Annotated in this window: 104 protein-coding genes, 1 tRNA gene and 6 pseudogenes (2 of these 111 only partly in view); 43 read left to right on the top strand and 68 right to left on the bottom strand. The window is 65.9% G+C overall.

All coding sequences use genetic code 11. From position 1 onward, the window contains the following. The 3 genes from WJ542_RS22910 to WJ542_RS22920 all read right to left on the bottom strand — a co-directional run. Positions 1-291, bottom strand: partial view of a peptide chain release factor 3 gene (locus WJ542_RS22910; protein WP_411191771.1) — the start only. It extends 1311 nt beyond the left edge of the window; only the first 291 of its 1602 coding nucleotides appear in the window; its start codon is at positions 289-291; its stop codon lies off the left edge, out of view. A gap of 551 nt (positions 292-842) precedes the next feature. Continuing rightward, a complete protein-coding gene (locus WJ542_RS22915) occupies positions 843-1133 on the bottom strand; it encodes an H-NS histone family protein (protein ID WP_411191772.1) in 291 nt (96 codons plus the stop codon). Between the two features lie 101 nt (positions 1134-1234). Next, complete coding sequence (locus WJ542_RS22920) at positions 1235-1462, bottom strand: hypothetical protein (protein ID WP_411191773.1); 228 nt, start codon at positions 1460-1462, stop codon at positions 1235-1237. 366 nt (positions 1463-1828) lie between these two features. Here WJ542_RS22920 and WJ542_RS22925 point away from each other — a divergent pair, with 366 nt between their 5' ends. Beyond that, on the top strand, positions 1829-3025 hold the full coding sequence (locus tag WJ542_RS22925) for a helix-turn-helix transcriptional regulator (protein WP_411191774.1): 1197 nt from the start codon (positions 1829-1831) through the stop codon (positions 3023-3025). Positions 3026-3065: 40 nt separating this feature from the next. Here WJ542_RS22925 and WJ542_RS22930 read toward each other — a convergent pair whose 3' ends face one another. From WJ542_RS22930 to WJ542_RS23010, 17 genes are all read right to left on the bottom strand, one after another. Further along, the gene (locus tag WJ542_RS22930; protein WP_411191775.1) at positions 3066-3344 is read right to left on the bottom strand and encodes a hypothetical protein; all 279 of its coding nucleotides are present in this window, start codon (positions 3342-3344) and stop codon (positions 3066-3068) included. Positions 3345-3452: 108 nt separating this feature from the next. Then, entirely contained in the window at positions 3453-4025 is a 573-nt protein-coding gene (locus WJ542_RS22935) for a BON domain-containing protein (protein ID WP_411191776.1), read from the bottom strand. Positions 4026-4127: 102 nt separating this feature from the next. Continuing rightward, on the bottom strand, positions 4128-5867 hold the full coding sequence (locus WJ542_RS22940) for a glycerol-3-phosphate dehydrogenase/oxidase (protein ID WP_411191777.1): 1740 nt from the start codon (positions 5865-5867) through the stop codon (positions 4128-4130). Beyond that, the gene (locus tag WJ542_RS22945; protein WP_411191778.1) at positions 5864-7405 is read right to left on the bottom strand and encodes an FGGY-family carbohydrate kinase; all 1542 of its coding nucleotides are present in this window, start codon (positions 7403-7405) and stop codon (positions 5864-5866) included. The genes WJ542_RS22940 and WJ542_RS22945 overlap by 4 nt, the downstream gene beginning before the upstream one ends. Positions 7406-7487: 82 nt before the next feature. Continuing rightward, positions 7488-7940, bottom strand: a complete 453-nt coding sequence (gene derI, locus WJ542_RS22950; RefSeq protein ID WP_027796730.1) for a D-erythrulose-4-phosphate isomerase — start codon at positions 7938-7940, stop codon at positions 7488-7490. Positions 7941-7981: 41 nt separating this feature from the next. Next, positions 7982-8743 carry a triose-phosphate isomerase gene (locus WJ542_RS22955; protein ID WP_411191779.1) on the bottom strand — a complete coding sequence of 254 codons (762 nt, stop codon included), beginning with the start codon at positions 8741-8743 and terminating at the stop codon, positions 7982-7984. A 93-nt stretch (positions 8744-8836) separates the two neighbouring features. Beyond that, the gene (locus tag WJ542_RS22960) at positions 8837-9793 is read right to left on the bottom strand and encodes a D-ribose ABC transporter substrate-binding protein (protein WP_043203241.1); all 957 of its coding nucleotides are present in this window, start codon (positions 9791-9793) and stop codon (positions 8837-8839) included. 91 nt (positions 9794-9884) lie between these two features. Continuing rightward, entirely contained in the window at positions 9885-10970 is a 1086-nt protein-coding gene (locus tag WJ542_RS22965) for an ABC transporter permease (RefSeq protein WP_411191780.1), read from the bottom strand. Positions 10971-10996: 26 nt separating this feature from the next. Beyond that, a complete protein-coding gene (locus WJ542_RS22970) occupies positions 10997-12541 on the bottom strand; it encodes a sugar ABC transporter ATP-binding protein (RefSeq protein ID WP_411191781.1) in 1545 nt (514 codons plus the stop codon). Continuing rightward, positions 12538-13194, bottom strand: a complete 657-nt coding sequence (locus WJ542_RS22975) for a DUF2291 family protein (protein WP_411191782.1) — start codon at positions 13192-13194, stop codon at positions 12538-12540. The genes WJ542_RS22970 and WJ542_RS22975 overlap by 4 nt, the downstream gene beginning before the upstream one ends. A gap of 13 nt (positions 13195-13207) precedes the next feature. Further along, entirely contained in the window at positions 13208-13891 is a 684-nt protein-coding gene (dhaL, locus tag WJ542_RS22980) for a dihydroxyacetone kinase subunit DhaL (protein WP_411191783.1), read from the bottom strand. Next, a complete protein-coding gene (locus WJ542_RS22985) occupies positions 13879-14901 on the bottom strand; it encodes a dihydroxyacetone kinase subunit DhaK (RefSeq protein WP_411191784.1) in 1023 nt (340 codons plus the stop codon). Before WJ542_RS22985 ends, dhaL begins: the two co-directional genes overlap by 13 nt. Before the next feature lie 27 nt (positions 14902-14928). Then, positions 14929-15861 carry a sugar phosphate isomerase/epimerase family protein gene (locus WJ542_RS22990; RefSeq protein WP_411191785.1) on the bottom strand — a complete coding sequence of 311 codons (933 nt, stop codon included), beginning with the start codon at positions 15859-15861 and terminating at the stop codon, positions 14929-14931. 39 nt (positions 15862-15900) lie between these two features. Beyond that, on the bottom strand, positions 15901-17415 hold the full coding sequence (locus tag WJ542_RS22995; protein ID WP_411191786.1) for a glycerol-3-phosphate dehydrogenase: 1515 nt from the start codon (positions 17413-17415) through the stop codon (positions 15901-15903). Next, entirely contained in the window at positions 17412-19037 is a 1626-nt protein-coding gene (locus tag WJ542_RS23000; protein WP_411191787.1) for an FGGY-family carbohydrate kinase, read from the bottom strand. Before WJ542_RS23000 ends, WJ542_RS22995 begins: the two co-directional genes overlap by 4 nt. Positions 19038-19042: 5 nt before the next feature. Next, positions 19043-20014 carry a sugar-binding transcriptional regulator gene (locus WJ542_RS23005; RefSeq protein ID WP_411191788.1) on the bottom strand — a complete coding sequence of 324 codons (972 nt, stop codon included), beginning with the start codon at positions 20012-20014 and terminating at the stop codon, positions 19043-19045. A gap of 291 nt (positions 20015-20305) precedes the next feature. Beyond that, complete coding sequence (locus tag WJ542_RS23010; protein WP_411191789.1) at positions 20306-21796, bottom strand: carbohydrate porin; 1491 nt, start codon at positions 21794-21796, stop codon at positions 20306-20308. Positions 21797-22935: 1139 nt separating this feature from the next. Here WJ542_RS23010 and WJ542_RS23015 point away from each other — a divergent pair. The 3 genes and pseudogenes from WJ542_RS23015 to WJ542_RS23025 all read left to right on the top strand — a co-directional run bounded on the left by WJ542_RS23015 (position 22936) and on the right by WJ542_RS23025 (position 23792). Continuing rightward, positions 22936-23079, top strand: coding sequence for a hypothetical protein (locus tag WJ542_RS23015; protein ID WP_411191790.1), 144 nt, complete (start codon positions 22936-22938; stop codon positions 23077-23079). Between the two features lie 28 nt (positions 23080-23107). After that, a pseudogene (locus tag WJ542_RS23020) lies at positions 23108-23476 on the top strand (divalent metal cation transporter); the annotation flags it as partial. A gap of 239 nt (positions 23477-23715) precedes the next feature. After that, positions 23716-23792, top strand: a tRNA-Val gene (locus WJ542_RS23025). Between the two features lie 122 nt (positions 23793-23914). Here WJ542_RS23025 and WJ542_RS23030 read toward each other — a convergent pair. The 5 genes from WJ542_RS23030 to WJ542_RS23050 form a co-directional block, all read right to left on the bottom strand. Next, positions 23915-24838: an NAD(P)-dependent oxidoreductase gene (locus WJ542_RS23030; protein ID WP_411191791.1), complete on the bottom strand. Its 924-nt coding sequence runs from the start codon at positions 24836-24838 to the stop codon at positions 23915-23917. A gap of 17 nt (positions 24839-24855) precedes the next feature. Continuing rightward, complete coding sequence (locus tag WJ542_RS23035) at positions 24856-26151, bottom strand: MFS transporter (RefSeq protein WP_411191792.1); 1296 nt, start codon at positions 26149-26151, stop codon at positions 24856-24858. 45 nt (positions 26152-26196) lie between these two features. Further along, positions 26197-27789 carry an aldehyde dehydrogenase (NADP(+)) gene (locus WJ542_RS23040; RefSeq protein ID WP_411191793.1) on the bottom strand — a complete coding sequence of 531 codons (1593 nt, stop codon included), beginning with the start codon at positions 27787-27789 and terminating at the stop codon, positions 26197-26199. 1 nt (position 27790) lies between these two features. Beyond that, entirely contained in the window at positions 27791-28720 is a 930-nt protein-coding gene (locus WJ542_RS23045) for a dihydrodipicolinate synthase family protein (RefSeq protein ID WP_411191794.1), read from the bottom strand. Positions 28721-28850: 130 nt separating this feature from the next. Then, positions 28851-30422, bottom strand: a complete 1572-nt coding sequence (locus WJ542_RS23050; protein WP_411191795.1) for a UxaA family hydrolase — start codon at positions 30420-30422, stop codon at positions 28851-28853. Between the two features lie 119 nt (positions 30423-30541). On the opposite strand from WJ542_RS23050, the gene WJ542_RS23055 reads away from it, so the two are divergent. Further along, the gene (locus tag WJ542_RS23055) at positions 30542-31468 is read left to right on the top strand and encodes a LysR substrate-binding domain-containing protein (RefSeq protein ID WP_411191796.1); all 927 of its coding nucleotides are present in this window, start codon (positions 30542-30544) and stop codon (positions 31466-31468) included. Positions 31469-31481: 13 nt separating this feature from the next. Here WJ542_RS23055 and WJ542_RS23060 read toward each other — a convergent pair whose 3' ends face one another. The 7 genes from WJ542_RS23060 to WJ542_RS23090 all read right to left on the bottom strand — a co-directional run bounded on the left by WJ542_RS23060 (position 31482) and on the right by WJ542_RS23090 (position 39521). Next, positions 31482-33092, bottom strand: coding sequence for a methyl-accepting chemotaxis protein (locus tag WJ542_RS23060; protein ID WP_411191797.1), 1611 nt, complete (start codon positions 33090-33092; stop codon positions 31482-31484). Positions 33093-33309: 217 nt separating this feature from the next. Continuing rightward, positions 33310-33897 carry a BPSL1445 family SYLF domain-containing lipoprotein gene (locus WJ542_RS23065; RefSeq protein ID WP_411191798.1) on the bottom strand — a complete coding sequence of 196 codons (588 nt, stop codon included), beginning with the start codon at positions 33895-33897 and terminating at the stop codon, positions 33310-33312. 147 nt (positions 33898-34044) lie between these two features. Beyond that, positions 34045-34995, bottom strand: a complete 951-nt coding sequence (locus WJ542_RS23070) for a DUF2950 domain-containing protein (protein WP_411191799.1) — start codon at positions 34993-34995, stop codon at positions 34045-34047. A gap of 20 nt (positions 34996-35015) precedes the next feature. Next, entirely contained in the window at positions 35016-36440 is a 1425-nt protein-coding gene (locus WJ542_RS23075) for a DUF3300 domain-containing protein (protein WP_411191800.1), read from the bottom strand. Positions 36441-36657: 217 nt separating this feature from the next. Next, entirely contained in the window at positions 36658-38004 is a 1347-nt protein-coding gene (locus WJ542_RS23080; protein WP_411191801.1) for a TAXI family TRAP transporter solute-binding subunit, read from the bottom strand. Between the two features lie 170 nt (positions 38005-38174). After that, positions 38175-38609, bottom strand: coding sequence for a MarR family winged helix-turn-helix transcriptional regulator (locus WJ542_RS23085; RefSeq protein WP_411191802.1), 435 nt, complete (start codon positions 38607-38609; stop codon positions 38175-38177). A gap of 375 nt (positions 38610-38984) precedes the next feature. Continuing rightward, positions 38985-39521 carry a carboxymuconolactone decarboxylase family protein gene (locus WJ542_RS23090; protein ID WP_411191803.1) on the bottom strand — a complete coding sequence of 179 codons (537 nt, stop codon included), beginning with the start codon at positions 39519-39521 and terminating at the stop codon, positions 38985-38987. A 152-nt stretch (positions 39522-39673) separates the two neighbouring features. Here WJ542_RS23090 and WJ542_RS23095 point away from each other — a divergent pair, with 152 nt between their 5' ends. After that, entirely contained in the window at positions 39674-40594 is a 921-nt protein-coding gene (locus WJ542_RS23095) for a cupin domain-containing protein (protein WP_411191804.1), read from the top strand. A 37-nt stretch (positions 40595-40631) separates the two neighbouring features. Here WJ542_RS23095 and WJ542_RS23100 read toward each other — a convergent pair whose 3' ends face one another. The 7 genes from WJ542_RS23100 to WJ542_RS23130 form a co-directional block, all read right to left on the bottom strand. Continuing rightward, positions 40632-42098: an efflux transporter outer membrane subunit gene (locus WJ542_RS23100; protein WP_411191805.1), complete on the bottom strand. Its 1467-nt coding sequence runs from the start codon at positions 42096-42098 to the stop codon at positions 40632-40634. A gap of 15 nt (positions 42099-42113) precedes the next feature. Then, on the bottom strand, positions 42114-43649 hold the full coding sequence (locus WJ542_RS23105) for a DHA2 family efflux MFS transporter permease subunit (RefSeq protein ID WP_411192529.1): 1536 nt from the start codon (positions 43647-43649) through the stop codon (positions 42114-42116). Between the two features lie 110 nt (positions 43650-43759). Then, positions 43760-44857, bottom strand: a complete 1098-nt coding sequence (locus WJ542_RS23110; protein ID WP_411191806.1) for an HlyD family secretion protein — start codon at positions 44855-44857, stop codon at positions 43760-43762. A 99-nt stretch (positions 44858-44956) separates the two neighbouring features. After that, positions 44957-45385 (bottom strand): MarR family winged helix-turn-helix transcriptional regulator, encoded by a 429-nt coding sequence (locus WJ542_RS23115; RefSeq protein ID WP_411192530.1) that lies wholly within the window; start codon positions 45383-45385, stop codon positions 44957-44959. A 102-nt stretch (positions 45386-45487) separates the two neighbouring features. Next, positions 45488-46417 (bottom strand): LysR family transcriptional regulator, encoded by a 930-nt coding sequence (locus WJ542_RS23120; RefSeq protein WP_411191807.1) that lies wholly within the window; start codon positions 46415-46417, stop codon positions 45488-45490. A gap of 105 nt (positions 46418-46522) precedes the next feature. Further along, positions 46523-46831 (bottom strand): helix-turn-helix domain-containing protein, encoded by a 309-nt coding sequence (locus WJ542_RS23125; RefSeq protein ID WP_411191808.1) that lies wholly within the window; start codon positions 46829-46831, stop codon positions 46523-46525. Between the two features lie 11 nt (positions 46832-46842). Then, the gene (locus WJ542_RS23130; protein ID WP_411191809.1) at positions 46843-48291 is read right to left on the bottom strand and encodes an aminotransferase-like domain-containing protein; all 1449 of its coding nucleotides are present in this window, start codon (positions 48289-48291) and stop codon (positions 46843-46845) included. A gap of 181 nt (positions 48292-48472) precedes the next feature. On the opposite strand from WJ542_RS23130, the gene WJ542_RS23135 reads away from it, so the two are divergent. Continuing rightward, the gene (locus WJ542_RS23135) at positions 48473-50821 is read left to right on the top strand and encodes an FdhF/YdeP family oxidoreductase (RefSeq protein WP_411191810.1); all 2349 of its coding nucleotides are present in this window, start codon (positions 48473-48475) and stop codon (positions 50819-50821) included. Between the two features lie 47 nt (positions 50822-50868). Here the strand turns inward: WJ542_RS23135 and WJ542_RS23140 are convergent, their stop codons facing one another. From WJ542_RS23140 to WJ542_RS23155, 4 genes are read right to left on the bottom strand one after another with little or no spacing between them, the layout of a single operon-like run. Next, positions 50869-51234: a response regulator gene (locus tag WJ542_RS23140; RefSeq protein WP_411191811.1), complete on the bottom strand. Its 366-nt coding sequence runs from the start codon at positions 51232-51234 to the stop codon at positions 50869-50871. Between the two features lie 38 nt (positions 51235-51272). Then, the gene (locus tag WJ542_RS23145; protein WP_411191812.1) at positions 51273-51812 is read right to left on the bottom strand and encodes a hypothetical protein; all 540 of its coding nucleotides are present in this window, start codon (positions 51810-51812) and stop codon (positions 51273-51275) included. Then, on the bottom strand, positions 51809-52570 hold the full coding sequence (locus WJ542_RS23150; protein ID WP_411191813.1) for a methyl-accepting chemotaxis protein: 762 nt from the start codon (positions 52568-52570) through the stop codon (positions 51809-51811). The genes WJ542_RS23145 and WJ542_RS23150 overlap by 4 nt, the downstream gene beginning before the upstream one ends. Before the next feature lie 3 nt (positions 52571-52573). Then, complete coding sequence (locus WJ542_RS23155) at positions 52574-54928, bottom strand: HAMP domain-containing protein (protein WP_411191814.1); 2355 nt, start codon at positions 54926-54928, stop codon at positions 52574-52576. 230 nt (positions 54929-55158) lie between these two features. On the opposite strand from WJ542_RS23155, the gene WJ542_RS23160 reads away from it, so the two are divergent. Next, on the top strand, positions 55159-55992 hold the full coding sequence (locus WJ542_RS23160; RefSeq protein WP_411191815.1) for an AraC family transcriptional regulator: 834 nt from the start codon (positions 55159-55161) through the stop codon (positions 55990-55992). A 22-nt stretch (positions 55993-56014) separates the two neighbouring features. On the opposite strand, the gene WJ542_RS23165 is transcribed toward WJ542_RS23160, so the two are convergent. Beyond that, on the bottom strand, positions 56015-56602 hold the full coding sequence (locus tag WJ542_RS23165; protein WP_411191816.1) for a LysE family translocator: 588 nt from the start codon (positions 56600-56602) through the stop codon (positions 56015-56017). Positions 56603-56859: 257 nt separating this feature from the next. Here WJ542_RS23165 and cobF point away from each other — a divergent pair, with 257 nt between their 5' ends. Further along, positions 56860-57642: a precorrin-6A synthase (deacetylating) gene (gene cobF, locus WJ542_RS23170; protein ID WP_411191817.1), complete on the top strand. Its 783-nt coding sequence runs from the start codon at positions 56860-56862 to the stop codon at positions 57640-57642. A gap of 57 nt (positions 57643-57699) precedes the next feature. Here cobF and WJ542_RS23175 read toward each other — a convergent pair whose 3' ends face one another. From WJ542_RS23175 to WJ542_RS23195, 5 genes and pseudogenes are all read right to left on the bottom strand, one after another. Continuing rightward, complete coding sequence (locus tag WJ542_RS23175; RefSeq protein ID WP_411191818.1) at positions 57700-58422, bottom strand: PepSY-associated TM helix domain-containing protein; 723 nt, start codon at positions 58420-58422, stop codon at positions 57700-57702. Then, positions 58419-59102 carry a Fe2+-dependent dioxygenase gene (locus WJ542_RS23180; protein ID WP_411191819.1) on the bottom strand — a complete coding sequence of 228 codons (684 nt, stop codon included), beginning with the start codon at positions 59100-59102 and terminating at the stop codon, positions 58419-58421. The genes WJ542_RS23175 and WJ542_RS23180 overlap by 4 nt, the downstream gene beginning before the upstream one ends. A gap of 102 nt (positions 59103-59204) precedes the next feature. Continuing rightward, positions 59205-61385 (bottom strand): TonB-dependent receptor, encoded by a 2181-nt coding sequence (locus WJ542_RS23185; RefSeq protein ID WP_411191820.1) that lies wholly within the window; start codon positions 61383-61385, stop codon positions 59205-59207. A gap of 525 nt (positions 61386-61910) precedes the next feature. Next, complete coding sequence (locus tag WJ542_RS23190) at positions 61911-62222, bottom strand: hypothetical protein (RefSeq protein WP_411191821.1); 312 nt, start codon at positions 62220-62222, stop codon at positions 61911-61913. Next, positions 62219-62416, bottom strand: a pseudogene (locus WJ542_RS23195) (tlde1 domain-containing protein); the annotation flags it as partial. The gene WJ542_RS23190 and the pseudogene WJ542_RS23195, both read right to left, overlap by 4 nt. 416 nt (positions 62417-62832) lie before the next feature. On the opposite strand from WJ542_RS23195, the gene tssF reads away from it, so the two are divergent. The 13 genes and pseudogenes from tssF (at position 62833) to WJ542_RS23260 (ending at position 75434) form a co-directional block, all read left to right on the top strand. After that, on the top strand, positions 62833-64503 hold the full coding sequence (tssF, locus tag WJ542_RS23200; RefSeq protein WP_411191822.1) for a type VI secretion system baseplate subunit TssF: 1671 nt from the start codon (positions 62833-62835) through the stop codon (positions 64501-64503). A gap of 126 nt (positions 64504-64629) precedes the next feature. Further along, positions 64630-65967, top strand: coding sequence for an N-acetylmuramidase family protein (locus tag WJ542_RS23205; RefSeq protein ID WP_411191823.1), 1338 nt, complete (start codon positions 64630-64632; stop codon positions 65965-65967). Beyond that, positions 65951-66643, top strand: coding sequence for a hypothetical protein (locus WJ542_RS23210; RefSeq protein ID WP_411191824.1), 693 nt, complete (start codon positions 65951-65953; stop codon positions 66641-66643). Before WJ542_RS23205 ends, WJ542_RS23210 begins: the two co-directional genes overlap by 17 nt. An 11-nt stretch (positions 66644-66654) precedes the next feature. Then, positions 66655-66906 (top strand): PAAR domain-containing protein, encoded by a 252-nt coding sequence (locus WJ542_RS23215; RefSeq protein ID WP_411191825.1) that lies wholly within the window; start codon positions 66655-66657, stop codon positions 66904-66906. A 141-nt stretch (positions 66907-67047) separates the two neighbouring features. Beyond that, a pseudogene (locus tag WJ542_RS23220) lies at positions 67048-67176 on the top strand (type VI secretion system baseplate subunit TssG); the annotation flags it as partial. Between the two features lie 107 nt (positions 67177-67283). Further along, a pseudogene (gene tssG / locus WJ542_RS23225) lies at positions 67284-67806 on the top strand (type VI secretion system baseplate subunit TssG). Position 67807: 1 nt separating this feature from the next. Continuing rightward, positions 67808-67996, top strand: coding sequence for a hypothetical protein (locus WJ542_RS23230; protein WP_411191826.1), 189 nt, complete (start codon positions 67808-67810; stop codon positions 67994-67996). Beyond that, the gene (locus WJ542_RS23235) at positions 67993-68232 is read left to right on the top strand and encodes a hypothetical protein (protein WP_411191827.1); all 240 of its coding nucleotides are present in this window, start codon (positions 67993-67995) and stop codon (positions 68230-68232) included. Before WJ542_RS23230 ends, WJ542_RS23235 begins: the two co-directional genes overlap by 4 nt. A gap of 421 nt (positions 68233-68653) precedes the next feature. After that, positions 68654-70297, top strand: coding sequence for a methyl-accepting chemotaxis protein (locus tag WJ542_RS23240; protein ID WP_411191828.1), 1644 nt, complete (start codon positions 68654-68656; stop codon positions 70295-70297). Positions 70298-70770: 473 nt separating this feature from the next. Continuing rightward, positions 70771-71016: a hypothetical protein gene (locus WJ542_RS23245; protein WP_411191829.1), complete on the top strand. Its 246-nt coding sequence runs from the start codon at positions 70771-70773 to the stop codon at positions 71014-71016. A gap of 299 nt (positions 71017-71315) precedes the next feature. Beyond that, the gene (locus tag WJ542_RS23250; protein WP_411191830.1) at positions 71316-72305 is read left to right on the top strand and encodes a DedA family protein/thiosulfate sulfurtransferase GlpE; all 990 of its coding nucleotides are present in this window, start codon (positions 71316-71318) and stop codon (positions 72303-72305) included. Between the two features lie 143 nt (positions 72306-72448). Further along, positions 72449-74170, top strand: coding sequence for an FAD-dependent oxidoreductase (locus WJ542_RS23255; protein WP_411191831.1), 1722 nt, complete (start codon positions 72449-72451; stop codon positions 74168-74170). Then, the gene (locus WJ542_RS23260) at positions 74163-75434 is read left to right on the top strand and encodes a winged helix-turn-helix domain-containing protein (protein WP_411191832.1); all 1272 of its coding nucleotides are present in this window, start codon (positions 74163-74165) and stop codon (positions 75432-75434) included. The genes WJ542_RS23255 and WJ542_RS23260 overlap by 8 nt, the downstream gene beginning before the upstream one ends. Before the next feature lie 49 nt (positions 75435-75483). On the opposite strand, the gene WJ542_RS23265 is transcribed toward WJ542_RS23260, so the two are convergent. Next, a complete protein-coding gene (locus tag WJ542_RS23265; RefSeq protein ID WP_411191833.1) occupies positions 75484-75759 on the bottom strand; it encodes a hypothetical protein in 276 nt (91 codons plus the stop codon). Between the two features lie 571 nt (positions 75760-76330). Here WJ542_RS23265 and WJ542_RS23270 point away from each other — a divergent pair. Further along, a complete protein-coding gene (locus WJ542_RS23270; protein WP_411191834.1) occupies positions 76331-77134 on the top strand; it encodes a class I SAM-dependent methyltransferase in 804 nt (267 codons plus the stop codon). A gap of 74 nt (positions 77135-77208) precedes the next feature. After that, positions 77209-77520, top strand: coding sequence for a thioredoxin family protein (locus WJ542_RS23275; RefSeq protein ID WP_411191835.1), 312 nt, complete (start codon positions 77209-77211; stop codon positions 77518-77520). Between the two features lie 103 nt (positions 77521-77623). Here WJ542_RS23275 and hpaR read toward each other — a convergent pair whose 3' ends face one another. Then, a complete protein-coding gene (gene hpaR / locus WJ542_RS23280; protein ID WP_411192531.1) occupies positions 77624-78019 on the bottom strand; it encodes a homoprotocatechuate degradation operon regulator HpaR in 396 nt (131 codons plus the stop codon). A gap of 181 nt (positions 78020-78200) precedes the next feature. On the opposite strand from hpaR, the gene WJ542_RS23285 reads away from it, so the two are divergent. From WJ542_RS23285 to hpaI, 7 genes are read left to right on the top strand one after another with little or no spacing between them, the layout of a single operon-like run. Further along, positions 78201-78980 carry a fumarylacetoacetate hydrolase family protein gene (locus WJ542_RS23285; RefSeq protein WP_411191836.1) on the top strand — a complete coding sequence of 260 codons (780 nt, stop codon included), beginning with the start codon at positions 78201-78203 and terminating at the stop codon, positions 78978-78980. Next, complete coding sequence (locus WJ542_RS23290; protein WP_411191837.1) at positions 78977-79744, top strand: fumarylacetoacetate hydrolase family protein; 768 nt, start codon at positions 78977-78979, stop codon at positions 79742-79744. Before WJ542_RS23285 ends, WJ542_RS23290 begins: the two co-directional genes overlap by 4 nt. A 7-nt stretch (positions 79745-79751) precedes the next feature. Then, positions 79752-81209: a 5-carboxymethyl-2-hydroxymuconate semialdehyde dehydrogenase gene (gene hpaE / locus WJ542_RS23295; protein WP_411191838.1), complete on the top strand. Its 1458-nt coding sequence runs from the start codon at positions 79752-79754 to the stop codon at positions 81207-81209. Between the two features lies 1 nt (position 81210). Then, positions 81211-82074, top strand: a complete 864-nt coding sequence (hpaD, locus tag WJ542_RS23300) for a 3,4-dihydroxyphenylacetate 2,3-dioxygenase (protein WP_411191839.1) — start codon at positions 81211-81213, stop codon at positions 82072-82074. 17 nt (positions 82075-82091) lie between these two features. Further along, positions 82092-82493: a 5-carboxymethyl-2-hydroxymuconate Delta-isomerase gene (locus WJ542_RS23305; protein WP_411191840.1), complete on the top strand. Its 402-nt coding sequence runs from the start codon at positions 82092-82094 to the stop codon at positions 82491-82493. 46 nt (positions 82494-82539) lie between these two features. Next, positions 82540-83343, top strand: a complete 804-nt coding sequence (hpaH, locus tag WJ542_RS23310; protein WP_411191841.1) for a 2-oxo-hept-4-ene-1,7-dioate hydratase — start codon at positions 82540-82542, stop codon at positions 83341-83343. A gap of 21 nt (positions 83344-83364) precedes the next feature. Beyond that, positions 83365-84141, top strand: a complete 777-nt coding sequence (hpaI, locus tag WJ542_RS23315) for a 4-hydroxy-2-oxoheptanedioate aldolase (RefSeq protein WP_411191842.1) — start codon at positions 83365-83367, stop codon at positions 84139-84141. 62 nt (positions 84142-84203) lie between these two features. On the opposite strand, the gene WJ542_RS23320 is transcribed toward hpaI, so the two are convergent. Next, positions 84204-84647, bottom strand: coding sequence for a MarR family winged helix-turn-helix transcriptional regulator (locus tag WJ542_RS23320; RefSeq protein ID WP_411191843.1), 444 nt, complete (start codon positions 84645-84647; stop codon positions 84204-84206). A gap of 181 nt (positions 84648-84828) precedes the next feature. Between WJ542_RS23320 and WJ542_RS23325 the strand changes: the two genes are divergently transcribed. Together WJ542_RS23325 and WJ542_RS23330 are read left to right on the top strand one after the other, a co-directional pair. Next, complete coding sequence (locus WJ542_RS23325; protein ID WP_411191844.1) at positions 84829-85599, top strand: class II aldolase/adducin family protein; 771 nt, start codon at positions 84829-84831, stop codon at positions 85597-85599. A 3-nt stretch (positions 85600-85602) separates the two neighbouring features. Next, entirely contained in the window at positions 85603-86604 is a 1002-nt protein-coding gene (locus tag WJ542_RS23330) for a 2-dehydropantoate 2-reductase (protein ID WP_411191845.1), read from the top strand. Positions 86605-86607: 3 nt separating this feature from the next. Here the strand turns inward: WJ542_RS23330 and WJ542_RS23335 are convergent. Beyond that, positions 86608-86910: pseudogene (locus tag WJ542_RS23335) on the bottom strand (response regulator transcription factor); the annotation flags it as partial. Between the two features lie 347 nt (positions 86911-87257). Here WJ542_RS23335 and WJ542_RS23340 point away from each other — a divergent pair. Beyond that, positions 87258-88049: an alpha/beta fold hydrolase gene (locus tag WJ542_RS23340; protein ID WP_411191846.1), complete on the top strand. Its 792-nt coding sequence runs from the start codon at positions 87258-87260 to the stop codon at positions 88047-88049. A gap of 13 nt (positions 88050-88062) precedes the next feature. On the opposite strand, the gene WJ542_RS23345 is transcribed toward WJ542_RS23340, so the two are convergent. Further along, a complete protein-coding gene (locus WJ542_RS23345) occupies positions 88063-88950 on the bottom strand; it encodes a LysR family transcriptional regulator (protein ID WP_411191847.1) in 888 nt (295 codons plus the stop codon). 99 nt (positions 88951-89049) lie between these two features. Here WJ542_RS23345 and WJ542_RS23350 point away from each other — a divergent pair, with 99 nt between their 5' ends. Continuing rightward, a complete protein-coding gene (locus WJ542_RS23350; RefSeq protein ID WP_411191848.1) occupies positions 89050-90630 on the top strand; it encodes an MFS transporter in 1581 nt (526 codons plus the stop codon). A gap of 23 nt (positions 90631-90653) precedes the next feature. Here the strand turns inward: WJ542_RS23350 and WJ542_RS23355 are convergent, their stop codons facing one another. From WJ542_RS23355 to WJ542_RS23375, 5 genes are read right to left on the bottom strand one after another with little or no spacing between them, the layout of a single operon-like run. After that, positions 90654-92465: an ABC transporter transmembrane domain-containing protein gene (locus WJ542_RS23355; RefSeq protein ID WP_411191849.1), complete on the bottom strand. Its 1812-nt coding sequence runs from the start codon at positions 92463-92465 to the stop codon at positions 90654-90656. A 9-nt stretch (positions 92466-92474) separates the two neighbouring features. After that, the gene (locus WJ542_RS23360; protein WP_411191850.1) at positions 92475-92699 is read right to left on the bottom strand and encodes a hypothetical protein; all 225 of its coding nucleotides are present in this window, start codon (positions 92697-92699) and stop codon (positions 92475-92477) included. 33 nt (positions 92700-92732) lie between these two features. After that, the gene (locus tag WJ542_RS23365) at positions 92733-93029 is read right to left on the bottom strand and encodes a 4Fe-4S binding protein (RefSeq protein WP_411191851.1); all 297 of its coding nucleotides are present in this window, start codon (positions 93027-93029) and stop codon (positions 92733-92735) included. Then, positions 93026-93349: a hypothetical protein gene (locus WJ542_RS23370; RefSeq protein WP_411191852.1), complete on the bottom strand. Its 324-nt coding sequence runs from the start codon at positions 93347-93349 to the stop codon at positions 93026-93028. The genes WJ542_RS23365 and WJ542_RS23370 overlap by 4 nt, the downstream gene beginning before the upstream one ends. A 16-nt stretch (positions 93350-93365) precedes the next feature. After that, on the bottom strand, positions 93366-93953 hold the full coding sequence (locus WJ542_RS23375; RefSeq protein ID WP_411191853.1) for an RNA polymerase sigma factor: 588 nt from the start codon (positions 93951-93953) through the stop codon (positions 93366-93368). A 662-nt stretch (positions 93954-94615) separates the two neighbouring features. Here WJ542_RS23375 and WJ542_RS23380 point away from each other — a divergent pair. From WJ542_RS23380 to WJ542_RS23395, 4 genes and pseudogenes are all read left to right on the top strand, one after another. Then, complete coding sequence (locus WJ542_RS23380) at positions 94616-95782, top strand: acyl-CoA dehydrogenase family protein (protein WP_411191854.1); 1167 nt, start codon at positions 94616-94618, stop codon at positions 95780-95782. Positions 95783-95828: 46 nt separating this feature from the next. Next, on the top strand, positions 95829-96581 hold the full coding sequence (locus WJ542_RS23385) for an IclR family transcriptional regulator (RefSeq protein WP_411191855.1): 753 nt from the start codon (positions 95829-95831) through the stop codon (positions 96579-96581). A gap of 221 nt (positions 96582-96802) precedes the next feature. Further along, the gene (locus WJ542_RS23390; RefSeq protein WP_411191856.1) at positions 96803-99568 is read left to right on the top strand and encodes a mechanosensitive ion channel domain-containing protein; all 2766 of its coding nucleotides are present in this window, start codon (positions 96803-96805) and stop codon (positions 99566-99568) included. A gap of 54 nt (positions 99569-99622) precedes the next feature. After that, a pseudogene (locus tag WJ542_RS23395) lies at positions 99623-99727 on the top strand (AraC family transcriptional regulator); the annotation flags it as partial. A gap of 245 nt (positions 99728-99972) precedes the next feature. Here WJ542_RS23395 and WJ542_RS23400 read toward each other — a convergent pair. From WJ542_RS23400 to WJ542_RS23415, 4 genes are all read right to left on the bottom strand, one after another. Continuing rightward, a complete protein-coding gene (locus tag WJ542_RS23400) occupies positions 99973-101310 on the bottom strand; it encodes an ABC transporter ATP-binding protein (RefSeq protein WP_411191857.1) in 1338 nt (445 codons plus the stop codon). A gap of 12 nt (positions 101311-101322) precedes the next feature. Continuing rightward, positions 101323-103074: an ABC transporter permease gene (locus tag WJ542_RS23405; protein ID WP_411191858.1), complete on the bottom strand. Its 1752-nt coding sequence runs from the start codon at positions 103072-103074 to the stop codon at positions 101323-101325. Positions 103075-103841: 767 nt separating this feature from the next. Beyond that, a complete protein-coding gene (locus WJ542_RS23410) occupies positions 103842-104300 on the bottom strand; it encodes a hypothetical protein (RefSeq protein ID WP_411191859.1) in 459 nt (152 codons plus the stop codon). 130 nt (positions 104301-104430) lie between these two features. Further along, a complete protein-coding gene (locus WJ542_RS23415) occupies positions 104431-104889 on the bottom strand; it encodes a zinc-finger-containing protein (protein WP_411192532.1) in 459 nt (152 codons plus the stop codon). Between the two features lie 231 nt (positions 104890-105120). Here WJ542_RS23415 and WJ542_RS23420 point away from each other — a divergent pair, with 231 nt between their 5' ends. Both WJ542_RS23420 and WJ542_RS23425 read left to right on the top strand, forming a co-directional pair. Next, on the top strand, positions 105121-105615 hold the full coding sequence (locus tag WJ542_RS23420) for a hypothetical protein (RefSeq protein WP_411191860.1): 495 nt from the start codon (positions 105121-105123) through the stop codon (positions 105613-105615). A 107-nt stretch (positions 105616-105722) separates the two neighbouring features. Continuing rightward, on the top strand, positions 105723-107069 hold the full coding sequence (locus tag WJ542_RS23425) for a DUF2325 domain-containing protein (RefSeq protein WP_411191861.1): 1347 nt from the start codon (positions 105723-105725) through the stop codon (positions 107067-107069). Between the two features lie 19 nt (positions 107070-107088). Here WJ542_RS23425 and WJ542_RS23430 read toward each other — a convergent pair whose 3' ends face one another. The 3 genes from WJ542_RS23430 to WJ542_RS23440 form a co-directional block, all read right to left on the bottom strand. Continuing rightward, positions 107089-107523, bottom strand: a complete 435-nt coding sequence (locus WJ542_RS23430; RefSeq protein ID WP_411191862.1) for a winged helix-turn-helix domain-containing protein — start codon at positions 107521-107523, stop codon at positions 107089-107091. Between the two features lie 74 nt (positions 107524-107597). Then, a complete protein-coding gene (locus tag WJ542_RS23435) occupies positions 107598-108218 on the bottom strand; it encodes a nitrogen fixation protein NifQ (RefSeq protein WP_411191863.1) in 621 nt (206 codons plus the stop codon). Positions 108219-108247: 29 nt separating this feature from the next. After that, on the bottom strand, positions 108248-108676 hold the full coding sequence (locus WJ542_RS23440; RefSeq protein WP_411191864.1) for a TOBE domain-containing protein: 429 nt from the start codon (positions 108674-108676) through the stop codon (positions 108248-108250). A 194-nt stretch (positions 108677-108870) separates the two neighbouring features. Here WJ542_RS23440 and WJ542_RS23445 point away from each other — a divergent pair, with 194 nt between their 5' ends. Both WJ542_RS23445 and WJ542_RS23450 read left to right on the top strand, forming a co-directional pair. Further along, a complete protein-coding gene (locus WJ542_RS23445; protein WP_411191865.1) occupies positions 108871-109752 on the top strand; it encodes an extracellular solute-binding protein in 882 nt (293 codons plus the stop codon). Positions 109753-109754: 2 nt separating this feature from the next. Then, entirely contained in the window at positions 109755-111605 is a 1851-nt protein-coding gene (locus WJ542_RS23450; protein WP_411191866.1) for an ABC transporter ATP-binding protein/permease, read from the top strand. Between the two features lie 346 nt (positions 111606-111951). On the opposite strand, the gene WJ542_RS23455 is transcribed toward WJ542_RS23450, so the two are convergent. Both WJ542_RS23455 and WJ542_RS23460 read right to left on the bottom strand, forming a co-directional pair. Next, positions 111952-112971, bottom strand: coding sequence for a hypothetical protein (locus tag WJ542_RS23455; RefSeq protein WP_411191867.1), 1020 nt, complete (start codon positions 112969-112971; stop codon positions 111952-111954). 447 nt (positions 112972-113418) lie between these two features. Then, positions 113419-113565 carry the 3' portion of a DUF4440 domain-containing protein gene (locus tag WJ542_RS23460; RefSeq protein WP_411191868.1) on the bottom strand. 315 nt of this gene lie beyond the right edge of the window, so 147 of the gene's 462 nt are visible here — the last part of the coding sequence; its start codon lies beyond the right edge, outside the window; it ends in the stop codon at positions 113419-113421.

The following is a 113565-nucleotide window of genomic DNA, read 5'->3' on the forward strand; positions in this document are numbered from 1 at the left end:
GCGGTACGTGTCTTCCGAGAAGTCCTCGTGGCCCGGCGTGTCGAGCAGGTTGATGACCGCGTCGCCGTACTCGAACTGCATGACCGAGCTCGCGACCGAAATGCCGCGCTGCTTTTCGATCTCCATCCAGTCGGAGGTCGCGAAGCGGCCGCTCTTCTTGCCCTTCACGGTACCGGCGATCTGGATCGCGCCCGAAAACAGCAGCAGCTTTTCGGTGAGCGTGGTCTTGCCCGCGTCCGGGTGAGAAATGACCGCGAACGTGCGGCGGCGTTTGAGTTCGGCAACTGACATCGGGCTGGGTATCACTGATGGAATTCGGGCAACCGGGCCGGACAGTTCCTCGGGTTGCGGCAAGGACGGCGGCGCGGGCGGCCGTCCGGGTCCTCGGGGCGTCCGGGTTCGCTAACCGGAAAGCGTCGGCGGGCGGGCCGGCATGCGGCGTCGCGGAAAATCGCACGACCGGTCCGAAACTCGGGACCCACGCCGGCGCAAAACGACGCCGGGGACGAATGATACACGGCATTGCGGCACACGGACGCAAAGTTCGAGTCGCCCGTGTGGACGGCACGGCGACATGCCGTGCATGACGAGACTCGCGGCAGGCGCGCCGTGCTGTGGGTGGTGAGATTTTACGGGAAGACCTGCGGGCCGTGGAGTGCGCCAGACGATAGCGCGATCGCCGGCACCTGGGGTCGAGGATGCCGCGACAGCGCGCGGCTCCAGCGTGCTACGGCGCCCAGGGTGAGCGCCGCGGGAATGCCGTGCGGGGTGAGCCTTTACGGGAGACCCGGCGCGGCGAGAGATAACAACAGCGTGAAAGAAGCTGCGGAACCCGGCGGCGCTTATTCCGCGATGAGGAACCGGTCGCGGTTCTTGCCGGCCAGCCATCCCGGCGCCCGACCGCGGCCGCTCCACGTTTCGCCCGTTTTCGGATTCATATAGCGGGCCGGCAGGGACTTTTTCTTCGGCGTGGCCCCGCGGCTGGAAAAGCCGAGTTCTTCCGGCGTGATCTCGTACTCGGCGATCATCGCCTTGATGTCGGCAATCGCCTGCGCAACTTCTTTTTCGCGGGCCGCGGCCACTTCCTTGTGAAGCTTTTCCAGTTGGGCGGTCAATTGCTTGTAGCTCGGCATAAAAAATAGTCTCCGGTTCAGTCGACAACCGTATTGTGACTGTTTTGGAGCCAGAGCGTGGCAAATTGCGTAATTTTTTTGAAAAACCCGCGCGACTTGCGCTATCGGGTGGTCTCCCCGCGCTCGCTTTCGCGTACACGATCCTCGAGTGCGCAGAGCGCTTCGTTTAGCCGCTTCACGCGCTGCGCCTGCGCCGGTACAAGATTCGCACTCGATACCATTTCAACGCGCCCGCGCCAATAAGAAAGCGGAATGCGATCTGCGCCGGAAAGTCTCGAAACAATACGTTCGAGATGCTCTATATCCTTTTCAAGTTGATGGTGATTCACTGCTGCCCCCGGTAATAACGACCTCTATTCAGAACGATCCATCGCCCGCATTGACGCAATTTCTGCTTTACCGCCCTCTTGCCGCAATAACCCGAATATCCCTTTCCCTCATTCTTTTGATAATGTCGGGCACGACAGGCAGAATTTTCACGACGTCCAAGGATAAGATTCAATCCGCCGATGTTCCGTTGCCTGCCGAACAGAAGCCTTGTGCCGCCTCCTTCACCCTGATGCCGTATTTGCTTCAAACCGGACCGAAGATTAACGGCGGCCATAACGCCTGTATATTCCTCATTTGTGGAAAAAATATGCACGGCGCATTTCCCGGCAGGGTGCCCGGTGTCCGCCTTGAGTAATGAGAAAGCCGTGGAACCCGACGAATCACAATATGACGGCCTGCTGCACGCCATTTACGAAGCAATCGATCATCCCGGCGCGTGGAAAGATTTTTGCGCGCGACTGCTGAAATCGACCGGCGCCGCATCGGTTCACATTTGCGCGTTCAACCGCCAGATGAAACTCTTTTCTTATGGCTCGGGATTTAACATTTCACAAATCGAGCCGTTGGAGCTGATCCCGCCGCTTTATCACGAGGACACCCGGCTGGAATGGCTGCGAACGTTTCCCGGCGCCCGATGGTTGCATTTCAGCGACACCGCAGCCACGCGACACACAGCCGGGCAGCCCGTGTTCGAGCCGCCGACACTGGCGGCCGGCCATCGTCAGGTGTCGATATGCAAGCTAATCGACAGCGACGCGCTGACCATCATGGTCGCCTGCCGGCGCGACGAGATACAGGGTCCGCTGCCGGCGAACGCGCGGGCCCTCCTCGAGCGGCTCACCGTGCATCTCACGCGCGTCGCGCGCCTCTGCGCGCAACGTTACGTGCTGAATGCCTCCGAACTCGCGCACCGCGCAACGCCGCCCGCGATGCTCGTGAACGCGAACGGCGAAGTCCTGCACAGCAACGAGCCCGCCTTGCGGCTATTGCGCGCGACCTCGCTCGTGAGCATGCGCTCGCGCCAACTGACGCTCGCGGCGCCCCATCAGGCGCGGCTGCAGGAGGACATCGCGATCAGCGAGGCGCGGCTGCGCGCTCGCGGCAGTGGCGCGCTGGCCGCAGCGGCGCGGTTTCGCGCGATCCGGATTGTTGCCGACGAGGCGGACGAGCGCGAAGAGCGTAGCGGGCTCCCGCTCGCGCCACCGGTGGCGAGCAGTCCCGAGGTGCTCTATGTGTTCTACAACGTGCTGACGGCCGGCGATGCCTGCGCCGCCGAGCCCGACGCCATTGCGGCGCTAACGTTCTATCACCCGCGCTCCGCGCCGCCCGTGGACCAGCAGGTGCTCGCGGCCGCCTTCGACCTCACGCCCGCCGAATGCCGCATCGCGCACCTGCTCGTGGAGGGTCTTACACAGAAGGAAATCGCGGCGCGCGTAGGCGTGCAGCACGACACGGTGCGCAAGCAGTTGCAGTCGGTATTCCAGAAGACCGCGACACGGCGCCAGCCGGACCTGCTGCGCCTGCTGCTGCATCTGCCGGCGCGGTCCGCGGAAAAAGGCTAGGGCCTTCGCACAACTTCATGCCACCCCGCGCCATCTCGCGTTACTTCGCGTTGCAGGCGAAGACGAGGTTGTAATTAGTGCCGTCGCTGGACGTATTGACGGTGTCGTAAGTACCGCCGCAACGCGCGCGGGCCTGCTGGGCACACGAATCGCGGTCGCCGGCGGCCGGACATTGCACCTGGATGGTCGGGCGGCCGTCCGAGAGGAACAGCGGCGGGCTGCTGCTGCACGCGGACAGTGCGGCGAGGACCACACAGGCGGTCGCCACGAAAGGCAGCCTGCGCATATCGGATAACAACGACGAACCTGGATGTTTCATGGTGAACCCCGATGGGCCTTCTGGTTTTTTCGACGATGGGATTGTGCCATGCCGCGAGAGCGCTGCGCGGGATACGGGGCGGATCGTCGAAGCGGATCAGGACCCTGGTCAATCGGGCCGCGCGAGCGTCCGGTAGGGGGGCGCGCCGCGCGGGTCGGCGGTGACGTGCACGAATACCTGCTCGACGTCGGGAATCGCTTCGAGGCGCCGCTGCAACGCGTCCCGGTCGAACGCGGCAGGCACGCAACCCTCCGCGTAGACGAAGCGCCGTTGCACCGTGATCCAGAGGCTCGTGCCGGTCAGCAAGACATCGCCCTGGAATTGCTGCCGGACGGCAGCGGCAATGTCGGCATCGTAGAGATAGGCGTTCGGCTTCGAGCACTGGTGGGCCAGCCAGCAACTCGTGCCGCGTTCGACGCGGTAATGAGCGTCGTCCTGAGCTTCGGCCTGCGTCATCAGCGGGCCGAGCGGCAGCGGGCAAGCGCTTACCCCATTCGAAAGCGCAAAGAACGGGTCGTTGTACCAGTTCTTGCGCGCAGCCTGCGGGTCCGGTGCGGTCTGTGCCTGGTCCTGCGCCTGCGCGGCAAGACCGATGGCGAGACAGACGAGAAGTGCGGCGGCCCGCGCCCCATGTGCGAACCGCCCGCCGCGCGAACCGTATGACGTTGCGAACCGGTTCATCGCCGCCTCCTTGGTCGCCGGCGCCTGCGCGCCGCTCAAGCCCCCAGGATAGGCCGCTACGGTCTCCAAAGCAAATCGTTCAGACAACCTGCGTCCGGGCGGTCAAATGCCCAATCCCTGCGCGAGTTCGGTATCGCTGAGCGCGATACCGTGGCGATGCTGCGCGATGTCGCGAACCGTCTCGATTTCCTGCTGCGTGCGTGCCGAATCCCAGCCGAGCGCATCCGCAGCGATCGCGGCCGTTTCGGCCAGTACGGAACCGGTCAGTTGGCCGGCGAGCGCGATCGTCGTGCGACGGAAGAGCAGATCCGCAAGATGCGCGACCATTTCGTATCGACACAGGTAGCGAATCTCCCGCACGGTGTAACCGGGCGCGCCGGTGAGCAGCTTGTCGTCGGACCCATCGTGCTTGCGCGAGCAAAATGCGGCAATTTCGGCTGCGGTCGAGCCGTAGCGCGACAGCAGCGTTTCGGCGCGCCCGGCCGAAATTCCGCAACGCGCGGCAAGTGCTGCGATCCAGTCGGCCCGCTCCGCTGCCGTGCGTGGAAAGCCGCGTCCCCCGCCAATCGCCTCCGCGTGGGTGCTGACGCGGCGAGACCGACCGAGGCGCCGGAGCGTGTCGTCGGCGACCGATTCGGCAAATCCCCGGAAGGTCGTCCATTTCCCGCCGACCAGCGAGAGCACGGGAATGCGCGTTTCGGGCAGGTGATCGACATGTACCACATGATCGCGGCTGACCTCGCCGGGGTCCGCCGCTTCGGACCAGGGCAACGGCCGCACGCCGCTGTAGCGGAACACGATGTTCGAAGCGGTCAGCGCGCAGCCGGGAAACACGGTCCTGAGCACGCCGAGCATGTACTCGGCCTCGCTGTCCTCGCAGCGCACCTGGTCGGGATCCTCCACGCGCAGATCGGTCGACCCCACGAGAAGCTTTCCCATGAAGGGATAGACAAGGCAGATCCGGCCGTCCTTCGAACCGAAATAGACCATGCGGCCGCGCAATTGCGCATGAAGTTCGGGCTGGTCCACGATCAGATGAGAGCCCTTGGTCCCGCCTATGTACCTGCGCTGAATGCCGAGCGACCGGTTCACGCTGTCGATCCAGGCGCCGCCGGCATTGATGACGACGTCCGGCATGACGGGAAAGCGCCGGTCCGAGACGAGATCGCGTAACCAGACCGTCTCCCCCTTCACCTGGTCGACCGTCACGTAATTCGCCGCGAGCGCGCCGTCGCCGGCGGTCATGCCGTCAGCGACGAGTTCGTAGTTGAGACGTTCGGCCTGGGTCACCTGGGCGTCGAAATAGGTGGCGGTGGCCTTGATGGTGGGATCGAGCGAGGGCAGCTCCCGCAGGGAACGCGCTCTCAGCGCGAGCCGGTGCCGCGGCATGCTGCGCTCGTGACGTCCGAGGAAATCGTAGAGGGTCAGGCCGAGCTTCGAAATGATCGCTCCGCGGTCGGCCAGCTTCGTCTGCATACCGAAGAATCGCAGCACGGAAGGGACGATGCCGCCAAAGAACGAATGGATCGGCAGCACGGTCTCCAGAGGCAGCACGAAGTGCGGCGCATTCCTTAGCAGCCGGTTGCGCTCCCGCGTGGATTCGGCAACGAGCCGCCATTCCCCTGTCTCGAGATACTTCAGGCCGCCGTGAATCAGCCGCGAGGGGGCCGAACTCGCGCCGGAGGCAAAGTCCCCCTTGTCGATCAGCAGACAATCGACCTGCTGCAACGACAAGTCGCGGAACACACCAGCGCCGTTGATGCCGCCGCCGACGATCAGCACGCCGACACGCGGTTGCCGTGCCAGCCTCTCCAGAGCGGATTCGCGCGTTCGCTGCATCATCGGCCGTCTCGCGAACCGTGCGCCACGGCGGCCCGGTCGAGCGCCGGCCATGACGGGCGCGTGCCTGAAATAAGCTGCATGTAGAGGTCGTACGCTTCGCTGAACTGGTTGTGACGGTCCCGATCCGGTTCGTGCGTCCGCCGGACCCGGCAGGCTTGCGCGCATGCCTGCGGCAAGGACGCATACACCCCCGTACTCACGCCCGCACAAAGCGCTGCGCCGAGCGCGCTGGCTTCCTGGCTTTCGGGAATATCGATCCGTATCCCCAGAATGTCGGCGAACAGTTGCGCGAGCATGGGGCTTGACGACCCGCCTCCCGTCAGGCCCGCCCGCTGCGCGGCAAAGGCGCTGGTCAGCGCTTCGACGTGGTAGCGGTGATTGAAAACGGTGCCTTCGAGCACGGCCCGCGCCAGATGGGCGCGACGATGCCAGCTTCGGATTCCGAAGAATGACGCGCTTGCGGACTCCTCGAACGGCGATCCGAACAGGAACGGATGAAACATGACGGAACTCGGTTCAGCAAATGCGGCCTGCAATTCGTCCTCTATCAAGTCGAACAGCGAGCCCCCCCGTTGCGCCGCCTGTTGCGCTTCGAGCGCGAAGCACTCCCGCAGAAACCAGTCGACATTGCTCGACGAGGCCGGAGAAATCGACATGTTCATCCACTGGCCGTCACGCGTGCCGTTGCGGCACGACCAGCGCGGATCCCATTGCGGACGATCGGAAAGGATCTCGTTGATGCTGAACGTCCCCGCCGTAATCGAGACGGTGCCCGGCTCCGTAATGCCCATTCCCACGGCACTCGACGTGACGTCGTGCAATCCGCACGCGACCGGCGTGCCCTCTTTCAGCCCGGTCTGCCGCGCGGCCTGCGCGGTGACGCGTCCTGCCGGCGCGGCGGACGGCACGATTTCCGGCAGCGCGCGGCCGAGGGGCGCCATACCGTAAAGCTCGAGGACCGCATTACCGTAGCGTTGCGTGCGGACCTCGGTGAAGGAGGAACTGGCTTCGGTGGGATCGGTCGCCGGCACGCCGGTCAGACAGAAACGCAGCCAGTCCTTGCAAAAGAACACATGCCCGATTCGCGCATACCGCTGCGGCTCGTTGAGCTCGATCCATTTGAGCAGGCTGACGGCGGCATACGGATAGGGACGCTGCCCGGTGAGTTCCAGCGCCTGTTGCAGCACGCCGGTGTCGCGCCATTGATCGCGGACCTCCGAGGCCCGGCTGTCGAGCGACAGGATTCCGGCGCCGAGCGGCGCCCCTTCGCGGTCGACGAGGTAAAGCCCGTCGCCGTGCCCCGTCACTCCGACAGCCGCAATGGCGTCCGCTGGAATCTTGCAGGATTCGAGCGCATCGCGAATCGCCGCGCCCGCCGCCGCCCAGGTCTCGTTCATGTCCCGCTCGACGTGGCGAGGACGCGGCTGCCGCTGCTCCACACGCCGCGACCCCACCGCCACGGTACGGCCCGCGGTGTCGAAGATAACGGCCTTGGTGGCGGTCGACCCGCTATCGAGGCCGAGCAGATACGTCTCCATCGTGTCTCCGGTACGCCCGTTCGGCAGCTGCGATCGGCTCCGTCACGACAAGGAGCCCCAACCGCCCACGCCTATCGGCGGTCTATCGGCGGTATTTCGAATCGACCGCGTTGATCGCCGTCACGTTGCCCGCGCTTCGGCCGTTCTCGTCGAAGGTCTGCGCGAGAAAGGCATCGGCAATGGCCTTGGCCACTTCGGGCCCGATCACGCGCGAGCCCATGGTGATGATCTGCGCGTTGTTCGAGAGCGCCGCGCGTTCCGCGGAATAGGTGTCGTGGCACAACGCCGCGCGAATCCCGCGCACCTTGTTGGCGGAAATACAAACGCCTATTCCCGTGCCGCAGATCAGGATAGCCCGGTCGTAAGCGCCGCGCACCACGTCCGACGCCACGCGGTCGGACAGATCCGCATAGAACTCCTGATTACCCTGGTCGTTTTCCGATACCTCGGAAACGTCGAACCGATCCTTGAGATATTCCGCCAGCACATGGGCGAGCCCGGCCCCCGCGCTGTCTCCGGCAATTGCAAGCTTCACGATGATCTCCTTCAGTTTTGGATGGCAACCGCGCGGCGACCTCAGAGCACCGCCCTGACCCGCGCGACAATATCCCGGTACCCGGCCACATCCCAGGCCGAGCGCCCGATGAACAATCCGTCGATATGCGCGCAGGCGGCCAGCCCGGCGCAGTTGTCCGGGTTGACCGAGCCGCCGTAAAGGCATGGCACGCGCCGGCCGAGCATGTCGTGCGCTGCCGCGATGATCTCGGCCTGGCGAGCGTCGGCATAGGCGGCGCTGGCCGGCACGCCGTGCTCGCCGATGGCCCAGACCGGCTCGTAGGCAAGCAGCAGCGGCGCCGCGCGAGAGTCGGCGCTCAATCGCGCCAACGCGCCGCGCACCTGGGCAGCCAGCACTTCAGTGGCGGCCCCGCTGTCGCGATCGGCCAGGGTTTCGCCGATGCAGATCAGCGGAGTCAGCCCGTGCCGCACCGCGGCTTCCACCTTGAGCCCAACCGTGTCGTCGGTCTCGCCGAAATGCTCGCGCCGCTCGGAGTGGCCGAGCTCGACCAGGTCCATGGCGCAATCCACCAGCATCGGCGCCGAAATCTCGCCGGTCCAGGCACCGCGATCGGCCCAGTGCATGTTCTGCGCGCCGACCTTCACGCTGGTCGGCGCGAGGATCGCCTTGACTTCGCGGATGGCGGTAAACGGCGGAATCACGAAGCGCTGCACGCGCGCGTCGGGGGTATCGTCGAGCAAGCCCTGAGCAAAGGCGCGCGCCTCGGCCAGGGTCTTGTTCATTTTCCAACTGGTGCCAATCCAGAAAGGGAAGTGGGTCATGATGAGGTCGTCAATCGGATGCGCAAACTCGTGCCGCTGCAAATCGGGCAGGGAGAGCGAGCCGGGTCGCCCCGGCGTCTCCCCGCCGTCACATCACTTCGCCAGGGTGAACGGCGCGATGAACTTACCCGCATTGGCCTTGGTGATAAGGATGCAGTCGAACAACTGCTTTTCGGCGCTCACGCCCGTCTTGCCCGTCTTCAGGAACTGGTCGGCCTCCTGCACGGCCTTGGCGGCAAACGTGGCGACCGGCTGCAGCACCGTGTACTGCAACTCGCCGGCCTTCACCGCGGCAACCGCGGCCGGCGAGCCGTCGAACCCGCCCACCTTCACCTGCGAGAGCTTGCCGGCCTGCTTGAGCGCGGCAATGGCGCCCAGCGCCATCTCGTCGTTGCCGCTGATCACGCCCATGACGTCGGGGTGCGCCTGCAGCAGGCTCTGCGTCGCGTTAAAGCCCTGGGTGCGATCCCAGTTGGCGACCTGCGATCCGACTTCCTTCAGGTCCGGATACTGGCTGAGCACCGAGCGGTAGCCGTTGGAACGCGTGGCCGCGTTGTTGTCGGACGGCGCGCCCAGCAGCTCCACATAGTTGCCCTTCGAACCAACGTCCTTCACCCACTGCTGGGCGCCCAGTGCCGCACCTTGCGCGTTGTTCGAAACGAGCTGCGCCTTGGCGATGCCCTCCTGGTTGATCTCGGCATTGACGAGGAAGACGGGGATATTGGCGGCGACGGCCTTCTTGACCGCGCCAATGGACCCGCTGGCATTCGCCGGATCGAGAATGATCGCAACCGACTTGTTGGTGATCGCGGTGTCGATCAACTGGCTCTCGGTATTGGTGTCGCCTTTCGACGCCGCGACGTTCGCGGTATAGCCGAGCTTTTGTGCCTCGGCCGCGGCGACCTTGCCTTCGGTCAGCCAGTAGGGGTTCGCGGGATCGTTGACGATGATGGTCATGAGCCCGTGGTTCTGCGCCTGGGCCTGCCCCGCAAACAGGGGCATGGCGACGGCGAGCGCAAGGAGCATCAAGGTATGTCTTTTGGTAATCATGGTAGTCGGTCTCTTTGTTCGGTTAGTGATGGCGTCTGGGTCTGACATGCTTCCCGCAAGCCGGCGGCGCAGTTCGAGCCTTGCCGACGCCCTACGCGGAAGTGGGTTGGCTGCCGGTCGGCGCGGGGCGCTTGACGCGGCGGCGATACTGAATGGCATTGAGCAGCACCGCGAGCACGATGACGGCCCCGGTGAAAACGGTCTGCCAATACGAGGAAATGCCGATGATGACGAGGCCATCGGAAAGAAAGCCGATCACGAAGGCCCCGAGCAGGGTGCCGCGAATATTGCCGGTGCCGCCCGTCAGCCGCGCACCGCCGATGACCACGGCGGCGATGGCCGTCAGTTCATAGGTTGTGCCAGCCGTCGGACCGGCGGAAGTGAGCTGCGACGACAGGATCAAGCCGGCGATGGCCGCGCAAACGCCCGAGAGCATGTAAACGCTGATCTGCACTTTCTTCACCGGCACACCGGAAAGCTCGGCGGCGCGCTCGTTGCCGCCCGAAGCGTAGAGCCAGCGGCCGAACGGCGTGCGGCTCAAGAGGATGCCGCCGAGCAGCGCGATGACCACCAGAATCAGCACGCCAACGGGAATGTTGAACAGGCGATCGAAGCCGAGCCAGTTGAATCCCGTGTTGCCCAGGTCCGCACGGCCGCCGAGATTGTTGTAGGTCAGGCCGTTGGTCATCAGGAGTGCCAGGCCACGCACGACGTACATCACCCCGAGCGTGGCGACGAAAGCCGGCACCTTGAACCGCGCGATGAGCACACCGTTGACGAGGCCGATGAATGCGCCGAGCAGGCAGCACAGCACCACGACCACCCAGACCGCCGGGTACAGCACAGCGCCGAACAGGTTCAGCGTCACGCCCTGCATGAGGAATCCGGCCACCACGCCGGACAAGCCGAGCGTCGAACCCACCGACAGATCGATGCCGCCGTTGATGATCACGAGCAGCATGCCGATCGCGAGAATGCCGTAGATGGCCACGTGCGAGGCCATCGTCAGGAAGTTCTCGAGCGAGAAATAGTTCGGCGAAAGCGACGAGAAGAGGACGACGATCGCGATCAGCGCGAAGAAGGCTCGTCCCTCCAGCAGCATCTTGCCGATATCGAATCCGGAGCCGAAGCGGCTCGCGTGGGTCGTTGAATGGGAAGGCTTGGCGGCGTCGTTCACGTTCAAATCTCCATACATCTCGACGATCAGATCGCCACGGCTTCGCCGGAGGCGGCCATGATCTGGTCTTTGGTGGCATCGGTGCCGAACTCCGCGGAAATCCGGCCCCGCCGCATGACGACAATGCGATGCGCGATGCTCAGGCATTCGGCAACTTCCGATGTGGAAAACAGCACGGCAAGGCCCTGCGCGGCGCTCTCGGCAAGCAGGCGAAAGACTTCGGCCTTCGCGCCGATATCGATGCCGCGGCTGGGCTCGTCGAGCAAAATGACTTTGGGCCGCGTGGCCAGCATCTTCCCGATCACGACCTTTTGCTGATTGCCGCCCGACAAGGAGCCGATCACCGCCCCCGGTCCCGAGGTCTTGACGCGCACGTTGCGAATCGACTGGCCGACGAGTTCGTGCTCGCGGAAAGAGGAAAGCAACAGCCCCCGTACGAAGCTGCGGATGCTCGCGAGCGAAAGATTGGTGCCAACGGTCATGGTCTGGACAAGACCGTCGCGCTGACGATCCTCCGGCACCAGCACGAGGCCCCGGGCAATGCGCCCGGCGATGCTCAGCGAGGCAAGGTCCTCGCCTTCGAGCAGGACCTTGCCGCCGGTGGTCGGATGGCGGCCGGCGACGGCTTCGAGCAATTCCGTGCGCCCCGCCCCCATCAGTCCGTAAATGCAGACGATCTCGCCCGCGCGCACCCGCAGCGACAGGTGATCGACTACGGAGATGCCGGCTCCGGACGGGTCGGCAACGCTCACGTCTTCGATCGCGAGCGCGACCTCGCCAAACGCATAGCCCGTGGGCGGCGAGCCGAGATCGAAGTTCTCGCCCACCATGTTGCGCACGATCCAGCCCAGATCGATCTCGCTCGCTTCGGCCGTCGCGGTAATCCTGCCGTCGCGCAGCACCACGGCGTAGTCGGTGATCTGCAGCGCCTCTTCGAGGTGATGCGAGATGTAGACGATCGACACGCCGCGGCTCGTCAGGTCGCGGATCACCTTGAACAGCACTTCCACCTCGGAAGCGCTCAGCGCCGAAGTCGGCTCGTCCATGATGAGGATGCGCGAGTCGATCGAAAGCGCCCGGGCAATTTCGACCACCTGCTGCTGGCCCAGCCGCAGGTCCTGAACGAGGGTCAGCGGGTCGATCTGCTCCTCGTCGAGGGAAACCATGAGATCCCTCGTTTGCCGCGCTTCCTCGGCAAAATTGACGCCCATGGCGGCGCGCAGTTCGCGGCCCATGAAGATGTTGTCGCGCACGCTCAGATTGGGCGCGAGGCTCAGCTCCTGGTGGATGATCGAGATGCCGTGGTCGCGCGCGTCGTTCGCCGACGAAAAGGCGATGCGTTCTCCGTCGAGTTCGATATGCCCCGACGTCGGCGTCTCCACGCCGGCCAGGATCTTCATCAGCGTCGATTTGCCCGCGCCGTTCTCGCCGAACAGGGTGGTCACCTTGCCGCGCCGGATGTCGAAGTTCACGCCTTTCAGCGCGTGCACGCCGCCGTACGACTTGACGATGTCGCGTGCCGACAGCACCACGTCGTCCGGAATGGATTGCAGCGGGAGCGCGCTCATCATTTCACTTCCAGCTTGACCGGCGTGACGAGCCAGCCGTTCGGATTGATCAACTGGAATACGCCGACGACCGAAACGGTCTTGCCCGTCAACTTGCTGGTGTCGACTTTCGACAGGACCTCTTTTTTCATCTCCGCGTTGATCGCGTATCCCGCGTTCTGGTAGTCGATCTGGTTCGTGAACTGCTCGAAGCTGATGGTGCCCGTAGCGTCGCGCAGATCGGTGCCGTTGATCGCCGGACCGGTCTGCACCCGGATGGTCACGGCATCGGGCAAACCCGGCACCTTGACGTAATAGACGCCGTCGTCGTCCTTGCCGGCCACGCCCGTAAAGCTGACCGACATTTCGGGGCCGATTCCGCCGCCCGCCACGCCGTACTGCTTGCCGGCCGCGTCCGCGTCGCTCGCAATGGCCGCGGCCAGCGTCGCAGCGCTGACTGCGCGCTTCTCGATCGCGGCCTGCGTTTTCGGAAACTGCGTCGCACCATAGGCCGCCGGATCGAAGGTCTTGACCTGCGTATCCGAGTCGGACCCGATCTTCACGACCTTCGTGCTCAGCGCCATCGCCGCAATCAGAATCAGCGCCAGCACGGCCGCGACCGCTGTCCAGGCGCTGCGTCTCGCGCGGCGCTTCATCGGCGGGGTGAATGTGCTCATAGTCAAGACTCCTCTATTCCTTAATGCCTGGCAGGCCGGATGAAGAAACCGGATCCGCCCGCATCGACCAGTCTTCGGCGATCACGTGGAGCACCATCGCGGCGGAGGCCGCACCCGCATCCACATGCCCGACGCTACGCAAGCCGAGACGCGACGCCCGCCCTTTGGTCGCCGTCATCGACCTCGTCGACTCCGCCCCAGCCGCCGCCGCGTCGCGCATGCGCTGCATGAGTCCGGACAGCGGCAGATCCCCGGCCATGCCCTGCTGCACCGCGGACGCAGCCGGCGCCCACACGTCCACCATCGTCTTTTCGCCCGGTTCGGCCTTGCCGCGCGCGCGGATGCCTTCGGCCATCGCCACGATCAGCGTCGGCGCTTCGGCCAGCGGCATGGCCGTGCGCGCGCCCGCGGCGCTCGCGGCCCGCATGAACGCGGTGGCATAGAGCGGCCCCGTCGAGGCGCCCACCGCATTCAGGAACCCCTTGGCCGCCGCGTTGAATTGCCCGGCGAGCGTGGCCTGCGCGGGCAACGCGTCGATCGCCGTGGACGCGGCGGCAAAACCCTGCGCCATCGCGATGCCGTGGTCCGCGTCGCCGATCGCGCCGTCGAGGCGGCATAGCTCGTCCCGTGCGGCCTCCATGGTTCCGGCCAGCTTCCGGAACAGCCGTGCGACGTCTTCGGTCGTCAGCGCGAACATTGCCCGGCCTCCGTCTGGAACATGGCGCACGCGCAGGGGTGGTCGAGCAGACCCTGCAATTCTTCGTCGAGATGCATCAAGGTGATCGACGCCCCGGCCATTTCGAGCGACGTGCACAGCGGCCCCACCAGCGTGCGATGCACGGTCAGTTCCGCCTCGGCCAGCCGTTGCGCCACGCGACGATTGAGGATGTACAGCTCCATGAGCGGCGTCGCGCCCAGCGAATTCACCAGCACCGCCACGCGATCGCCCCGCGCCGCGCCCATCTCGGCGAGGAGCGCGTCCATGATCTCGTCGACCACGGCGTCGGCCGGACGCAGCGGTTCCCGGCGCATGCCCGGCTCGCCGTGGATGCCCATGCCGACCTCCATCTCGCCCGCCGCGATCTCGAAGTTCGCGCGCCGTGTCTGCGGCAGCGAACAGGGGGCGAGCGCCACGCCCAAAGTGAAGGTCCGGTCGTTGGCGCGGCGCGCCACCCGCTCCACCTCCGCCAGCGGCATCATCAGGTCGGCCGCCGCTCCCGCCGCCTTGAAAATGAACACGTTGCCTGCCACGCCGCGCCGTTCTTGCCGCCGGTCGCGGGGCGCGGAAGCAATGTCGTCGGTCGTCAGCACCGTGCGCGCCTCGACGCCTTCCAGCCCGAGCAGTTCGGTGGCCATGTCGAAATTCATCACGTCGCCGGCATAGTTGCCGTACAGGAACAGCACGCCGGCGCCGCCGTGCGCGGCCAGCGCCGCATCGACGGCCGGCTGCGGCGGGGGCGACGCGAAGACATTGCCCACCGCCGCCGCGTCGGCCAATCCCTTGCCGACAAAGCCGAGAAACGTCGGCTCGTGTCCCGACCCGCCGCCTATCACGACCGCCACCTTGCCGGGGCGCGGTCCATGGCGCGCCACGACGGCGCGCGGCGCACGCTCGTCTCGCCGCAGCAGGTCGCCGTGCGCGGCCATCACACCGTCCAGCATCTCGTCGACAGCGGCGTCGCCGTCGTTGATCAGTTTCTGTGTCATTGCGCCGTGCATCGCAGTCAGGTCCCGTCAAATGTGCAGATCGGCAACGCCGGTGTCGAAATGCGGAGCCCAGAACGCCACCGATTCGGCAAGCTGGGCGACAACCTGGCGATCGGTCGGCTCGCGTTCCTTGAACGACAGCTCCAGGCAAATTTCGTTATCCTTACCGCCACCCGCGTGAAGCGCGCTCATGAGCGGCTCCGGCTGTATTCGGCCGCGTGCGTTGTACTCGGCCGTAAAGGGTCGGTGGCCGCCCTTGTCCATCAGCGACTGCTTGATGTGGATGATCGGCGAGACCCGCGGCACCGCGCGCGCCCAGGCATAGGGATCGTAGTCGTCGGCGTTGGCGCTCGTGATATCCCCGTGATCGATGTCGGCCATCATCCACATGGGCACCGCCATCCTGGCGGCACTGAGCCGCTCCTGCAGCGCCATACAGGCGGCAATCGTCTCGCCGAACTCGCGTCCGATCGACATGGGCTCCCAGAATACGAACGCGAGGCCGGCGCTCTTTGCGTGCTCCGCCACTTCGGCCCAGCAGTCAATGGCGGTCCGGATCAGGGCCTCGCGCCGGGCGGCGTCGTCGTAGTCGCGGTAGGTGAAGATCGCGAACTGGGTGCCGATCGCGTTGCCGCCGAGATCGGCGACGATATCGGCAAAGGTCTTGAACCAGTCGACGTAGTAGCGCCGCACGTCGGCGTCCGGATGGCCGAAGTGGTTGAGCCGCCCGTAAGGTCCGGTCATGCCCGACGTGATACGCACGCCGGTTCGCGTCATCGCCGCGCGCATCTGGCGCACGAGGCGCCGGTTGACGGAGGCAGGCCACGACGGATTGATGAACTCGTGCGTGAGCTGCACGTCGCGGATCTTCATGCCGTGCGCGATGGTGTCGATGAGGTCGTCGGCTTGCGCGAAGCGATTGACGAGCGGGTTGGTGTTGAGTGAAAGCGTGAAAGCCATGTTCGTTCCGTGGAGTGGTGGGATCGATCGCGTCCCGGCTCAGGCGGACATCGCCGCCAGGCGGCCATCGAACCAGACGTCGAACGCAGCCATTTGCCCGGCGCTCATGTGCAGCCCGTGCTTGGTACGCCGCGTCAGAATGTCGGGCACCGTCTCGGCCCACTCGTGCGCCATCAGATAACGGGCCTCGGCCTCGTAGAAGTTCGGCCCGAATTTCCGGCCGAGTCCTGCCAGCGAGGTCGCGGAACCGATCACCTGCGCGGTGCGCGTTCCGTAGGTCCGCACGTAGTAGCGCGCCAGTTCCTCCGGCAGCCAGGGATAGTCGCGCTGCAGACGTTCGGTGAACTTCGGCACGTCGCCGCCCTCGATGTCCCCGCCGGGCAGGGGCGCGGTGGCCGTCCAGTCGCGCCCCATCCGCGGGAACGTCGGCTGCAGATGCTGCAGCGCCTGCTCGGCCAGCTTGCGGAAGGTGGTGATCTTGCCGCCGAAGACGTTGAGCAGCGGCGCGCCGCCATTGGCGTCGAGGTCGAACGCATAGTCGCGCGTCACCGCCGAGGGGTTGCCGTTGCCGTCGTCGTAAAGCGGCCGCACGCCCGCGAAGGTCTGCACCACGTCCTCGCGCCGCGGCGGCGCCTTGAAGTACCGGCTCACGGCGGCCAGCAGGTATTCCACTTCCGCTTCGTCGATCGACACGCTTTCCGGCGCACCGTCCCAGGGAACGTCGGTGGTGCCGATGAGCGCCATATCCCCTTCATAAGGATTAATGAAGATCACCCGCTTGTCGCGGTTCTGAACCAGCCAGGCGTGCGTACCCTCCCAGAACTTGTGGGTGATGATATGGCTGCCCTTCACGAGCCGCACCTTGCGCGTCGAGTGGCCGTCCGTCACGCGCCCGACGACGTCGGCGACCCAGGGGCCGGCCGCATTGACCAGCGCCCGCGCGGTGACCACGCGAGTCGCGCCGTCACGGGTGTCGCGCAGTTCCACGCGCCACGCACCGCCTTCGCGCCGGGCCGAAACGAACGCGGTCCGCGTGAGCACCCGGGCGCCGCGCTGCGCGGCATCCACGGCGTTGAGCACCACGAGGCGCGCGTCGTCGACCCAGCAGTCGGAATATTCGAAGCCCCTGCGGTACTGATCCTTGACCGGCTGACCTTCGACGCCATGGCGCAAATCCAGCGTGCGCGTTCCCGGCAGCTTCTCGCGCCCGCCCAGGTGATCGTATAAGAACAGTCCCAGTCGCACGAGCCAGGCCGGACGGTCATCGGGGCTGTGCGGCAGGACGAAGCGCATCGGCCAGATGATGTGCGGCGCAGCGTTAAGCAGTACTTCGCGCTCGATCAAGGCCTCGCGCACGAGCCGGAACTCGTAATACTCAAGGTAGCGCAGGCCGCCGTGCACGAGCTTGCCCGAGCGCGACGAGGTGCCTTGGGCGAGATCGTCCTTTTCGCACAGGATGACCGAGAGTCCGCGGCCCGCGGCATCGCGCGCGATGCCTGCGCCATTGACGCCGCCGCCGATGACGAGCAGATCCACGGTCGCGTTGTCGCTCATTGCACCACCCCCGGTTCGGCTTGCACGCCGGCATGAAGCGCTTCGGACTGAAGGCTCGCCTTCGTCTCCCCGGCCATGGCCTCCCATACCGGCTCAAGTGCATGTCGCGCCCCGCGGTAGGCGGGAAAGCGCTGCGCGTAGGTGCGCACCAGATCCGGGTCCGGCGCCTCGGCCTGCCCCAGCAGCGGCGCGACCCACTCGGCAATGCAGGCGTGCATGTCGGGGTAGACGCCCAGCGCAACCGCGGCCATCATCGCCGCCCCGGCCGCGCCGGCTTCTTCGCGCGCGGAAATCCGCACCGGGGCCCCAACCACCGCGGCCAGCACCGCGCGCAAGGCGCGCGAGCGCGTCGCCCCGCCGGTGAGCCGCAAGTCCGCCGGCATCGCGCCGCCCATGGCCGCATAGCAGTCGCGCGTGGCCATGCCCAGCCCCTCGACCACGGCGCGCAGCAGGTCCGGAAAGCGGATTTCATTGGTGAGTCCTATGAAATCCGCTCGCGCGTTGGCGTTGATGAACGGTCCGCGCTCGCCCCCTTCCGAAATGTACGGATGGTAAAGCAGCGCACCCGGCCGGCCGCGCTGCAGCCATCCGTCGATGTAGTTCACCCGGTCGCCCGGCGACAGCGTGGGGCCGAACTCCGCAAGCAGGTCGCATGCCAGGTTCAGGATCCAGTCGATATTGAGCGTCGCGGAAAGGTTCGACTGCACTTGCGCCGACATGCCCGGCATGGGCAGCGCGATGACATAGCCCGTGCCTTCGGCGTTCAGATGTACGTCGGCGTTACGCATCGCACGCATATGCATGCCGGTCGACCCGATGATCGAGCAGCTCGCCCCGGCGGCGTCGGCGGTATGGATGCCGGCGCCCAGCGCCGTGAGCACGATGTCGACGAAGCCGAGGCACACCGGCGTACCGGCCAGCAGACCCGTTGCTTTCGCGGCCTCGGGCGAAAGTTCATGGGTGACCTCGGTGCCGTCAAGAATCTCGGGCAGCAGCGCGCGGTGCGCCGTCAGTTCGAGTGCCTCGATCACGGCGTCGTCATACGTGCGGGTGCGGAAGTTGCCGAAGGTGAAGCTCGCCTCCGAGGGATCCGTTGCGCGGACCCCGGTGAGCTTCAGATACAGCCAGTCCTTGCAATGCAGCGCGACTTCGGTGCGGTCCAGTACTTCGGGCAGCGTCGCCGCCATATGCGCGAGCTGCGCGCCCTGGCCGCATGCCGCAAGCCCGGTGCCGGTCGCCTCGAAGCGGGCGCGGCTGGCCGGCTTGCCCTGCAGCCGCCGCACCGTGCCTGCGGCGCGCGCGTCGAGCCAGAGCCAGGCATCGCTCGCGGGCTCGTTGCCCGCGCCGACGAGCCAGGTGCCGTCGCCCTGCCCCGTGACCGCCACCGCCCGGGTGCGCTGCGCGAGACCCTCCACCCGGGTGCCGAGATCGCGCAGTGTGCGCGCGCAGTCTGCCCAGGTCTGGTTCAGGGACTGAAAGGCCGCGCCATCGGCCCTCGTCGCGTAGCGATTGGGGGTCGACGCCACGGCGATCTGCCGCCCGCTCAAATCGAAGGCCACCGCCTTGATGACCGAGGTGCCGGCGTCGATGCCGATCAGGAGATCGTGTCCGGGGCTTGCCATCGCGCTCACTCCACCGCTTGCGGCTCGTCGCGCAGCGCGAGCGCCGTGGCCTCGTCCGTCACGAGTCCGCTCAGGAGGCGGCTGTGCAGAACGGCGCGGATGGCGTCGACCTTTTCGGCGCCGCCGGCGATCGCCACGATGCGGCGCCCCGCCAGATCGGCCAGCGCGGGCGCAACCGTGCGCGCGGCCAACGAAGTCTGGACGGGCTTGCCGGCGTGATCGAAAAAGTGTCCAAGCAGTTCGCCCCGGCCACCTAGTTCGCTTACCTCACGAATTTCCTGCGGCTCGATCATCTGCGAGGCAACAAGCGTCGCGTCAGGATGGGCGCTGCCGATCCCGACGATCATCAGGTCCGCGTGCGCCGCGAGGTCGAATACTTCGCGCACGCCGCGCTGCGAGAGCAGCACCTCCCGGTCTTCGGCGGTATTGGCGAAAAACGGCAGCGGCAGCACGTAAGACACCGCGCCCGTTTTCTCCGCCAGCCGGTAGATCACGTCGTACGGATTCGCCGCATAGTCTCGTGTCACGCCGCCCTCGAGCGACACGAAGCGCACGTTGCCCGCGTCCATGCGCGGCATCTCGGCAACGGCGGCCGCCAGCGTCCGGCCGTGCCCGATGCCGATCACGCCGCCCTGGCACGCCGCGATCTCGCGTTGCAGAAACTGGGCCCCGGCAATGCCCAGGGCACGCAGGGGCAGGCCCACCTCGTGCAGGTCCGGCACCACCTCGCAATAGGCAAGCCCATGGCGCTCGGCAAGCTCCGTTTCCAGCACCACGCATTCCGCGATCTCGCCATCGATCGTGACCTTCACGGCGCCGCTCTGATTGGCGCGCATGATCAGCCGATGCGCCTTGACGTTGCTCACCCCAAGGCGCGCGGCCACATCGGCCTGCGTCTGCCCTGCCGCGTAATGCAACCAGGCGGCCCTGATGGCGAGACTGTCCTCGGGATCAGGTCTGCCGGCGGATTTCGTCATGTCCTCTCCAGTGCAAAAGCAGGAAATGAAATTTTTTTCACTCGCTGCATTTTTTTTCGTTGAGGCCAATATACGCGGCAAATCTTCGTCTGCCATCCGACAGAACCCTTAGTGGATATCCCTATGCTTTGACTGAGCGGCCTTGCCGAGAAATAAGTGTCGGATTCTTTTTGCGACGGAACGTCAAAGCGCTCGACCCGTTCCCGCCCCGCTCCATCGGGCGCGAGGACACAGCCCACACGCCCGCGGTGGCATAGTCCATGGGCCGGGTTTCAATGGCCACCGCCTGCTTTAGAACGCGATCGTCGTCCTCAAGCCGACAATCGCCTCGTCGCCAACGCGCTGCGACGGGTTATCCGGATTCGGGATGCCGCCCGCCGGACGGAACGCGTACTGGAAGTCGGCCTGAAGCTGCCACCACGGCGCGACCTGATACTGATAGGTCGCTTCAAGTACCGTCTCCGCGCTGCGCGACGGATAACCCGGCGTGTAGGTCCCCTGCGCGCTCGCCAGATCCTGCGCATGCGAGCCGATATGCGCATAGCCCACGGCCAGCCCCACCACGTCGTTGTCGCGGCCCTTGAACGGCGCCTTGAGCGTCACGCCCGCGTTCACGCCCAGATCGACGACGTTGCGGTCGCCCGGCGCGCCCATGATGCGCGCGAACACGCCCACCGACTGCGGGCTGTCCGCGCTGGGGCGCCAGACCATCTGGTCGGCGACGGCATAGATGCTGTAGTCGCCGCCGTGCGTCGCGGGCGCGCCCGTAGTGGCCGGGTTGGCGAGCGAGAGGCCGGTGTTGTCGTAGCCCGGATCGGCGAAGCGGTTGCTGTCGTACCAGAAGCCCAGCTTGTAAGTACCCGGCAGTCCTGAATATTTCGGATCATTCGGATTGGACGACGGCGGGTTGATCGCATACTGCACCTCGCCGATCACGAGCGCGCCGTTATGCAGATTGAACGTCGTGCCGCTGGCGTTGAGCTTCTGCGGGTCGCCCACGCCAGGCGCGGGGTTGCCGTCGAACACGCCGCCCAGCACCGTGATGGCGTCGGTGGGCGTTGCGCGCACGCGCACGCCGAGCGACGACAGCGGATACGCCGGGCCGCCCCCGGGCAGATCGACGGACGGCAGCGCCGACCAGCCGAACGTCGCGTTCATGAAAGTGCCCGCGTACTGGCTGACCATGAACTCCTGGTCGAGACTCTGCTGGCCGACCTTCACGTCGACCTTGCCGCCCGGCAGCGACTGCTGGTACCAGAGTTCCCAGAGGCGCGTGCCCGCATCGGCCTCGACACCCGTGGCGAGTTGCAGGGTCTGCAGATTGCGTTCGCTCAGGTCGGTGCCGTGAATCTGCAGCGCGGACACGTTGAAGATCCCGCCCGGCAGGCCGAACGCCTTCTGCGTGTCGACCCCGAGGCCGAACTGCGTGACGCCGTCGTACGCGCCGCCGCGGTGCGTGCCGCCGGAGAGATTGGCCATGTACTCGCTCGTTTCCTGCAGACCGAAGGTCACGCCGTAGTTGCCCATCCACGAGCGCAGGCCGCTCATGTCGCCGAAGAGGTTCGAGCGCGCCCACAGACCCGTGGGCGCAGCGTTCGACGGATCCTCGGGTGCAGCGGTGGCTGCGGGTGGCTGGGCCGGCGAACCGGCTGCTGCAGGTGCGGGTTGCGTTTCGCCGGACGATTGTGCGAACGCGGCGGGTGCGATGGCGAAAGCGAGCAGCGCGGCGAGCGAGAGCGGCGTGCCGGTCGTGAGCAGGCGAGTTTTAAGGTTGTTCTTCATGGCAAATCGAGCGACGTCGAGCCCGAACGCATCGGGCGACGAATGAATACGCGACGGCCCCTCGCAAGCGGCGTTGCGAAAGACGATCGAAACAGAGGGAGCGTGCTGCAGGCGGACAGGCTTCTGGCCTGTCACGAAGGAAGCGCGCTAACCCGACTCAGCGAGTTAGCGGCGAAAGGAGCGGTGCTTGAGGGACCGCTTTGCGGGACCCCCGAGCGCCCTTTGCGGCTATCTCGCGAACATATCGCCGGCGCAAGCCGGCATCGGACTTCCACTACTGGAGCATGTGTCCACGAGAGACTCCTTTCTTTGAGACGGGCGCATTGTATTCGCCACTTCCACCAAACCGCAAGTAAAAAAAGCATCGAATGAAATCGCAGTGCGAAATATCCGGCAGGCATTCCGTGAGCAGCCGGAAAGGCCAGCCACGCGGCGCCATGGCGAATGCATCCGGTTCGCATTCAGCGCGCGCGGCGCGGCTTGCCATGCTTTCTGAACGGCTTCATTGTCGGGCGGATGAAAGACTAAATCCCGTCATTGCGTACCGTATTGCCGCCATAAAAAATACCTTGGCTCTGCTTAGGGAAACGTGTTGACTTGTGCTTTCTCCGTCACTAGAATCCGCCCATCTTCACAACCGGGGCCCACGCCGTGGACTCTTGCAGTAGTCGATCTTCGATCTGTTTTTCTGCCTGACCGGCCAGACGTCCGCGCCCTTCTTTACGCCGCCGTCCCGCCATCATCAGGCAGACGGTGCGCGCCATCGCTTCACCCCCCGTGCACCTTTTGAATTAGCGCCATCCGGACGCCGGGTTCGTGCGCACACGCCTTTCGCGTGCTGCCTGCGCGCCCCGCTCCGCTGGCGTCGTGTCGCGAGCCGCCGCTCGCGGCCGCGTTCGCTCGCGCCCGCCGTTTCTGTTCGCAAAACGGGCGCGTGGTTCAACACGCGCGTTGCCAACGCGCGGCCAACCGGAAAAGGAGCCGTAATGCCCGACAGTGACAGTCATCCCTTATGCCGCTTACCTCACATTCAACTGGGGAAAGCAGGCGGACGGCTGCCGCGCCCATGATGCGCGGGTGATCCGTGTCCGCCGGCTTTCCGCGATTTACGCGTCGAACCCGGCGCACGGAGCACTCACATGCATTTCGCCCTCCTTCTTTCGAATCTGCCGCACATGGAAGAGTCGCGCAGCCACTACGCCAGCTTTCTTTCGTGGCAGCCACGCACGGCGTCCTCTCGCTTCGGTGCGTTCTGGCAACGCGTGAAGGCATTCGCCTCCTGATTCCGCACGCCCCTCCGCCATACGCAAACCGGTGCTGTACGTGAATCAGGAAATGGTGCTGCGCCTCGGCGCCGTGACCGGCGTGGGCCACGCGCGGCTCATCTTCGAGCGCTTCGGCAAATTCTGGGGCGCTTTCAGCGTGATCGACCTGTTTCTGCTCAACGCGCTCACCATCGTGACCGAGTTCATCGGCATCACCTTCGTGCTGGACTTCTTCGGCGTTTCGAAGGTGGCGGGCGTGTGCATCGCCGCCGCGCTCGCCATGGCTGCGGTCAGCACCGGCAACTTCCGGCGCTTCGAACGCTTCGCCGTGGGCCTGTGCCTCCTGAGCCTGCTGCTCGTGCCCGTACTGGTGACGATTCACCCGCCGGTCGGCCAGATGGCGCGCGACATGTGGCGCATGCCGCCGCTCGACGAATTGCCGGCGCCGAACCTCACGCTCAGCAAGCGTGTATGGATGGGCGTGCTGCGCGGCTATCTGTTGATTGCGGTCGCGCTCGTCGTGGTGAAGGTCGTGCAGATGACCTTGCTGAAGTAAGCGCAAGCGGGCGCGCTCATGCGTATGCCCGCAAATGAATGGCGGCGCAGAAGGGGCTTGCAAGCGCGTTCGACTCTCTCTATAATTCGCGCCTCGACAGGCTCGTAGCTCAGTTGGTTAGAGCACCACCTTGACATGGTGGGGGTCGTTGGTTCGAGTCCAATCGAGCCTACCAACGAATCAAGTAGTAAAAATCAGGTAGTACTTCGCAGGCGGTACTTCGGCAATGACGCAATCCCTCGCGGGACTGCGTCATTTTCGTTTGTGCATTGCCTTTGCAGCCTTTTTGCGGCCTTCTTATTCCGCGCGCACGCGCACACCGTTCAACTCGCCCACAACGTCGAACAGATGCGGCACGTACTCGTCGCCGTGGCCCAGATTCGTCGCGAGCAGATAGAGCTGGCGCGCCGCTTCCGCAACGATTGCGGTCGAAGCCTGTTCGCCGGCCAGACGTGCATACGCACGCATATCCTTCAGCGCATTGCGCAGCGCGAACTGCTGCCCGCTGTCGTCGCCCTCCAGCACGTACGGCACGATGCGGTCGAAGGTCCGGCTATGTCCGCCGCTCAAGCGGCACAGGGCGGCGAACTCGCGCAGGTCCACCCCCGCCTTCGCCGCCGTGCCGAATGCTTCGGCCAGCACCGCGGCATTCGCCTGCGCGATGAAGTTGTGAATCAGCTTCGCGCGATAACCGGAACCGGCCTGGCCGAGATGATGGATCGTCTCCGCGTAGGTTTCGAACAGCGGCCGCACCGTCTCGACCACCTCGGTCTCGCCCCCCACGAGCACATTGAGGCGGCCTTCGCGCGCCTCCTTCGGCGTGCGGTTGACCGGCGCGTCGAGAAACTGCGCGCCGCGCGCAGCAAGCGCCGTGGCCGCTTCCTCCGCGAACTCGGGGTCGGCGGTCGTGGCGTCGATCACGATCAGTCCAGGATGCGCGCCGGCCAGCAAGCCGTGCTCGCGCGTGAGCACGTCGCGCACCTGCGGCGTGCCGGTCACGCTGATCAGCACCACGTCCACGTTGCGCGCCAGTTCCTCGGCCGAAGCGGCCTCGGTCGCGCCGCGCGCGACGAGCGCGTCCACGTTCGCGCGGCTGCGGTGCGCGAGCACCGTCAGTGCGAAGCCGCGCTTCAGGATGTTGTGCGCGATCGCATCGCCCATCAGCCCGAGGCCGATCACGCCGACACGCCGGATACGTTCTGGAATCTCGATCTGGTTCATGGTTGGCAGCGCCGCCGTCACACCGGCAGCTTCCTCTGATAGTTGATAAGCAGTGCGCACAGAATCTGGAAGCCGGCCACCGCGACGAAGAACATCAGGGCAAGGAAATACGAACCCGTGTGCTGCACGATGTAGCCGATGAAGATCGGCACGAAGATGCCCGCGATATTGCCGACGAAGTTCATGATGCCACAGAGCGACCCGGCGCGTTTGCGCGTGGCGAGCATGGCCGGCGTGGCCCAGTTGCAGCCGCCGCACCAGCGCACGAAGAAAAGCGCCACGCAAAGCAGGGCGACGACGACGGCCGGCGAGCCGGCATACGCGACCACGCACATCGAGGCCGCCACGGCCGCGGCGCCGATCACCATCATCGTGCGATAGACGAGATTCGCGCCGGCGCCCGCCATCTTCCAGCGGTCGGCAATCCAGCCGCCGCAGATCTCGCCGATGAAGCCCATCAGGAAGATCAGGAACGTCGCGTTGCCCATGGACTTGAGGTCGAAACCGTGCGCCTTGTACAGGTAGCTCGGCAGCCAGGTCATCAGGCCGTAGAAGATCAGGTTCGTGCAGGTGTGGCTCATGCACATGCCCCACACCGAACGGTAGCGGAAGAAGCTCAGCAGCGACGATCCCGCCTCGGCCTTCGGTTCGCCGCGATCCTCCTCGGCCAGCGCCGCTTCGATGTACGCGACCTCGGCGTCGTTGATGCGCGGATGTTCGCGCGGCGTATTGCGGATGTACCACCACGCCCAGATGCCGCACAGGACCGTGCCGATCCCGGCCACCGCGAAGGCCGCGCGCCACGAACCGAACCAGCCCATCAGCAGTGCCGTGACGATCGCGCCGACACCCGAGCCGAGCGCCGACCCGCCGTCGATCAGCGAAGCGCCGCGCGTGCGCTCGTTCTGCGTGAGCCACATCGCGTTGAGCTTGCCGCCGGCCGGATAGATGGGCGCTTCGCTGACGCCGAGTCCAAAACGCGTGAGCAGCAGCGTGAACCAGCCGACGCTCACCGCGGCGATGCCCTGAAAGAAGCCCCACCCGATCGTCGCCGCCGCGATCACCACGCGCGGCTTGAGGCGGTCGGCCAGCATGCCGGACGGCACCTGCATGAAGAGATAGGTCCAGAAGAACGCGCTCAGGATAAGCCCCTGCTTCTCGGGCGTTAGCTGAAACTCCTGTGCAATGCTCGGCATGGCGACCGAAAGCGCGGCACGGTCGATATAGTTGAGCGATACGAGCATCAGCAGCAACAAAAAGATCTTCCATCGCGTGCTGGACATGCGGACTGCGGCAACCTGCGTGGCTTCCATTTAGCCTGTCTCCTTCATGGGTACGGCAATGCGTCGTATGCGCCGTTATGCGGCGTCTGTGGCGCGCTGCGGCTTGCCGTCCACGAGCCGGTTCAGGCCCAGCGGATTGGCGGTGTGCAGCGCGGGCGGCAGAAGCGCTTCGGGCAGATCCTGGTAGCTCACGGGCCGCAGAAAGCGCGCGATCGCGAGGCTGCCCACCGAGGTCGTGCGGCCGTCCGAGGTCGCCGGATAAGGTCCGCCGTGCACCATGGCATGCCCGACTTCCACGCCCGTCCCAAAGCCGTTCGCCAGCAGGCGGCCGGCCCGCCGTTCGAGCGCGGGCAGGAACGCGCGTGCGCTTTCGTAATCGCCCGCGTCGACGTGCAGCGCGACCGTCAGTTGTCCTTCCAGACTTTCCACGAGGTCGAGCATGCTCTCCGCGCCCGGGCAGCGCACGATCAGCGCAGCCGCGCCGAATACCTCTTCCTGCAGGTGCGGATCGGCGCGGAACGACTCGGCGCTCGTCGCGAACAGCGCTGCCTGGCCTCGATTGCCTCCGACAATCGAGAGCCCGCGCGCCAGCGTCGTCACCTCGCGATGGTCCGCGAGACGCGCAACGCCCGCCTCGTAAGCGGCGTGAATGCCGGGCGTGAGCATCGTTGCGGCCTCGATGCCGGACAGCGCGTTCGATGCGGCCGCAACGAAGCGGTCGAGACCCGGTCCGTCCACCGCGATGATCAACCCCGGATTCGTGCAGAACTGACCGGCGCCGAGCGTGAGCGACGCGGCGAACGCCGTACCGATCGACTCGGCGCGGGCCTCCAGCGCCGCCGGGAACAGCAGGACCGGATTGATGCTGCTCATCTCGGCATAGACGGGGATCGGCTCCGGCCGCGCAGCGGCGAGGCCCATCAACGCCACACCGGCGCGGCGCGAGCCCGTGAAACCGACGGCCTTGATGCGCGAATCCTTCACGAGCGCCTGCCCTACCTCGATGCCCGCATCGAAGAGCAGCGAGAATGTGCCTTCGGGCATGCCGCAGTCCGCCACCGCCCGCTTCACGGCGCCGCCAACGAGCGCGCTCGTACCGGGGTGCGCGGGGTGCGCCTTCACGATCACAGGGCAGCCCGCCGCAAGCGCCGAGGCGGTATCGCCGCCCGCCACGGAAAACGCCAGCGGAAAGTTGCTCGCGCCGAACACGGCGACCGGCCCCAGCGCCACATGGCGCAAACGCAGATCGACACGCGGCAGCGGTTTGCGCTCGGGCTGCGCCGGATCGATGCGCACGCCGAGCCAGTCGCCGTCGCGCACCACCTGCGCGAACATCCGCAACTGGCCGACGGTCCGTCCGCGTTCGCCTTCCAGGCGCGCGCGCGGCAGGCCCGTCTCGGTCATGCAGCGTTCGATCAGCGCATCGCCGAGATCGAGAATGTTCTGCGCAATCGCTTCCAGAAATGCTGCGCGCGCTTCGAGCGGGGTTTCGCGGTACGCGTCGAGCGCGTTCCATGCGAGCGCGCAGGCCGCCTCGACATCCGCCGGCGTCGCGCCGCCAAACGCGGGTTCGAGTACGGCGCCGCTCGCCGCCTCGACGCCGCGGATCGCGCCGTTCGTGCCGGGCACGGCCCGCTGCCCAATGATCAAACCAGTCGGAATCGACATGTCAACGTCCCCAGTGCAAAACGAGTGGATCGAGACGACGCGCGACCCGCAAGAGGCCCTCGCGCGTCGCGGGATGAACGGGCGCGAGCGGACGGCGCAGCGCCGCGGAGCGGATCACGCCCCCCTCTTTCATGAGTTCCTTGCACGCCGCGAGGCCGCATTGGCGGTTCTCGTAGTTGATGAGCGGCAGCCATCGCTGATAGAGCTCGGCCGCGCGTTCGGCATCGCCTGCCGCATAGGCGTCGACAATCGTGCGTATGCCGTCGGGGTAGCCGCCCCCCGTCATCGCACCTGTTGCGCCGGCTTCGAGATCCGCCATCAGCGTGATCGCCTCCTCGCCGTCCCACGGCCCGATCACCGCATCGCCGCCCAGCTCGATCAGCTCGCGCAGCTTCGCCGCGGCCTGCGCGGTTTCGATCTTGAAGTACGAGACAGGCTCGATCTCGCGCGCCATCTTCGCAAGAAACGCAGCCGAAAGCGGCGTGCCCGCCACCGGCGCGTCCTGGATCATGACGGGAATATCGATTGCGTCCGAGACTTCCGCGAAGAAGCCGAACACCGCACGCTCGCTCACGCGGATGGTCGCGCCGTGGTACGGCGGCATGATCATGACCATCGCCGCGCCCGCGTCCTGAGCCGCTCGGCTGCGCGCCGCGCACACGAGCGAGCTGAAATGCGTGGTGGTCACGATCACCGGCACACGGCCCGCGACGTGTTCGAGCACGGCGTGCATGACGGTGTCGCGCTCGGCGTCGGAAAGAGCGAACTGCTCGGAGAAGTTCGCAAGAATGCAAAGACCGTTGGAGCCCGCGTCGATCATGAAATCGACGCAGCGCTTCTGGCCGTCGAGGTCGAGCCGGCCGTCATCGTCGAAGATGGTCGGAACGACGGGGAACACGCCTTTATAGGGCGCCTGGGGAGTAGTCTTCATGATGGATTCGGTTCGTTGTTGCCGGATGCCGCCCGCGTTTTCATGCTTCGCATTCCTGAGTCACAAGCCACGCGAAGCGGCGCATGGACTGCGCGGGCACCCGGCTCGCGTCCCGGTACCCGCACCGCAATCAGGTAATCGCGCCAATCTGCCAGGGCACGAATTCGTTCTGTCCATAGCCGTGAATCTCGCTGCGCGAGCGCTGGCCGGACGCCACGTCGAGCATGAGCTGAAATAGTTCGGCGCCCACTTCCTCGATCGATTTCTCGCCCGCGAGAATCGGCCCGCAGTTCAGGTCCATGTCGTCCTGCTGGCGCTGCCACAGCGCCTCGTTGGTCGCGATCTTGACCGAGGGTGTCGGCGCGCAGCCATACGCGGAGCCGCGGCCCGTCGTGAAGCAGATCAGGTTCGCGCCGCCCGCCACCTGGCCCGTCGCGGAGATCGGGTCATAGCCGGGCGTGTCCATGAACACGAGCCCCTTTGCCGTGACCGGCTGCGCATACTCGTACACGTCGACGAGGTTCGTGTGGCCCGCCTTCGCGATGCCGCCCAGCGATTTTTCGAGCACGGTGGTGAGACCGCCCGCCTTGTTGCCCGCCGAGGGATTGTTGTCCATCGCCGCATGGTTGCGCGCGCAATAATCCTCCCACCAGCGAATGCGCTCGACGAGCTTGCCCGCCACTTCGGGGCGCTCGGCCCGGCGCGTGAGCAGGTGTTCGGCGCCGTAGATTTCAGGCGTTTCGGAAAGAATCGCCGTGCCGCCGTTCGCCACGAGCAGATCGACGGCCGCGCCGAGCGCCGGGTTCGCCGAAATTCCCGAGTAGCCGTCCGAGCCGCCGCACTGCAGGCCGACGACGAGATGCGAAGCCGGCACCGGTTCGCGGCGCACGTCGTTCGCCTGCGCGAGCAGGCTCTCGATGCGTTCGATGCCACGCGCGATCGACTTGACGGTGCCGCCCGCGTCCTGGATGTTGTACGTGCTGAGGCGGCCGGACGCGACCATGTCCTCCAGATGCTGCTTCTCGACGAGCCGCGTGATCTGGTTGGTCTCGCAACCCAGCCCGATGACGAGCACCGCCGCGAAGTTAGGATGAATCGCGTAGCCGCCCAGCGTGCGCTGCAGGATAGCGAGCCCTTCGCCTTCGGCGTCCACCGCGCAGCCCACGCCATGCGTGAGCGCGACCACGCCGTCCACGTTCGGGTAGGCGGCGAGCGCTTCGGGATGAATGTCGCGGCGGAAGTGGTCCGCGATCGCACGCGCCACCGTGGCCGAGCAGTTGACCGAGGTGAGGATGCCGATGTAATTGCGCGTCGCGACGCGTCCGTCCGGGCGCACGATGCCCTCGAAGGTCGCGCCCGTTGCGACATAACGGGTCGGCTTCGCGTCTTCGCAAAACGCGTAGTCGCGCTGAAACTCGCCCATCGCAAGGTTGTGCGTATGCACATGCTCGCCGGGTGCGATCGGACGGCTCGCGAAACCGATGACCTGGCCGTAGCGGCGCACGGGCTGGCCCGGCTCGATCGCGCGAACTGCCACCTTGTGGCCGGCGGGAATGAGGCCCGTCACGGTCACGCCCTCGCCGGGCAGCACCGCGCCGCCAACAAGCTGGGAACGGGCGATGACCACATCGTCGTTACGATGCAACCGGATGATGGGGGAAGTCGAGTTGAGGCGAGCCGTTGCGTCGCTGAGTGTTGCCATTGTGGTGTTCCAGGAAGGCGCGGGAGCGCCGGAGACCGTCTCCAGCCGAGACTATACGGGCCGCCTTTCGCACCTGTATATTGAGAAATTTCCATCTTGTGATCGCTTCTACGACTTAGATGAAAACCCTGAATACCCTGCTGTCGAGGCTGCGAATCCGCCAGCTCCAGTTGCTGATCGCACTCGACGAATACAAATCGCTGCACAAGGCAGCGGGCGCGATGTCGATGACGCAGTCGGCCGCGAGCAAGATGCTGCACGAGCTGGAGTCGATGCTCGACGCGCCGCTCTTCGAGCGTTCGAAGAACGGCATGATCGCGAACCAGTTCGGCCACTGCGTGATCCGCTACGCGCGGCTGTTGACGACCGACCTGAACGCGCTATGCGAGGACATTTCGGAGATCCGCAGCGGGCGCGGCGGCCGGCTCGCGATCGGCTCGATCATGGGGGCGATTCCCGAGATCGTCGTGCCGGTCATCGACCGGCTGCATGCGAGCCAGCCCAACCTCTCGATCGAGGTGATCGAGGACACCAGCGCGAAGATGCTGCTGCTGCTCGACGAAGGGCATCTGGACCTCGTGATCGGACGCGCCGCGGTGAGCGATCAGCCTTCGAAGTATCACTACCGCAAAATCGGCGACGAGCCGCTTGCCGTGGCGGTGGGCCACGCCCACCCGCCGTTGCCCGGCAACGTGGGATGGCGCGATCTCGCCGGCCACCGCTGGGTGGTCTATCCGACGCAGATGCCGCTGCGCGCGCTGGTGGAGCGCGAGATGGATCTCGCCGGGTTCGCGCTGCCGACCAACCCGATCTCGACCGCCTCGACCTTCGTGACGATCACGCTGCTGATGCAGGACTCCGGGCTCGTTTCGGTGTTGCCCGCGGACGTCGCGAACCTGTGCGTGCAGCACGGCATGCTGCGGATTCTGCCGATCGCGCTGCAATCGCAGTCGCAAAGCTTCGGGATCGTCACGCGCAAAGGCGGCGCGCTGTCGCCGCCGGCGGAGAAGTTCATCGAGATGCTGACGGGGCAGGAAGAGGCATAAGTCCTCCCGGACCTCACGCCAGGGCCGGCGCAGCCAGCATCGCCGGTTCGACGCCACCCACCTCGTGCCTCGCCGTTTCGCTCGTCCGGAAGACGGCCACGGCTTCGCGCAGCAACTGGGCCTGCGATTCGAGCGACTGGGCCGAAGCCGCCACCTCCTCCACCAGCGCCGCGTTGCGCTGCGTGACCTCGTCGATCTGCGCGATCGCGCGGTTGACCTGCTCGATGCCGTCGCTCTGCTCGTGCGTCGCGGCCTCGATCTCGCGCATGATGTGGCTCACGCGCGCCACGGCGTCGCGCGCCGCGTCCATCGTGCCGCGCGCCTCGGCCACGAGCCGTGCGCCCGAGCCCACCGTCGCCACGGACGCCGAGATCAGCTCCTTGATCTCTTTGGCCGCCGTGCCGGAGCGCTGCGCGAGACTGCGCACTTCGCTCGCGACCACCGCGAAGCCACGGCCCTGTTCGCCCGCACGCGCGGCTTCGACCGCCGCGTTCAAGGCGAGGATGTTGGTCTGGAACGCAATGCCTTCGATGATGCCGGTGATTTCCTCGACCTTCTGCGACGAAGACGAGATCTCGCTCATCGTTTCGTTCACGCGCGCCACCACGTCCGCGCCGCGCGTCACGGTATCGAGCGCGCCCTGGGCGAGCCCGCTCGCCTCCTTCGCGCTCGCCGTGTTCTGGCGCACCGCGCCGGACAGTTCCTCCAGGCTCGCCGCGGTCTGCTCCAGGGCCGCGGCCTGCTGCGAAGTGCGGTCGGACAGATCGGCATTGCCCGCCGAGATCTGGTTCGCGCCCTGCGAGATCTCCTCGGTGCCGCCGCGCACGCGCGAGACGGTGCCGGTCAGGCCGTCGCGCATCTGCACGAGCGCGCCCAGCAGTTGCCCCATCTCGTTGGTCGAGCGCACACGCACGTCCACGCTCAGGTCGCCCGCGGCAATGCGCTGAAAATGACGGATCGCCTGGTTGACGGGCCTGATGACGGCCGCCGCCAGCCCCGCGCGCGCCAACAGTCCCAGCACGAGGCCGACAGCGCCGATCACGCCGAACACAATGAGCGAAAGCCGGAACCGTTGCGCGGCCGTATCGGCATCGTGCTGGCCGCGCGCGACATGCCACTGCTCCAGGGCATCGATCGCCTTCGCGTAGTCGGCGTAGAAGGCATCGGCGGTTTCGCCCTGGATCGTGCGGAAGGTATTGAAGTCGTTGTCGACGAGCGCCTTGTACTCCGGCTCCAGCGCCTGGCTCACGAGCGCGGCGCGCGCCTTCGCGACGGCCTCGACCAGTTGCGCGTGCTCGGGATCGGCAAAGGGGCCCGCACTGTAGCGGTGGAACTGTTCGTTCGACTGGGTGAGCACGCGCTGCGCGTGGTCGAGCATCCCGTCGGTGGACTTGCCGACGCTGAAGCGCGTCTCATAACTGGAAAGCTCGAGCCGCACCTGCAACAGCTTTTCCGAACTGGTCTTCAGATCGGCAAGCGCCTGCGCGCCCGCACGAACTTCCGTGAGACTGTCGTTCGTGAGCTTGAGCGCGCCGTAGGCCACGCCGATCACGATCAGCAGAAACGCAATGAACGCGCCGATGACGAGGGTGAGCCCCCCGCGAATAGTGAAGTTCTTTAGCATTGGATACCCGTACGTGGTGGCCGCTCTTCACCCGAAGGCGCGGCCCGTCTGGCGTATCGGCATATATGCCGTACGCCTGCATAGGGGATATCCATGATGCGCGCCCGAACGAGGCGCAGAAGGGGCGCAAGAGACGAACTGCCGGCGACGGTTCGCACGGACAAGCGGCCCCAGATTAACCGGACGTGACACCGATGTCTCGTCCGGTTCAGCCTTCCTAGATATTGAGACGCGTGACCTTCGTGCCCGCCAGCGAGATATCGCCCATCAGGCCCGCATTGGTCATCACGAAAACTTCGACGGGTGCGGTGGCCGTAGTCGTGTCGACAACGCCGTTCGCGCCGACCTTCACGAGCGCCACGGAAGCGTCGGCTCCCACTGCCCAGCCATCCGAGCTGCGGAACCGGGTGAGGGCATCCTGGGTCATGAAGCAGAAGATGATGGCCTTCGACTGCGCCCCGGCCTGCAGTCCGAACGACCCCGATACGGTGCTGTAGTAGCCCACCGAAGCTTCGCCCACGCGCAGCGCGCCTTCGCCATACTGCGCGCCGACGATGAAGCCCGCCTGCAGCACCGACGGGAACACCAGCACCCCGCGCGATTTGGCGACGAGCTCGTGCGAACCTTGCACGGTGGAGTAAAGCCTGCTCAGCGTACCGCTCACGCTCGAGTCGATCGATGCCCGCTTCGAAGCGTTGTCCGCGGCGTTGGGGGACGAGCCTGACGTGGTGGTGCAGCCCGCGAGGGCCAGACCGCCCGAGGCGAGGGCCGCGCCGGCCGTGAGGATGAAATGTCGTCTTTGCATTGTTGTCTCCACGCGAAAGAAAGGGCGGGCACGTGATCAGCAATTCACGTGCCCGCCCAATCAGCATAGAACAACCCTGCATGCGAGCGGAGTCAGGGATAAAGGCCTGGCTCCAGCCGACAGTTCATCCCTTTCGCGCTCCGCCGCTCACGGCGTGGTGGCCTGCCAGGACGGATCGGGGTCGAACGCTTTGATTGCCGCCGCCGTGCGCGCGCCGTTCGGCCCGAGGTTCTTCTGATAAATCTGCCCATCCTGATCGACGATGAAGCTCATCACGCCCGTCTTGCCATAATCCGCCGGCCACGCGATCAACGCGAAGCCGCCGGCGAGCTGCCCGTTATCGAGGTAATCGCGCGCGCCGCCGTTCGCATGCGAACCCTGCGCCGTGAGGATGCGGAAGTGATAGCCGTGATAGCCCTCTTTCGGCGTCACCTTCGCGTCGTGCGGCATGGTGGCGGCAAGCGGCCCGAGCGGGCTTTCGGCTTCGCCTCGCTCGACCGGCCAGTAGAGCCCGTCGTGCGTGCCGGGCGTGCTCACGAAGCGTTGCGCGTAGTGCTGCATCTGCGTCTGATATTCCTTCTGCGCGTCGACGTAGGCGAGCGACGTGAGCATCGCCGCGCGCTCGTTGCGGCCGATGCGGCGCGTGAGTATTTCGCTCGCGCCCTCGCGCGGATCGAAGCTCCAGCCGTGCGCGCCCTGCACGATCGGAATGGGCAGCGTCCAGCCGCTGTCGCCCACTTCGAGATGCGCGCTCGCCTTGCCCGCTACCGGCTTGTCGTCCTGCACGATTTGATGGCCCTTCGCCCATGCGCCGAGGAAGTCGTAAACGTCTTCTTCGCCGATGTTCTGCGTGGGGATGAACTGCTCGAAGTTGGCGCCCATCACATGCTTGATCGCTTCGTGGTCGTTCGTGGCGAGCGCGGTCTCGAACGCCTCGGCCGCGGCCTCGGGCGTGGGATAGGCGGCCTGCGCGTGCGCGGTGCCCGTGCCGAACGCCAAGGCGAGCGCAACGGCAAGACCCAGAGAAGGGATTGTCCGAAGGCGCGTCTGAAGGCGACGGGTGTCTTGCGGCAGGCGGCGTGCTTGAATGCGGATCATCGCTAGACTCCTGTAAATATTCAACGTCGACCCAGGCGGCGTTCACCGCCGCCACCGCCGCCCAGCCGGCCGCCCCCACCTCCACCGCCGCCACCGAAGCCGCCCCGGGCACCTCCGCCCGCCTGGCCGCCGCCCATGCCGCCGCGATTCTGATTCTGGAAGGCGTCCCGGCTTTGCTGGCCGCGCTGCGTGTCGGCACGCGCACCGCTGCCGTCGCCCGCCCCGCGCAACGCGTTGTCGCGGTTCGCGCTCTGGGCACGGTTGTTGATGTCGTTCTGGCGATTCGCGTTCTCGCCGCGATTGTTCGGGCCGTTACCTTTTGCGCGGTTCTCGTTCTGCCCGCGATTGTTCATCGCGTTGCCGCCATTCGCATTCTGTCCGCGGTTGCTGAGCGCGTTATTACCGTTTGCGCCGTTCGCGCCGGGCCGGTTGCCGCCGTTCTGGATGCCCTGCAACCGCTCGTTCGCGTTGCCGCCCATGCTCTGGCCCGTGCGGTTCTGGAACGCCTGCGCGGCCTGCTGGCGCGACTGGTCGTAGCCGCGGTACTGGTTGCGCTGCTGGTTCAGGTTGTTGCCGTTGAAGTTCTGGTTACGGCGCTCGACGTTCTGGTTGCGGTTCCAGTTCGACGTGGCGTTGTTCGTATTGATGCGGTTGTTGACGTTGATGTTGTTGTAGCGGTTAACGTTGATGTTCACGTCATGCGCGCCCCAGTTGAAACCGCCCCACAGCGAGTTCGCCACGGCCACGCCCGCGCCGAACGCCAGCCCGGTCATGAATCCCGTGGCAATGGCATACCCCGGAGGCGGCGGCATGTACACGGGCGGATACGCCGGATAGGGCCACGCGCCGTACACGACGGTGGGGTTATAGGTGGGCACGTAGACCACTTGCGGATTGGCCGGCTCGATCACGATCGTTTGCGTGGTCGTCGTACTCGAGGCAGGCTGCACGACCACCTTCTGCTGGTCGTTCGACTTCAGGTTGCCGGCCTTCTGCGCCTGCACGCGCAACCGCTGCACCGAATCCATCACGTCGTTGGGCTGCGCGAGGAAAGCGTTGCCGATCTGCTGGACCCAGTCGGGTTTCGAGTCCATGGTGGCAAGCACCTGCGGGAACGCCACGAGCGACTGCACGCTCGGATCCCACGGCTGGGAGGCAACCGCCTTCACGGCGTCGTCGCCCTTCAGGTTCGGATTGGCTTTCGACCACGCCGCCGCGGCCTGCACGTCCTGCGGAAACGTGGCGGCCATCAGCACCTGGGCGAGCAGTGCGTCGGGATACAGCGCAATGGGCGCGGTGAGCGAATCGAGTTGCTGGCTGGAGAGCTTTGCCGCGTTCTGCGCCAGCGCGGCGGTCGGACCAGCCGGGCCGACGAAGAGCGGCGCGCCCGCGAGAGCGGCGCAGATGAGCCAGACGTGACGCTGGCCAACACCGGACGATTTCACGTTACGGTCCTCCTCGTGACTGAATATGTTATCCAGGCTTCCCCGCAACAGTTCGGACTAGCAAAGGCGCTACGACCCGAGGCGGAGTTGCGTGCTACCGGCAAAATAAGGGCCTTGCTCGCATGGTGTCAATCGGAATGCGATAACACCGCGATCCATCTCAAGTCACGCATCAATCACCCACTTCGCTTCGCGCTACGAAACAATCCGCCATGCATTACTGCGTCGTCGTCTCGCTCGCGCCCAGTTGAGCGCGCACGAAACCGATGTGTTCGCGCAGCACGTAGAACGCGTCGGCATAGGCAAGCGGCATGCGTACCGTGTTCAGCGAACGCTCGATTTCGTCGAGGTCCTCGGCCAACTGACGCCGCTCCGCCTCGCTCGTGTGCTTGAGCGCATCGCGCTCGATGGCGATGAGGGCGCCATAGTAGCGGTAAATGCGCGAGCGCACGCGCCAACTGTACAGCGCCGGAATCGTGCGCAGCGCCGGAATCACGAGCACTGCGAGCGGCAGCAGCAGCACGAGCAGCCGGTCCGCCACGCTCGCCAGCCAGAACGGCAGCGTGCGGTAGAGAAAGCTCTTGCCCGACTTGTAGTAGCGCGTGGCGTCCTCGCTGATGCGAAAGTCGTGCAGTTCGGTGTTCGGGAATTCGCCGGCGCGCTGCAACAGGCCCGGCGCGCCGTTCACCTCGGTCGCCGCCTCGATCAAGAGGTCGGAGACGGCCGGATGCAGCGTGTCGCGCGCCACGATCTCCACCGTCGGCCCGATGAGGTGGATGGTCTCGGCAGGCACGCGGCGGCGCAGGTCCAGCACGCCGGGCGGCAGTTCGACGTCCTCCAGATACGGGAAAAGCCGCGTATACGCGGAAGCCTCGTCGAAGCTCATCACCGAGATGCCTGGAATCGTAAGCAGACGCAACATCAGGCCGCGCGTGGCCGAGTCGCCGCTCAGCATGGCCGCGTCGGCATTGCCGGAGACGAGCTGCGTCGCCGCCTGCAAGCCGTCGAGCGGCAGCAGCGTGGTGTCGCCGCCGGGATCGATGCCGTTGGCGTCGAGCAGGTTGAGCGAAAGGAGCCGCGTGCCGCTGCCCTCGCGGCCGATGGCGATGCGCTTGCCTTCGAGCTGCGAGAGTTGCGTGAGCCCCGAGCCGCGGTAGAACACGACCATCGGCAGATACTCCACGCTGCCGAGCGACATGAGCGAACTCACGTCCTTGCCGTCGACGACGCCGCCCTGCACGAAGCCCACGTCGACGTGCTGCTTCGGATCGAGCAGGCGCGCGAGGTTCTGCACCGAGCCGTCCGACTCGATGATCTTGAGTTTCACCCCGTTGCGCGCGAGGATCGTGCGGTAGGCCTCGGCCATCGCCATGAAGGCGCTGTCGCGCGGGCCGGCGCTAATGGTGATGGTGCGCGGCGGCGCGGGATTGACGAGCCAGACCACGAGCGCCACCACGATGGCGCAGAAGAACGCCACGGGCAGCGAGGTGAGGGCGAGATCGCGCCACGCGTAATGCGTGTGCTCGCGGATGAAGTGCGGCGGCGGCGGTCGATGTCGTTTCATGAGAACCCGGCGGCGAAGCGTCAGACTCCTGTGGCCTGCTCATTTGACGGCAGGCGCCGAGATCTCATGATGCCATTTTCGCGCCAGATCGCAATGCTGGCTGCGCGCTTTATGCACGCTTCAGGCGTGCTTACGGATTGAAAGCGGCTGGGAAACAGTTGGGAAGCCGCTCAGGCCGCCGCGGCTTTCGTCAGTGCAAACAACTCGCCGCGCAGCGCCTTCGCGCGGTCGCGCTTCACATAGCGCTCGAATTCGGCCTGCGCGTCCTGCCAGAGCACATGCGCCTTCTCGTAGCGCCGCAAGCCGCTTGCCGAAAGGCGGTAGACGAGCACGCGCGTGTCGTGGTCCGACGCCGCCGAAACCACGAGCGCGTCGCGCTGCAGCGGCTTGAGCGCACGCACGAGCGTGGTGCGGTCCATCACGAGGTCGTCCGAGAGTTCGGCGGCCGTTGCATCGGGCCGGCTGGCGAGGCGCGAGAGGATCGTGAACTGCGCAGCCGTGACGCCCGCCTGCGAGAGGTGCCGCTCATAAAGCTGCGTGACGAAGCGCGCGGCCTGCCGCAGCGCAAAACAGTTGCATTCTTCGCGAGTCACCCGCTTCGTCATTGCCATTCACTCCCTGCAGTTCCACACCACGCGGCGCACGGCCATCATACGGCCTCGAGCGCGAGCGCGATACCCTGGCCACCGCCAACGCATACCGTCACCACGCCGCGACGCATGCCGTTGCCGGCACGCCCTTCAGCGCGCCGTCGAATCCGCCCATTGCCGTGCGCACCGGTTCGCACAGTACGATCTCGCGAGTGCTCATCTTCGATCCTCCCTCAAACAAAAACTGCATGCGTCGATTCATTTTATATATGCATATGCACACATTCAAATGCTTTCGTCGAGGCAAACTTCGTCCGGCATGACACGCTTTATGTCTCGACTCAGCGTCACGACGTTACGTCGCCGACGCACGCAGGTTGGCAAAAACGCTTACGCCACGGCCGGAAAATCCAGCGTCGTGTCGTTCACGCGGTTCACGAGATTCGTGAATGTGATCGAAGCCACCGCCAGCGCGATCTCGATGATCTGGCGCTCGGTATAGCCGGCTTCCTGAATCGCGTTCACCTCGCTTTCGGGCACGGTGCCGCGAGTCGTCACGAGCACCCGCACGTAGTGCACGAGTGCATCGCGCTTCGCGTCGCCCGTGGGCGCGCCTGCGCGAATCCGCTTCATCGCTTCCGGCGCAAGACCGGCGAACTTGCCCGCCAGCGTGTGCGCGGCCAGACAGTAGTCGCAGCCCGCCACTTCGCTCACGGCGAGCTTGATGGCTTCGACTTCCTGCTTCGTGAGCGTGCCCGCGGCAATCACGGCTTCGACGCCGAGAATCGCGCCAAGCGCTTCGGCGCTATGGCTGCCGATGGTGGCGTAAGCGTTCGGCACCTTGCCGACGGCCTTGCGGATCTTCGCGAAGACTTCGGCGGTGGCGCCGGTGGCGTCGGCGGGCTGGATGGCGGTAAGGCGGGACATGATCGACTCCTTGAACTCGGTGGTTGGATTTGCACGGCCATCGTCGATGGCGTGATGCCAGTCTAGTCGCGCGGACCCGTCCTTTTAATGCCACAATGACGCGAATTCATGCTCAATCGTCTCATCTCACTCCTTACGCGGAGCTTGCCGCCATGGACCTGCTCAGCCGCCTGCTTGCGCTCATGCCCGTCACGGGACGTCTCGACGTGCGCTGCCACTTCGGCACGCCGTGGCGCATCGAACACCCGGGCGCGCAAGCGCGCGAGATCCCGTATCACGTGCTCCTGAGCGGCCGGGCCACGCTCGAAGACGCACACGGCGCCCCCGTTGCGATGCGCGCCGGCGACATCGTGCTCTTTCCCACCGGCGGCGCCCACACGCTGCACGACGGCAGCGGCGAGACGCCGGCCGCCACGCAACGGCACATGCGCAACGGCCTCGCCGTCGAGACCAACGAGGGCACGGAAGCGCCCGCCGATCTGCTGTGCGGCCGCTTTCTGCTGCCCGCCGTGCCGGAACGGCTCCTGCGCGACAACCTGCCCGCAAGGCTCATCGTGCGCAGCGTGCACGACGAAGGCGTTGCGCCCGAGCGTCTTGTGCGCCTGATCGCGCTCATGCGCGACGAGGCCCTCGAAGCGGCGGCGGGCAGCGAGTCGCTCGTGAACCATCTTTCGGGCGCACTCTTCGCGCTCACGCTGCGCTACGCGAGCGAGGGCGACACGCCGCCGCGCGGCCTGCTCGCGCTTGCGCGCAACCCGCGCGTGCAGCCCGCCATCGACGCGATGTTCGACGCGCCCGGCAACGACTGGACGCTGCCCGGCCTCGCCGCGCTGTGCCATATGTCGCGGGCCACCTTCGCGCGCCATTTCGACGAGGCCTTCGGCCGCTCGGCCGCGGACGTGCTCACCGAAATCCGCATGGCCCTCGCGGGCCGCCTGCTCGCGCAGGGCAGCCAGCCGGTGGCCGAGATAGGCGAAGCGGTGGGCTACCAGTCCGACGCCGCGTTTCAGCGCGTGTTCAAGCGTCATGTGGGCATGACGCCCGCGCAGTGGCGCGCGGCGGCGCGCGAGTAGCGCCGGCTTCGTCAGGCGGTGGGGGCCTTGCACGATTTCACCCGCGCGGGACATCCGCCGTCTTCGCGATCACGTCGCCGCTCTGGCTCCAGCCGCCGCCCAGCGAACGGTACAGCGCCACCGCCGCGAGCGCGTGCTCGCGCTGCGCCTGGTTGAGCAGGTCGGCGTCGGCGAGATAGGTCTGCTGCGCCGTCAGCACGTCGAGGAAGTCGGTCGCGCCGCCCTTGTAGAGCTGGTTCGCGAGCTTGAGCGCCTGCGACGAGGCCGCCACCGCATCGGTCAGTTGCTGCGTCTGGCCCGCCGTGCTCACGAGATCCGTGCGGCTGTCCTCCACTTCGCGCAGCGCCTGCAGCAGGGTCTGCTGCAGGTTCAGTTGCGACTCGCGCATGCGGCTCTCGCTCTGGTCGATGTCGGCCGTGATGCGGCCCGCGTTGAAGATCGGGCTCGTCGCGCCCAGCACCGCGCTGAAGAGGTTGTCGGTGAGCGTCGGCATGCCCAGGTACGAAGCGGCCAGCACGCCATCCGAAAGGTTCAGCGAGAACTTCGGATAGCGCTCCGCGCGCGCCACGCCCACTTCGGCGGCGCGTTGTTCGACGGTTGCATAGGCCGCCTGCACGTCGGGGCGGCGCAGCAGTGCCTCCGAGGGCAACAGTTGCGGCGTGCCCGCCGGCGCAACCGGAATGGGCGCGGGCGTCGCCAGCGCAAGCTGCGCGACCGATTCGGGCGTGCGGCCCGTATAGACTGCGATCAGGTTCAACTGATGCTCGATGCTTGCTTGCGCGCGCGGAATGCGCGCCTGCAGTTCGCTCAGTTGCGTCTGCGCGCGCGTAACGTCGAGCTGCGTCGAAAGCCCATACTTCAGGCGATCCTGGGTGAGCGCCAATGCGCGCTGCCGGATCGATACGTTATCCTGAAGGATCTTCAGTTCCGCCTGGGCCCAGCGCAGGTCGACATAGGCTGAGGCCGTATCGGCCGCGAGCGCGAGCCGCACCGCGTCCAGCGCATGCTGCTGGCCCACGAGGTTCGCCTGGGCCGCCAGCAGGTCGAGCCGCTCGCCGCCGAACACGTCGGGCGACCATGAAAGCGCGAGCCCCGCGCCCGCCTCTTTCACGTAGCCGAGTGGCGGCGGCACGTTCTCGCGTTCGTAGGCGCCCTGTGCCGTGAAGTCCAGTTGCGGCAGCAGCACGGCGTGCTTTTGCGTCGTGATCGACTGCGCCTGCTTCACGCGCTCGGCCGCCGCCTGCAGGTCCAGGTTGCCGTGCAGCACCGTGTCGAGCAACTGGTTCAGCGTCGGGCCACCGAACTGCCCCCACCACGTTTGCGCATCCACCGCGTCCTGCGGCGTGTCGATGCGCCACGCGGCGGGCGCCGTGGTGCGGACGGCGGCCGGTAGGTCGGCGTGCGTGGCGGGCTGCACCGCGCACGCCGCGAGCATGGCGCTCGCGAGCGAGGCAACCAGCGTGCGCACGACGCGCAGCGGCATGATGTTCGAGGAGGAATCCATGTTGATCTCCATGGCTCAGTGAGCGTCGGGGGGCGGGGCGCCCAGCCCGATCGGCTTCGAGAAGATCACGCTCGCAAGGGCGACCACGAAGCACAGGGAAAGCACGAAAAACGTGTCCGAGAACGTGAGCACGAGGGCTTCGCGCAACACGAGCGCATGCAGGTTCGCGAGGGCCGCCGCACCGGTGTCAAGGGCATCGCCCGCCACCGACGACCAGTACGACGCCTGCCCCGCGAGCAGCGACTCCACCTGCGGCTGCCCGTGCGTCACGCTCTCGTTCAGCCGCAGATAGTGGAAGTTGAGGCGGTCGTTGAGCATGGTCGCGCTCACGGCAATGCCGATCGCGCCGCCCAGGTTGCGCATCAGATTGAAGAGGCCGCTGGCCGACTTGAGCCGCGAGGGCGGCAGCGAGCCGAGCGACATCGTCACGATGGGCGGCACCGCGAACTGCTGGCCGATGCCGCGCAGCGCCTGCGGCAGCAGGAACTGCTGCCAGCCCCAGTCGTGCGTGAGCGGCACGTAGAGATAGCAGCCCAGCCCGAACATGACGAGGCCGAACACCATCAGCACGCGCATGCTGACGTAGCGCGTGGCAAACGCGTACACGCCAAGCGCAAGCAGCTGGAACACGCCGACCGAGAGCAGCGAAAGACCGATCTGCAGCGAGCTGAAACCGCGCACTTCGGCCAGAAAAAGCGGTGTGAGGAACACGGAGACGAAGATGCCGATGCCGGTCACGAACGAGAGCAGGCTGCCGATGCCGAAGTTGCGCACGGCAAGCGCGCGCAGATCGACAATGGGATCTTTCGCGGTCATCGCATGGACGAGAAAAAGAAAACCGCAAATCGCGGAGATCCAGGCGCACGCGACGATCACGTGGTCGCCGAACCAGTTCTTGCGCGGCCCTTCTTCGAGCACGTATTCGAGGCAGCCGAGAAAACCCGACATCAACGCGATGCCGAGGTAGTCGCCGCGCTTGATCAGCGAGAGATCGGGTTCGTCCACGTGGACGTAGCGCGGCACGAGCATGGCCACGGCAATGCCCGGCACGACGTTCAGATAGAACAGCCAGTGCCACGACCACTGGTCGGTGATCCAGCCACCGATCACGGGGCCGATGGTGGGTGCGAGCGAGGCGAGCGCGCCGATCGTCGTGGAGGCCACGATCCGCTGCTTGCCCGGAAACAGCACGAAGGCGGTCGTGAACACCGTGGGAATCATCGCGGCGCCCAATGCCCCTTGCAGGCCGCGAAAGAGGATCATCGAGTTGATATCCCAGGCGAGGCCGCACAGCATGCTCGTGATCGTGAAGCCTACCGCCGACGCAACAAAGAGCCAGCGCGTGGAGAACACTTTCGAGAGCCAGCCCGACATCGGGATCACGATGATCTCCGCGATCAGATAGGCCGTCTGCACCCAGGAAAGTTCGTCCTGGCTCGCGGAAAGACCGCCGCCGATGTCGCGCAGCGAGGAGGCGACGATCTGGATGTCGAGCGTCGCCATGAAGAAGCCGATGCACATGAGCGCGAACGCGAACGCGCGCTGCGCCATGGGCTGGAGATGCGGTTCGAGCGGCTTTGCGGGGGCCGCGGCGGCGGGCGCGGCAAGCGGGCGCTCCAGCGTGGCCTCGGTCTGGGGGGCATTCATGTCGCTCACCCTTTTCAGTGCGCCGACGCCGTCTTCACGGTGTCGCCGAGATGCACTTTCACGGTTGCGGAGAGGCCCGGGCGCAGCACGCCTTCCATGCCCTTCGGCACGTCGAGGCGAATGCGCACCGGCACGCGCTGCACGATCTTCGTGAAGTTGCCCGTGGCGTTCTCGGGCGGCAGCACGCTGAAGGTTGCGCCCGTGGCGGGCGCGAGGCTCTCCACGTAGCCGTGCAGCGTGCCGGTCGCCGCGTCGAGTTCGACGTCGGCACGGTCGCCCGCGTGCATCTTCTTCAACTGGTCTTCCTTGAAGTTCGCATCCACCCAGAGGTCGGTCGCCGGCACCACGGTCAGGAGCGGTGCGCCCACGTTCGCGAGCAGGCCCACGCGCGCCGTGCGGTTGCCGATGTAGCCGTCCACCGGCGAGCGGATCGTCGTGTACTCGACGTTCAGCGCCGCAAGCCGCTGGTTCGCTTCGGCCGTGGCGACGCGCGCCTTCGCGTCGGCCAGTTGCGCGGCCAGCACGCCCAGCTCGCGCTGCGCCGCCTGCACCGCCGCCCCGCTGCTCGCCACCGAGGCCTGCGCCTTCGCGTAGTCCGCATCGGCGCGCTCGACGAGCTGGTTCGACACCGCGTCGTCCTTCACGAGTTCGCGATAGCGCGTCTCGTCCTCGCCGCTGCGCGTGAGTTCCGCGTTCGACGCGCGCACCTCCGCCTGATGCTGGTTGATGACGGCCTCCTGCAGCACCTGGCGCGCCTCCAGCTCGGCCACGGCGGCGCGCGCGCTGTCCACCCCGGCATTCGCCTGGGCAAGCTTCGCGTCGTAGTCGCGCGCATCGAGGCGGATCAGCACCTGGTTTGCGTGCACATACTGGTTGTCCTGCACGAGGATGTCGTTCACGAAGCCGCTTACGCGCGGCGCCATCACCGTGACGTTGCCGCCCACGTAGGCATCGTCGGTCGTCTGCACGAAGCGCAGCACGAAGAACCAGTAGCCGAGCGCCAGCGCGAGCACCAGCACGACGGCGCCGACGGCCAGCGCCATCCATGGCGGCTGGGCCGTCCGGGCGCGCCCGGCGGCCTGACCTGTGGCGGAAGTGGAAGGACTCGACATGTCGCTCACCTGTGTATATGCACTAATCAAGACAAAAAAAGCGCCGTTGTTCGACTTCAAGCGAACCGGCAACGAAACTGCTGCACGACCGAAACTCCCTCAGACCGCACGCGTGACGCGAAACAGTTCGCGCCGCAGCCACGCCGCCCGTTGCGGACCGAAGCGGCGCTCGAACTCGTCCTGCGCCGAACGCCAATACTCGCCCGCAATGCCGAAGCGCTCCCGGCCTTCGGGCGTCAACGCAAGCTGACGGCGGCGCGTGGCGGCGGCGTCGGCCACGAGGCCGTTGCGCAACAATGGCCGCAGCGCACGCACGAGCGTGGTGCGCTCCATCACCAGGACCCGGCCCAATTCCGCCATCGTCAGGCTCGACCGGTGTTCGAGCGCGCCGAGTATGCTGAACTGCGTCGGTGTCAGCCCGGCCGCCGAAAGATGCCGCTCGTAAAGCTGCGACAAATGACGGGCGGCCTGGCGAACGGCGAAACAGTCGTCATGTTCGGGAAGCCGAAGTGTCGGGTTAGTGTGCATATGCACGGACTAGCGCGCAACCGGTCCGGGGACAAGTGCCAGGACCGGCATCACAGTGTGAATGCCGCGGCAATAATGGGCGCCAACCCTTCATTTTACTTACTAAAGCACCGGTGCCGCCTCCGGCCCCGACTGTTCCATCTCATCGTAGAACGCGGTCGCATGGTCGATGAAGGCGCGCACCTTGGCCGGCAGCAGCGTGCGCGTGCTGTACGCAAGCCGGATCTCGATCGCCGCGTTGATGATCTCGTAGTCGTCGAGCAAGAGCACGAGCTGGCCCGCCGCCAGCTCCGCGTGCACGAGCCCCACCGGCAGGATGCCGATGCCGAAGCCCTCCAGCGCCATCGCGCGGTTGAACTCGGGGTTGTTCGAGGCCACCTCGTAGCGCAGCGGCACGGTCACCTCTTCGTCGCCGCGACGGAACGACAGCTCCGGCTTGCGCAGCGAAGGCGGCATCGTCAGGAAGGTATGGTGCGCGAGATCGGAGGGATGCGTGGGCGCCGGATTCTGCGCGAGGTAGCCGGGCGCCGCCACGAGCGCGAGCGGAATGCGTTCGAGCAGACGCGTCACCGTGGTGTCGCTGTTGAGCATGAACGGCAGCAAGAGGCCGATGTCGAACCCGTCCGCCACGAGATCGACGGGGCGCTCCGTGAGGATCACGTCGAGCGTGACCAGCGGATGCGCGCGCTTGAAGCTGGAGATGAGCGGCACGAGCCGGCTCACCGTCGCCGTGGTGTGCGCGACGAGCCGCAGCACGCCGCTCGCCTCGCGCGTCTGCTCGGAGGCGCCTGCCTCCAGTGCGTCGAGGTCGTCCAGCACGCGGCAGCAGCCTTCATAGAAGCGCTCGGCGGTCTCGGTGAGCGAAACGGCGCGCGTCGTGCGGTGAAAGAGCCGGCTGCCGAGGCGCTTTTCGAGCCGCGCAATCGCGCGCGAGACGACCGGGGTGGTGAAGCCGTGCATGTCCGCGGCGCGCGTGAAGCTGCGCGCCTCGACCACGGAGCGGAAGATCCGCAGGCTGTCGATATAGTCCATGGGACGTTGTTGCCCGTCTTTGTCAATTGAAACCGATGGCCGCTAGCTTAGCGCCAGCCGCAATACTTTGCCCGAGGTTGCCCTCATATGCCCCTCGCCGCCGCGTCAAACGCCGCCGCCGGGCGCGCCCTCGCCGAACACCTCCGCGCAAAACGCCCGGCCGTCCGCGGAAAGGCTCGCCGTGCCCGTGCCGTCTTCCGCGAGCGTCATCACCACGAGGCCGCTGTCCACCAGCGCCGTCAAATGTCTGCGCAGCCCGCTCATTGGCACGGCGGCCTGCTTCGAGAGCTTCGCGAGCGACCACGCGCGCTCCGGCGTCTCGCGCCCGGCGCGCCAGAGCTGTTCGAGGACGGCCACCAGCACCGGGTCGATGCCCTCGTCTTCGTCGCCTGCTCCATTCGTTTCTGCGTTCATCGTCTCTTTCCTCAGATCCTCTGCGCGACCAGATCGCCAAGCGTTTTCAGCGCCGCCTCAGTCTGCGCCGTCCAGGGGTAGCTGTAGTTCAGCCGGATGTAGTGGTGAAAGTCGTCGCGCATCGAGAACATGTAACCCGGCCCGATCGTGATGCCGCGCGCGAGCGCCGCCTGATAGAGCCGCATCGAATCCACGCTCGCCGGCAGTTCCACCCACAGCACGTAGCCCCCCTGCGGGTCGGACGTGCGCGTGCCGGCAGGAAAGAAGCGCTGCACCATGGCGCGCATGAGCCGCGCCTGTTGCCGGTAGAAGCGGCGCAGGCGGCGCAGGTGGCGATCGTAGCCGTCGTGGCGCAGATAGTCGGCAAGCGCGACTTGCGGCACCGAGGGCGTGGTCAGCGTGTTCAGGAACTTGAGCTTTTCGACCTGGGCGCGATAGCGGCCCGGCATCGCCCAGCCGATGCGGTAGGAGGCCGAAAGACTTTTCGAAAACGAGGCGCAGTGCAGCACGATTCCGCTCGTGTCGAAATGCTTGAGCGGCGTGGGCCGCGTCTGCCCGAAATAAAGCTCCTGATAGACGTCGTTTTCGATGAGTGGCATGTCGTGCGCCTCGGCCAGCGCCACGAGCCGCGCCTTGCGCTCGTCGGGCATGCGAAAGCCCAGCGGGTTCTGGAAATTCGGCATCACCATGCAGGCCGCCACCTTCTGACGCCTGAGCACGCGCTCGAGCGCGTCGAGGTCGAGACCGGTCTCCGGGTGCGTGCTCACTTCGATCGCGCGCATGCCGAGCCGCTCGATGGCGTGCAGCATCGCGTAGTAGGTTGGCGATTCGACGGCCACCGTATCGCCGGGCTTCGCCACGGCCTGCAGGCTCAGATTGATGGCCTCGGTCGCGCCCACGGTAACGACGATCTCCTCGGGGTCGACCGGCGTGCCGTTTTCCGCATAGCGGCGGGCAATCTGGCGGATCAGTTCGGGGTTGCCGGGCGGCAGGTCGTCGATCAGGTTCCAGCTCGCATGGCGGCGTGCGATGGCGTTCGCGTACTGGTTGATGCGGCGCCACGGATACAGCGCCGGGTCGGGATACGGCGAGCCGAGCGGCACGGCGTCCTGCGCGCCGATGCTGCGCAGCGTGGAGAGCACGAGGCGGCTTACGTCCACGCGCGCGGCCGCGGGCGGCTTCGGAGCGCTGGCGCGGCCCGCTTTGGGCGCGGCGAGGTCGCCATCGCGCGACGCCGCGCCGCGCACACGCCGGGATTCCCGCACGAAATAGCCCGACTGCGGCCGCGACTCGATCACCCCCCGGCTCTCCAGCAAGGCGTAGGCGTGCAGCACCGTCTTGATGCTCACGCCGTGCTGCTCGCTCGCGCGCCGCACCGAGGGAATGCGCTCGCCCGCCCCGAACACGCCGCGGCGCACCGCGGCTTCGATATCGTCGGCAAGGCGTTCGTAGCGGGTCATGGTTGGCGTGGGCGGCCTGGGCGCCGATAAAGGCGGATCTCGGGGCAATCCCCGCAGTCTATGACAAATCGCCGCAACTGTATCCCTCGACTTTCCATTTTTCTGTGACCTCCGCTCGCACAGGAACACAGTAGGCTTTGCTCCACCGGGCTTCGCGCCCTGACCTCGAACACCACGCATCATGAAGAAGCCGTCCGCCCGCATCGAGCCGTATCACCACCCCGCCGCCGGCTGGGGCGCTTTGAAGCAGGTTGCGATCAACCTCGTCAAGGAAAGGGTGCCTGGCGGCGACTTCCGCATGCTGCTCAAGCAGAACCAGCCGGACGGCTTCGATTGCCCCGGCTGCGCGTGGCCCGACCGCGAGCATGCGTCCACCTTCGAGTTCTGCGAGAACGGCGTGAAGGCCGTGGCCGCCGAAGCCACGGGCAAGCGCGTCACGCCCGCGTTCTTCGAGGCCCACACGGTCAGCGAACTGATGACCCAGTCCGACTACGAACTGGAGCAGCACGGCCGCCTGACCGATCCGCTCGTCTACGACGCCGCGCGCGACCGCTACGTGCCCATTACGTGGGACGACGCGTTCAAGCTCGTCGCGAAGCATCTCAAGGCGCTGGACGATCCGAACCGCGCCGCGTTCTACACCTCGGGCCGCGCGAGCAACGAAGCCGCGTTCCTCTACCAGCTTTTCGTGCGCCTGTACGGCACGAACAACTTCCCCGACTGCTCGAACATGTGCCACGAGGCCACGAGCCGCGGCTTGCCGGGCACGGTGGGGATCGGCAAGGGCACGGTCACGCTCGACGACTTCGAGCACGCCGACACGCTTCTCATCTTCGGCCAGAATCCCGCCACCAACCATCCGCGCATGCTGGGCGAGCTGCGCGAGTGCGCGAAGCGCGGCGCGACCATCGTCTCGATCAATCCGCTCAAGGAGCGCGGGCTCGAACGCTTTGCGAGCCCGCAGCATACGTTCGACATGCTCTCGCCCTCCGGCGTGAAGATCAGTTCGGTGTTCATCCGGCCGCGCGTCGGCGGCGATTTCGCGCTCATCAAGGGCGTGGCCAAGCGCGTGATCGAACTCAACGACGCGGCGCTCGCGGCCGGCGGCGAACGCGTGCTCGACATCGACTTCATCGCGCAGCATACGGTGGGCTTCGCCGCCTTCGCCGAGGATCTGCGAGCCGAGTCGTGGGACACCCTCGTCGCCGAAGCCGGCGTGCCGCTCGAAGAGGTGCTGAGGCTCGCGGACATCTACGCGAAGGGGCGCGCCGTGATCTCGACGTGGGGCATGGGTCTCACGCAGCACAAGAACTCGGTGCCGACGATCCAGTTGCTCTCGAACCTCATGATGATGCGCGGGAACATCGGCCGGCGCGGCGCGGGCCTGTGCCCCGTGCGCGGCCATTCGAACGTGCAGGGCGACCGCACGGTGGGCATCGAGGAAAAGCCGACCCAGGCGTTCCTCGACCGTCTCGGCAAGGCCTACGATTTCGAGCCGCCGCGCGAGCACGGCTACGACGTGGTGGAAACGATCCACGCCATGCTCGAAGGCAAGGTGAAGGTGTTCATCGGCCTGGGCGGCAACTTCTCGATTGCGACGCCCGACACGCCGCGCACGTGGGAAGCGATGCGGGCCTGCGATCTCACGGTACACATCACCACGAAACTCAACCGCAGCCACCTCGTGCACGGCCGCGACGCGCTGATCCTGCCCACGCTCGGCCGCACCGAAATCGACCTGCAGAACGGCGTGCCGCAAGGTGTGACCGTGGAAGATTCGATGAGCATGGTCCACATCTCGTACGGCATGAACCGTCCGGCTTCGGCGAACCTGCTTTCGGAGATCGCCATCGTCGCGCGCATGGCGCACGCCACGCTCGGCAGCGGCAAGGTGGACTGGCTCGATCTGGCGAGCCACTACGCGAAGATTCGCGACGGCATCGAGAAGGTGTTCGACGGCTTCGAGAACTACAACGAGCGCCTCAAGAAGCCGGGCGGCTTTCACCTCGGCGTGGCCTCGCGCGACCGCGTATGGAAGACGCCGAGCGGCAAGGCGCAGTTCGTCGTGCATCCCGTCGCGCTCGACACGCCCCTGCACCGCGCGCGCGCCTTGCACGGCGAGCGGCTCCTCACGCTGATGACGACGCGCTCGCACGATCAGTACAACACGACGATCTACGGCCTCGACGACCGCTATCGCGGCGTGTACGGCCTGCGCCGCGTGCTGTTCGCGAACCGCGAGGATCTCGCGATGCTCGGCTTCGAGGCGGGCCAGCACGTGGACATCACGAGCGTCTGGGACGACGGCGTGAAGCGGCACGTGGAGGACTTCCTGCTCGTGGAGTACGACATTCCGCGCGGCTGCCTCGGCGCCTACTACCCCGAGACGAATCCGCTCGTGCCGCTCTCCTCCGTCGCGGACGGCGCCGGCACGCCCACGTCCAAGTCGATTCCCGTGCTGCTGAGCCCGGCGAAAGCAGCTGCAGTGCCGGAAGTGAATGCGGCGCGCGCCGAAGCCGGCGTGGCCTGAACGCGCGCGCCGCGACTCACGCGCGTTCGAAAAGAGTCAGGCCGGCTTCACCCCGCCAGCTTGCGAAACGTCTCCAGCACGGCGTCGCCCTTGAACGGCTTGACGATCCAGCCGCGCACGCCGGCCGCCTTGCCGCGCTCCTTCATGGCCGGGCTGCTTTCCGTCGTCAGCATCACCACGTTGACGGCCGTGTTCGAAAGCTCGCTGCGAATCTTCTCGACCATCGTGAGGCCGTCCATGTTGGGCATGTTCACGTCGCTCACCACGAGCTTCACGCCGGGATTCGAGCGCAGCTTCGCGAGACCGTCCTTGCCGTCCACTGCCGTGTCCACGTCGAGACCGTTCTTGCGCAGAAAGCCCGCCACTTCGTCGCGCACCGTGCTCGAGTCGTCCACCACCAGAATCTTTGCCATATCGATACTCCTTTGCGCCGCGTGCAGCGCTTCCTTCGTTAAAACAGTTCCAGCTCGCCCGCCCCTTCGCTGGCCGTTTCCGTTTGTGCCGCGACGAAGTCGAGCGGTGTCTGCGAGCAGACGCACAGCGTCGCGCCAAGCCGCACACTGCCGTCGAGCGTAAGCGCATAGGTGGAGACATAGTCCGGCTTCAGCTCGTGCAGGTACGGCAGGCACGCGCTGCTGAGCGCATACGGCGTGGACATGCCGAGGTCCGGAAAATGATTGACGAGCTGCTGGTTCATCGCCCCGCAGCACAGGTTGCCGAACTCCATGAAACATTCGGTGAGCGAGCGCTGCACATCGCCCACGTGGCCCAGGTAGTACTGGCGCGTCGCTTCGTCGTCTTCGAAGTGCAACAGCAGCAGCAGGCGGAACTGCATCGACGAGATCGTGAGCACGACGACATGCTCGCCCTGCGCCGCTTCCGCCGGGCGCGGGCTGATCTCGCAGCCATGCTGCTCGTCCGTCACGAGACGCGTGCGCACCGCCGAAAAGAAGATGCGCTCGATGCTGTCCTTTGCCTGCGCGCCGATCATGCGTGTGCCTCGGTACGCGCTTCCCCGAGATGCGCCTGCAACTGGTTCGAGAGCGATTCCACGCTCGCCAGCGAGGCCGCGATCATCTTGCCGCCTGCCTGAATGTCCTGGAACGTGGCTGCCGTGATGAGGTCGTTGCGGTTCAGGCTGTCACGGTAGCTCTTCGAGAGGTCCTGCGAGCGCGTGGCGAGCGCGCGCACCTCGCCCGCCACGATCGAGAAGCCGCGGCCGGCCGCCCCCGCGCGCGCCGCTTCGATCGATGCGTTGAGCGAAACGATCAGCACGTGGCTCACGATCGACGAGAGCTCCTGATTCTTCTGGTGCATGTCGTGGTTCTGCGCCATCAGCGAGATCATTTGCTCGTGCCAGCGCTCGAAGGTAGCGGACATGAGCCGCAGGCGCGTGGCCTCCCCCGCGATGCGCGAGGCGCGCTGCAGGGCGTCCTCGCTGCGCGTGCGCGCTTCGTCGAGCGCGGCCTCCAGGGCATCCGCGAGCGACTTGCGCTGGGCCAGCTCGGCACGCAGCGTGTCGATCTGCGCATGGAGCGCGCCGGTTTCCTGCGTGACGGCGGCCACGCGTTCGTCCGCGAGTTCCTCGGCCTGCGCGAGCGCGGCGCCATGCGCGGCGAGCTGCGTTTCGGACGCGCGGCGCGACAACGCGCGCTGCCGCGCCTGCATCGCCGCGGCGGCAAACGCCACGAGCGCGGCCCCGGCCGCGCCCCCCAACAAGATCGGTAACACCACTTCAGCCCCCACCATCGATCAATCCGCCAGCGCCCGCGCGTGCGCGGCGCGATCGGCGCCGCTCACGGCCCATTGCTGCGGCAGCCAGACTATCGTTTCGAAGTGGCGGTAATCCGCGCCTTGCCGGCTGTCCGTGAAGCGCAGCTCGATGCGGCCGCCTTCGCGTTCGAGGAACGCACGCACCGCATCCATGCCCACGCCGCGGCCCGACACCTCGGTCACGTGCTGCGCCGTCGAGAAACCCGCGTGGAAAATGAAGCCGGCAATCGTCTCGTCGCTCGCGGCTTCGTCCTGGGCGAGCCAGCCGCGCTCCTCCGCAATGCTGCGGATGCGTGCAAGCGCGAGGCCACGGCCGTCGTCGGCGAGCACCATCTTCAGGGCGCCGCCTTCCACGTTCGCCGCGATGTCGATATGGCCCGCCTCGTCCTTGCCCTGCGCGCGGCGCTGCGCCGGCATTTCGATGCCGTGGTCGAGCGAGTTGCGCAGCAGGTGCGTAAACACGTCTTTCACCGTGGGCGCCACTTCGCTCTTCAGGCGCAAATCATGGTCCGCAATCCTCACGATCGGCGCGACCTTGTCCAGCTCTTCGGCCAGCGATGGCAGCGAGTCGAGCACGCCCGCCAACGCATCGCCTACCGTTTCGGTACCGATACGGGCGAGCAGGCCGCGCACCGCCTCGCGCATGGCGCGCAGCGAAGCGAGGTCGTCGTCGCGAGCGGCGTCGAGCGCGCGCAGGCTGGCTTCGATCTGTTCGCGCGCCACGCTCACGCGCCCTTCCCGACCCTTCGCACCCGCGCCGCGGCCCAGGCTCTCGGCATTGATCGTCGCGTAGTGCTCGAGCGAATGCTTCACGCGCTCGAGATCCTCGATCAGCGACTGCTGGTCCCACGTGTGATCGGGGTCCTCGCGGCGCAGCGCGTCGTAGCGCTGCTCGACCTCGTGCACGACGCCCGTGAGGTGCTGCAGGCTGTACGTGCGCGCATTGCCCTTCACCGTGTGCATGTTGCGGAATAGTTCCGCGACGGCATCCATGTCGGCGCAGTCGTTCTGGCGAATGATGCGTTCGTTTTCGTGGATGAAGCCCTTCGAGCTTTCCACGAACTGATGGAACTTCTCTTCGCTCACCGCGAGAATCTCGCCGATCATCTGCAGGCGGCGCTTCTGCTCGCCGGCTTCCGCCGCGAGTTCGCGCAGTTCGGTCACGTCGCGCACGCACAGCATGAGGCGCACGACCACGTCGTTTTCGTCGGTGATCGCCGACCAGCTCAGGTCGAGCACCTTCTCGCGGCCGTCGGGCATCGTGCGCGTGATCTCGTTCACGAGCAGATGCTGGTTGAACGCGAAGTTCACGCTGTCTTCGCCAAGGCACGCATCGACCGCGGCTTGAACCTGGGCGATCGTGTCGGCGTCGAGCGTCGTGTTGGCGAAAACGAGGTCCATGAGCGGACGGCCGGCAATCTCGTTAGTTTCGAAGATCGCTTCCAGATACGCCGAGTACTCGTTGTGAATGGTCGCGCCTTCGATCACCGTGAGAATGCCCTGCTGCATGTTCTGCAGCATCGCCTGGATGTCGTCGGTCTTGCGCTTGAGCTGCGCGGAGCTCTGCTGGATCTTCTCGATCATGCCGTTGAAGGCGACGATCGAGTGGCCGATTTCGTCCATGCGGCCCACGGGCACGCGCCGCGTGAAGTCCTGGTTCGAGGCGATCTCGCTCATCATCGCCTGCATGCTCGAAAGCGGTCGCGTGATCTGGCGATACAGCAGGAGGCCGATCAGCGTGAGCAGCACGATCGCGCCGCCCGTCACGCCGGCGATGGCGCTCGTGGTGGTGTCGAGCGTGCCGTTGAGCGCCGTGATCGCGTCGTCTTTCTGGCGGTTCTTCTCGACGCGCAGCGTCGTGACGATGCCTTCGAGTTCGTCGCGGTACTGCGCGACGTTCGCGAAGAGGTAGGCCTGCGCGAGCTCGTTCTTGCCCGCGGCCTTCATTTTCGCGGTGTCGTCGATCGCGGAGAAGTAGTTCGCGATGCTGTCGTCGGCCTGCGCGACAAGACCTTCCTGCGCGTGGCTCGCAGCAGCCTTGCGCTGCACGTCGAGCGCGGCGCGCAGCGCGGCTTCCTTGGTCTTCAGGTCGTCCTGCGCCTGCGAGACCATGTTCGCGTCGGGCGCGTAGACGAGCGTCATGGTGGCAAGCTGCACGTCCTTCACGAGCGCGACGAGATCGGAGGAAGCCAGCGCGCTCGGCACGACACCTTGCGTCACCTGGCGGACGTCGGCGGCGCTGCGGCGTGTCTGGTAGACCGCGTAGCCGCCGATGGCGGACAGCGCGACGAACATCAGAACGATGAGTAGCGTGATGCGGTGACGAATGGTCATGTCGAAATCCCCGGGCCGTCAGTGCGCCGGCCGCACTATCGTTGTGCGACTCATGACGCATAGGCCATCTATTCGAGCGTGGGATTATCGCGGGGGGTATGTGACGCTGTTGTGAATCTTCACAGGAATGTGTCCTGGCGCACGGTGACGCGCGAGGCGAAAGGGTAAAGGCCGGGTAGCGGCCACCTTGCGATAAGATCGATGCTCGCCTTTCAAAACGGGAACTCGCCGTGCCCTCATCGCCCCGAACCGCTGCCGTGCCCCAATTCTGGCGCGACGAGGCGCTGCCGTTCATCGAGGTCCGCGCGATTGCCGACGGCCGCAAGGTGCGCTACGGCCTGCACGCGCATAGCACGTTTTCGGTCGGCGCGGTAACGGGCGGGCGCAGCACTTACCTGAACGGTCGCACGCTCGAGTCCATTGGCGCGGGCACGGTCGTGGTGGTCAATCCCGAAGTCGCGCATGCGTGCAATCCGGCCGAAGACGCGCCGTGGGCCTACCGCATGTTCTATCTGGACGTGGACTGGCTCGCGCAACGGCAGCAGGATCTGGGCTTCAACGCCGGTCAGGGCTTTCGTGCGTTCGAACAGACCTTGAGCCTGCGTGCCGATCTCTTCGCCGGGCTCAACCGGCTCTACGCGCTGCTCACCGATACGCACGAGAGCACGCTGCGCAAGGAAAGCGCCGTCACGGCCTATTTTTCGACGCTGCAACAAACGCTGAATCCCGCGCCTGCCAGCGCGCGCGAGCCGAACCATCGTCTCGCGCGCGCCGCCGAATACATCGACGACAACTACACGCGCACGCTCAGGCTGGAAGAAATCTGCGCGGCGGCCGACCTCTCGCCTTCGTATCTGATCCGCGCGTTCAGGCAGCAGTACGGCATGACGCCTCACGCTTATGTCGTGAACCGGCGCATCGAATTCAGCCGGGCTCAACTACGGCGTGGACGAGCCATCGCCGATGTCGCCGCGGATGCCGGCTTTGCCGATCAGGCGCATCTCCAGCGCGCGTTCCGCCAGTTCGTTGCTGCGACGCCAGGACAGTACCGCGCGGGACAGTAGCGCGGCAACGCCTGAATGCCGCTCAGGTCTTGAGCAGATACAGCGCGCTCGCGGCAAGCAGCACCGCCATGCTGCGGTTCACGAGGCGCATCCGCGCCGGCTTGCGCAGCGCCTGGCGCAACGACGCGCCGGCCCAGGCCCAGCAGGCGATCGAGAGATAGCAGACGACGCAGTAGATCGCGGCGAACTGCCAGACCAGCACCTTCTCGCCCGAGGCCGCATAGGCCCCCATGCCCGCCACCGAGGCGAGCCACGCCTTCGGGTTGAACCACTGCATGGCCGCGCCCACCCACAGCGAGGGGCCGCGCGCGGCGGCGGCGGTGCCGATCTCGCCCTTGTCGGCGGCAAGGCGCCAGGCCACGTAGAGCAGGAAGGCCACGCCAGCCCAGCGAATCGCGCGCGTGAGCCACGGCCATTGCGCGAGCAGTTCGTGCAGCCCGAGCCCGATCAGCAGCAGAAGCAGCACGAAGCCGACTGTCGCGCCGGTCACGTGGCGCAGGCTCGCGCGAAATCCATACCGCGTGCCCGCGCCCAACGCGACGACATTGACGGGTCCTGGAGTAATCGACGTGGCCAGCGCGAAAGCGGCCATGGAAAGTGCCATGCTCACGGTCATCCTCGGGTTATCGCGGGTTATCGCGGGTTATGTTCGTTACGCCCGGCGGGCGAGTGCATCACCGGCCCAAGCGTAAGGGGACCGCGCAAGCGCGTATTGAAGGAAATTGCCCTCGCCGGCCAGCAAGAGCCCTGAAGACCGAAGCGCAAGGTCGAAGTCACGCTATCATTCGCCGGACGGCGCGTTCCGCCTCCGCGCGAATGCCGGCAACCTGCGCAGCGCACGGCGCTCATCCTGAACGGAACACCCCCATGGAACGGAAGAAAATACTGGTCATCGGCATCGGCGCGGGCGACCCCGACTACCTGACCGTGCAGGCCATCAATGCGCTCAATCAGGCAGACGTGTTCTTCGTGATGGACAAGGGCCCCGCAAAGGACAAGCTCGTGGCGCTGCGCAAGACAATCTGCGCGCGTTTCATCAAGGATCGCGACTACCGTATCGTCGAAGCGGCAAGCCCCGAGCGGCGGCGCGACGGCACCGACTATCGCGCGGCCGTCGAGGAACTGAACCGCGACAAGCAGCGCGTGTTCGAACGGCTCATCGAAGAGGAACTCGAAAACGGCCAGTGCGGCGCCTTTCTCGTGTGGGGCGACCCGTCGCTCTACGACAGCACGATTCGCATTCTCGACGCGATACAGGCGCAAAAGCGCCTCGCGTTCGACTTCGAGGTGATTCCGGGCATCAGCAGCGTTCAGGCGCTTGCCGCGAAGCATCGCGTGCCGCTCAACTTCATCGGTCGACCCGTGGCGATCACGACCGGGCGCCGTCTCGCGCAGGGCTTTCCTGCGGACACGGACAGCGTGGTCGTGATGCTCGACGCGCAGAACGCCTACCGCGACCTCGCGGACGAAGACCTCGACATCTACTGGGGCGCCTATGTCGGCACGCCCGACGAGATTCTCATATCGGGCCGCCTCGACGAGGTGAAGGACGAGATCGTTCGCGTGCGCGGCGAGGCGCGCGACGCAAATGGCTGGATCATGGACACCTATCTGCTGCGCCGGCGCGGCGTGGAAAACGAAGGCGATTGAGGGCCCCCCAGGTCACCCCCAAGCCACCCAGGCGCGGCGGCGCCCCCTCGGGCGCGATCAGGCCAGCCCTGCGCAGACGGCCACGATGATCGAGCCGATCACGAGCACGGCGCCCACCGTCTTGCGCTTGTTGAGCTCGGTCCACAGCAGCACGCCGGTCAGCGAAAGCAGGATCAGCGCGCCCGCGAAGCTGTCGATGAAGAGCACCCAGCCCACGCTCATGCCCACGCCCTTGTGCAGGTTCGTGAGCGTGGCGAGCAGCGAGTTGCTGTTGCGCTTGAGCGTGACGAAATCGTTGCCGTCCCAGTACTCGACCGTGACGCTCTCGTGCGGCGACGAGAACATCAACTGCCAGTGCTCGGGCTGAACGGTCTCGCGGTCGCCCCAGGCCACGGGATGTTCCGGCTCCTTCTGCACGCGGCCAACGCGCGTCGGCAGCTTCAGATCCGGCTGCCCTTGCAACCACTTCACGAGCGCGCGCGGCGTTTCGGGCGCGGGATCGGGCAACTTGAGCTGCACGGTCGAAACCTGCGGTGCGCCCGTCGAAATACGCAGCGGCTCGCCGCGATGGTTGAGCACGAAACCCGTCACGCCGAACAGGAGGCCCAGCGCCGCGCCCCAGAGTCCCACCCAGCCGTGCACCTTGCGCAACCATTTGATGAAGGTCGCGCGGCGCGAACCGCGGCGTGAACGTTTCGCGCGCTCATCGCGCGCCGCGGCGTCGAGTTGCGCCGGGCGCGGCTTCGCCGCCTCGATTTCCACGGCCTCGGGATAGTTCACGTTTCACTCCAGATGCGCAAAAGGTTGTGATAGCAACCGACCAGGCTGCGGCGGGCCTGCGCGTCCGCGTCGCTCGCGTTCAGGCGCTGGATCGCCGTGTCCATGTCGAAAAGCAGCGCGCGCTGGGTATCGCTGCGCACGAGGCTCTGCACCCAGAAGAAACTTGCGAGGCGCACGCCGCGCGTGACCGGCGTGACCTGATGCAGGCTCGTGGCCGGATAGACGATCATGTCGCCGGCCGGCAGCTTGACCTCCTGCACGCCGTAGCTGTCCTCGACCACGAGCTCGCCGCCGTCGTACTCGTCGGGCGCCGAAAGAAACAACGTCACTGAAACGTCCGTGCGCAGCTTCACGCCGTTGGGCAGCACCCGCACGGCGCCGTCCACGTGGCTGCCGAACGTCATGCCGCCCTCGTAACGGCTGAAGAGCGGCGGATACACCTGATTGGGCAGCGCCGCGCTGATGAAGAGCGGATTGCGCTCGATGGCGGCCAGCACCACATCGCCCAGTTCGCGCGCGATCGGCGTGTGCTCGGCGATCTGCTGATTGCGCTTCACGGGCGCGCCGGTATAACCGGCCGTCGCGCGGCCGTCCACCCAGGCGTCGCCCGCACGGTCGAGCCGCTCGCGCAGGCCGCGCACCTGGTCGGGTGTCAGTACATTCGGTATGTGCACCAGCATCGGGTTTCCTTTCCATCCGCCACGCTCGCCACGCGCGTAAAACCGCGCATTGTGCGCGACTTTTCGGGCAATTGCGTTACGGCGTGTGACGGCATCTTGCGCTCACAGCCGATAGTCGAAGGTCGCGAGCAGCGTGCGTCCCACGCCCGGCACCGAGCGCCCGCCATCGGATTGAATGAGCGCGTCGTAGTAGAACTTGTTGGTGAGGTTCAGCAGGTTCAGGCGAACGTCCCACTTCTTCTGGTGATATTCGGCCATCGCATCCCAGCGCGTGTAGCCGCCTACCGAAACGTAGTTCGTGTTCGCCGCATAACGCGCCGACATGTAGGTCGGGCCGCCGCCCACTTCCCAGTGCGGCGCCACCTCGTAAGTTGTCCAGAGCGTCAGCGTGTTGCGCGGCGTGTTCGCGAGCGTGTTGCCCTGGGTGCCGTCCAGCGCCTGGAGCACGACGCCGTCCATGTAGGTGTAGCCGCCGAACACCTGCCATTTGTCCGTGAGGTGGCCGCTCACGCCCGCCTGGAAGCCACGCACGCGCACGTCGCCTTCCAGCAGGTACTCGCCCGAGGAGGTTTGCGTGCGCGCGTTGTTCATCTCCTGCTGGAACAGCGCCGAAGTCACCGAAAGATTGCCGTTCAGCAGATCCCACTTGCCGCCCACCTCGTACGACTTGGTGGTTTCCGGCGCGAGATTCTGCGTATTGTTCGTGACGGTGAGCGATTCGAGCGACGGGTCGAACGAAGTGCCGTAAGAGAAATAGTAGGACTGCCAGTCGGTGGGCTGATAGATCACGCCGGCGCGCACGCTCGTGAACGTGTTGGTCTGGTCCGCATAGCCCGGCGCGCTGATCGTGTTCGAGATGTGCGCCTGAAAGCGGTCCCAGCGCAGCCCGCCTATCAGCTTCCAGTGCTCGCCCAACGACATCGTCTCGTTCATGTAGGCCGCGAGCGAGGTCGCGCCCGACTCGGCGTGATTGCCCACGGTCTGCGTGACGTTCGATGGCGTGGACATGTACGCCGGATCGAGCAGCGAGAGAATCGGCAGATTGTTGCGCGTATAGGCCTGGTTCGTATAGCTGTCGTGGCCGACCTCGACACCCGCGATCACGTCGTGCTTGAGGAAGCCCGTGTCGAACTTGTACTCGGCCATCGAGTCGTTGTAGATCGAGTGGTTCTCGATCACGCGGTCGTGGCTCGCAAGCTTGACGTAGAGGTCCGAGAGCGGCAGCGTCGTGTAGTTGCCGTTCGAGAGCGCCGGGCTCGTGGCCAGCGGACCGGTCAGCACGGCGCCGGCCGCGGTCTCGCGCGCGTCGGTGAGCGAGTGCGAGAACTCGGTCTGGTTGGTAATCTTGAACTGGTCGTTGAACTTGTGATCGACGCGCGCCGTGACCGTCTGGACGTCCTGGATCGTGCGGTCGTCAGTAAGGCCGTAATACGTGCTCTTCGACGGCGCGAACGCATGGCCGTTGATCGACTGCACGCCGTAATCGGGCATGTCGTAGTTGTGCTGGATCAGCGCGGAGAGCGTCACCTCGGTCGGCGTGCCGATGCCGAAGCGCAGTTCGGGCGCGATACCGTAGTCCTTGTTCTTCATCTCGTCGCGCGTGGAACCGAGCGACTGGCCGAACGCATTCAGGCGGAACGCCGCCGTGTCGCCCAGCGGATGGTTCAGGTCGACACTCGTGCGATAGCGGTCGTCGGTCCCGACCGTGGTCGAGACTTCCGCCGACGGCGTGAGATTGGCCTTCTTCGACACCTGGTTCACCACGCCGCCTGTCGAGCCGCGGCCGAACAGCATGGACGAAGGGCCGTAGAGCACTTCGATGGCGTCGAGGTCGAAGGTGTCGCGATAGTACTGGTTGCGGTCGCGGAAGCCGTCGAGGTAGATGTCGTTCTGCGCCGTGAAGCCGCGCAGGTTGATGTTGTTGCCGATCTGGCCGCCTTCCGCGCCGCCTATCGTGATACCGGGCGCGTTGCGCAGCGCGTCCTGGAACGAGGTCGCGCCCTGCGACTGCATCACGGCCTTGTTGATGACCGTGACCGACTGCGGGATGTCGCGCAGCGCCGTGGGCGTCTTCGCGCCCACCGTCGAGCGCTCGGCCTGGAAGTCCTGGGGATCGGTCTGGCCCGACACGGAGATGGCGGGGAGCGTCGAGCCTTCCGCCGCAGCGGAGGAGGCCGCGGCTGGTGCGGCGGCGGCCGGAGCGCTCTGCGCGAGCGCGGTGGAAGCGAAGGGCACGGCAAAAGCCAGCGCGAGCGCACTCGCGAGCGGCGTCCTGTTCAACATGGGAGTCCTGTCCGACGAAGGCCCCGGCCGGCTGGACATGCGTGACAGCGCATGACGGCACGGGTGCGTTGGCTGGCTGGGCCGCCCCTCAAACAGACAAGGACACGACGCTACGCTGGCTGGTTGTTATTGATTGGACCGATGCGTTTTGGGTCGATCCGAATGAGAATCGGTATCATTTCATATGTTTCTATTTATTTCAATCGTAGGGTTGTTGTTAGTAAGGGTTTGGAATATTTCTGGAAATTACAGGGTGTGAAATGGAAATGTAATTTTTCGTGGGCCGTCTGATTGGGCCCGCGAGGGTATGAGGGCGGCATGCCGTTATCCACAGAAACCGTGGAAAGGTCCGTGGATAACACCTGACCAATCGCGTCAAGACCTTGTTGCGCAAAGATTTTCTGCTCGTGCGTGGGGAGTGGCGTCGTTTCCGTGCATCTGCAAACATCTTCCCCGAGTTTCCCCACGGCGTCCTGTCAAACCCAAGGAGCGCGTGCCGCGCAGCGGGATCGTCTTCATCGCACTTCAACCGTACCAGCCGCACGCACGGCGTTTCTTCAAATATCGTCGTAACCCGGACAGCACGATCCCTAACATGGCGGCAACGACAAGGGAGTAAATCAGCCAAAGAGCGAAAAGACCGATTGTCTCGATGTCCTCGGGATTGAGCGGGTCATGCATGCCCGTCAGGTGCATCCCTGCACGAATGGTGACGTCGAGCCAATACGGCATTTCGAATGAAAACGACGAAAGGGCTTTGCCTATCCACCACCCTCCGACAACCGACGCGGCAATGAACGCAATCAGATATGCCGCGCGTCGAAGTAGCCGATTCATCGAACGTCCACCGTACCGTAAGCGCGCAACGGGCCACCGGGAACCGGCAAGTCGGGCTTATGAGACCGGATGTACCGCCGTAGCCGATCGAATTCAAGGTGATTGATAACGGTAATGCATCCTTCGCTAAGTCGCATTTGCCCTTCAGGATGAATGCGAAAGTTACCACGCCTGATACTGTTAATCATGGTTGTATCGCCTGTGTTCGTCTCTCAACCACAGATGCAAAGGAACTGCCATTGTGGAACCTCTCTGGAAGCGGAATGTGATGGAGCCTTATTTCTTGATATGCGACCAGATCAGCAGGGTGATATCGAACTACTCTGAAAAGCATTTGCACCATGAGTATTGCCAGGTCGCATCGAGTGATACACGCTGGATGCCATCCGCGCGATCAGCCGCCACTACGACGCGGACTCGCCCGTGCGGTCTGCTAACCCCGTTCAGTGCCCGCTCGCCCGCTTTGCGTTCGCGGGCATCCGTCGAATTGATTCGCGCCTTGAGGTCCATCAGCATCAAGTGACTTGATGCGCCCCGCATTTGAGTTTTCGTAGTATGGAGTTTACCGTGACGCATCGTTCGAATTACTGATAATTCTGACAGGATGGCGATGGACCTGGAACTTCCAGAGCGCTACGTGCACGAACTGCGCTATATCACCGCCTTGTTTGGCGAGTTCACACAGGGGCATGTGAAGATCGCTGCCAGGCTGGGCGTCCAGGCGAGCGAGGTCGGGAACCGTTACGTGGAGCGACTGCTCCAGGGGGCGGCCTTCATCAATGCCCGCACATGCCTGCACATCGACCGCTGGCCCCTTGAGATTCCGCTGCGCATCCTGGAGGGCGTCAATCCGAATTTCGCAGCACCACAGCCGTCGATGGGCGTGGTGCGTTTCTATCTCGACGCCTTGGCGGCGCACAGCCCGCAGGGCCTCACCCTGCCACGGCACACGACGCTCACGATGGGCGAGGCCGGGGACAACGCCACGCTCTGCGAATTCCTCACGAGCCAGCCGGTCGGGATATGGCCTCTCGGAATTGAGTACCTGCGATTTACCGGCATTCCCCCTGACATTCCGAGCCTGCATCGTTACCTCCACAACAGCGATGACCTGACGCGTTTGCGTAGTGCATTGCGCGTTCGCCTCGCGACCCTCAATGGCACGCCGCTCGCCCGCCTTGACGGGCTGGACCGCCTGCCTGTCTATCTGTGTGGCGAGGAAGCGCTGGCTTCGCGCCTGTTCGAGCTGATTCACACGTCGGTGATGGGCATATCGGGTGAGTTCGATCAGTGCAACCTGTACGGCGCACAGGTTCCCGGCATGCCAGGCATGCGGGTGGGGTATGAGGGGCTGGAGCCGGACGAAAGCCTCTTGCGCCCGGTGCGACTGAAGTTCTACGGGCAGATGCAGGTCCAAGAATATTATGCGCTGCCGTCCCGGTTCTGGTTCTTCACCCTCACGGGCCTCGCTGCTGGTCTGAAAAGGATAGAAGGACCAGCGGTTGAGATCGTGCTACTGCTCAACCGCGAAGTCGCCGCGTTTGACCAGCAGGTCGATGCGTCGCAGCTTGCACTTTTCTGCGCACCCGTGACCAACTATTTTCCGATCATGACGGCGCGGCTCGATATCAATCCACAGGACACCGAGCACCGGCTTACGCCCGTGGTGGACAAACCGGACGATTACGGGGTGCATTCGGTTGATTTCGTGGTCGGGCAGGTGAACGAGGACTCTGAGCACATTCCCTTTCGTCCGCTTGACACGGCCCTTTCCGACAATACGCGCCGTAGCCCGCGCTACTTCTCGCTGCGGCGTGAGCTGGAACTGGTCGGGAACAACGAATGCCGGTACGACACCCTTCAGCAGTTTGTCCGCACACATACGTGGCTGAAACTGCTTGGCCCCGCACGCGAGCCGGACGACAGCGATGTGCACCACCTCACGCTGCACGCCTGGCTCACCAACGAGGACCTGTCCTGCGTGCTGCCACGCAACGGCGTGAACGATCTGGTCGTGAAGGATGCGAAGTCTGTGGCGGGCGTCGGGTTCGTGCACGGGCCGACCGCGCCCAGGCCGCCGCTGGCCCACGGGGCGAGCGGCGATGCCGCCCGGGAACTCGTACGCCGGCTTCACCTGGAACTGGCGGTCTTTGACGATGAGTTTCACGAACCATCGCCAGGGCAGGGCCTATCGCATCTACCTGCCGGACGGCACGCTCGGGCAGCAGGGCATGCTGACCGATGGGGCAACGCTGGACAGTCAGCACGGCGGAACCGGTGAAGGTGAAGTGCGAGGTCGGGGCCGGAGACTGGGGCGTCGTGGAGGACGCCTACGACCATGAAGAGCTTGCCGACGGCTTCGCCTGATACCTGCCGTTTTTTTAAAGTGACTTGTTAAAGGTAACGCATGGCTCACCCGCAGCAACCAGCCGCGCCCAAAACCCCGCCATCGCCCTATGTGCAGGTGACGTTCGTATTCAGGGATACCCTGCAAAAGCCGATTGAAGGGTTGTCGGTGCAGATCAAGGCGGGTACGGGCGCACCCTCTGCGCCTGCATGGACATTGGGTCAGACCACTGACGGTTCACCGGCACCGGACCCTTCCGTACCCCTGGTGGACAACAAAACGGAAACCGCCACGGATGGGGATGGCTACGCCATGACCATCCAGAACGCCGCGCGCAACCAGCCGATTGACGTTCTGGTGAAGAACCGGCGCGGCGAGTATGCCTGGAAAGCGACGGTGACACCCAAAAAGGATATCAGCGCGTTCACCATCGTCAGCCCCGAGTACCACATCGAAGCGACGACGAAGCTGACGCCGAAGGAGGAACTGGAGCAGAACCTCGATCTTCCGGTGGTCAAGGATGGCGAGGTCATGACCATCGAGCGCCTGGTCCACGACTTCGGGCCGTACATCGGGTGGTCGCAGAAGGTGACCGAGCAGGGGAAGGTCAAGAAGGATTTCCCGGAGAAGCATAGGGAGACGACGACGGATGACAAGACCGGGAAGAAGAAAACGACCACCACCATTGAGCACCACTACAAGGTCGTGGATAACGGAAAGCCACGAACCATTGTTCTGAATCTTCTTGGGTCGCGGTTGAATTATCCCAAACCCGAGACGTTCTCCGAAGATCAGTATAAAAAAATAGCGATGGAGCTAGATGTTGAGGTTGCTGCTGTTAAGGCGATTGTCCAGCAGGAGTCAGGGGGGCATCCGTTTCTGGAAAATGGACTGCCATCCATTCTGTACGAGAAGCGCCATTTTTTTGATCTTGCTGTGGCAAAGCAAGAGGCAAAAAATTCTCCTAAGAAGGATGCAAAAAAGAAAAAAACTCCGACGAACCCCTACCCGGGATATCCTGATTTATGTTTTAAAGGGCCAGATAATTATGGACCAGGTGGCTTGCATCAATATGAGAAGCTTGTGCGCGCAGCAGCACTAGATTTCGAAATTGCGATAAAAGCATGTTCGTGGGGTGGATTTCAAATACTTGGAGAGTACTACGCCGATTGCGGCTGCGCTACTGCGTTTGAATTTGCGAACAAGTTTCTGGCGGGTACTGATGGGCAGGTGGAGATATTTGCCGCTTTTATGAAAAACGTAAAACCAGCGGCAGTTAAGGGGTTGAGGGAACATAACTGGGAGAAGGTTGCAAGCGGATATAACGGCAACGGTTGGCAGACCCAGAATCCTGATTATGCAGCTAATTTGGGTAAATATTATGATCAATTTAAGTAAAATATTTACTGGTGCTGTTTTTGCGCTCGCGATGGCTGCGCGGGGATTTGCAGGGGAGGCTATTTTATTTGATGATCCGAGTTTGATAGCATATCGGGATGATGGTCGAATTTATGGGCTTTATGATGCCCAAAATGAAAAATTTTCATGTAATTTCCTCTTTTTTGAGAAAAGCGATGGCACATCAAATTCTGTCATTGATGGCTATACCGATACGAAGCTGTTGACATTTATCCCTGATGGAGATTCTTTTGAATTCTCGAATAGGGATCGAGACTTTGATATAGATGGGGATCTGTATCGCCGCGAAGATGAGTGGATAATCAGAACCTCTAGTGGACAAGCTGGATGCGAAAATTCGGCAGGAGGATTCATCTTTAAACTCGGAAGTATGGAGGCTATTAAGTATCACATTGCCCGGAAGTTTTCATCATCGGGTATTCGGATCGTAAGGAGCAAGACGCTCTTATACGATCGTCGCGGAAAGGAATTTTTTACCAGGAGAGGCTATCTCGCGAAATGGAATGCGGTCGTTGTTCTTGAATCTCAGAAACAATATTCACTGATACGGTTTTCAGATCCGCGATTAAACGTCGAATCCTACGGGCGGGTCACAACAGGTTGGGTTCACACGTCTGATCTCGTAAATCCGCTCCCTCCCGAAGCCAAACATTAAAGAGAACCTTAATGATCAATCTCATCCGGCTTGGCGATACGACAGATCACGGTGGTGAATTCGTCACCGCCTCCGAAACCATGCGCTACAAGGGCGTCCGTGTCGCGCGCAAGGGCGACGAGGTGAAGTGTCCGCAGCACCCCGGCGTAAGCCCGAACGTGATTCTCGAAGGCGATCCGAAGATACGTGACAAAGGTGTACCGGTCACCCGCCAAGGCCATCACGCCACCTGCGGATGCAGCCTGATTTCCAGTATCGAGTGATGTACCCGGGCCACGCGCACATGCGGCCCTATCATCCATGAGGTAAATCGATGGACCGGATAAAACCCGGGGTTGCCCTTCCCATCGAACTGATCGATCGGTTGCAGGCCACGGCCCTGGAAATACGGGTTCTTCGCGCTAATGCGCCGGATCAACACGAACCCGGTCATCGATCCGGTCGGCACGGCCAGCCTGCCCGCAACGGAACCCTTCAAGATCGGCCAGAAGCCGAGCCTGATCTTCGCACCCAGCGAGATCGCGGACGTGCGGGTGGTCAATGGCAAGCTGCGCATCCGCCTCTACAGCCTGGGCATGTTCGGGCCGAACGGTGCGCGCTGCCGCTGCACGTCACCGAGATTGCACGCGAGCGCGAAGAACTGCGGGGCGACCCGAGACTGTACAACTTCATCAACATTTTCCACCACCGCTCACTCACGCTGTTCTACCGCGCCTGGGTATCGGCGCAGTCCGCGGCGAGCCTCGACCGGCCCGATGACGACCGCTTCTCGTTCTACATCGGCTGCCTGTCCGGGTGCTCGCCCCGGCATGACCGTACCGTCTCCCTGCCACCGCATGCGCCTGTTGGCCGCGCCGCATCTGGTGAGCAAGGCCCGGAATGTCGATGCGCTGGCCATGTCGGTGGCTCACCATTTCGGTGTCCCGGTACGGATCGAGGAATACTCGGACCACTGGATCGCGCCGCCGCCGGAGCTGAAATGCAGGATGGGACAGCAGGGTATGTCGGCAAGCCCTGGACGCGGGGCGATCCTGGGCGGGCATGTGCTGGACAGGCGGCACCGCTTCTGCATGGTGATCGGGCCACTCGACATGGCGGACTACCACCGCTTCACCCCACGGGGAGATAGCCTGCTGCGCCTGGTGGCGTGGGGGCAGACGTAAGTTGCAGATCAAACCGCATTGCGAGCCGCCTGCGATGATGGGCGACTCACACCAGTTCGGCTGGTCGGCATGGCTGGGCGAGTCACCCGGCGGCGAACCGGTTGTCGGCATGCGCTTCGAGCCTGAACAGTACCTGGCGCAGATCGTGCATAACGCAGGGAAGCCTCAGGGCGGCGGGAGAAACCAATGAACCCGATGGGTCTGGCGGACAGCTTGAGTGAGCAAATCACGGAGATGATTCCGGCATTCGAACAGCAGCATGGTTGCATGCCCGCCGCGCTTATCTTGCATCCGACCCATGCCGATGCGTTCGCCCACGAACCCGAGCCTGGTTCTGAACTGCTCGACAGGGTGAGCATCATCGTGTCCCCACTCTTCGAGCCTCTCGTGCCGGTGGGCCAGCAGGGCAACAATCACGAGCTGTAGCCCTATCATCACGCGCTGTGGGGAACGGACTTTCCCCGCACGTGCTCACGTGCAGCGCAGCATCAACAGGTAAGCTATCGGCGTATTGTTGCGACGAAGGTTTCCCGGCAGCGCAACGCGTGGGGAAACGTGGGGAATGGATGTTTGGGGCTGTGTGGGAAACGAAAATTCCCCCACTCGTTGCCTGTAAAGGCTTGTGGCGCGGCCCTGTGCAGTGAGGAAGATGAGTTATCCCCACTTTTTCTGGACAACCCTGTGCATATCTCCCTGACACCACGACCAAGCCCCTGAACCCAAAGAAAATCCTCCCCAAGCCACGCAACCGGGCCCGCCGCCCGCAAAGACCCTAAAGATCGTATGGAATATGCCGTTAACTTTGCAGTGATGTAAGGCCCTCAGCGGCCCGCCTGCAAGGAATCCCATGCGCAACAACCAGCCCGTCACGCAACACGAATACGACTTCCCCGCTTCGCAAATGCTCGTCTCGGCCACCGACCTGAAAGGCCGCATCGAGTACTGCAACCCCGCGTTCATCGCCGTTTCCGGTTTCAGCCGCGAAGAGCTGATCGGCCAGCCGCACAACATCATCCGTCACCCGGACATGCCGGCCGTTGCCTTCGCGGACATGTGGAGCACCATCCGCGAAGGCCGCCCCTGGACGGCGCTCGTGAAAAACCGCCGCAAGAGCGGCGACCATTACTGGGTGCGGGCAAACGTCACCCCGGTCTCCGAACAAGGCACCGTGGTGGGTTATCTGAGCGTGCGCGTGAAACCTTCGCGCGACGAGATCCGCGAGGCCGAAGCCCTCTACGCGAAGATGCGCGAAGGCACGTTGGGCGGCGTGCGCCTGCGCCGCGGCGCGATCGTGCGCACGGGCCTCGCAGGCGCCGTGCAGGCGCTGCTGCGCGTGCCCATCGCGACACGCATCGCCATGGGTTATGGCGGCGTGCCCGCCATCTTCGCTCTCGCGGGCGTCGCCGCCTGGCAGGGCCTGCCGCCGCTGCCGTTCTGGGGCGCCTTCGGCGTCGCGTCCCTCTGCAGCGCCGTGGCCTGGTGGCTCACCACGCGCCATCTCGGCGCGCCGCTCGACCAGATGACCGTCGCCTCCACGCGCATGGCCGCCGGCGACCTCACCGCCACGCTCACGATCACCACGAGCGACGATCTGGGCGAAGTGCTGCAGGCACTCAATCAGTTGCAGGCCAACCTCACGGCCATCGTGTTCGACGTGCGCGCGCAGATCGACGGCATGCTCGACGCGGCGCACGAAATCTCGAGCGGCAACGTCGATCTGTCGCGCCGCACCGAACTCCAGGCGGCTTCGCTCGAAGAAACCGCCGCGACGATGGATCAGCTCACCGCCACCGTGCAGGCCAACGCGGAAGCGAGCACGCGTGCGCTCGACCTCGCGCGCGAAGCGCAGGCCGCCGCCGCGGAGGGCGGCTCGATCGCCGGCCAGGTCGAGCGCACCATGGCCGGCATCAACGATGCCTCGCGGCGCATCAGCGACATCGTCGGCGTGATCGACGGCATCGCGTTCCAGACCAACATCCTCGCGCTGAACGCCGCCGTCGAGGCCGCGCGCGCGGGCGAGGCGGGCCGTTCGTTCGCCGTCGTGGCGGGCGAGGTGCGCATGCTCGCGCAGCGTTGCGCGGCATCGGCCAGGGAGATCAAGCACGTGGTCGACGCGAGCGTGAACGAGATCGCCCAGGGCACGCATCTGGTCGCGCGGACCACGGCGCAGATGCACGCCATCGACGAAGCCGTGAGCCGCGTTTCGTCGATCATCGTCGAGGTCGCGAACGCAAGCGGCGAGCAGGCCGAGGGCATCCGCCAGGTGAACCAGGCCGTGGCGCATCTCGACAGCGCCACGCAGCAGAACGCGGCGCTCGTCGAACAGGCGGCCGCCACGGCGCAGCGCCTCGCCGAGCAGGCCGACGTGCTCGACGAAGCGGTGCGCCTCTTCACCGTCGCTGGCACGCAGACCGCGCGGCGCGGCCCCGCGCGCACGACGCGCGCAGCCGCGGCTGTCGCGACCGAAGAGGCCGAAACGGAAGCCGCATAAGCGGCATCGGCGGAACAAGGGCCAGCCCAAAGCGGACAAGCAACGCAATTGATCTGAAATATCGGCGTAAGTCCCATCTCGACACCCGCGGTCCCCGCCCGCACCATTTCACTCGTCGGTCGCTCGCTCGCACGCGCGCGGGCCGATCCGAGTAACAACGGCGTTTCGACGGCTCGTCCGGCATGACCGGGCGAGCCGATCTTTTTTGGCGACAAAGGTGAGAATTTTCGGGAACCGGGCGAGGCCGTGCGGGAGCCGGATTGCGTCACGGTCGTGACAAAAGCTCATCGCCCGCCGCACCGTTGCAGGGCATGCAAAAAGATGCGGCACGCCCTGGAGTCGCGTTAAACTGGCTGGCCGGGGCCTCGCTGCGGCGCCAACCCACAGTGTGCGCCCGCGCTCACAGGGGATAAGACGCGGCGTGGCCGACCCCGTACAATGGCTCGACCAATCAACGCACGAGGACAACATCAATGCGCACGACCGGGTCTTCAGGAACCATGACCCTGCTCACCGAGCATGACGACGCGACCGGGCGCGAACTGCGTTCGCTACGTCTCGAATCGGCGGCCGACGGCAAGAGCCTGCTGCTGATCGAAGTCGACGAACGCAAGCCGGGCATACACCGCGAAGTGCGTTATGAAATCACGCCTGCGGAATTGATCGCGGCCATCCGCGCGCAAGGCGCCGAGTTGCCGGGGGAATCCCACAGCCGTTAGGTCCGCTCAATCCGTAAGTCCATATAAGCCCGTAAGCCGCCCGACAAACCGTCAGGCGGCGCCATCGCATTTCGCCCGCGCCCGTCCGGCCCGGGCGCTCCGCAGCCGCCCGGGGCGCCCGGGCCGGACGGGCGCACTGCTTCGCATTGGCCGCATCGGCTCGTACCCTGCCGGTTTTCATGCCGGTTTCCGGGCCCGTGGCGGCGCATGGCGCGCCTCGCTTGCACGCCTTCGAAATGCGTCCATAATCGTTACGTTACCCTCTCACTCTCCGCCCCCACGGCGACGGAAGTAAGCCGATGCTACATGACCTCGTCGAGCAGTACGGGCCTGCTCTCGTGTTTGCAAACGTGCTGGCCGCATCGCTGGGTTTGCCCGTCCCCGCGATGCCGGTGCTCGTGCTGTTCGGCGCGATGGCCGCCATGCATCCCGGTTCTATCGGGCAACTGGTGGGGCCCGTGCTCGTGCTCGCCGTCTTCGCCACCCTGATCGGCGACAGCGTCTGGTTCCTCGCCGGCCGGCTCTACGGCGGCAACACGCTCAAGACGCTCTGCAAGCTCTCGCTTTCGCGCGACACCTGCGTGAAGAAGACCGAACGTTTCTTCGGACGCTGGGGCGTGCGCGTGCTCGCCGTCGCGAAGTTCATTCCGGGGCTCTCGATCGTCTCGGTGCCGATGGCCGGGGCGATGGGCACGCCCTACCGGCAGTTCCTCGGCTTCGACGCCATCGGCGCCACGCTCTGGTCCGGATCGGGCCTCGTGATCGGCGTGCTGTTCGCGCCGCAAATCGACATGCTGCTCGCGGGCGCGAGCCGCCTCGGCCGCCTCGCCGCCGTCGTGGTCCTCGTGCTGCTCGCGCTCTACACGCTCTACCGGTGGCAGCGCCGCCGCCAGCTCATCAAGAAGCTCGCGAACGCCCGCATCACGGTAGACGACCTGTTCCGCGCGATGGGTGCCAAGCCGCCTCCCGTCGTCTTCGACATCCGTTCGGCAGAAAAACGCAAGCTCGATCCGTACATCATTCCGGGAGCGATCTTCGCCGACGAGCGGCAGTTGGGCGAAATTCTCGACAAGTATCCGCGCGACCGCAAGCTCGTGATCTACTGCTCATGCCCCAATGAGATTTCCGCGGCATGGATGGCGAAGGCGCTCGCGCAGGCCGGCTTTGTCGACGTGGTGCCGCTCCTCGGCGGAATCGACGCCTGGCGCGACTCGGGCCACCCCATCGAGTCGCTGGTCGCCGCCCCCTGCGAAGAGATGGCGGTGCAGATCACGCCGAAGCCCGTGTGACCCGCGCACCGGGCCGACGGCGTGTGGGCGTAACGCCGTCGGCCGCCGGTCCGCCAGCAGGTCCACCCATTCGTCCACGCATGTGTCCGCATGTTCGCCCGGCCCGGCATCGTTCGGGCCGACCGCACGAGGAGAACCGCCAGATGGGCACCATCAACGAAGCCGAGGTCAATCGCGCCGACGTGGAAGCACCGCCGGCCGACGCGCCTTATTCGTCGCTTTCCACGCGGCGCCACCAGATGTTCCCCATCCTCACCGACGAGGAGATCGAACGCCTGCATCGCTTCGGCGTCGTGCGCGAGTGGGCGCCGGGCGAATTGCTCTTTCGCACGGGCGAAACCGGCGCCGGCATGTTCGTCCTGCTCGCCGGCTCCGTGAAGGTGTATCAGCGCGACGGATTCGGCCGCGAAATGCACATCAACGAACATCATCGCGGCTCGTTCCTCGCCGAGGTCGGCCAGCTCTCGGGCGGCCCCTCGCTCGTGGACGGCGTGGCGCTCGAGCCAGTCGTTGCCCTGCTGATTCCGCCGGAGCGCCTGCGCGCGGCCATCATCGCCGAAGCGGAACTGGGCGAGCGCATCATGCGCGCGCTGATCCTGCGCCGCGTCGCGCTCATCGAGAAAGGCGCCGGCGGCCCGATCCTCGTCGGCCAGCACGACGATCCCGCGCTGGTCTCGCTGCAAGGCTTTCTCTCGCGCAACGGCCACCCGTACAGCGTGCTCGACGAACACGACACCTGCATGCTGAACGTGATCGAACGGTACGCCGCACGCCCGGAAGACCTGCCGATCGTGATCTGCCCCGACGGCACCGTGCTGCGCCGCCCCTCCGCGCCGGAACTGGCGACCTGCCTCGGCCTGTTGCCCGAACTCGACGACCACCGCGTCTATGACGTCGCCGTGATCGGCGCCGGCCCCGCCGGACTCGCGACCGCCGTGTACGCGGCCTCAGAAGGGCTTTCGGTGATCGTGCTCGACGGCCGCGCGCCGGGCGGCCAGGCGGGCGCGAGCTCGCGCATCGAAAACTATCTGGGCTTTCCCACCGGCATCTCGGGCCAGGCGCTCGCCGGGCGAGCGTTCGTGCAGGCGCAGAAGTTCGGCGCGCACGTCGCGATTCCGGTGCGGGCGCAAAGGCTGCACTGCGACGAGCGGCCCCTGCGGCTCGAAACGTGCAGCGGCAACGTGTGCGCCCATACCGTCGTGATCGCGAGCGGCGCCGTGTACCGGCGCCCGGCCATCGCCGGGCTCGACCGCTACGAAGGGCATGGCGTCTACTACTGGGCGTCGCCCGTCGAGGCCAGGCTCTGCAAGCACGAAAACGTCGTGCTCGTGGGCGGCGGCAACTCGGCCGGCCAGGCCATCGTGTATCTCGCGTCGCACGCGCGCCAGGTGGACGTGCTGATCCGCAAGGCCGGCTTCGAGTCGACGATGTCGCGCTACCTGATCGACCGTATCGCCTCGCTGCCGAACGTGAACGTGCATCCGCACAGCGAAATCGGCGCGCTCGACGAGGACGACGCCGGGCTCGCCTCAGTCCTGCTCAAGTCGCCGTGCCCAGCCGGCTTCGATCGCTTCGACGCGCGCCATCTGTTCCTCTTCACGGGCGCCGACCCGAATACCGCGTGGCTGCGCGCCTGCGGCGTGGAGCTCGATCCGCACGGCTTCGTGCTCACCGGCAGCGACGACGCGTCGTGCAGCCTCGCGACTTCCGTGGACGGCGTCTACGCGATCGGCGACGCACGCGCGGGCTCGACCAAGCGCGTCGCGGCGGCGGTGGGCGAAGGCGCGGCCGTGGTCGCGCAGATCCACCAGTTGCTCGCCGCGATGCCGGCGCAGGTGCCCGTGACGGCGGGCGCCCATGCGTGACGAAACGGCGCTCGACGCCGATACGCAAACGCTACCTGCGGGCACGGGCTCGACGCTCACGCTGCCGCTCGCGGCGGCGCGCACGCTGCACCTCGCGGCCCAAGGTCTCCTCGCCCCGCCGCGCCGCAAGGCGACGAAAGCCGATGTGCTCGGCGCGATCCGCCGCATGGCGCAACTGCAGATCGACACGATCCATGTGGTCGCGCGCAGCCCCTATTTCGTGCTGTTCTCCCGCATCGGTGCGTACGAGCCGCGCTGGCTCGACGAGCACCTCGCCGAAGGACGCCTCTTCGAATACTGGGCGCACGAGGCCTCGTTCGTGCCGATCGAAGACTATGGGCTGCTGCGTCACCGCATGCTCGACCCTTCGGGCATGGGCTGGAAGTACGCGGCCGAGTGGCATGCGAAGCATCGCCGCGAGATCGACGCGCTGCTCGAGCGCATCCGCGCGCAGGGCGCCGTGCGCTCGTCCGACTTCGCGCGCGCGAAGGGCGAGAAAGGCAGCGGCTGGTGGGACTGGAAGCCGGAAAAGCGCCACCTGGAAGTGCTGTTCGCCACCGGCGCGCTGATGGTCGCTCAACGGCACAACTTTCAGCGTGTCTACGACGTGATCGAGCGCGTGCTCCCCCACTGGAACGACGCGCGCGATCTGCCGACACGCGCCGACGCCGAACGCGCGCTGCTCCTGCACACCTGCCGGGCGCTGGGGGTGATCCGCGCGGACTGGGCTGCCGACTACTACCGTCTGCCGCGCCGCCCATATGTCGACGCGCTGCATGCGCTCGCCGATGCGGGCGAGTTGCTGCCGGTGCGCGTGGAGGGCTGGAAACACGACGCATTCGTTCATCGCGAGTTCGCGCCGCTGATCGAAGAGGCCGCGAGCGGCAGACTCGCCTCCACGGTCACGACCTTGCTCTCGCCATTCGACCCGGTGATCTGGGACCGCAAGCGCGCGACGGCCCTGTTCGACTTCGACTATGCGATCGAATGCTACCTGCCAGCCGCGAAGCGCAAGTACGGTTACTTCGTACTACCGATATTGAGCCGGGGACGGCTGGCAGGCCGGATCGACGCGAAGGCGCACCGGGCACAGCAGGTGTTCGAAGTGAAGTCGCTGCATCTGGAACCGGGCGTGCGCATGAGCGCCCGGTTCGTGACCGACCTGCGTCGCGCGCTGGAGCGTTGCGCCAACTGGCACGGCACGCCGGAACTGCGCGTCGGCACCGCGCCGGACGGCCTGGCCGAAGCCTTGCTGGCCGGATGAAGCGGGCGGCGGCGCTTGCCGCGCCGCCGCCATGAAGCCGCTGCCGTGATTAGCGGTCGAGCCGCGCCCGCAGTTCGCGTGCGGCTTCCAGGAGGCCCACGTAACCGGAACGCGCATGCTCGGGCAGATCCGGATCGCCCACGAGCGCACCCAGTGTCTCCACGAGGCTGTACACGAGCCCCTTGGCCGCGCCCGCTGCAATCTTGCCGGACTTCACACCTTCGTCGACGTGCGTAAACGCCGCGTTCAGATGTTCCAGATCGGGCTGTGCCGGGGCGTTGCCCGGCGATTGAGCGTCCTGCTTTTGTGTATCGTCGCTCGCCATGATGAACCGTTTCTCCTGGGTGACATGTAATCGAAAAAATCCTGCATTTCTTTTATATACCCAACACCAGCGCACGTCCATGTGCCCTCGCGCATGGTTCCCGAATCTTCTCACCTTTGCGGCGCTCGCGCGATGGCGAGTCGCACGCAACGCCAGCGCCTGTTTTGCCGCCAATCAGAAAAGGCCTTGAAAACAAGGCCGAATCGGGAATCCGGAGGTAAGACGGGTCTTGCAAACGCCGTACCGTAAAGCGCGCGCGTGCCACCTTCCTCGCCCCCCGAAAAAGCTCACCTCATGCCAGGCGCCATCGCCAGGGCTCGTCCGCCGACACTGCGGCGCATGCTGGCCATTGCGGCTCGCGTGCCATTTCATCCCTTGTTTCAAGGCATTTTCCCGTGTTGCAGGGATATCGGATGACAACGGCAATGCGCGCAACGGTGCGCCGTCCCCTCTTCGCCGACTCACTCCCGGAAAGGCTCACCTATGGCCTGACGCCCTGCCTTGACGTTGCCACGAGCGATCTCCAGACTGTGCGGGTCGCAGCACGCCCGCCAATCCCCGCCTGGATGCCATGAGCTCGATCACACCCTTCGTCCCCGACCGCTTTCGCCACGCCGCCCCGCATTATCTGCTGGGCCGCCCGGCCTATTCGCCCGCGCTGATTCGCCGCGTCGCCCAGCACGTCGGGCTCGACGGCACCCAGCGTCTGCTCGACCTCGGCTGCGGCCCCGGCCAGCTCTCGCTCGCGTTCGCGAGCTGGGTCGCGAACGCCGTCGCCATCGATCCCGAGCCCGCGATGCTCGACATCGCGTCGCAGTTCGGCGCGGGCATCGCGCCTAACATCGAATACCGGCAAGGCAGTTCGTACGATCTGAACACCACGCTCGGCACGTTTCATCTGGCCGTGATCGGCCGCGCGTTTCACTGGATGGACCGCGACGATACGCTGGCGCGCCTGGATACGATCCTGGCCGCTCGCGGCGCCGTCGCGCTCTTCGGCACCGCGCATCTGGACGACCCGCTGCGGCCCTGGGCGGCGCAATACCGCACGCTGCTCGACGAATACGCGAACGAAGATCCGGCGCGCGCGCAGCGCAAGTCCGCGCAGTGGGAAAGCCATGGCGACGTGCTGGCGCGCTCCGCTTTTACGGCGATCGAGCGTGTATCGGTGATCGAGTACCGGCGCGTCAGCGCAGAGCAATTGAAAGCACGACCGCTTTCGATGTCGAGCCTCTCGCGCGAGCGCCTGGGCGAAAAGCTCGACACGCTGCTTTCGCGCATCGACGCCCTCGTCGACGAGCACGCCAGCGACGACGGCTGGCTGACCGAGCGCATCGAATCCACCGCGACGCTCGCGAGGCGAGCGCCGGCCTGAATCCGAAGGCGTATTGCGGTATCGTATGACGTGTCACGAAGGCCAAAACCGAAGCCGACACGAGGAAACCCGCGATGAGCTACGCCACGACCGCCCCCGCACGCAAAGAGATCGACGCGATGGCGGGCCCCGCCGTGCTGGAATTCGGCACGAACTGGTGCGGCTACTGCCAGGGCGCGCAGCCGTTGATTGGCGAAGCGTTCTCGCGGCATCCCGGCGTGCGCCGCATCCAGGTGGAGGACGGCCCGGGCCGCGCGCTCGGCCGCTCGTTCCGCGTGAAGCTGTGGCCCACGCTGATCTTCCTGCGCGACGGCGCGGAGGTCGCGCGCGTGGTGCGCCCCACCAAGGCCTTCGAACTCGATGACGCGTTCGCCTCGCTCGCCTGACGCATCCGGCGCGGCGGCGCTTCAAATCCATCCGGCTGGTGCGGCGCTCCCGTAAATCCTCACCTGCGCGCGCCGCGTCATGCGTCCCGCGCCACCTTTGTTTTTACTCCAGACCCGCCAGCAGGTCATCGACCGCGCGATATACGCGCTCCACCACGTCGCGTCCCACTTCCTCTTCGAGCGCCGCGTAGCGCGCCTCCAGTTCCTTCGAAATCGCCTTCACGAGCTGATGGCTCTTCCTCGTCAGCGAGACGAGCACGCGCCGCTGGTCTTCCGCGAAGCGTTCCTTCGTCACGAGCCCTAGCGCCTCCATGCGCGCCAGCACCCCGGCCATGCTCGGGCTCGATATCGTGCAGATATCGGAGATCTGGCGCGGCTCCAGCGGACCGCTTTCGTTGAGCGCGCGGATCACGCGCCACTGCTGCTCGGTCAAACCGTGCGAGGTGATGAGCGGACGAAACCGCTCCATCATTTTTTCGCGGGCGCGCAACAGCAGCATCGGCAGGTTACGGTGCGCCACGCGGGTGGAGGACGGCGAGGTATCGGACATGATGGCTTCGGCTCGAAGAAGATGCGCGACCAGGGGAAACCCGCAAATCCCGCATCGACTGGTTGACGACGGATGATAGCAAGCGCACTATTACTAACATCTTAGTATTTTCGTGAAAGCGAAGCCAGTCATGTTTCCGGTAGCCGATCATCTGATCCACGTGCAAGGCGAAGCGCTGCCCCGCGACGTGGACGCCCGTGCCGTACGCACGCTGCTGGCCTCGGGGGCGCATTGCCGCGCGCCCGTGGGCGGCGCGGTCTACGGCACGCTGCTCAACGACCGCGCCGCGCTAGCGGCGCTGGGCGAGGCGGTCAACGCTGCGCCCTACAAGGCCCCGCCGCGCGCACCTGTGCTCTATCTGAAGCCGCGCAATACGCTCGCCGGTCATGGCGCACGCGTGATCGTGCCCGGCGAGGAAGGCGTGCAGGTGGGCGCGTCGCTCGGCATCGTGATCGGGCGCACCGCTGCGCGCGTGGCCGCGGCCGATGCCTTCGATTACATCGCGGGCTATACGCTCGTCGCGGATCTGAGCGTGCCGCATGCGAGCGTCTATCGGCCGTCCGTGCGCTTTCGCGCACGCGACAACTTCTGCGTAATCGGCCCCGCCGTGGTGGCGCGGCGCCACGTCGCCGATCCCGACAACCTCGCGATCTCCGTGCAGGTCGACGGGGAAGCCCCCTTCACGGCCAGCACCGCCACGACCGTGCGCGGCGTCGCGCAACTCCTCGCCGACGTCACCGACTTCATGACGCTCGCCGCCGGCGACGTCATCACGCTGGGCGTGCCGCACGGCGCGCCGGTGGTCCGCGCAGGCGCGCGCGCCACGCTCGCCATCGGCGACTGGGCCCCGCTCGCGATCGACTTCGTCGCAACGGAAGCGACCCAACCCGCACAAGGAGTACCAGCATGATGCGCGGCCGCGTTGCCTATGCAGGCGCCATTCACGAGGCCATGCCGCACGGCGGCCAGGTGCGGCTCGCCGACGGCCGCGTGCGCGACGAGCACGAAGTCGTCTGGCTCGCGCCGTTCGAACCCGGCACGATCTTCGCGCTCGGCCTGAACTATGCCGAGCACGCGAAGGAACTCGCGTTCTCGAAGCAGGAAGAGCCGCTCGTGTTCCTCAAGGGACCGGGCAGTGTGATCGGCCACCGCGGCGTCACGCGCCGCCCCGGCGATGTGACCTTCATGCACTACGAGTGCGAGCTGGCCGTCGTGATCGGCCGCACGGCGCAGCAGGTAAAGCGCGAAGACGCCATGCAGTACGTGGCCGGCTACACGATCGCGAACGACTACGCGATCCGCGACTATCTCGAGAACTACTATCGTCCGAACCTGCGCGTGAAGAACCGCGACGGCGGCACCGTGCTCGGTCCGTGGTTCGTCGATGCCGCCGATATCGCCGACGTCAACGCGCTCGAACTGCGCACCTTCGTCAACGGCGAACTGAAGCAGCGCGGCAACACGCGCGACCTCGTGACGGGCATTGCCGAACTGATCGAATATCTGAGCAGCTTCATGACGCTCGCCCCCGGCGACGTCATCCTGACCGGCACGCCCGAAGGCGTCGTCAACGTGAACGCAGGCGACGAAGTGGTGTGCGAAATCGACGGTCTCGGCCGTCTTGTCAACACGATTGCGTCCGACGCCGAATTCGGGCGCGCAACGCCAAGGTAAGAGAACCATGCGAGTCGAACATCTGATCAATGGCGAGGCGCACGCCGGCCGCGACTACTTCGAAACCGTGAACCCCGCGACGCAGGAGGTGCTGGCCGAAGTCGCGCGCGGCGGCGGCGCCGAGGTCGAGCTCGCGGTGCGCGCTGCGAAGGACGCGTTCCCCGCGTGGGCCGCAAAGCCCGCCGCCGAGCGCGCGAAGGCGATCCGCAAGCTAGGCGAGCTGATTGCGAAGAACGTGCCGGAAATTGCGTTGACGGAAACGAAGGACACGGGCCAGACGATCTCGCAAACGGGCAAGCAGCTCGTGCCGCGCGCCGCCGACAATTTCAGCTACTTCGCCGAAGTCTGCGCGGCCGTGGACGGCCACACCTACCCCACGAGCACGCACCTGAACTACACGCTGTTTCATCCGGTGGGTGTGTGCGCGCTGATCTCGCCGTGGAACGTGCCGTTCATGACGGCGACCTGGAAGGTCGCGCCCTGCCTCGCGTTCGGCAACACGGCCGTGCTGAAGATGAGCGAACTCTCGCCGCTCACGGCTTCGATGCTCGGCCAGCTCGCGCTTGAAGCGGGCATTCCGAAAGGTGTTCTGAACGTCGTGCACGGCTACGGCCAGGAAACGGGCGAGCCGCTCGTCGCGCATCCCGACGTGCGTGCCGTGTCGTTCACCGGATCGACCGCGACCGGCAACCGCATCGTCCAGAGCGCGGGCCTGAAGAAGTTCTCGATGGAGCTGGGCGGCAAGTCGCCGTTCGTGATCTTCGACGACGCCGACTTCGAGCGCGCGCTCGACGCCGCCGTTTTCATGATCTTCTCTAACAACGGCGAGCGCTGCACGGCGGGCTCGCGCATTCTCGTGCAACGTTCGATCTATGCGAAGTTCGCCGAACGCTTCGTCGAGCGCGCGAAGCGCATCACGGTGGGCGATCCGCTCGACGAGAAGACGATCGTCGGTCCGATGATCAGCCAGGGGCATCTCGCGAAAGTGCGCAGCTATATCGAGCTCGGGCCGAAGGAAGGCGCCACGCTCGCGTGCGGCGGCCTCGACGCGCCCGCGCTGCCCGACGCCATGAAGAACGGCAACTTCGTCCAGCCGACGGTGTTCCTCGACGTCGACAACCGCATGCGCATCGCGCAGGAAGAGATTTTCGGGCCGGTTGCGTGCCTGATTCCGTTCGAGGACGAAGCCGACGCCATCCGCCTTGCCAACGACATCGCCTACGGCCTCTCCAGCTATGTCTGGACCGAGAACACGGGCCGCGCGCTGCGCGTGGCCGCCGCGATCGAGGCGGGCATGTGCTTCGTGAACAGCCAGAACGTGCGCGACCTGCGTCAGCCGTTCGGCGGCACGAAAGCATCGGGCGTGGGACGCGAAGGCGGTACCTGGAGCTACGAAGTGTTTCTCGAGCCGAAGAACGTCTGCGTTTCGATGGGCTCGCATCATATTCCGCATTGGGGTGTATGAAATGGGCAAACTCGCGCTGGCCGCCAAGGTCACACACGTACCGTCGCTGTATCTGTCCGAACTCGACGGGCCGCACAAGGGCTGCCGCCAGGCCGCCATCGACGGCCATCACGAGATCGGCCGCCGTTGCCGCGAGCTGGGCGTCGACACGATCGTCGTGTTCGACGTGCACTGGCTCGTCAACAGCGAATATCACATCAACTGCGCGCCGCGCTTCGAAGGCGTCTATACGAGCAACGAGCTGCCGCATTTCATCAAGAACATGCCGTACGCCTACCCCGGCAACGCCGGGCTCGGCCACCTGATCGCGGACGTCGCCAATGAAATGGGCGTGAAAACGCGTGCGCACAGCGAGACGACGCTCGACCTCGAATACGGCACGCTCGTACCCATGCGCTACATGAACCCCGACCAGCACTTCCGCTGCGTCTCGGTGGCCGGCTGGTGCATGTGGCACGACCTCGCCACGAGCGCGCGTTTCGGCCTCGCCGTGCGGCGCGCGATCGAAGAGCGCTACGACGGCACGGTGGCGATCCTCGCGAGCGGCTCGCTTTCGCATCACTTCGCGAACAACGGCACGGCCGACCAGTTCATGCACAAGGTCTGGGACCCGTTCCTCGAACAGACCGACCGCCACGTGGTCTCGCTCTGGGAACGCGGCGACTGGAAGACGTTCTGCGAAATGCTGCCGATGTACAACGAGAAGTGCTGGGGCGAAGGCGGCATGCACGACACCGCCATGCTGCTGGGCGCGCTCGGCTGGGACCGCTACGAAGGCCGCGCCGAAATCGTCACGCCCTACTTCGGCAGCTCCGGCACGGGGCAGATCAATGCGATCCTGCCCGTGACGCCGCTTTCTGCCTGATTGCTGGAGGATTCATCGTGCCGCACCTCACCCTCGAATACAGTGCCAATCTCGCCGATGCAACGAGCGTCGGGAAGCTTTGCGAAACGCTCGCGCACGTGCTCGACGCGCAGCGCGACGAAGCCGGCGCCCGCGTCTATCCGCGCGGCGGCATCCGCACGCGCGCTTTGCGCTGCGAGCAATACTTCGTCGCCGACGGCAATCCGCAGAACGCCTTCCTGCACGGTTGCCTGAAAATCGGCGCGGGCCGCTCGCCGCAGGTGCGCAAGGCCACGGGCGACGCGCTCTTCGAAGCCATCAAGCAGCACTTCGCCGAAGCCTTCGCCTCGCACGGGCTCGCACTCTCGCTGGAGATCGTCGAATTCAGCGAAGAAGGCGCGTGGAAGCACAACAACCTGCACGCCCGCCTGAAAGGCTGAATCACCGCCTACGACAGGAACGAACAAGAAACCACAGGACTCCGATATGCTGGATCAGCACATCATCCGCGAGCTGGCCGCGCAGCTCGACGAGGCGGAACGCACGCGCACGCCGCTGCGCCACTTCTCCCGCGCGCACCCCGAGATGACCATCGACGATGGTTACGCCATCCAGCGCGAGTGGGTCAAGCTCAAGCTCGCCGCCGGGCACACCATCAAGGGGCGCAAGATCGGCCTCACCTCGCGGGCGATGCAGCGTTCTTCGCAGATCGACGAACCCGATTACGCGCCGCTGCTCGACAGCATGTTCATCGAAGCGGGCAGCGACATCCGCGCGGACCGCTTCATCGCGCCGCGCGTGGAGGTGGAGCTCGCCTTCGTGCTGAACCGCCCGCTGCAAGGGCCCGGCGTCACGCTCTTCGACGTGCTCGACGCCACCGCATGGGTGACGCCCGCCATCGAGATCATCGATGCGCGCATCGAGCAGTTCGACCGCGAAACGAAGGCGCCACGCAAGGTGTTCGACACGATCTCCGACTTCGCCGCGAACGCGGGCGTCGTGCTGGGCGGCCGCCCGGTGAAGCCGCTAGACGTCGATCTGCGCTGGGTGGGCGCGCTGCTCTACAAGAACGGCGCCGTGGAGGAAAGCGGGCTCGCCGCCGCGGTGCTCAATCATCCGGCGACGGGTGTCGCCTGGCTCGCCAACAAGATCGCGCGCCACGACGAGCAGCTCGAAGCGGGCGACGTGATCCTGAGCGGGTCGTTCACCGCGCCCATCCCCGCGCGCGCGGGCGACACGTTCCATGCCGATTACGGTTCGCTTGGCGGCATCGGCTTCAATTTCATCTAATCCCGCGACTTCGACAGTGCCATGACCGCTCCCGCGAACCCCTTCAAGCGCGCGCTCGCCGAGCAGCGCCGGCAGATCGGCCTGTGGGCCGCGCTCGCCGACTCGTACGTCACCGAACTGCTCGCCGGTACGGGCTTCGACTGGCTCCTCATCGACGGCGAGCACGCGCCCAACGACCTGCGCAGCACGCTCGCGCAACTCCAGGCCGTCGCGCCGTATCCCACGCATCCAATCGTGCGGCCCGTGCGCAACGACAGCGCGATCATCAAGCAACTGCTCGACATCGGCGCGCAGACGCTGCTCATCCCGATGATCGAAAACACCGACGACGCGCGCAATGCCGTGGCGGCCACGCGCTATCCGCCGTTAGGGATTCGCGGCGTGGGCAGCGCGTTGGCTCGCGCGTCGCGTTGGAACGGTTCGTCCGACTATCTTCATGGCGCCGTCGACGAATTGTGCGTGCTGGTGCAGGTGGAGACCGCACACGCGCTCGCGCAACTCGACGCGATTGCCGCAGTGGAAGGCGTGGACGGTGTGTTCTTCGGCCCGGCCGACCTCAGCGCCTCGATGGGTCTTATCGGGCAGCCGGGCGCCCCGGCCGTGCGCGAGGCGATCTGCAAAGGCATACGCGCCGTACGCGAACGCGGGCTGGGCGCGGGCGTGCTGGCCGCCGATCCGGTCATTGCTGCCGAATATATCGATGCGGGGGCAACCTTCGTCGCGGTGGGCAGCGACGTGGCGCTGCTCGCGCGCGGCGCCAGCGACCTTGCCGCGCGCTTTCGCGAACGCGCCGCGTAAGCTCCCGGCGAAAACCGGGCCGGCGCGCTCAGCCGGCCCGCGGTCGGCCCTCCACTCGGCCCTCAGTCGGCCTCACCGCACCGCTCGACGAGCTTCGCGAGCACCGTGCCCAGCACGTCGCGTTCGTGCTCGCTCAGCAGGGAAAGAAAGTCGTCGTTGCCTGCCTTCGAGATGGCCGTGGCGCGACGCCAGGTGCTACGCCCCTTCGGCGTGAGCGCGACGAGCACGCCGCGCGCGTCCGCCTCGTTGGACTTTTTCGCGAGCAGACCCTTGCGTTCGAGTACGTCGGTCGCGCGGCTCGCCTGACTGCGGTCGAGATTCGACGCCCGCCCGAGATCCGACACCGAAATCGGCCCGAAGGCCCCCACGCTGATAAGAAGCCGAGCTTCGGTCAACGAAAGTCCGAGCGCCGAATCGAACGCCTCGGCCAATGCACGGTCCGTGTGCTTCTTCAGCACATGCAGCCGGTAAGTGAACAGTTCCTCGATCCCGTTTTTTGTCGTCATGATCCGTCTCTTGTCCCGTCGTCCCGCCGCGGCACCGCGACCGCACCGCGCCTGGCAACCGCGTTAGCATACCATCGGCATACGTCTTTTCCAGGGACGGCTCACCCCCCATATTGATGCTTGCACACGCATTTATTTGACGCTAACATCGTCCCCATGACAGCCCGGTAAGGAAACGACCATGAGCGAGACACAACGGCACGCACGCCCCGACTGGTGCGATGCGCAGGAATGGGATGCGCGCGTGCGGCTTGCAGCCATGTACCGCGTGTTTCATCTGCTGGGCTGGACCGAGCTGATCTTCAACCACATCACGCTGCGCGTGCCGGGGCCGCAGAAGCATTTCCTGATCAATCCGTTCGGCCTTACGTATGACGAAATCCGGGCCTCGAACCTCGTGAAGATCGACCTGGACGGCAATATCCTGAGCCCGGGTGCATGGCCGATCAATCCGGCCGGCTTCGTGATCCACAGCGCGATCCACGCGAACGTCGAGGACGCGCACTGCGTGATGCACACGCACACCACAGCCGGGCTGGCCGTGGCGTGCATGGAAGACGGGCTCTCGTACACCAACTTCTATTCCGCGCAGCTGCACGACATGGTCGCGTATCATGATTTCGAAGGTATTACGGTGCACGACGAGGAGAAGGCGCGCATCCTGAAGTCGATGGGCGACAGGCGGCTCCTCATCCTGCGCAATCATGGCCTGCTCGCGCACGGCGTGAGCCTCGCGCATGCATTCGCCCTGCTGTGGACGCTCAATCGCGCCTGCGAAGTTCAGGTGCTTACCGACTCCATGCGCGGCAAGCCGCTTGCGATCGATCCGGCCATCACGGCGCAGGCCACGCGCGACGCCCTGCAGTTTTCGCCCGAACACGGCGCGGGCGAGAACGTGCTCGCCGCGCTGATCCGGCGCGCCGAACGGCTCGACCCCTCATACAAGGAGTAAGCGTTGGCTACCTCTCACCCCGGCATCACCGTCGTCGGCGCGGGCGCCATCGGCGGACTCGTCGCGGCCCGGCTCGCGCGCGCCGGCATCGCAGTCAACGTGCTGGCGCGCGGCGCGCAGCTCGAAGCGATCCGCCGCGACGGGCTCACGGTCGTCGAAGGCGACACGCGCTTTACGGCGCGCGTGAACGCCACCGATAACCCGGCATCGCTCGGCCCGCAGAATCTGCTCCTCGTCTGCCTGAAAGGGCAGGCGCTCGTGCAGGCCGCGGCATCGCTCGCGCCGCTCGTCGGACCCGGTACGCACATCGTCTCCGCCATGAACGGCGTACCGTGGTGGTTCCTCAACGACTTTGGCGGCACGCACGCCAATGGCCGGCTCGAAGCGGTCGATCCGGGCGGCGTCGTGTCGGCCGCGCTGCCGCCAGGGCAGGCGTCGGGCTGCGTCGTGCATCTATCCTCGTCGATCGCCGCGCCCGGCGTGATCCGCAGGGGCAACGGCAATCGCTTGATCGTCGGGCCCTCCGCGCCGCATCTCGCGCAGCGCGCCGACGAAGCACGCGTGCTGCTCGCAAGTGCGGGCTTCGACGTGGTGGCGCCCGAGTCGATCCAGGACGAAATCTGGGCAAAGCTGTGGGGCAACATGACGATGAACCCCATTAGCGCGCTCACGCGTTCGACCGCCGATGTGATCCTCGACGATCCGCTCACGGCGGGCCTCGTCGCGGCCGTCATGTCGGAGGCTCGCGCGATAGGCGAAGGCATCGGCATACGCCTCGCGATGACGATCGAGGAACGCAATGCGGTTACGCGCAAGCTCGGCGCGTTCAAGACCTCGATGCTGCAGGACGTGGAGGGCGGACGCTCGCTCGAAGTCGAGGCGCTACTGGGCGCACCGTACGAGCTCGCGCAGCGCACCGGCGTGGCAGCGCCCTCGCTCGGCATGCTGTACGGGCTCGCCCGCCAACTCGATGCCAATCTCGAGGCGGCTCGACGGGGTGGCTGAAGGCTAGATCAATCCGAGTGCCGAAGCCTTTAACGTCGCCGCCGCGCGGGTCGAGCATTCGAGCTTGCGAAACGCGCTTTCGACATGGGTGCGAACGGTGCTCGGACTCAGATCGAGTTCCCGCGCCGCTTCCTTGTTGCTCGCGCCGCGGCTGATCGAACGCAGCACGTCGATTTCGCGCGCGGACAGCCCCGCCCTTTGCCGCCCGCGCGTGCCACGCGGCGGCGCGTCTTTCAACGCGATCAGCGCTTCCACGACGTCGGCGTCGAAGCGTCCCTCTGCCGCTTCAAGGCGCAATCGCTGAGCGACTTCGGTCCGCGGCACCGCAGCGCCCGCGAGTCGTTCAGGGAATCCCGTGCCGTCCCACGCCTCGAAAATATGCCGCAGCGCGGCTTCGGAGGCGGAGGCGGAGGCGGAGGCGGAGGCGAAGCGCAGCATCCGCGCGACCTCGCCGGAGACCTCGCAGTGAATCTGCGCGAGCGGGCCGATCACGGTATTGACACCGCCTTGCAGATCGAGCGGCTTCGCCCAGTCCGGCCGCGCCGCAAGCATCGCCGCCAGGCGATAACCCGGGTCGGTCATTTGACCGATACCGGCAGGGCCGCCCGGCTGCGATGCTCATGGCCAGTTCAACCCCTGGCAAGGAATCCACCATGAACCCGCTGTTGAAGAAGTGCCTGGCGTCCGCGTTGCTGCTCGGTAGCCTGGCTGGTAGCCTGTTTTCCGTCTCCGCGGCGCACGCCGCCCCCGGTCAGGACCTGAAGGGCAAGAACGTCGTGCTCGTGCACGGCGCATTTGCCGATGGATCGAGCTGGGACAAGGTGATCCCGCTGCTCGAAGCGCGAGGTCTGCACGTAGTGGCCGTGCAGAATCCGTTGAGTTCGCTTGCCGACGACGCCGCGGCAACGAAACGCGTGATCGACGCGCAGAACGGCCCGGTCGTGCTGGTCGGACACTCATGGGGCGGCGTCGTAATTACCCAGGCGGGCAATGACGACAAGGTGAAAGCGCTCGTCTACGTGGCCGCGTTCGCGCCCGACAATGGCCAGTCGATCAACGACATGCTCAAGGGCAAGCCCGCGCCCGTGTGGGCCGGCGCGCTGCGCAAGGATTCGGCGGGCTTCCTGACCTTGTCGACGGATGCGATCGTGCACGATTTCGCGCAGGACCTGCCGGAAGCGCAGGCGCGCGTCGTCGCCGCGACGCAGGGCCCCTGGTTCTCGGGCTGCACGGACGACAAGGTCACCGACGCGGCCTGGCACAAGAAGCCGTCGTGGTTCGTCGTGACGGGGCAGGACCGGATGATCGACCCGGCCGCGCAGCGGGCCATGGCCAGCCAGATTGGCGCAACGGCGATCGGCGTGAATGCCAGTCACGTTGTGATGCTGAGCCAGCCGCGCAAGGTTGCGGACGCAATCCTCGCCGCGGCGGAGAAGGTGCAATAACCGCTTTGCCCTTTTACGGGGAAACCGATTCGCTGCGAGCGTACTGCAGAAATGCACTCACCACGCGCGAGCGCTCGTGCCTGCGGTGCAGCAGCGCGATCTCAGACGGGATCGGCTTGCCGGCCAGGGGACGGTAGATCACGCCGGGCAGCGAAACGCAGTCGCACAGCGTGCCGGGGACGATGGCCACCGTGCCGCCGAGCGAAACGCTCGCGAGCACGGCGACGAGCGGCCCGGGACGCTGCGCGATTTGCGGCGAGAAACGCCCGCGTCTCGCGAGCTCCATCGTGCCGAACTCCTGCTCGGGTACGACGAACTGCGCGTCGCGCAACTGCTTCGGCGTAATCGCGCTCTGCGCCGCGAGGGCGGAGTCCTCCGGCAGCGCGACGACGAACTCGTCCTGATACACGCGCGTGGCGTGCAACCCTTCCGGGTACGCCATCGGCGGCCTGACATAAGCGGCGTCGAGCTGCCGGTCGACGAGTTGCATCGGAATCTCGTCCATCGGCACCTCCAGCAACTGCACGTCGATCCGTCGATGCAATCGCCGGAATTCCGTCACGGTCTGGCGCATCACCCCAGCGTACGCAGCGGAGGCGACATAGCCGACCCGGACCTGTCCCAACTGCCCGCGCTCGGCAAGCAGCCCGAGTTCGCGGGCTTGTTCGAGTTGCGCCAGTACCGCGGCGGCTTCCGGAATATAAGCTTCGCCCGCCGCGGTCAGCGAAACGGAGCGCCGGGTCCGGTGAAACAGCCGGAATTGCAGCAGGCGCTCCGCATCCTGGATCTGCTTCGTCAGGGAGGGCGGCGCGAGCCCCAGATCGTCGGCGGCGCGCGCGAAATGCAGGCGCTTCGCAACCGCGAGAATGCAGCGCAGGTGACGCAGTTCCAGTTCCATCACTATTCATCCAGGAATGAATAAATGTGATTCTATCTGCTATCGATCGGCAATACGACCGGCGCTAAGATGGTGTCCGTCCGTATGTTGGAGCGATCGCCCATGTTGGAAGAAGCCAGTCCTGTTACGTCCGTTGTCGAGCCCGCGCGCGCGGCAACGGCGTCCGCCGCGCCGACGCGCTCAGCCGCAGCCGTGCTCGCAACGGCATCCGCGACCTGTGCGTTGATCGTGCTCGACACGAATATCGTCGCCGTGTCGCTGCCGTCGATCGCGCGCTCGTTTCATGCGGGATTTGCAGACGTCGAATGGGTCGTCAGCGCGTACATGGTCTCGTTCGCATCGTGCCTCCTGCCGATGGGCGGGCTTGCCGACCGCTATGGCCGCAAGAAGACGATGTTGTTCGGTCTGCTGATATTCGCGATCGCGTCGCTCGGTTGCGGGCTCGCGCCGAACGTCATGTTCCTTAACCTGTCCCGCGCCGCGAAGGGCTTTGGCGCGGCAATGCTGCTGACTTCGGCGCTGGCCGTGATCGCGCACGCCTTCCCCGGCCCGCACGAGCGGACGCGCGCGTGGGCCATCTGGGGGATGACGATGGGGATCGCGACCACCGTCGCGCCGCTCGTCGGCGGCCTGATCACGCAATGGGTCGGCTGGCGCTGGATCTTCCTGCTGAACCTGCCGGTCTGCGCGGTGCTGATCTTCTGCATACGGCGCGTGGTGACCGACTCGCGTAATCCGCGTGCGGGACGCATCGACTTTGCGGGCAGCCTGTTCTTCGGCATCGGGCTCGCGTGCGGTATCTGGGCGCTGATCGGCGCCCAGGACGACGGCTGGCGCAGCGTGGCCACCGGATCGCGCTTTGCCGCATGCGTGCTGATGCTCGCCGGCTTCGTCGCGATCGAGCGGCGCATCGGGCACGCCGTTATCGATCTGACATTGTTCTCGCAAGCGCGCTTTGTCGCCGCGGTGCTCGCGATGTTCGGCTACGCCGCGTGCGCCCAGGTGATGATGACGTTCCTGCCGCTCTACCTGCAGAATGCGTTCGAATGGACGCCCATTCATGCGGGAACCGGAATGCTTCCGTTCGCGCTCTCGATGATAGTCGGCCCCTATTTAGGCGCACGAATTGGGCGGCATGTGACCGGATCGATATCGACGCTGTCCGCCGGGCTGGCGCTTGTCGGTCTTGGCAATCTGTTCACCGCCGTTGCCGCGCCATCGGGCGAATACGGCTGGGTTGCGGTGGGGATGATCGTCACCGGCCTGGGCGCCGGCGTGCTGAACGGAGACACCCAGAAGGCGATCATGGCGTGCGTTCCGCCGCATCGGACCGGAATGGCGTCCGGAATCAGCACGACTACCCGCTTCACCGCGATCGTCACGTCGATCGGCGTACTTGGCGCAGTGCTCGCGTCGCGCGCCCGATCCGCGATCGACGCGGCAACGCCGTGTCATACGTCGGGTAACGCATGCGTGGATGCGCCGTTCATGTCGGACCTGCTTGCCGGCGATTTGAGCCACGCCCTGGCGCGCCTCGCGCCCGACCTCCAGTTGGCGATGAAATCCGTCGCTCCGGCCAGTTTTGCGAGCGGCTTTGCATCGGCACTGAGCGTTGCCGGCTTGTTTGCGCTCGCGATCTCGGCCGCAATCTGGCTACTCGCGGGACGCAGCCGCTCAGCGTGACGCGATCTTCCGGGATGGCCCGGTCACGGCAAATCGACACTCGCACGCGCGACGTCATGCTCCACGGTCTTCCCCAGCATTTCGCCGAATTGCATTGCCGCGAGCTGCGCGTAAAGCGGAGAACTCTGCAAGAGCTCCGCGTGACGCCCTTGCGCAACAATGCGGCCCTGATCCAGAACGACGATGCGGTCCGCTTGCTGCACGGTGGCAAGACGATGCGCAATAACGAGCGTCGTGCGGTTCAGCGCGGCGTTGTCCAGCGCCGTTTGCACGAGCCGTTCGCTCGCGGCATCGAGCGCGCTGGTGGCTTCGTCGAGCAGCAGGATGGGCGGATTCTTGAGAATCGCGCGCGCGATCGCAAGGCGCTGACGCTGGCCGCCGGACAACCGCACGCCGCGCTCGCCGAGGAACGTGTCATAGCCTTGCGGCAGCTCCGCGATGAAACCGGCCGCCGCTGCCATCTCCGCGGCGCGCTGCACCTGGGCGAGCGTGGCGTCGGGCATGCCGTAGCGGATGTTGTCGAGCACGCTGCCCGAAAAGATCACCGATTCCTGCAGCACGACGCCAATCGCCTGGCGCAACGCGGCGAGCGAGACCTGATTCGTCGGCACACCGTTGATCAGGATGCTGCCCGACTGCGGATCGTAGAAGCGCAACAACAACTGAAACAGCGTGGTCTTGCCGGCGCCGGACGGCCCGACCAGCGCGACATGCTCGCCTGAACGCACGTCGAGCGAGAACCCCGCAAGCGCGGCAATGCCGGGACGCGACGGATACGAAAAGCCGACGTTGTCGAAGCGGATGCCTTCGCCGCGCGCCGGCAGCGGCACGGTCGTTTCGGCTTGTGCCACCGGCGAGCGCGCGGCCAGCAGTTGCAGCAGCCGTTCTGTGGCACCCGCCGCCCGCTGCAGATCGCCCCATACCTCGGCAACGGCGCCAACGGCCCCCGCCGTGAACACCGCATAGAGAATGAACTGGGAGAGCTGGCCCGCCGTCATGTGCCCGGCCAGGACTGCCTGCGCGCCAAGCCAGAGCACGAACACGATCGCGGCAAAGACGAACACGATCACCACGGCAGTCAACGAGGCGCGTGCCCGGATTCGTCTCAGCGCGGTCTCGAAGGCCGTGTCCACCGCGCCGCCAAAACGCCCCGCCTCGAAACCCTCCTGCGTATACGACTGCACGGTCGGCATCGCATTGAGCACCTCGCCCGCCAGCGCGCTGGCGTTCGCGACCTTGTCCTGACTGGCGCGCGAAAGCCGCCGCACGCGCCGCCCGAAGATCACGATGGGCGCGACCACCACCACGAGCGTCGCGATGATGTAGCCGGACAGCACCGGGCTCGTCGTGATCAGCATCGCCACGCCGCCGACCGTCAGCAGGAGGTTGCGCAATCCGAGCGACAAGCTCGTGCCCACCACGGCCTGGATCAGGGTCGTGTCGGTGGTGAGCCGCGAGAGCACCTCGCCCGTCTGCGTGGTCTCGAAGAATTGCGGGCTCATCCGCATCACATGGTCGTACACGGCGCGCCGCAAGTCGGCCGTCACCCGTTCGCCGAGCCACGAGACCCAGTAGAAGCGCAGCGCCGTCGCGGCCGCGAGAACCAGCGAGACCACGAAGAGCGCAATGAAATAGCGATCGATATGCGTGCGGTCGCCGCTCGCGAAGCCGCGGTCGATCAGATATTTGAACGCAACCGGCAGCGCCAGCGTCGCGCCCGCCGACGTCACGAGCGCGAGGAACGCGAGCGCCCAGCGCCCCGCATAAGGACGCAGAAAAGGAAGCAGGGCGAAGAGCGGGGCGACACGCGGCGAACGAGTGGTGGTATCTGGCATCGAAGAACCTTACTGCACGCTGTCCCACGATCGCGGGCCGTCCAGCCGCGCGGCGACCTCCAGCACGTGCGCGCCGGCGGCCGTCAGCATCGGGAGACGCCGCTCTCCGGCGCGCGGCTCCAGCGAAATCAGATCGCAATCCAGCAGGGTGTCGAGTTCGACACGTGTCATGTCGATCTGCTCGGGCGCGCTGCGGATCAGCATCAGCGTGGCCAGTTCATGTGGACTCAGCATGGTCATTTCCTCGGACTCCGTGGGGACGGCTCTTCAGCGCGTCCTGACAAGCGTGATGGCGTGCTCGGGACATGCCGACACACACAGGCCGCAGGCACGGCACGCATCCGCGTGCGGCGCGTACGCCACCTTCATGCCGTGCACGCGCAGCTTGAAGCGCTGCAATGGCCGGAGCGGCTGGTAGTCGGCCGCCTCGATGCGGCGGATTTCGAATACGTTCTCGGGGCAAACGGTCACGCAATCCGCTTTCCCTTCGCAGCGCGAGAAATCGACGGACGGTGCAATGACACCGGGCGGCTGTTTGCAGACCACAGTCGCGTTCCGGTTCATGCGCCGCTCTCCCCGGTCGAGCGCGACCCCGACATTCGCTCGTTGCGAAGCTGCTCGCGCTCTTGCGGCGTCATGCGCTGCCAGTGCTGCCACTGCTCCCATTGCCTGCGCTTGTGGCAACCGCCATGCCCGCGGAATCCGCCGAACAGGATCCGGCAGAGCACCAGCAGACCCACCGCGTGCGGATAGTCAATCACGTGAGCGTCGACAATGAGGGTCGGCACGATCCAGTTCCACAGCCGCATGACGATCCAGCCCAGCAGCGCGATGATCAGCACGATCAGCAGCGCCTTGGCCAATAGTTTCCGGCGAAAACTCATTTCATTCTCCTTCGGTTCAGATCTCGAAGCCGTCGTAGGACGACTGCAGTCGTTTGCGCAGATGCAGCACGGCGTAGCGCTTGCGCGCCAGCAGCGTGCTGACGCCGACGCCGGTTGCGGCCGCCATCTCCTTGAAGCTGCGCCCGTCCAGTTCGTGGGCGACGAACACCTCGCGCTGGTTCGCGGGCAACTCTTCGAGCGCGGCCCGCAGCGCATCGAGCAGCGCCGCGCGCGCATAGGCGGCCTCGGGTCCGGCGTCGGGCGAAGGCAGCGCGAGGTCCAGGCGGTACTCGCCGTCGTCCTCGCCGGTATCGGCGGCGTTGCTGACATCGGCCAGCGGCGCTTCCTTCTTCTTGCGAAAGCGGTCGATGATCCGGTTTCTCGCGACGCGAAACAGCCACGCGCCGACCTGCTCGATAGGGTCCGGCAGCCGCCAGGCCTCGACCAGTTCTTCGAAAACGTCCTGAAGAATGTCCTCGGCTTCGTCCTGATCGATCACCCGGCGGCGGATGAAATTGCGCAGCCTCGGGCGCTCGCGGGCGACGGCGTCGGCGATTTCTCGGTCCTGCTCGGTCAGCGGGCTCGGGGTGTGCGGCGTTTCCATACCCGTGATGACGATTCGGGAAGGAGGATATTGTGGGGCGAGCGGACCGGTTGTGAAATTTTTCTGGCCGTGGCGCCGCTTCTTCGCGTTATGCATTGAACTCGTCTCCTGCCGGCGCCTTCAGCAAACGAACGAACGCTTGCAGCCCTGCCGGGATATGCATCGCCAGGAAGCTCGGCACGACAGTCAGCAGCAGTTGCCGGATCACGCCTTCGCTGCCATGGATGCGAAGCGTGCCGCGCAGCGACCATCACGATGGCTTGCAGATCGTCGAGTGCGACGTGGCCCACGCGCAGGCGTCCGGATAGCTACCGGGTACGGAATGCCGCGATGAGCCACTTCGCGCTTGACCCAGAATTTCTCACATGAGAATATAAATTCACACTCAGGAAAAATATCGATGCCGATATCCTGTTCCGGCGCAGCCGCCTCGGCGGAACATCGGGGCGTTGACTGTTAGTTGCATCAATATGCCTCCAGGCCTTCCGTTCCATTTCGTTGCCCAGCGCCCATCATTTACCTGGCAGTCCATATCATGGAAGCAAGCGCCTTGTCCCGCATTCGCCGCACACCGCCCGCATTGAACAGGCACGCCGCAGCGGTGTTCAGCAACACCAGCACCCAACATCACGCCCGGTTCAGGCCTGGAAAGGAAGTCCGCAATGAATTTCAGCCTCAATGAAGACCAGCAATCCATCGTCGCGGCAATCGAGAAAATCTGCGAGCGCTTCGACGACAGCTACTGGCTCGAACGCGACCGCGAAGGCGGTTTCCCGCACGACTTTCATCGCGCGCTCGCCGACGCGGGCTGGCTGGGCATCGCGATGTCGCCCGAGTATGGCGGCTCGGGGCTCGGCATGACCGAGGCCGCGCTGATGATGCGCACGATCAGCGCGTCGGGCGCGGGGCTTTCGGGCGCGTCGGCCGTGCACATGAACATCTTCGGCCTGAATCCGGTGCAGGTGTTTGGCGACGAGGCGCAGAAGCGCCGCTTTCTGCCGCCGCTCATCGAGGGACGCGACAAGGCCTGCTTCGCCGTCACCGAGCCCGACGCGGGCCTCGATACCACACACCTGAAAACCCAGGCCGTGCGCGACGGGGACCACTACGTGCTCACGGGCCGCAAGATCTGGATCTCGACGGCGCAGGTCGCCAGCAAGATGCTGATCATCGCGCGCACCACGCCGCTCGACGCGGCGAAGAAACCCACCGACGGCCTCTCCCTCTTCTACACGGACCTCGACCGCACGCGCGTGGAAGTGCGCGAGATCGAGAAAATGGGCCGCAAGGCGGTCGATTCGAACATGCTGTTCATCGACGGCCTGCGTGTGCCTGTGGAAGACCGCATCGGCGAGGAGGGCAAGGGCTTTCATTATCTGCTGCACGGGCTGAATCCCGAGCGCATACTGATTGCTTCGGAGGCCGTAGGACTCGGCCAGGCCGCGTTGCGGCGCGCGACGCAGTACGCGAAGGAGCGCGTCGTGTTCGGCCGCCCCATCGGGCAAAACCAGGCGATTCAGCATCCGCTCGCCCAGGCATGGATGGCGCTCGAAGCAGCCAACCTGATGGTGATGAAGGCCGCCACGCTTTACGACGCAGGCGAGCCCTGCGGCGCCGAAGCCAACGCGGCGAAGTACCTCGCCGCCGAGGCCGCGTTCCAGTCGTGCCAGACGGCCGTCGCGACACTGGGCGGCATGGGTTACGCGAAGGAGTACCACGTCGAGCGCTATCTGCGGGAGTGTATGATTCCGAGGCTCGCGCCCGTCAGCCCGCAACTGATCCTCTGCTTCATCGCGGAGAAGGTGCTCGGGCTGCCCAAGTCGTACTGAACGCGAGGAGCGGCAAGCCGCCTTGCGTTCAACTGCCCCACCCCTCATGGACGTCAAACTCGTTGCCCGCACGCTCGATCTCTTCGAGCGCTTCGCCGCCGAACAGCGGCCCCTGCCGCTTACCGAACTGGCGCGGCTTCTGAACGTGCCTGCGTCGAGCTGCCTCGCGCTCGTGCGTACGCTGGTGAGCCGGGGCTATCTCTACGAAGTGCGCAAGCGCGGGGGCTACTATCCGACCCGCCGGCTGCAACTGATTGCGAACGCCATCGACGCCGTCGATCCCGTCGTCGAGATGCTCCATCCGCACCTCGTCGAGCTGCGCGACGCAACCGGCGAGACAGCCGTACTCGCCAAGCTGCACGACACAGCCGTGGTCTACCTCGACGTGGTGGAATCGGAACGAGCCGTGCGCTATGCGCCGCCGCCCGGCGCGCTGCGGCCGTTGCACGCGAATTCGATCGGCAAGGCGATCTTCGGCGAGCTCGATGCCGGGACCCAGCAGGCGCTCGGGGCGAAGCTCGTCTTCGAGCGCCTCACCGAAGCCACGACAGGCGACCTCGCCACGCTCGTCGATCAGGCCGCCGAAGCGCACGCGCGCGGCTGGTGCGCGAACATCGGCGAAAGCGCGCCGGAGCTTTCGGCAGTGGCCGTGGCGCTCGACTTCGGCAGCGATCTCTACGGTATTTCGGTAGGCGGGCCGACCGAGCGCATCCGCCAGCACGTCGAAGCGCATGCCGGGGCGCTCATGGAAGCAAAGCAGCGCATACTCGCGACGTGGCGCGAGAACGAAGCGAGCTAACTGCCGCCGGCGCTGCGCATGCGTTAAAGTGAGTACACACTCGCTCGTCGTTGTGCGTCATTGCGCCCGGTTACGCCCAGTTACGTTTAAGCGCCCCGATGCCCCGAATCCCGGGGCACGAAATTTGCAATCGCATGTCGAATGACCGCGCGGAATGGCCTACGGCGTTGCTGTGGCTTCCGCATCCTCCGATGTCTTCGACGCCCGACCCGTTTTCTCCCATGCAAAGGATCTCCCGTTTTTCTCGCCTGCGCGCCCTGTGCGCCCTATGCATCCTGTCCCTCGCGGCGCTTGCGTGTCCGCTCTGGATGAATGCCGCCGGGGCCGCGCCGTCCGCCGCCGCGCCTGCCTCCACGGCCAGGCCCACCAACCCCGCCGCCCCTGTCGCTCTGACCCCTGCCCAGGCGCACGCCGCGCTGCAGGTGCTCGACGACCCGGCCCAGCGCGACCGCGTGGAAGACACGCTGCGCGCCATCGCAGCGGCCGGCGCGCTGGCCACGCCCGCTTCGGCCCCCGCGCCGGCCGCCGCGGCAGCGAGCGCCACCCCTTCCGCCTCGGCACCCACGGCGGCCTCCGCCGCCCTCGACGACGCTTTGCGTTCGAACGGGCTCGTGCTGCAGATCGCGAGGCACGCCGCCCACGGCGCGCAGATGCTCGGCGAACGCCTGATCCACGCGCGCAAGGCGCTCTTCGATGTCGGCTCGGCGCGCTCGTGGTGGACCGAACGGCTCGGCACACCGGAAGGGCACGCCATGCTGCTCGGCCTGCTGCGCGTGCTGCTGCTCACGCTCGTGCCCGCGCTGCTCGTGGATGCCCTCGTGCGCCGCTTCATCGGCAGGCCGCATCGGGCGATCATTGCGCATGCCGAGGCCGCGGCTACGCGAAACGGGCACGAGGGCAGGCGCGCGACGCCCACGCCCGACGCCGCGCGAGATGCTCAGGAGACCCAGGAAGCTCGGGAAGACGCCCTGCGCGCTGCCGCCGGCATGGAACCCGCCGATCCCACGGCCGCTGCCGGCGGCGATCCGGATGCGGGCCCGAACGCCAATGCCGGCGCCAGCGCCGCTGCCCGCGCCACCCTCGCCGCTGCCGCCGCCACCGAGGACGCCACGGCCGAGGCCACGTCGCTCGCCACCCGCTTGCGCAACCGCAGCGCGCACCACTGGAAGCGCCTGCAGCGTCTGCCCGCGGCGCTCCTGCTCGCCTCGCTCGAACTACTGCCGGTGCTCGCCTTTGGCCTGTGCGCGGCAGGCGTGCTCTCGCTGTTCGGTCCGGACGATGCGTCCGCGGCGGCGGCCGTCGGCGAACTCGTCGATACCTACGTGATCTGCCGCATCGTGATCGCCGTGGGCGCGCTGCTGTTCGCGCCCGACGCCGAAGCCCTGCGCCTCGTGCCGTTCTCCGACACCGCTGCCGCGTTCGCGCAGCGCTGGACCGTGCGTATCGTCGTCATCGGCGGCCTGGGCGGGATACTGAACGCCGCGGTGCCGCTCGGCATGACCGAAGATGCCCATCTCGCCCTCGTGAAAATCGTCGCGCTGATCGGTCACCTCGCGCTCGCCGTGATGATCCTGCAGTGCTACCGGCCGGTGGCCGCCGCCATCCGCCGCTGGGCGCCGAAGAACGGCTCGCTCGCCTACCTCACGCATTGGTTCGCCGACATCTGGGCCGGCGTCGGCATCTTCGTCGTGATGGCGCTGTGGCTCGTCTGGGCCCTCGATCTGCGCGGCGGCTATCGCGAACTCGTGCACGCGGGCGGCATCTCGCTCGTCGTGCTGCTGATTGGGCGCGTGGTCGCCATCGTCGTGCTGGGCGCCCTCGGCCGCGTATTCGATCCGCAAGGCAACCGCGACGACATGTCGGTCGGCCGCCGCCGCGCCTACCGCTACTACCCCGCGTTGCGGCGGCTCGCGCTGGCCGTCATCGGGCTCGTCATGCTCGACGTGCTGATGCACATCTGGGGCCTGCATCCGGGCCGCCTGATCGTGAATGCGCCCATCGGCCGTCTGCTCGGCTCGGCCATCGTGACGATCTTCGTGGCCATCGTCGTCGCCGTGGTGATCTGGGAGGCCGCGAACGCCGCCGCCGACCGCCGCCTGCAAGCCTGGACCGATGCCGGAGACTACGTGCGCGCCGCCCGCCTGCGTACCCTGCTGCCGATGTTCCGCACCTCGCTCTTCGTCTCGATCTTCGTCATCGTCGGGCTCACCGCGCTTTCGCAACTGGGCGTGAACACGGCGCCGCTCGTTGCGGGCGCAAGTATCTTCGGCGTCGCGCTCGGCTTCGGCTCGCAAAAACTCGTGCAGGATTTCATCACCGGGATCTTCCTGCTTACCGAAAACGCCATGCAGGTCGGCGACTGGGTCACGGTGGCGGGCGTTTCGGGCACGGTCGAGTTTCTCTCGATCCGCACCGTGCGCCTGCGCGGCGGCGACGGCTCGCTCTACACGGTGCCGTTCAGTTCGGTGACGACGGTCAACAACACGAACCGCGGCATCGGCAATGCGGCGGTGAAGGTGATGATCGCGCATGGCGCGGACCTGCAGCGCGCCATCGACACGCTCAAGGAAATCGGTGCCGAACTGCGCAACGAAGACGCCTACAAGTCAGGCATCCTCAGCGACTTCGCCTATTGGGGCGTGGACCAGGTGGATGGCGCGAGCGTGACCCTCGTGGGCCAGATCCAGTGCAAGGACTCGGGGCGCTGGGGCGTGCAGCGCGAGTTCAACCGCCGCGTGCTGCTGCGTTTCACGGAACGCGGCATCGAACTGGCGAACCCGCAGCGTAATTTCCTCGTGGGCATGCCGGATGGCGTCGATGTCGAAGGCCGCCGACCCGAGAACGCCGACGAAGGAGACGACGTCGGCAGTTCGCACGAGGACATGGCGCGCGGCATGCGCCGCGCGCAACCCTCTGCGCAGGACGAAAAGGCGTCGCGCAACGGATCGTCGGGCGACGGTCGCGGCGCGGGCCGCAAGCCGTCCTGAGCCGTGCCCGGCACACGCAAGGTGCCGGGCGCGTTTCGGCGCTGCTGGGTCGCTGTTGGGTCGCTGCTGGGCTACACGCAGCAAGGCTCCTTCACGGACTGGTTCCGTTCGCGTTTCGGCATGACGCCGCGTAGCTGGCGCAACAGCCGCTTGAAGTGACGGCGCGGGGTCTCGCTCCCGAAAACGCTCACCTCAAGCCACAGCGGGCCACCTCGCGCATCGCCCGGCGTGGCGAACTTTCCAGTCCAATCAATGACCTACGCGCGGCGCCACGATGCAGTGCACAAGCCGCGCGGTATCTCCCGAAGAAGCTCACCGTTCGATAAGAGAAAGCGCAAAAAAAAGCGCCCCTGCGGGCGCCTTCGGTGAACGGCAAGAGCCGGCCGGCTCCTGCGACGATCGGATCAGCCTTCCACGTCCTCGAGGCTGAAGATCTCCGACTGGTCGTTGTACGAAAAGATCTCGCCGTAACGGCCCCAGTCGATCGCCGTGTCGAGCGTCTCTTCGGCGGCGCCGTCGGAGAGGAAGTCTTCCAGCTCCTGCTCGAAGCGCACACGCGGCGCGCGGTGCCCCGGGCGCTCGTTGAGCACCTTCTTGATGCGCGCCGCGAGCGGCACGTTGCGCAACAGGTGATCCGCGAACATCATCTTGCGCTCCTGCGTGCCGAACTCGGCGAACACGCGGCCCGGCGGCGTGAGCAGCAGGTCGCCTTCGCGCACGTCCGCGAAACCCAGCAACTGCATCATTTCGGCGATCGGGAACAGGTCGTCCACCTCCAGATGCAGCGTGCGCGCGATTTCCGGCATGTCGGCGCGGCCGTGGTACGGCGCGGCCACGAGCGTCTCGATCAGACCGGCCATGATGTTGGTCGACACGTTCGGCAGGCGGCTGCCCACTTCGAGCTGGCTCGGCGTGGAGGCGGCCGTCTCGCGCGCGGTCATCTTCGCGTAGATGTCGTCCACGAGCTTGCGGAACACCGGGTCGAGACGGTTGCGCGGATGCTTGAACGGCACCTTGATCTCGGCCACGATGCGGCCCGGGTTCGACGAGAGCACGAGAATGCGGTCGCACATGAACACCGCTTCCTCGATGTTGTGCGTGACGATCAGCATCGACTTGATCGGCATGCGGCCCTGCGTCCACAGGTCGAGCAGGTCGGTACGCAGCGTTTCGGCGGTCAGCACGTCGAGCGCGGAGAACGGTTCGTCCATCAGCAGCAGCGACGGATCGACCACGAGCGCGCGCGCAAAGCCCACGCGCTGGCGCATGCCGCCCGAAAGCTCGCGCGGGTAAGCGTTCTCGAAACCGTCCAGACCGATCAGGTCGATGGCGGCCAGCGCACGTTCGCGGCGCTCGCGAGCCGCCACGCCCTGCGCTTCGAGGCCCGCTTCCACGTTCTGCAGGACGGTCAGCCATGGAAACAGCGCGAAGGTCTGGAACACCATCGAAACGCCTTCGGCCGGACCGTCGAGCGGCTTGCCCAGCCAGTCCACCTCGCCGCCGCTCGGCTCGATGAGGCCCGAGATGATGCGCAGGAGCGTGGACTTGCCCGAGCCCGAACGGCCCAGCAGCCCGACGATCTCACCCTCGCGCAGCGAGAGGTTCACGTCTTCGAGCACGAGCCGTTCGTCTTCGGTCTTCGCGAAACCGCGCGAGACGTTGCGCACGGAGAGAACCTCCGCACCGGTGGCGGGACGCGTCGGCGCGATCAGGTCGGGAGAAACAGTCTTGGAATTCAGCATTTCGGTCTACTCTCAGTCGAGGCGCAGCTTGGACTCGGCGTAGGCGTACATCGGACGCCACAACGTACGGTTGAACAGCGTAACGAACAGGGACATCACGGCAATGCCCAGGATGATCTTCGGAAAGTCGCCGGCGGCCGTGGTCTGCGCGATATAGGCGCCCAGACCGTGCGCCTGCACCTTCGTGTCGCCCCACTGGACGAACTCCGAAACGATGCTCGCGTTCCACGCGCCGCCCGACGCCGTGATCGCGCCCGTGATGTAGTACGGGAAGATGCCCGGCAGCATGACCTTGCGCCACCACTGCCAGCCGCGAATGCCGAAGTTCGTCGCCACTTCGCGGTAGTCGTTCGGATAGGCGCTCGCGCCCGCAATCACGTTGAACAGGATGTACCACTGCGTGCCGAGCACGATCAGCGGCGAGAGCCAGATATCCGGGTTCAGGTGGAACTTCACGATCACGATCACGAACACCGGGAACAGCAGGTTCGCCGGGAAGGCGGCCAGGAATTGCGCGAGCGGCTGGATCTTCTCGGCGAGCGCGGGGCGCAGGCCGATCAGCACACCGATGGGCACCCAGATCACCGAGGCGATCACGATCAGCAGCAACACGCGCAGGAGCGTAATGAGGCCGAGCACGAGCACGTGACCCACTTCGTCGAGCGTCACGCCGGTGCGCACGTAGGCCACCACGCGCCACACCACGTACACGGTCAGCGCGAGGACCAGGATGCCCCAGACGATGTCGCCGACGACCGTGGCCTTGCTGCGCTTCGTGCTCACCACGGGCATCGCTTTCGGCAGTTGCACGCGAATGGGAATGCGCGCGAGCGTGGCGAGCACTATACCCATCGGCACCAGCAGGCGGTGGATCAGCCGCGTGCGGCGGACGAGATCGAGCAGCCAGGATTCCGGCGCGTCGCCCGAGCTCGTCGTTTCCATGCGGAACTTGTCGGCCCATGCGACGAGCGGGCGGAACAGCAACTGGTCGTAGGCGATGATCACGACCGTCATCGCGAGAATCACCCAGCCCACCGCACCCAGGTTCTTGTCCGAAATGGCCTGGGCCAGATACGCGCCGATGCCCGGCAGCGTGATCGTGTTGTTGCCCACCGTGATCGCTTCCGAAGCCACCACGAAGAACCAGCCGCCCGACATCGACATCATCATGTTCCAGATGAGGCCCGGCATCGAGAACGGCACGTCGAGCTTCCAGAAGCGCTGCCAGCTCGTGAGGTGGAAACCCTTCGACACTTCGTCCAGATCGCGCGGCACCGTGCGCAACGACTGGTAGAAGCTGAACGTCATGTTCCACGCCTGGCTCGTGAAGATCGCGAAGATCGCGGCCAGCTCGGCGCCCAGTACGCGGCCCGGGAACAGCGCGAGGAAGAACGTCACCGTAAACGAGATGTAGCCGAGCACCGGCACCGACTGCAGGATGTCGAGGATCGGCACCAGCACCTGGCCCGCGCGGCGGCTCTTGGCGGCGAGCGTGCCGTAGATCAGCGTGAAGACCAGCGACGCCACCATGGCCGCAAGCATGCGCAGCGTGGTGCGCAGCGCATACTCGGGCAGCATGCGCGGGTCGGTCGAGATCACCTGGGTCTTGAGCGTCGACATCGGCGCGAGCGTCTGATGAAAGCCGATGGCTGCCATCGCGATCAGGCAGATGATGAGCGGAAAGGCGATGAAGTCCCAGCGATTGGGCAGCACGCGCCACGCCGAAGCGTTGGCCGTGCGGTTCAGGTTGAAGCCGAAATCCATTACTGGCCTCCCGTGCCGTATTTACGCTGGACACCACGCGCGCGCACCGCGCGGCGGGTCGTTCGCATAGAGCGATTGAACTGGATCATGTTGATGCACTGACAAACTGGATGGAAGGCGAAGCCCGGTACGCCCATGCGTGCCGGACTTCGCTTTAGCCCCGAAGCAGGCGCGCCCTCAGGTTCCGCCGGCGCGCGGCGAGCGCGAACTGGCGGCAGGGGGCGTGACCGGCGTCTGCTGACGGGCGCAACACGCCAACCGTGCCGCGCACCCGGAACGGCATGCGGCGCGATATCAGACAAATGCGCAGACAAATGCGCAGCCAGATGCAGCACGCAACGACGACGCTTAGCAACGCATAAGCGAACGCGAAAAGCGCGAACCGCGTCTGGATGACGCTAACAAGGATGCACGAGGATTTACTGCTGGACGCGCACCATCTGCCTGCTGGCAAGACGGCGGCTTGAGAAAAGGAGCGCGGACGTCCTGCCGGTCAGGCAGCGAAACTCTTCGAAGATCGACAACTGCTACTGTCCAAGGCGTCAGCCCCTTTTGTTAAGACGGGCGAATTTTAGTCACGCTGCACACCGGAAGTCAACACGATTTGCGCAGCGCGTCAAATGCCGTGCCAATGCCGCCACGGCGCGGCCTGGCGGGGCAGGTAGCGCGTTGAGGGCAGATCGCGGACGGCCTCGCTCCCACCGCTTTCAGGTTGCTTTCCGGAGGCTCTCAGCAGACCGCACGTCGCATGCCTGCCGCATACCGCCTCAGGCCAGCCTGCGCATGGGCTGCGCCGCCCCGGTCGTGCCCATGCGTTCCAGCCGTTCGCTCGCCTCCGTGAGCACCCACAGCGGCGCGCGCTGCAACTGCTCGTCGTAAATCGTCACGATGGCCGCCAGCGCATCGAACTCCGCGCCGTCGAGCCGCCAGCCGGCGCCCGTGCGGCCGCGCTCGTAACAGGCGAGCAGCGCCGCATCGGCAGCCGACACCTGCACCTGCGCGAGCGCGCCGTAGCCGGCTTCGGCCATCGACGCCGCAAGCACGTGCGCATGCAGCAGCGCCTGGGCGTCGCGGTCGGCGCCGCCGTCGCGCAGCGATGCGAGCGCCAGATGCACCTGGAGCGCGAGCGCGTCGGCGCTCGCACGCGGGATCGGCAACAGCATCGCCTTGTTGCGGCGGGCCTGAGCCGCTTGCGCCTGACGCGGGAAGGGGATGGTCCTGGCCATAAAGAGCACTAAATAAACTGATTTGGTGCAATAACGGCACGTCGCGCCGAAGGTTGAGCGGCATCCGCACGCGCGAATGTAACTAACAGTGACAGGCGCGCCGTTCGCGCGCGCAAAAGGTAACGCCGGTTCAGCGCTCGCCGGCTTGCGCCGGGCCGCGGCGCGACGCGACGAAGGCCTCGACATGGCGGATGGCCGCTTCGCACTGCTCGAGTGTCAGATGGTGGATAGACGGATTGGGCAGATCGAAGCCGAGTTCGCCGGCAAGCCAGCGCATCGCGCGGCCGCGCGCCTCGAAGGCGTTCACGCCGTCGCGCCGCACCTTGGCTGCGACGAGCGGTTCGAGCGCATCGTGCAGGCGGCTCTTCGCGTCGCGCAGCGCCGCGTCGGCCAGGCGCCCGAGCGGCACGTTGCGCGTGCTGCGCGCGGGCACGCCAATCCAGGCTTCGCAGGCCGCGCAAAGCCACAGCGGGCCGTGGTCCTCGCGATACGGATACGCTTCGTCGCCATGACGCGCGAGCTGCGCCTTCGCGCCGCAGTAATCGCACAGCGGCTGCGGCAGCGCCTTGACGGGCCGGCCTACGCGCATCGGGCGCGCCTCCTCGCGGTAATCGACGTTTGCATGAATGAAAAGAAACAGGAAATGGAAACCGGGCAGGCGGCCGGCAGGCCGCCGCTCCGGTGAAAGCATACCGGGAAACGGCTGGCCGGCTCATGAGCGCACTACTCATCCTTCCCGCATTCGATGTATTCTTACGGATATATCGCCAGGCTGCTCACCGTCGTAGCGGCCGGCGTTCCACGTGCATGGAGGTGTGGGTTGGCAAGCCCCCGGCGCCCGAGCGCCGCCCGGCCAAATCGGCCAAATCGGCCGAACTGGTCGAGCACGCAGCCGCGCGCGGCGGACGGCTTCGAGGTAACCATCACGGCGCTGCGGCCGGCGGCCGGTCACGAACGCGCGGAACTGATCCGCGACGTGATCGATGCCTTTGGGCGCCTGCGCGACAGCCTTTGCCGCCTGAACCGCCTGTTCGCCCCGGATGCGGATTGCGCCCCGGCGGACACCTCGCTGCTACCGCTCCTCGCCACGCTCGCGCCACATGGCGAAAACGCCGGATGCCTCCGGCCACGCGAACTCAAGCGTGCGATCCGCGACGCGCGCCAGCTCGACAGAACCCGCGACGTCCTGTTCTCCGACGCGTTCTGCCGCGACATACTGGCGATGCGGCAGACCCTCGCCGAACTGGAGCGGCTGGATGCGCTGTTTGTCGGCCTCGGTGTCGAGCATGTGCTCGCGCGGCAAGTCCACCGGTAGCCCGAGCCTCGTTATATTCCGTGGTATATTGCGTCGACATGGCGCGGCGTGCCCGCGCTGCCTGGCGTTCAACCGGGCCCGGAGTTCCACCGGATCAGAGATCACTCATGCACGCACCCTCGCACGCACCGCCGTTTCGCCTCGCCCGCACGCCGGGCACTGCGCAGCCGGACGAGAGCGCGCCGCTGCGCGTTGCCGCCCCCTGCTGCGGCCCAAGCCAGACCGATCTGGAACGCGCGCGACGCCGCACGCGGCTCGCCGAACTCGACCACCATCTGCATTGCTCGATCATCGGCACGTGCCTCAGCACGCACGAACTGCGCAAGCTCGTGCCGAAATTCACGCCGCTCAATCCGCAGCGCGCGAGCGACCTCGAGATCCACCATGCGGCCGTCGAGCTGGCGATCGAAGGCGGCGCCGGCGGCAAGGCCCTGCAGAAGGCGCTCGACGCACGCTATGCGGGAGCATTGCGCCGCTTCACCGCCGCCCGCGACGGCGAAGCCGTGCTTGCGCTCTGGAACGAATCGCTCGCGAACGGCGACATCCCGCCCGCCTACTGGGCGCTCATGACCCATCCCGCGACGACGATGGAAGTGCGGCAGGCCGCGTTCGGCGAGCTGCACATGCTCTCGCATCTCGTCGGCGCGGCCAATCGCGCCGACCTGCGCCGGCTCGTCGCGCTCGAAGCGGAAAACGCGACGCTCCAGGCAAAAGCCGAGCGCCAGCAGGCGCGTCTTCACGAGATGAGCCGCGAGCGCGACACGACACGCGAGGCGCTCGCCGAGCTTCAGGTTCGCGCGGCCACGCGCGCGGACCACGAGGAAGACGGACCGCTGCACGCACAGTTGATGTCGCTGCGCGAGGCGCTTGCCGCGCGCGATGCGCGCCTCGCCCTCGAAACGAGCCGCCGCGAAGCCGCCGAGCAGCGCGCAACCGCCGACGAAGTCTCGCTGGCCACGCTGCGCGCGCAACTCGACGAGGCCCACGCCCTGATCGACGCGCTGCGCGCGGAAACCCGCGCGATGGAGCTGGCCGCGCAGCCCGAGGGCGCGGGCAGCGCGAGCGGTACGGCCCGCACGCTGCCACAGGACGCGCTGAAGGGCAAACGGATCGTCTATGTCGGTGGCCGGCCCGGATCGCACCAGGCGTTGAAGCGCTGGGTGGAATCGGCGGGCGGCGAGCTGGGCGTGCACGACGGCGGCATTGAGGACCGCAAGGGCTTGCTCGCCGCGGCACTCGCGGGCGCCGACCTCGCGGTCTTTCCGGTGGATTGTGTCGATCACGACTCGATGAACACGCTCAAGCGCGTGTGCGAACGGCACCAGGTGACTTACCACCCGCTGCGCACGGCAAGCCTTGCGAGTTTTGTCGAACTGATGATGCGGCTCTATGCCGATGCGGCGCCGACCTTGACCGCCGTGCCCGTCTCGCGTTTCTGCCTGCGCCACGGCTAGCCGGCGACGGCGGTGCCGCTTAGCGTTTCACGAGCTGCGTGAGCGCCTCGATCTCGGGCGCGCAGGCCGCGGCCGCGCGTGCCTCGATACCGCGATAGAGCCGGATGATTTCCTCGCCGACGGGCGTCAGCGTGCTGCCGCCACCGCTCTGTCCACCATGCTCGGATACGGTGGCGGGCGAAGTGAGCGCGCGATTGAGTTCGTCCATCAGCAGCCAGGCCCGGCGATAGGACATGTTGAGGCTGCGCGCCGCGGCGGAAATCGAGCCGTGCTCGCGCACCGCCTCCAGCAGCGAGACCTTGCCGGGCCCAAGCGCAATCGTGCCTTCCTTCAGGATGCGCATGCGCAAGCGCACCTCCGGGCCGCCCTGCGCCGCGTTCGCCGGTATGCTGGTTTCGGGTAACGCCGCTGCGGGCGTCTTTGTCGATGGACGATCGTTTGCGGGTTGGGTCATGCGCGCAAGCATACACGATGCGTCGTCCGCGCCGTTGCGCCCAGCCCTCGACACTTCGGCACTCGCCCTGACCTTCATGGCCCGGGCGGAAAGCAGAAGCCGAAGTCCTCGCAGCCCGGGCAGCCCGGTGCCGGTCCGGGCGTGGCGCCTGCGGCAAGCGCGAGTTCGCGAGCGAGCAGCTTCTTCCAGCGCAAGCCTTCGACGTTGCGCGCAACCATCGCGGGAAAGTAGCGTTCGAGCATGGCGGTAACGTCGCCGCGGCCGAAAAGACCGAGATCGCGCCACAGGTGATCCGGGCGCAGGCAGGCGTTCGCGACGATAGCCGCGAGGCAGCGAGCGTCCTCGCTGCCGACCTCGGGCGCGGCGTGAGCGATCAGGAAATCACGCATCGAGGCCGCGTAGGCTGCACCCGTTTCGTCGACGACGTTCGCGAGGGTTTTCCCGGCTGGCTGCGCAAGCGGCACCACCGCATCCGCTGCGAAGTGACGCTTCGCGAGACCCGCCAGTTGCCCGGCCGTCAGTCCGAGCAGCGCGAGTTCGCCGCGCACCTCGCGCGCGGCGACGAGCCGGGCGAAGAGCCGGTCATCGAAGACAGGCGGCGCGTGCGCTGCCGCGTTGTCGATGCCCAGCAGTTCGGCGCTGCGTGCGGCGGCGCGAAGCTCGAAGTCGGGCGGTTGAACCGGCGCTACGTTCATGGCCGTCGACGTGCGGGTGCTGGCCCGACCTACCCGTCCACTCCCACGATCACGCTCGACGCCTTGAACAGCGCCGAGGCGGGCTTACCCGCCGCGAGGCCGAGGCGATCGGCGCTCTCGTTGGTCACGATGGCCGCGATCTGCGCGCCGCCGGGCGCGGCGATCACGACCTCGGCGTTCACGGCGCCCTTCGTGACCGAGGCAACCGGGCCCGCCACGACATTGCGCGTGGACACCTTGCTGGCATCGCCATCCACCATGACGATCACCGACGAAGCTTTCACGAGCGCGAACGCCGGCTTGCCGGCCGCAAGGCCAAGCGACGCTGCGCTACCGTGCGTGATGATCGCGACGATCTCGAGACCGCCGTCGACGCGCAGCGTCACTTCGTCGTTGACGGCGCCGGCCTTGACCGCGCTGATCTGGCCGGAGAAATGATTACGGGCGCTGGTACGCATGAGCGTCTCCCTCGTGGGTCGCGCGCTCGCGGCAAGACGCGAACGCAGCTCGGGTTGAATGGAGGAGATTCAGTGTACAAGCGCATCCTCGTCATGCACAGGCGTGATAGTAAAAATTGGCCATCCGGCCAGGTGCAGGGAGCCGTGAGTCCAGCGTAATATATCGACCTTTATAACGCTGCGGGGAAACCAACATGGTTCGCAAGCTGATTGCCTCTGTGGTCGTGGTCGCCGGCGTGCTCGGTACGAGCGCGAGCGCCACGGCGGCCGACAACAATGACGTCAACGTGCTGTACGCCGGCTCGCTCGTCAACCTCATGGAAAAGAGCGTGGGTCCGGCATTCGAAAAGGAAACGGGCCTGCACTTCAAGGGCTACGCGGCCGGCTCGAACAAGATTGCCAACGAGGTCAAGGGCAAGCTGCGGCGCGGCGACGTGTTCATCAGCGCGAGCCCCAAGGTCAACGCCAACCTGATGGGCGAGGCGAACGGCAACTACGTTTCGTGGTACGTCGACTTCGCGGAGTCGCCGCTGTTGATCGGCTATAGCCCGAAGAGCCGTTTCGCCGCCGACTTCAAGACGAAGAAGTGGGACGACGTGCTGCGCGAGCCGGGCCTGCGTCTTGGCCGCACCGATCCCAAGCTCGATCCGAAGGGCGCCTTCACCGTCGAACTCATGACGAAGGCGGCCGAGGCTTACCACCAGCCGGACCTCGTCGAGAAAACGCTCGGTACGCCTGAGAATCCCGACCAGGTCCTGCCCGAGGAAACGCTGGTCGGCCGCCTGCAGTCCGGCCAGCTCGACGCGGGCTTCTTCTACTCGACCGAAACTTCGGACCTCAAGATCCCCTCGATCCATCCCGCACCCGAGCTGAACATCAAGGCGAACTACACGCTCACGATCCTCAACAATGCGCCGAACAGCGCAGGCGCCGCGCGCTTCGTCAACTTCCTGCTGAGCGCCGAGGGTCGCAAGCTGCTCGCCGAACACGGCGTGGACGTGACGAAGCCCGCCGTGCACGGCAACAGCTCGGCCATTCCGCCCTCGGTGCAGGCCGTGATCGACGCCGCGCAATAGCCGTGAAGCAACGCGCCGAGAGGCCAGGCGCCGCGCGTCCGCTGCTGTGGCTCGGCGCGCTGCTCGCCGTCTATCTCTGCGCACCCTTCGTCGCCAGCATCCCGCAGATCGGCGCGGCCGACTGGAAGGGCGTCGACTGGCCCACGATGGGGTCGGCCGTGGGCGTTTCGGTGGCGAGCGCAAGCGTCGCGGCGCTCGTCATCCTCGTGCTGGGCGTGCCGCTCGGCTACTGGCTCGCGCGCTCGCGCTCGCGCACGGTGGCGCTGCTAGGCTTCGTCGTGCAGTTGCCGCTTGCGCTGCCGCCGCTCACGAGCGGCGTGCTGCTGCTCTTTCTGGTCGGCCCGTATAGCGCGATCGGCCAACTCTTCGGCGGGACGCTCACCGATTCCTTCACAGGCATCGTGCTCGCCGAAACCTTCGTCGCCGCGCCGTTTCTGATCATCGCCGCGCGTTCCGCATTCTCGGCCGTCGATCCCGTCTACGACGACGTCGCCGCCACGCTCGGCCATCACGCGGGCAGCCGCTTCCTTCGCGTCACGCTGCCCATCGCATGGCCGGCGATTCGCGCCGGGCTCGCGCTTGCCTGGCTGCGCGCGTTCGGCGAGTTCGGCGCCACCGTGATGGTTGCGTACCATCCCTACTCGCTGCCCGTTTATACATACGTCGTGTTCGGCGGCCAGGGGTTGCCCGCGATGATGCCGCTCCTGCTGCCGACGCTCGCCATCGCAATCGTCTGCGCCGCGCTCTCCGTCTATAGCCGCGGCGTGCGCCCGGCGCTCGCGGCCTCGCACGACAACGGCGACGAGCCCGCCAGCTTCGCGCCGGCCGCACCCGTGCGCGTGGCGGCCGCCTTGCGCCTCGCGTTCGAGGTGGAGCGGAGGCTTGGCACGTTCAGCCTGGACGTGGCGTGGCGGCCCGTCACGCGACGGCTCGCCATCATCGGGCCGTCGGGCTCGGGCAAATCGCTCGCACTGCGTATCATCGCGGGCCTCGAGCCCAACGACGCGGGATCGGTCACGCTGGGCGGCACCGACCTGGGCGCGCTGCCGCCCGAACGCCGCCAGATTGGCTACATGCCGCAGGACTACGGCCTCTTCCCGCACATGACCGTCGCGCAGCAGCTTGCGTTTCCGGTGAGCGCGGACGCCGCCAGCGCGCGCTACTGGCTGGCGCACCTGGGCCTCGACACGCTCACGGGCCGCTTGCCGCGCGAGCTCTCGTTCGGCCAGCGCCAGCGCGTCGCGCTCGCGCGCGCGCTCACGCGTCACAGCCAGCTGCTGCTCTTCGACGAGCCGTTCGCCGCGCTCGACACGCCGCGCCGCCGGCGCCTCCAGCAATCGTTGCGCGCGCTACAACGCGAGATCGACGCGGTGACGGTGATCGTCACCCACGATCCCGACGAAGCCGCGCTGCTTGCCGACGAAGTGCTCGTGATCGAACAGGGCCGCGTGCTGCAGGCCGGCCCCATCGACGAAGTCTTCGCCCGACCCGCTACGCTGCGCGTGGCCGAGCTGCTCGGCCTGCACAACGTCGGCGAGGGTATTGTGCGGGTGCCGGGCGAGATCGAGACGGTCAAGGGCCTGCGTCTGCCGTGCGGCGACGCTTCGCTCGCCGTGGGCACGCGCGTGATGTGGCGGGTGTCTCCGCGTGCGCTGCGCGCGGCGAACGACGGGGCGTGGACCGGGACGCCGGCCGGCTACGCGCTGCGGCATGGCGACCGCTATGTCACGATCGAGATCGGCAACGAGGCCTTCGACGTCGCCGACGAAGACGCGCCGCGCACGACGGAAGGCGCACGGCGCTTTTCGATCGACCGCGACGGCGTAACGGCATGGGCCATGCCGGGTTCCTGAAAAAGCTCACCTTTGACGCAGTGGGGCATGCGCCGCGAGGTGCAGGCGCGCACGAATGGCGCTTGCAGTCCCGCGTTTTTTGCAACCACCGCATGATCAAGCGCGCACCGCCGCTCGTGCTCCCGAAAAGGCTCACCTGTAGCCGTCGATGCGCTACGGCGCAATGAATCGCGCCATTATCCGGCCCGGTCAGCAAGATTCCCTTCGACGAACCTGGGACTGCCAGGAAATCTTTCCCCGTTGCATGACGAGATCATGCGCCGACATCGAGGCAGAGCAATGCCGACCGGTATGCCAGCGTGCGATAGCCTTGGCGCTTGCGCTCACCCTCCTGAAAACGCTCACCTCAGATCACGAAATGGCGGTTCTCCTTCAGCACAGGGGGCGACTGCACGAGGTCGACGCGAGCAAAACGAATGAGCGAAAACGCACGCTCGCCCTGCGGGCTGGCCGGCAGGCGCGCGAGCGGAAACACGATTCCGGCGCTGTCCGCAGCCGCACTGGCATCGATCACTACGTTCATCGGATTCAGGCACACGCGCTTCATCTCGACATGCGTGTGCTGCGCGGGATGATCGAGCACATCGCAAATCACGTCGAGTTCTCGCGCGAGCGCATCGGTCCGCAAACCGAGTTCGCCCAGCGCCCGCTCGTTCTCCGCGATTTCGGCCTCCAGCCTGACGAATTCCGCAGCGTCGCCGGCCTCGCCTACGCCCAGCATCCGGTGCGTACCCGCCCCCTGGCGCTTGAGCAGTTGCAGGCGCGTCTTCAGCAGCGCGCGCTCTTCCACCAGCGCATCGCGGCGCGACTCGTCGGCGCTGATCTGCGCGAGTCCCTCCAGCGCAATCTGCTCGACGACGCGCTGTACGATCTGGTCGCGCAGATCGCTTTCCGTTTCGCCGCACACGCGCACCTGATGATCGTCGAAACTCAGCGTCGTCCGGGCGACGTCCGCATGCACCGTGTCGCCCACCTGTTCCGCGCCGAGCACGCGGCGCTCGGTCATCGCCATGCTCAGCACGGCCCAGGTTTCGTGCGCGAGCGGATGCGCCTTGAACCACGCGTGCAGTTCCGGCGAATGGCTCAGGACACGCCCGATTTCGTCCGGCGCCGCGAAGAACGCGTGAATATAGGGGTCGCCGAGCCAGTTCGACGCGCTGGCTTCGCGCGCCGGCGGCAAGTCGCGCACGATGCCGCTCACGTAGTCGACCGAGCAGGCCAGCGCGGGCATCACGCGCTCGCGAAAACCGTCCGCCAGTTTCAGCGAGGGGCTCAGCACCAGCAAACGTTCGATCAGCGCGCGAATCTGCGGCGTCACGGGAGGCGCTTTGGCGCGTGGATGCCAAAGCCGGTCGAGAATGCCCATCTCAGGACTCCGTTGCGGGCCGCGCGGCGCGGCCTGGAACCGGGCGCGCCGGCACGGGGCAATCGGGCCACCGCGCAACGCGCCTGCTGCGTCGCAGCACGAATGACTATAGCGTGAATCGCCGGACGATCGCGGTCGGACGGGCCGATCCCGAACAAGCTCACCTTCGAATTTTAAGACGATCAGGCAAAGGTGACGCAGGCTCCACAAAACCCCTAACCGTTCCACTTCTGATGAACGCTAACGCACCGCAGTGAAGAAGTGGCTCCCGCAGATTCTCACCTCGGAGATCCGGAAACGCGGTAACAAGCGAGCCAGCTCTCACGTGAGCCGCATCGAGCGAAGTGGTGTGCGCTCGCACAAACGGCTCCCGAAAGTCCTCACCCCAGCTCACCGACCGTGAGCGAGCGCACTCCGAACATCCTCACCATTCGCGCGCAAGGCTGGTCATTGCGATTCGGGCATCGCCGACGAATGATGACTCGTGATCAGCCAGCGTTTGCCGTTCCATCGGTACGTGAACGTATATCGGGCATGCACGATCGACCCGTCGCCGAACGTGAACGTATAGAGCCCGGCGTCGATGGCCGTATT

The sequence above is a fragment of the Paraburkholderia yinzeri genome, from assembly GCF_046581065.1.
Taxonomy (GTDB): domain Bacteria; phylum Pseudomonadota; class Gammaproteobacteria; order Burkholderiales; family Burkholderiaceae; genus Paraburkholderia.

Excerpts from the sequence above, each read along its gene's own strand:
- WJ542_RS22915 (WP_411191772.1), bottom strand. The coding sequence starts at position 1,133 with ATGCCGAGCTACAAGCAATTGACCGCCCAACTGGAAAAGCTTCACAAG.
- WJ542_RS22930 (WP_411191775.1), bottom strand. The coding sequence starts at position 3,344 with ATGAAACATCCAGGTTCGTCGTTGTTATCCGATATGCGCAGGCTGCCT.
- WJ542_RS22935 (WP_411191776.1), bottom strand. The coding sequence starts at position 4,025 with ATGAACCGGTTCGCAACGTCATACGGTTCGCGCGGCGGGCGGTTCGCA.
- WJ542_RS22940 (WP_411191777.1), bottom strand. The coding sequence starts at position 5,867 with ATGATGCAGCGAACGCGCGAATCCGCTCTGGAGAGGCTGGCACGGCAA.
- WJ542_RS22945 (WP_411191778.1), bottom strand. The coding sequence starts at position 7,405 with ATGGAGACGTATCTGCTCGGCCTCGATAGCGGGTCGACCGCCACCAAG.
- WJ542_RS22955 (WP_411191779.1), bottom strand. The coding sequence starts at position 8,743 with ATGACCCACTTCCCTTTCTGGATTGGCACCAGTTGGAAAATGAACAAG.
- WJ542_RS22960 (WP_043203241.1), bottom strand. The coding sequence starts at position 9,793 with ATGATTACCAAAAGACATACCTTGATGCTCCTTGCGCTCGCCGTCGCC.
- WJ542_RS22970 (WP_411191781.1), bottom strand. The coding sequence starts at position 12,541 with ATGATGAGCGCGCTCCCGCTGCAATCCATTCCGGACGACGTGGTGCTG.
- WJ542_RS22975 (WP_411191782.1), bottom strand. The coding sequence starts at position 13,194 with ATGAGCACATTCACCCCGCCGATGAAGCGCCGCGCGAGACGCAGCGCC.
- dhaL (WP_411191783.1), bottom strand. The coding sequence starts at position 13,891 with ATGTTCGCGCTGACGACCGAAGACGTCGCACGGCTGTTCCGGAAGCTG.
- WJ542_RS22985 (WP_411191784.1), bottom strand. The coding sequence starts at position 14,901 with ATGACACAGAAACTGATCAACGACGGCGACGCCGCTGTCGACGAGATG.
- WJ542_RS22990 (WP_411191785.1), bottom strand. The coding sequence starts at position 15,861 with ATGGCTTTCACGCTTTCACTCAACACCAACCCGCTCGTCAATCGCTTC.
- WJ542_RS22995 (WP_411191786.1), bottom strand. The coding sequence starts at position 17,415 with ATGAGCGACAACGCGACCGTGGATCTGCTCGTCATCGGCGGCGGCGTC.
- WJ542_RS23000 (WP_411191787.1), bottom strand. The coding sequence starts at position 19,037 with ATGGCAAGCCCCGGACACGATCTCCTGATCGGCATCGACGCCGGCACC.
- WJ542_RS23005 (WP_411191788.1), bottom strand. The coding sequence starts at position 20,014 with ATGACGAAATCCGCCGGCAGACCTGATCCCGAGGACAGTCTCGCCATC.
- WJ542_RS23010 (WP_411191789.1), bottom strand. The coding sequence starts at position 21,796 with ATGAAGAACAACCTTAAAACTCGCCTGCTCACGACCGGCACGCCGCTC.
- WJ542_RS23015 (WP_411191790.1), top strand. The coding sequence starts at position 22,936 with ATGCATTTCGCCCTCCTTCTTTCGAATCTGCCGCACATGGAAGAGTCG.
- WJ542_RS23030 (WP_411191791.1), bottom strand. The coding sequence starts at position 24,838 with ATGAACCAGATCGAGATTCCAGAACGTATCCGGCGTGTCGGCGTGATC.
- WJ542_RS23035 (WP_411191792.1), bottom strand. The coding sequence starts at position 26,151 with ATGGAAGCCACGCAGGTTGCCGCAGTCCGCATGTCCAGCACGCGATGG.
- WJ542_RS23040 (WP_411191793.1), bottom strand. The coding sequence starts at position 27,789 with ATGTCGATTCCGACTGGTTTGATCATTGGGCAGCGGGCCGTGCCCGGC.
- WJ542_RS23045 (WP_411191794.1), bottom strand. The coding sequence starts at position 28,720 with ATGAAGACTACTCCCCAGGCGCCCTATAAAGGCGTGTTCCCCGTCGTT.
- WJ542_RS23050 (WP_411191795.1), bottom strand. The coding sequence starts at position 30,422 with ATGGCAACACTCAGCGACGCAACGGCTCGCCTCAACTCGACTTCCCCC.
- WJ542_RS23055 (WP_411191796.1), top strand. The coding sequence starts at position 30,542 with ATGAAAACCCTGAATACCCTGCTGTCGAGGCTGCGAATCCGCCAGCTC.
- WJ542_RS23060 (WP_411191797.1), bottom strand. The coding sequence starts at position 33,092 with ATGCTAAAGAACTTCACTATTCGCGGGGGGCTCACCCTCGTCATCGGC.
- WJ542_RS23065 (WP_411191798.1), bottom strand. The coding sequence starts at position 33,897 with ATGCAAAGACGACATTTCATCCTCACGGCCGGCGCGGCCCTCGCCTCG.
- WJ542_RS23070 (WP_411191799.1), bottom strand. The coding sequence starts at position 34,995 with ATGATCCGCATTCAAGCACGCCGCCTGCCGCAAGACACCCGTCGCCTT.
- WJ542_RS23080 (WP_411191801.1), bottom strand. The coding sequence starts at position 38,004 with ATGAAACGACATCGACCGCCGCCGCCGCACTTCATCCGCGAGCACACG.
- WJ542_RS23085 (WP_411191802.1), bottom strand. The coding sequence starts at position 38,609 with ATGACGAAGCGGGTGACTCGCGAAGAATGCAACTGTTTTGCGCTGCGG.
- WJ542_RS23090 (WP_411191803.1), bottom strand. The coding sequence starts at position 39,521 with ATGTCCCGCCTTACCGCCATCCAGCCCGCCGACGCCACCGGCGCCACC.
- WJ542_RS23095 (WP_411191804.1), top strand. The coding sequence starts at position 39,674 with ATGGACCTGCTCAGCCGCCTGCTTGCGCTCATGCCCGTCACGGGACGT.
- WJ542_RS23100 (WP_411191805.1), bottom strand. The coding sequence starts at position 42,098 with ATGGATTCCTCCTCGAACATCATGCCGCTGCGCGTCGTGCGCACGCTG.
- WJ542_RS23105 (WP_411192529.1), bottom strand. The coding sequence starts at position 43,649 with ATGGCGCAGCGCGCGTTCGCGTTCGCGCTCATGTGCATCGGCTTCTTC.
- WJ542_RS23110 (WP_411191806.1), bottom strand. The coding sequence starts at position 44,857 with ATGTCGAGTCCTTCCACTTCCGCCACAGGTCAGGCCGCCGGGCGCGCC.
- WJ542_RS23115 (WP_411192530.1), bottom strand. The coding sequence starts at position 45,385 with ATGCACACTAACCCGACACTTCGGCTTCCCGAACATGACGACTGTTTC.
- WJ542_RS23120 (WP_411191807.1), bottom strand. The coding sequence starts at position 46,417 with ATGGACTATATCGACAGCCTGCGGATCTTCCGCTCCGTGGTCGAGGCG.
- WJ542_RS23125 (WP_411191808.1), bottom strand. The coding sequence starts at position 46,831 with ATGAACGCAGAAACGAATGGAGCAGGCGACGAAGACGAGGGCATCGAC.
- WJ542_RS23130 (WP_411191809.1), bottom strand. The coding sequence starts at position 48,291 with ATGACCCGCTACGAACGCCTTGCCGACGATATCGAAGCCGCGGTGCGC.
- WJ542_RS23135 (WP_411191810.1), top strand. The coding sequence starts at position 48,473 with ATGAAGAAGCCGTCCGCCCGCATCGAGCCGTATCACCACCCCGCCGCC.
- WJ542_RS23140 (WP_411191811.1), bottom strand. The coding sequence starts at position 51,234 with ATGGCAAAGATTCTGGTGGTGGACGACTCGAGCACGGTGCGCGACGAA.
- WJ542_RS23145 (WP_411191812.1), bottom strand. The coding sequence starts at position 51,812 with ATGATCGGCGCGCAGGCAAAGGACAGCATCGAGCGCATCTTCTTTTCG.
- WJ542_RS23150 (WP_411191813.1), bottom strand. The coding sequence starts at position 52,570 with ATGGTGGGGGCTGAAGTGGTGTTACCGATCTTGTTGGGGGGCGCGGCC.
- WJ542_RS23155 (WP_411191814.1), bottom strand. The coding sequence starts at position 54,928 with ATGACCATTCGTCACCGCATCACGCTACTCATCGTTCTGATGTTCGTC.
- cobF (WP_411191817.1), top strand. The coding sequence starts at position 56,860 with ATGGAACGGAAGAAAATACTGGTCATCGGCATCGGCGCGGGCGACCCC.
- WJ542_RS23180 (WP_411191819.1), bottom strand. The coding sequence starts at position 59,102 with ATGCTGGTGCACATACCGAATGTACTGACACCCGACCAGGTGCGCGGC.
- WJ542_RS23185 (WP_411191820.1), bottom strand. The coding sequence starts at position 61,385 with ATGTTGAACAGGACGCCGCTCGCGAGTGCGCTCGCGCTGGCTTTTGCC.
- WJ542_RS23190 (WP_411191821.1), bottom strand. The coding sequence starts at position 62,222 with ATGAATCGGCTACTTCGACGCGCGGCATATCTGATTGCGTTCATTGCC.
- tssF (WP_411191822.1), top strand. The coding sequence starts at position 62,833 with ATGGACCTGGAACTTCCAGAGCGCTACGTGCACGAACTGCGCTATATC.
- WJ542_RS23205 (WP_411191823.1), top strand. The coding sequence starts at position 64,630 with ATGGCTCACCCGCAGCAACCAGCCGCGCCCAAAACCCCGCCATCGCCC.
- WJ542_RS23210 (WP_411191824.1), top strand. The coding sequence starts at position 65,951 with ATGATCAATTTAAGTAAAATATTTACTGGTGCTGTTTTTGCGCTCGCG.
- WJ542_RS23215 (WP_411191825.1), top strand. The coding sequence starts at position 66,655 with ATGATCAATCTCATCCGGCTTGGCGATACGACAGATCACGGTGGTGAA.
- WJ542_RS23235 (WP_411191827.1), top strand. The coding sequence starts at position 67,993 with ATGAACCCGATGGGTCTGGCGGACAGCTTGAGTGAGCAAATCACGGAG.
- WJ542_RS23240 (WP_411191828.1), top strand. The coding sequence starts at position 68,654 with ATGCGCAACAACCAGCCCGTCACGCAACACGAATACGACTTCCCCGCT.
- WJ542_RS23245 (WP_411191829.1), top strand. The coding sequence starts at position 70,771 with ATGCGCACGACCGGGTCTTCAGGAACCATGACCCTGCTCACCGAGCAT.
- WJ542_RS23250 (WP_411191830.1), top strand. The coding sequence starts at position 71,316 with ATGCTACATGACCTCGTCGAGCAGTACGGGCCTGCTCTCGTGTTTGCA.
- WJ542_RS23255 (WP_411191831.1), top strand. The coding sequence starts at position 72,449 with ATGGGCACCATCAACGAAGCCGAGGTCAATCGCGCCGACGTGGAAGCA.
- WJ542_RS23260 (WP_411191832.1), top strand. The coding sequence starts at position 74,163 with ATGCGTGACGAAACGGCGCTCGACGCCGATACGCAAACGCTACCTGCG.
- WJ542_RS23265 (WP_411191833.1), bottom strand. The coding sequence starts at position 75,759 with ATGGCGAGCGACGATACACAAAAGCAGGACGCTCAATCGCCGGGCAAC.
- WJ542_RS23270 (WP_411191834.1), top strand. The coding sequence starts at position 76,331 with ATGAGCTCGATCACACCCTTCGTCCCCGACCGCTTTCGCCACGCCGCC.
- WJ542_RS23275 (WP_411191835.1), top strand. The coding sequence starts at position 77,209 with ATGAGCTACGCCACGACCGCCCCCGCACGCAAAGAGATCGACGCGATG.
- hpaR (WP_411192531.1), bottom strand. The coding sequence starts at position 78,019 with ATGCTGCTGTTGCGCGCCCGCGAAAAAATGATGGAGCGGTTTCGTCCG.
- WJ542_RS23285 (WP_411191836.1), top strand. The coding sequence starts at position 78,201 with ATGTTTCCGGTAGCCGATCATCTGATCCACGTGCAAGGCGAAGCGCTG.
- WJ542_RS23290 (WP_411191837.1), top strand. The coding sequence starts at position 78,977 with ATGATGCGCGGCCGCGTTGCCTATGCAGGCGCCATTCACGAGGCCATG.
- hpaE (WP_411191838.1), top strand. The coding sequence starts at position 79,752 with ATGCGAGTCGAACATCTGATCAATGGCGAGGCGCACGCCGGCCGCGAC.
- hpaD (WP_411191839.1), top strand. The coding sequence starts at position 81,211 with ATGGGCAAACTCGCGCTGGCCGCCAAGGTCACACACGTACCGTCGCTG.
- hpaH (WP_411191841.1), top strand. The coding sequence starts at position 82,540 with ATGCTGGATCAGCACATCATCCGCGAGCTGGCCGCGCAGCTCGACGAG.
- hpaI (WP_411191842.1), top strand. The coding sequence starts at position 83,365 with ATGACCGCTCCCGCGAACCCCTTCAAGCGCGCGCTCGCCGAGCAGCGC.
- WJ542_RS23320 (WP_411191843.1), bottom strand. The coding sequence starts at position 84,647 with ATGACGACAAAAAACGGGATCGAGGAACTGTTCACTTACCGGCTGCAT.
- WJ542_RS23325 (WP_411191844.1), top strand. The coding sequence starts at position 84,829 with ATGAGCGAGACACAACGGCACGCACGCCCCGACTGGTGCGATGCGCAG.
- WJ542_RS23340 (WP_411191846.1), top strand. The coding sequence starts at position 87,258 with ATGAACCCGCTGTTGAAGAAGTGCCTGGCGTCCGCGTTGCTGCTCGGT.
- WJ542_RS23350 (WP_411191848.1), top strand. The coding sequence starts at position 89,050 with ATGTTGGAAGAAGCCAGTCCTGTTACGTCCGTTGTCGAGCCCGCGCGC.
- WJ542_RS23355 (WP_411191849.1), bottom strand. The coding sequence starts at position 92,465 with ATGCCAGATACCACCACTCGTTCGCCGCGTGTCGCCCCGCTCTTCGCC.
- WJ542_RS23360 (WP_411191850.1), bottom strand. The coding sequence starts at position 92,699 with ATGCTGAGTCCACATGAACTGGCCACGCTGATGCTGATCCGCAGCGCG.
- WJ542_RS23365 (WP_411191851.1), bottom strand. The coding sequence starts at position 93,029 with ATGAACCGGAACGCGACTGTGGTCTGCAAACAGCCGCCCGGTGTCATT.
- WJ542_RS23370 (WP_411191852.1), bottom strand. The coding sequence starts at position 93,349 with ATGAGTTTTCGCCGGAAACTATTGGCCAAGGCGCTGCTGATCGTGCTG.
- WJ542_RS23375 (WP_411191853.1), bottom strand. The coding sequence starts at position 93,953 with ATGGAAACGCCGCACACCCCGAGCCCGCTGACCGAGCAGGACCGAGAA.
- WJ542_RS23380 (WP_411191854.1), top strand. The coding sequence starts at position 94,616 with ATGAATTTCAGCCTCAATGAAGACCAGCAATCCATCGTCGCGGCAATC.
- WJ542_RS23385 (WP_411191855.1), top strand. The coding sequence starts at position 95,829 with ATGGACGTCAAACTCGTTGCCCGCACGCTCGATCTCTTCGAGCGCTTC.
- WJ542_RS23390 (WP_411191856.1), top strand. The coding sequence starts at position 96,803 with ATGCAAAGGATCTCCCGTTTTTCTCGCCTGCGCGCCCTGTGCGCCCTA.
- WJ542_RS23400 (WP_411191857.1), bottom strand. The coding sequence starts at position 101,310 with ATGCTGAATTCCAAGACTGTTTCTCCCGACCTGATCGCGCCGACGCGT.
- WJ542_RS23405 (WP_411191858.1), bottom strand. The coding sequence starts at position 103,074 with ATGGATTTCGGCTTCAACCTGAACCGCACGGCCAACGCTTCGGCGTGG.
- WJ542_RS23410 (WP_411191859.1), bottom strand. The coding sequence starts at position 104,300 with ATGGCCAGGACCATCCCCTTCCCGCGTCAGGCGCAAGCGGCTCAGGCC.
- WJ542_RS23415 (WP_411192532.1), bottom strand. The coding sequence starts at position 104,889 with ATGCGCGTAGGCCGGCCCGTCAAGGCGCTGCCGCAGCCGCTGTGCGAT.
- WJ542_RS23425 (WP_411191861.1), top strand. The coding sequence starts at position 105,723 with ATGCACGCACCCTCGCACGCACCGCCGTTTCGCCTCGCCCGCACGCCG.
- WJ542_RS23430 (WP_411191862.1), bottom strand. The coding sequence starts at position 107,523 with ATGACCCAACCCGCAAACGATCGTCCATCGACAAAGACGCCCGCAGCG.
- WJ542_RS23435 (WP_411191863.1), bottom strand. The coding sequence starts at position 108,218 with ATGAACGTAGCGCCGGTTCAACCGCCCGACTTCGAGCTTCGCGCCGCC.
- WJ542_RS23440 (WP_411191864.1), bottom strand. The coding sequence starts at position 108,676 with ATGCGTACCAGCGCCCGTAATCATTTCTCCGGCCAGATCAGCGCGGTC.
- WJ542_RS23445 (WP_411191865.1), top strand. The coding sequence starts at position 108,871 with ATGGTTCGCAAGCTGATTGCCTCTGTGGTCGTGGTCGCCGGCGTGCTC.
- WJ542_RS23455 (WP_411191867.1), bottom strand. The coding sequence starts at position 112,971 with ATGGGCATTCTCGACCGGCTTTGGCATCCACGCGCCAAAGCGCCTCCC.